82 protein-coding genes, 5 tRNA genes and 3 pseudogenes (2 of these 90 running past the window's edge) are annotated in these 91,078 nt (G+C 70.4%); 28 read left to right on the top strand and 62 right to left on the bottom strand.

Features of this window, described 5'->3' with window-relative positions; translation table 11 throughout:
- Together murA and CT688_RS17920 are read right to left on the bottom strand one after the other, a co-directional pair.
- Positions 1-555: the start of a UDP-N-acetylglucosamine 1-carboxyvinyltransferase gene (gene murA / locus CT688_RS03805; protein ID WP_107755816.1), read on the bottom strand. It extends 729 nt beyond the left edge of the window; only the first 555 of its 1,284 coding nucleotides appear in the window; its start codon is at positions 553-555; the stop codon falls past the left edge of the window.
- A 9-nt stretch (positions 556-564) separates the two neighbouring features.
- Positions 565-687, bottom strand: coding sequence for a hypothetical protein (locus CT688_RS17920; RefSeq protein ID WP_255412663.1), 123 nt, complete (start codon positions 685-687; stop codon positions 565-567).
- Here CT688_RS17920 and CT688_RS03800 point away from each other — a divergent pair.
- Positions 686-1,261 carry a cob(I)yrinic acid a,c-diamide adenosyltransferase gene (locus CT688_RS03800; RefSeq protein WP_107755815.1) on the top strand — a complete coding sequence of 192 codons (576 nt, stop codon included), beginning with the start codon at positions 686-688 and terminating at the stop codon, positions 1,259-1,261. The two genes, CT688_RS17920 and CT688_RS03800, sit on opposite strands and share 2 nt — an antisense overlap.
- A 60-nt stretch (positions 1,262-1,321) precedes the next feature.
- On the opposite strand, the gene CT688_RS03795 is transcribed toward CT688_RS03800, so the two are convergent.
- From CT688_RS03795 to CT688_RS03765, 7 genes are all read right to left on the bottom strand, one after another.
- Positions 1,322-2,212 (bottom strand): LuxR C-terminal-related transcriptional regulator, encoded by an 891-nt coding sequence (locus CT688_RS03795; protein ID WP_107755814.1) that lies wholly within the window; start codon positions 2,210-2,212, stop codon positions 1,322-1,324.
- 184 nt (positions 2,213-2,396) lie between these two features.
- The gene (locus tag CT688_RS03790; protein WP_107755813.1) at positions 2,397-3,629 is read right to left on the bottom strand and encodes a GTP-binding protein; all 1,233 of its coding nucleotides are present in this window, start codon (positions 3,627-3,629) and stop codon (positions 2,397-2,399) included.
- Positions 3,617-4,402: an enoyl-CoA hydratase gene (locus CT688_RS03785; RefSeq protein WP_107755812.1), complete on the bottom strand. Its 786-nt coding sequence runs from the start codon at positions 4,400-4,402 to the stop codon at positions 3,617-3,619. Before CT688_RS03785 ends, CT688_RS03790 begins: the two co-directional genes overlap by 13 nt.
- A 70-nt stretch (positions 4,403-4,472) precedes the next feature.
- On the bottom strand, positions 4,473-7,757 hold the full coding sequence (locus CT688_RS03780; RefSeq protein ID WP_107755811.1) for an arabinosyltransferase domain-containing protein: 3,285 nt from the start codon (positions 7,755-7,757) through the stop codon (positions 4,473-4,475).
- An 84-nt stretch (positions 7,758-7,841) separates the two neighbouring features.
- Positions 7,842-7,915, bottom strand: a tRNA-Phe gene (locus CT688_RS03775).
- Positions 7,916-7,966: 51 nt separating this feature from the next.
- Positions 7,967-8,040, bottom strand: a tRNA-Asp gene (locus tag CT688_RS03770).
- Between the two features lie 155 nt (positions 8,041-8,195).
- A tRNA-Glu gene (locus CT688_RS03765) sits at positions 8,196-8,268 on the bottom strand.
- A 127-nt stretch (positions 8,269-8,395) separates the two neighbouring features.
- Here CT688_RS03765 and CT688_RS03760 point away from each other — a divergent pair.
- The 3 genes from CT688_RS03760 (at position 8,396) to phoU (ending at position 10,612) form a co-directional block, all read left to right on the top strand.
- Positions 8,396-8,471: transfer RNA gene (locus CT688_RS03760), tRNA-Lys, on the top strand.
- A 93-nt stretch (positions 8,472-8,564) separates the two neighbouring features.
- Positions 8,565-9,743 (top strand): tRNA dihydrouridine synthase DusB, encoded by a 1,179-nt coding sequence (gene dusB / locus CT688_RS03755; protein ID WP_107755810.1) that lies wholly within the window; start codon positions 8,565-8,567, stop codon positions 9,741-9,743.
- A gap of 104 nt (positions 9,744-9,847) precedes the next feature.
- Positions 9,848-10,612: a phosphate signaling complex protein PhoU gene (phoU, locus tag CT688_RS03750; RefSeq protein ID WP_107757984.1), complete on the top strand. Its 765-nt coding sequence runs from the start codon at positions 9,848-9,850 to the stop codon at positions 10,610-10,612.
- A 122-nt stretch (positions 10,613-10,734) separates the two neighbouring features.
- Here the strand turns inward: phoU and pstB are convergent, their stop codons facing one another.
- The 6 genes from pstB to CT688_RS03720 form a co-directional block, all read right to left on the bottom strand.
- A complete protein-coding gene (gene pstB, locus CT688_RS03745) occupies positions 10,735-11,511 on the bottom strand; it encodes a phosphate ABC transporter ATP-binding protein PstB (RefSeq protein WP_095719166.1) in 777 nt (258 codons plus the stop codon).
- A 9-nt stretch (positions 11,512-11,520) separates the two neighbouring features.
- Entirely contained in the window at positions 11,521-12,435 is a 915-nt protein-coding gene (pstA, locus tag CT688_RS03740; RefSeq protein ID WP_107755809.1) for a phosphate ABC transporter permease PstA, read from the bottom strand.
- Entirely contained in the window at positions 12,435-13,487 is a 1,053-nt protein-coding gene (pstC, locus tag CT688_RS03735) for a phosphate ABC transporter permease subunit PstC (RefSeq protein WP_107755808.1), read from the bottom strand. The genes pstA and pstC overlap by 1 nt, the downstream gene beginning before the upstream one ends.
- Before the next feature lie 76 nt (positions 13,488-13,563).
- Positions 13,564-14,673 carry a phosphate ABC transporter substrate-binding protein PstS gene (pstS, locus tag CT688_RS03730; protein WP_107755807.1) on the bottom strand — a complete coding sequence of 370 codons (1,110 nt, stop codon included), beginning with the start codon at positions 14,671-14,673 and terminating at the stop codon, positions 13,564-13,566.
- A 248-nt stretch (positions 14,674-14,921) separates the two neighbouring features.
- Positions 14,922-15,860 (bottom strand): mycothiol synthase, encoded by a 939-nt coding sequence (gene mshD / locus CT688_RS03725; protein ID WP_107755806.1) that lies wholly within the window; start codon positions 15,858-15,860, stop codon positions 14,922-14,924.
- Entirely contained in the window at positions 15,857-16,546 is a 690-nt protein-coding gene (locus CT688_RS03720) for a response regulator transcription factor (protein ID WP_017835270.1), read from the bottom strand. The genes mshD and CT688_RS03720 overlap by 4 nt, the downstream gene beginning before the upstream one ends.
- 84 nt (positions 16,547-16,630) lie before the next feature.
- Here CT688_RS03720 and CT688_RS03715 point away from each other — a divergent pair, with 84 nt between their 5' ends.
- The 4 genes from CT688_RS03715 to CT688_RS03700 all read left to right on the top strand — a co-directional run bounded on the left by CT688_RS03715 (position 16,631) and on the right by CT688_RS03700 (position 19,569).
- On the top strand, positions 16,631-17,371 hold the full coding sequence (locus CT688_RS03715) for a DUF2993 domain-containing protein (RefSeq protein ID WP_228549265.1): 741 nt from the start codon (positions 16,631-16,633) through the stop codon (positions 17,369-17,371).
- Positions 17,372-17,381: 10 nt separating this feature from the next.
- Positions 17,382-18,212, top strand: coding sequence for a sulfurtransferase (locus CT688_RS03710; RefSeq protein ID WP_107755804.1), 831 nt, complete (start codon positions 17,382-17,384; stop codon positions 18,210-18,212).
- A gap of 47 nt (positions 18,213-18,259) precedes the next feature.
- Positions 18,260-18,760: a hypothetical protein gene (locus tag CT688_RS03705; protein WP_107755803.1), complete on the top strand. Its 501-nt coding sequence runs from the start codon at positions 18,260-18,262 to the stop codon at positions 18,758-18,760.
- 119 nt (positions 18,761-18,879) lie between these two features.
- Complete coding sequence (locus CT688_RS03700) at positions 18,880-19,569, top strand: FABP family protein (protein WP_182613618.1); 690 nt, start codon at positions 18,880-18,882, stop codon at positions 19,567-19,569.
- Between the two features lie 7 nt (positions 19,570-19,576).
- On the opposite strand, the gene cydC is transcribed toward CT688_RS03700, so the two are convergent.
- The 5 genes from cydC to CT688_RS03675 all read right to left on the bottom strand — a co-directional run bounded on the left by cydC (position 19,577) and on the right by CT688_RS03675 (position 26,613).
- Positions 19,577-21,262: a thiol reductant ABC exporter subunit CydC gene (gene cydC, locus CT688_RS03695; protein ID WP_107755802.1), complete on the bottom strand. Its 1,686-nt coding sequence runs from the start codon at positions 21,260-21,262 to the stop codon at positions 19,577-19,579.
- On the bottom strand, positions 21,259-22,965 hold the full coding sequence (cydD, locus tag CT688_RS03690) for a thiol reductant ABC exporter subunit CydD (protein ID WP_107755801.1): 1,707 nt from the start codon (positions 22,963-22,965) through the stop codon (positions 21,259-21,261). The genes cydC and cydD overlap by 4 nt, the downstream gene beginning before the upstream one ends.
- 6 nt (positions 22,966-22,971) lie before the next feature.
- A complete protein-coding gene (gene cydB / locus CT688_RS03685) occupies positions 22,972-24,021 on the bottom strand; it encodes a cytochrome d ubiquinol oxidase subunit II (protein ID WP_107755800.1) in 1,050 nt (349 codons plus the stop codon).
- Between the two features lie 14 nt (positions 24,022-24,035).
- Positions 24,036-25,538, bottom strand: a complete 1,503-nt coding sequence (locus CT688_RS03680; protein ID WP_107755799.1) for a cytochrome ubiquinol oxidase subunit I — start codon at positions 25,536-25,538, stop codon at positions 24,036-24,038.
- A 136-nt stretch (positions 25,539-25,674) separates the two neighbouring features.
- Positions 25,675-26,613 (bottom strand): aminodeoxychorismate lyase, encoded by a 939-nt coding sequence (locus CT688_RS03675; protein WP_194861418.1) that lies wholly within the window; start codon positions 26,611-26,613, stop codon positions 25,675-25,677.
- A 38-nt stretch (positions 26,614-26,651) separates the two neighbouring features.
- Between CT688_RS03675 and CT688_RS03670 the strand changes: the two genes are divergently transcribed.
- Together CT688_RS03670 and CT688_RS03665 are read left to right on the top strand one after the other, a co-directional pair.
- A complete protein-coding gene (locus CT688_RS03670) occupies positions 26,652-27,815 on the top strand; it encodes a folate-binding protein YgfZ (RefSeq protein ID WP_107755797.1) in 1,164 nt (387 codons plus the stop codon).
- A gap of 131 nt (positions 27,816-27,946) precedes the next feature.
- Positions 27,947-28,150 (top strand): DUF3073 domain-containing protein, encoded by a 204-nt coding sequence (locus tag CT688_RS03665; protein WP_107755796.1) that lies wholly within the window; start codon positions 27,947-27,949, stop codon positions 28,148-28,150.
- Positions 28,151-28,234: 84 nt separating this feature from the next.
- Here CT688_RS03665 and purM read toward each other — a convergent pair whose 3' ends face one another.
- The 4 genes from purM to CT688_RS03645 are packed head-to-tail and all read right to left on the bottom strand — an operon-like array spanning position 28,235 to position 33,057.
- Positions 28,235-29,320 carry a phosphoribosylformylglycinamidine cyclo-ligase gene (gene purM, locus CT688_RS03660; RefSeq protein ID WP_107755795.1) on the bottom strand — a complete coding sequence of 362 codons (1,086 nt, stop codon included), beginning with the start codon at positions 29,318-29,320 and terminating at the stop codon, positions 28,235-28,237.
- Positions 29,321-29,360: 40 nt separating this feature from the next.
- On the bottom strand, positions 29,361-31,010 hold the full coding sequence (gene purF, locus CT688_RS03655) for an amidophosphoribosyltransferase (RefSeq protein WP_107755794.1): 1,650 nt from the start codon (positions 31,008-31,010) through the stop codon (positions 29,361-29,363).
- 41 nt (positions 31,011-31,051) lie between these two features.
- Complete coding sequence (locus tag CT688_RS03650) at positions 31,052-31,474, bottom strand: sterol carrier family protein (protein ID WP_107755793.1); 423 nt, start codon at positions 31,472-31,474, stop codon at positions 31,052-31,054.
- Positions 31,471-33,057 (bottom strand): LssY C-terminal domain-containing protein, encoded by a 1,587-nt coding sequence (locus tag CT688_RS03645; protein ID WP_231750483.1) that lies wholly within the window; start codon positions 33,055-33,057, stop codon positions 31,471-31,473. Before CT688_RS03645 ends, CT688_RS03650 begins: the two co-directional genes overlap by 4 nt.
- A 61-nt stretch (positions 33,058-33,118) precedes the next feature.
- Here CT688_RS03645 and CT688_RS03640 point away from each other — a divergent pair, with 61 nt between their 5' ends.
- Positions 33,119-34,255, top strand: a complete 1,137-nt coding sequence (locus CT688_RS03640; RefSeq protein ID WP_107755791.1) for a hypothetical protein — start codon at positions 33,119-33,121, stop codon at positions 34,253-34,255.
- Between the two features lie 47 nt (positions 34,256-34,302).
- Here the strand turns inward: CT688_RS03640 and CT688_RS03635 are convergent, their stop codons facing one another.
- The 3 genes from CT688_RS03635 to CT688_RS03625 all read right to left on the bottom strand — a co-directional run bounded on the left by CT688_RS03635 (position 34,303) and on the right by CT688_RS03625 (position 38,606).
- The gene (locus tag CT688_RS03635; RefSeq protein WP_107755790.1) at positions 34,303-34,971 is read right to left on the bottom strand and encodes a YoaK family protein; all 669 of its coding nucleotides are present in this window, start codon (positions 34,969-34,971) and stop codon (positions 34,303-34,305) included.
- A 69-nt stretch (positions 34,972-35,040) separates the two neighbouring features.
- Complete coding sequence (gene purL / locus CT688_RS03630) at positions 35,041-37,341, bottom strand: phosphoribosylformylglycinamidine synthase subunit PurL (protein ID WP_107755789.1); 2,301 nt, start codon at positions 37,339-37,341, stop codon at positions 35,041-35,043.
- A 53-nt stretch (positions 37,342-37,394) separates the two neighbouring features.
- On the bottom strand, positions 37,395-38,606 hold the full coding sequence (locus CT688_RS03625) for a trans-acting enoyl reductase family protein (protein ID WP_107755788.1): 1,212 nt from the start codon (positions 38,604-38,606) through the stop codon (positions 37,395-37,397).
- A gap of 295 nt (positions 38,607-38,901) precedes the next feature.
- Here CT688_RS03625 and CT688_RS03620 point away from each other — a divergent pair, with 295 nt between their 5' ends.
- Positions 38,902-39,093 (top strand): hypothetical protein, encoded by a 192-nt coding sequence (locus tag CT688_RS03620; RefSeq protein ID WP_107755787.1) that lies wholly within the window; start codon positions 38,902-38,904, stop codon positions 39,091-39,093.
- A gap of 79 nt (positions 39,094-39,172) precedes the next feature.
- Here CT688_RS03620 and purQ read toward each other — a convergent pair whose 3' ends face one another.
- The 4 genes from purQ to CT688_RS03600 all read right to left on the bottom strand — a co-directional run bounded on the left by purQ (position 39,173) and on the right by CT688_RS03600 (position 41,537).
- Positions 39,173-39,850, bottom strand: coding sequence for a phosphoribosylformylglycinamidine synthase subunit PurQ (gene purQ / locus CT688_RS03615; protein WP_107755786.1), 678 nt, complete (start codon positions 39,848-39,850; stop codon positions 39,173-39,175).
- Positions 39,847-40,101 (bottom strand): phosphoribosylformylglycinamidine synthase subunit PurS, encoded by a 255-nt coding sequence (purS, locus tag CT688_RS03610; protein ID WP_107755785.1) that lies wholly within the window; start codon positions 40,099-40,101, stop codon positions 39,847-39,849. Before purS ends, purQ begins: the two co-directional genes overlap by 4 nt.
- Before the next feature lie 98 nt (positions 40,102-40,199).
- Positions 40,200-40,919 (bottom strand): DUF2334 domain-containing protein, encoded by a 720-nt coding sequence (locus CT688_RS03605; protein WP_107757982.1) that lies wholly within the window; start codon positions 40,917-40,919, stop codon positions 40,200-40,202.
- A gap of 126 nt (positions 40,920-41,045) precedes the next feature.
- Entirely contained in the window at positions 41,046-41,537 is a 492-nt protein-coding gene (locus CT688_RS03600; protein WP_107755784.1) for a glutathione peroxidase, read from the bottom strand.
- A gap of 63 nt (positions 41,538-41,600) precedes the next feature.
- Between CT688_RS03600 and CT688_RS03595 the strand changes: the two genes are divergently transcribed.
- Positions 41,601-41,897, top strand: a complete 297-nt coding sequence (locus CT688_RS03595; protein ID WP_107755783.1) for a helix-turn-helix transcriptional regulator — start codon at positions 41,601-41,603, stop codon at positions 41,895-41,897.
- Entirely contained in the window at positions 41,894-42,421 is a 528-nt protein-coding gene (locus CT688_RS03590) for a hypothetical protein (RefSeq protein ID WP_107755782.1), read from the top strand. The genes CT688_RS03595 and CT688_RS03590 overlap by 4 nt, the downstream gene beginning before the upstream one ends.
- 193 nt (positions 42,422-42,614) lie before the next feature.
- Here the strand turns inward: CT688_RS03590 and CT688_RS03585 are convergent, their stop codons facing one another.
- The 3 genes from CT688_RS03585 to CT688_RS03575 all read right to left on the bottom strand — a co-directional run bounded on the left by CT688_RS03585 (position 42,615) and on the right by CT688_RS03575 (position 46,712).
- The gene (locus CT688_RS03585) at positions 42,615-44,789 is read right to left on the bottom strand and encodes a S9 family peptidase (protein WP_107757981.1); all 2,175 of its coding nucleotides are present in this window, start codon (positions 44,787-44,789) and stop codon (positions 42,615-42,617) included.
- Positions 44,790-44,869: 80 nt separating this feature from the next.
- A complete protein-coding gene (locus CT688_RS03580; RefSeq protein ID WP_107755781.1) occupies positions 44,870-45,763 on the bottom strand; it encodes a phosphoribosylaminoimidazolesuccinocarboxamide synthase in 894 nt (297 codons plus the stop codon).
- Between the two features lie 85 nt (positions 45,764-45,848).
- Entirely contained in the window at positions 45,849-46,712 is an 864-nt protein-coding gene (locus CT688_RS03575) for an alpha/beta hydrolase (RefSeq protein WP_107755780.1), read from the bottom strand.
- A gap of 161 nt (positions 46,713-46,873) precedes the next feature.
- On the opposite strand from CT688_RS03575, the gene CT688_RS03570 reads away from it, so the two are divergent.
- Positions 46,874-49,000, top strand: coding sequence for a serine hydrolase (locus CT688_RS03570; RefSeq protein WP_159077981.1), 2,127 nt, complete (start codon positions 46,874-46,876; stop codon positions 48,998-49,000).
- On the opposite strand, the gene CT688_RS17640 is transcribed toward CT688_RS03570, so the two are convergent.
- The gene (locus tag CT688_RS17640; RefSeq protein ID WP_234414843.1) at positions 48,990-49,304 is read right to left on the bottom strand and encodes a hypothetical protein; all 315 of its coding nucleotides are present in this window, start codon (positions 49,302-49,304) and stop codon (positions 48,990-48,992) included. The two genes, CT688_RS03570 and CT688_RS17640, sit on opposite strands and share 11 nt — an antisense overlap.
- An 82-nt stretch (positions 49,305-49,386) precedes the next feature.
- On the opposite strand from CT688_RS17640, the pseudogene CT688_RS18050 reads away from it, so the two are divergent.
- A pseudogene (locus CT688_RS18050) lies at positions 49,387-49,788 on the top strand (histidine kinase); the annotation flags it as partial.
- Between the two features lie 538 nt (positions 49,789-50,326).
- Entirely contained in the window at positions 50,327-50,983 is a 657-nt protein-coding gene (locus CT688_RS03560; RefSeq protein ID WP_107755778.1) for a response regulator transcription factor, read from the top strand.
- Positions 50,984-51,015: 32 nt separating this feature from the next.
- Here the strand turns inward: CT688_RS03560 and purB are convergent, their stop codons facing one another.
- The 6 genes from purB to CT688_RS03535 all read right to left on the bottom strand — a co-directional run bounded on the left by purB (position 51,016) and on the right by CT688_RS03535 (position 58,854).
- Complete coding sequence (gene purB, locus CT688_RS03555) at positions 51,016-52,473, bottom strand: adenylosuccinate lyase (RefSeq protein ID WP_107755777.1); 1,458 nt, start codon at positions 52,471-52,473, stop codon at positions 51,016-51,018.
- Positions 52,474-52,495: 22 nt separating this feature from the next.
- The gene (locus CT688_RS17265; RefSeq protein ID WP_156607098.1) at positions 52,496-52,639 is read right to left on the bottom strand and encodes a hypothetical protein; all 144 of its coding nucleotides are present in this window, start codon (positions 52,637-52,639) and stop codon (positions 52,496-52,498) included.
- 62 nt (positions 52,640-52,701) lie between these two features.
- Positions 52,702-53,877, bottom strand: coding sequence for an aminotransferase class I/II-fold pyridoxal phosphate-dependent enzyme (locus CT688_RS03550; protein WP_107755776.1), 1,176 nt, complete (start codon positions 53,875-53,877; stop codon positions 52,702-52,704).
- Between the two features lie 43 nt (positions 53,878-53,920).
- The gene (locus CT688_RS03545; protein WP_107755775.1) at positions 53,921-55,585 is read right to left on the bottom strand and encodes a DASS family sodium-coupled anion symporter; all 1,665 of its coding nucleotides are present in this window, start codon (positions 55,583-55,585) and stop codon (positions 53,921-53,923) included.
- A gap of 92 nt (positions 55,586-55,677) precedes the next feature.
- The gene (locus CT688_RS03540; protein ID WP_107755774.1) at positions 55,678-57,132 is read right to left on the bottom strand and encodes a family 43 glycosylhydrolase; all 1,455 of its coding nucleotides are present in this window, start codon (positions 57,130-57,132) and stop codon (positions 55,678-55,680) included.
- Between the two features lie 72 nt (positions 57,133-57,204).
- Positions 57,205-58,854, bottom strand: a complete 1,650-nt coding sequence (locus CT688_RS03535; RefSeq protein ID WP_107755773.1) for an AMP-binding protein — start codon at positions 58,852-58,854, stop codon at positions 57,205-57,207.
- A 157-nt stretch (positions 58,855-59,011) separates the two neighbouring features.
- Here CT688_RS03535 and CT688_RS03530 point away from each other — a divergent pair, with 157 nt between their 5' ends.
- Together CT688_RS03530 and idi are read left to right on the top strand one after the other, a co-directional pair.
- On the top strand, positions 59,012-60,151 hold the full coding sequence (locus CT688_RS03530) for an acyl-CoA dehydrogenase family protein (RefSeq protein WP_107748804.1): 1,140 nt from the start codon (positions 59,012-59,014) through the stop codon (positions 60,149-60,151).
- A 44-nt stretch (positions 60,152-60,195) separates the two neighbouring features.
- Positions 60,196-60,750: an isopentenyl-diphosphate Delta-isomerase gene (gene idi, locus CT688_RS03525; protein ID WP_017835303.1), complete on the top strand. Its 555-nt coding sequence runs from the start codon at positions 60,196-60,198 to the stop codon at positions 60,748-60,750.
- Between the two features lie 84 nt (positions 60,751-60,834).
- On the opposite strand, the pseudogene purD reads toward idi, so the two are convergent.
- Positions 60,835-62,090: pseudogene (gene purD, locus CT688_RS03520) on the bottom strand (phosphoribosylamine--glycine ligase).
- Positions 62,091-62,162: 72 nt separating this feature from the next.
- Complete coding sequence (locus tag CT688_RS03515) at positions 62,163-62,867, bottom strand: TetR/AcrR family transcriptional regulator (protein WP_107757980.1); 705 nt, start codon at positions 62,865-62,867, stop codon at positions 62,163-62,165.
- 127 nt (positions 62,868-62,994) lie between these two features.
- On the opposite strand from CT688_RS03515, the gene CT688_RS03510 reads away from it, so the two are divergent.
- Positions 62,995-63,423 (top strand): HIT family protein, encoded by a 429-nt coding sequence (locus CT688_RS03510; protein WP_107748802.1) that lies wholly within the window; start codon positions 62,995-62,997, stop codon positions 63,421-63,423.
- 52 nt (positions 63,424-63,475) lie between these two features.
- Here the strand turns inward: CT688_RS03510 and CT688_RS03505 are convergent, their stop codons facing one another.
- From CT688_RS03505 to CT688_RS03495, 3 genes are all read right to left on the bottom strand, one after another.
- On the bottom strand, positions 63,476-63,883 hold the full coding sequence (locus tag CT688_RS03505) for a nuclear transport factor 2 family protein (protein WP_231750481.1): 408 nt from the start codon (positions 63,881-63,883) through the stop codon (positions 63,476-63,478).
- A gap of 3 nt (positions 63,884-63,886) precedes the next feature.
- Positions 63,887-64,306 (bottom strand): nuclear transport factor 2 family protein, encoded by a 420-nt coding sequence (locus CT688_RS03500; RefSeq protein ID WP_231750480.1) that lies wholly within the window; start codon positions 64,304-64,306, stop codon positions 63,887-63,889.
- Between the two features lie 90 nt (positions 64,307-64,396).
- Positions 64,397-64,469, bottom strand: a tRNA-Thr gene (locus CT688_RS03495).
- 90 nt (positions 64,470-64,559) lie between these two features.
- Here CT688_RS03495 and CT688_RS03490 point away from each other — a divergent pair.
- The 3 genes from CT688_RS03490 to CT688_RS03480 all read left to right on the top strand — a co-directional run bounded on the left by CT688_RS03490 (position 64,560) and on the right by CT688_RS03480 (position 67,680).
- On the top strand, positions 64,560-65,942 hold the full coding sequence (locus CT688_RS03490; protein WP_107748800.1) for a threonine/serine exporter ThrE family protein: 1,383 nt from the start codon (positions 64,560-64,562) through the stop codon (positions 65,940-65,942).
- 69 nt (positions 65,943-66,011) lie between these two features.
- Positions 66,012-66,200, top strand: a complete 189-nt coding sequence (locus CT688_RS03485) for a hypothetical protein (RefSeq protein WP_107748799.1) — start codon at positions 66,012-66,014, stop codon at positions 66,198-66,200.
- Between the two features lie 31 nt (positions 66,201-66,231).
- Positions 66,232-67,680 (top strand): trehalose-6-phosphate synthase, encoded by a 1,449-nt coding sequence (locus CT688_RS03480; RefSeq protein ID WP_107755771.1) that lies wholly within the window; start codon positions 66,232-66,234, stop codon positions 67,678-67,680.
- Between the two features lie 33 nt (positions 67,681-67,713).
- Here CT688_RS03480 and CT688_RS03475 read toward each other — a convergent pair whose 3' ends face one another.
- From CT688_RS03475 to CT688_RS03420, 12 genes are all read right to left on the bottom strand, one after another.
- Entirely contained in the window at positions 67,714-68,502 is a 789-nt protein-coding gene (locus tag CT688_RS03475; protein ID WP_107755770.1) for a hypothetical protein, read from the bottom strand.
- Positions 68,499-69,041, bottom strand: a complete 543-nt coding sequence (locus CT688_RS03470; RefSeq protein WP_107748796.1) for a hypothetical protein — start codon at positions 69,039-69,041, stop codon at positions 68,499-68,501. Before CT688_RS03470 ends, CT688_RS03475 begins: the two co-directional genes overlap by 4 nt.
- Positions 69,041-70,459: an MCE family protein gene (locus tag CT688_RS03465; protein ID WP_107755769.1), complete on the bottom strand. Its 1,419-nt coding sequence runs from the start codon at positions 70,457-70,459 to the stop codon at positions 69,041-69,043. The genes CT688_RS03470 and CT688_RS03465 overlap by 1 nt, the downstream gene beginning before the upstream one ends.
- The gene (locus CT688_RS03460) at positions 70,456-71,661 is read right to left on the bottom strand and encodes an MCE family protein (RefSeq protein ID WP_107748794.1); all 1,206 of its coding nucleotides are present in this window, start codon (positions 71,659-71,661) and stop codon (positions 70,456-70,458) included. The genes CT688_RS03465 and CT688_RS03460 overlap by 4 nt, the downstream gene beginning before the upstream one ends.
- Positions 71,662-72,927: an MCE family protein gene (locus CT688_RS03455; RefSeq protein ID WP_107748793.1), complete on the bottom strand. Its 1,266-nt coding sequence runs from the start codon at positions 72,925-72,927 to the stop codon at positions 71,662-71,664.
- Positions 72,924-74,072, bottom strand: coding sequence for an MCE family protein (locus tag CT688_RS03450; protein ID WP_107748852.1), 1,149 nt, complete (start codon positions 74,070-74,072; stop codon positions 72,924-72,926). The genes CT688_RS03455 and CT688_RS03450 overlap by 4 nt, the downstream gene beginning before the upstream one ends.
- Complete coding sequence (locus tag CT688_RS03445) at positions 74,065-75,120, bottom strand: MCE family protein (RefSeq protein WP_107748792.1); 1,056 nt, start codon at positions 75,118-75,120, stop codon at positions 74,065-74,067. Before CT688_RS03445 ends, CT688_RS03450 begins: the two co-directional genes overlap by 8 nt.
- On the bottom strand, positions 75,117-76,343 hold the full coding sequence (locus tag CT688_RS03440) for an MCE family protein (RefSeq protein ID WP_231750479.1): 1,227 nt from the start codon (positions 76,341-76,343) through the stop codon (positions 75,117-75,119). The genes CT688_RS03445 and CT688_RS03440 overlap by 4 nt, the downstream gene beginning before the upstream one ends.
- 21 nt (positions 76,344-76,364) lie before the next feature.
- Positions 76,365-77,207 carry an MlaE family ABC transporter permease gene (locus CT688_RS03435; RefSeq protein ID WP_370446349.1) on the bottom strand — a complete coding sequence of 281 codons (843 nt, stop codon included), beginning with the start codon at positions 77,205-77,207 and terminating at the stop codon, positions 76,365-76,367.
- Positions 77,208-77,217: 10 nt separating this feature from the next.
- The gene (locus CT688_RS03430; RefSeq protein ID WP_067711895.1) at positions 77,218-77,982 is read right to left on the bottom strand and encodes an ABC transporter permease; all 765 of its coding nucleotides are present in this window, start codon (positions 77,980-77,982) and stop codon (positions 77,218-77,220) included.
- 233 nt (positions 77,983-78,215) lie between these two features.
- The gene (locus tag CT688_RS03425; RefSeq protein WP_107748789.1) at positions 78,216-79,145 is read right to left on the bottom strand and encodes a 3-oxoacyl-ACP reductase; all 930 of its coding nucleotides are present in this window, start codon (positions 79,143-79,145) and stop codon (positions 78,216-78,218) included.
- Positions 79,142-79,336: a ferredoxin gene (locus CT688_RS03420; RefSeq protein WP_107748788.1), complete on the bottom strand. Its 195-nt coding sequence runs from the start codon at positions 79,334-79,336 to the stop codon at positions 79,142-79,144. The genes CT688_RS03425 and CT688_RS03420 overlap by 4 nt, the downstream gene beginning before the upstream one ends.
- A gap of 108 nt (positions 79,337-79,444) precedes the next feature.
- On the opposite strand from CT688_RS03420, the gene CT688_RS03415 reads away from it, so the two are divergent.
- Genes CT688_RS03415 through CT688_RS03400 form a run of 4 tightly spaced genes read left to right on the top strand, consistent with a single transcriptional unit; the run spans position 79,445 to position 84,162 of the window.
- A complete protein-coding gene (locus CT688_RS03415) occupies positions 79,445-80,701 on the top strand; it encodes an acyl-CoA dehydrogenase family protein (protein ID WP_107748787.1) in 1,257 nt (418 codons plus the stop codon).
- A gap of 1 nt (position 80,702) precedes the next feature.
- Entirely contained in the window at positions 80,703-81,767 is a 1,065-nt protein-coding gene (locus CT688_RS03410; protein ID WP_107755768.1) for an acyl-CoA dehydrogenase, read from the top strand.
- Positions 81,764-83,449: an AMP-binding protein gene (locus tag CT688_RS03405; protein ID WP_107755767.1), complete on the top strand. Its 1,686-nt coding sequence runs from the start codon at positions 81,764-81,766 to the stop codon at positions 83,447-83,449. The genes CT688_RS03410 and CT688_RS03405 overlap by 4 nt, the downstream gene beginning before the upstream one ends.
- 20 nt (positions 83,450-83,469) lie before the next feature.
- Positions 83,470-84,162, top strand: coding sequence for a hemolysin III family protein (locus CT688_RS03400; RefSeq protein WP_231750478.1), 693 nt, complete (start codon positions 83,470-83,472; stop codon positions 84,160-84,162).
- Between the two features lie 202 nt (positions 84,163-84,364).
- On the opposite strand, the gene CT688_RS03395 is transcribed toward CT688_RS03400, so the two are convergent.
- A complete protein-coding gene (locus CT688_RS03395; RefSeq protein ID WP_197431500.1) occupies positions 84,365-85,471 on the bottom strand; it encodes a nitronate monooxygenase family protein in 1,107 nt (368 codons plus the stop codon).
- 2 nt (positions 85,472-85,473) lie between these two features.
- Positions 85,474-87,110, bottom strand: a pseudogene (locus CT688_RS03390) (acyl-CoA synthetase).
- A gap of 76 nt (positions 87,111-87,186) precedes the next feature.
- Here CT688_RS03390 and CT688_RS03385 point away from each other — a divergent pair.
- On the top strand, positions 87,187-87,993 hold the full coding sequence (locus CT688_RS03385; RefSeq protein WP_107755764.1) for a crotonase/enoyl-CoA hydratase family protein: 807 nt from the start codon (positions 87,187-87,189) through the stop codon (positions 87,991-87,993).
- Between the two features lie 46 nt (positions 87,994-88,039).
- Here CT688_RS03385 and CT688_RS03380 read toward each other — a convergent pair whose 3' ends face one another.
- Both CT688_RS03380 and CT688_RS03375 read right to left on the bottom strand, forming a co-directional pair.
- Positions 88,040-89,500 carry an aldehyde dehydrogenase family protein gene (locus tag CT688_RS03380; protein ID WP_107755763.1) on the bottom strand — a complete coding sequence of 487 codons (1,461 nt, stop codon included), beginning with the start codon at positions 89,498-89,500 and terminating at the stop codon, positions 88,040-88,042.
- A 45-nt stretch (positions 89,501-89,545) separates the two neighbouring features.
- A protein-coding gene (locus CT688_RS03375; protein WP_197431467.1) for an acyl-CoA synthetase crosses the window boundary here: on the bottom strand, positions 89,546-91,078 show its 3' portion. It continues 72 nt past the right edge of the window; 1,533 of the gene's 1,605 nt are visible here — the last part of the coding sequence; its start codon lies beyond the right edge, outside the window; it ends in the stop codon at positions 89,546-89,548.

Raw genomic sequence — 91,078 nt, 5'->3', positions numbered from 1 at the left:
CCTCGCCAGGACCGCACCGAACAGGAACGTCTCCGTGGCGCCGACGGACGGGAACGCCAGGGTGTACCTGGCCCCCGTGAGTTCGGCCGCCTCGGCGAACAGTCGGCCGTGATCCATCCTCGTGGTGGCGCCCAACTTCTCGAGCGCCTCGCGGTGCCAGTTCAGCGGGCGATCCCCGATCGCGTCACCGCCCGGCATCGCCAGTTCGGCCCGGTGGTAGCGACCGACCAGAGGCCCCAGGATGCAGACGGACGCCCTGAGCCTCTGTGCGGCCCTGTCGTCGGAGACGTGCCCCAGGTCCGCCGGAGTGTCGATCACGACGGTGCCGCCCGAGATCTCGACGGTGCACCCGAGATGCCGCAGCACGTCCGCCATCGCGGGAACGTCGGAGATGTCCGGGCAGTTGGTCAGAGTGGTCCGGCCCTCGGCCATCAGCGCGACCGCCATCAACTTGAGCACGCTGTTCTTCGCGCCGGCGACAGAGACCTCGCCGGCCAGTCTGGTTCCGCCGGTGACGAGGAAGCTCTCCTCGCGGGACGTGGGGTTACCGCTCACGGGTCCACCTTAGGCGAGATGCGGGAGCGCTCCGCGCAGCCCGGCGTCCGCGGCACGACGCGACGCCTCCGGCGGGACCACGCCACCGTGCAGCCGGGGCCGCGGGTCGGCGCGCGGGTAGGTTGGCGTCATGGCTGTGCATCTCACCAAGATCTATACCCGGACCGGCGACGACGGCACCACGGGGTTGTCCGATTTCTCCCGGGTGAGCAAGAACGACGCCCGACTCCACGCCTACGCGGAGTGCGATGAGGCCAACGCGGCCCTGGGGGTAGCGTTGACCTGCGGCGATCTGGAGAACCGAGTCGCACAGGTGCTCCGGGTCGTGCAGAACGACCTCTTCGACGCCGGGGCCGATCTCGCCACCCCGGTGGTCGAGGCCCCCGAGTACCCCCCGCTGAGGATCGAAGAGTCCTACATCGACCGACTGGAGGGGTGGATCGACGAGTTCAACGCGGACCTTCCCGACCTGACCTCGTTCATCCTTCCCGGTGGCACCCCCGGCGCGGCGTACCTCCACGTCGCCCGGACCGTGGTCAGGCGCGCCGAGCGAGCCGCCTGGGCGGCGACGGACGCCCATCCGGAGACCACATCCGTATTGCCGGCGCGGTACCTCAACCGGCTCTCGGACCTGCTGTTCGTGCTGGGGAGGGTGGCCAATCCGGACGGTGACGTCCTCTGGGTGCCCGGCGGCGAGCGGGGCTGACGGCGCCGGGTCCGGGAAGACGCCGGGTTCGACGAGCCGGACGGGCCCACCGACCGGCGATCAGGGCAGCACGCCCATCCTCCGCGCCGCGTTGACCGCCTCGAACCGGGTGTGCGCGTCAAGCTTGCGCATCACCGAGCGCAGGTAGCTCTTCACGGTCTCCGCGCCGATACCCATGTCGGCGGCCGTCTCGATGTTCGTCTTCCCCTGCGCGACGCAGGCGAGAACGTCGAGTTCGCGGCGGGACAGACGAGCGGTCGGCATCTCCGGCGGCGGGGAGACCATCTCGGCGCAGATCCGTTCGAGCTCGGCCCGTACGTCCGGATCCTCGGTCCGCGAGGCCAGCATCCTCAGTCGCGCGTGGGTATCGCGCATCCGCTCGTTGGACAGGACGTCATCCCAGCGCCCCTCCCCCGCGCCCGGCCCCATGGGGGCGGCGCCACGGGCCGCGAGTGCATCGTTGACCGCGATCTCCTGCTCGAGCGCACGAGCGGTGGCCGCCATCTGGTTGAGGACCTTCTCGCCGAAACGGACCGAGGAGTGAACGCCGGCGTAGAGGACCGCTCTCACGTCCTTACCCACCACGACCGGGATGGCCGCCATCGAGCGCAGACCCTCGGACAGAACCGGGAGATCGTACTCGTGGGTGATCACCCCGGCACGCTGGTAGTCGGCCACCCCGACCGGCTTGCCGGTGGCCATGACCCGACCACCGACGCCGGCACCGTAGTGGACCGTCAGGTCCTTCATCGCCGAGGTTCGCATTCCGAGGGACTCGGACAGCACGAGGGTGTGGCCCTCGCCGACGACCCCACCGATGGTCACCGGGATCCCGGTGGCCTCCCGCAGGGCAGAGATCGCGCTACGCACGGATGCCAGATCGCGCCGGCGACGCTGCGCATCACTCGCAGCGTTCCCTGCTGCACCACGGCCGGCGCTCTCCTCGTCCATGAGGTCTCCTCCCACGTCCGTGGCATACCCCCACCGCGAGTAGGGGACGACCCCCCGCACGTGCCACACATCACCTTAGTCAGCGCCACTATACGCACGTGGCCGGGCTGATGCCGACCTCAGGCGGAGGCCACCGACCGACTACCCCGGGGGTACCGTCACCGTCTTCCCCACCGGGGTGCGCTCAGGGGGTGAAAGCTGGATCGAATGCCTCGGGATCCTCCGGATCCACCAGCATCGCGGCCGCCCCGGTGAGAGGCGCGGCACGCTGTTCGTCGTAGATCCACTCCTCGACGTCACTGGCGTCCGGGTCACCCACGAGATACGGGTGTAGGCCCAGATCGGCCTCCGCGTCGACCGCCTCCCCCGGTGACAGCACCGCGTCACCGAGGAACGCGCCCACCTCGTCGTCGTCGAGATCGACGCCGATCATCACCACCCCCTCGGCGCCCTGTCCGCCCGCTCGCAGCTCGAGCCTGCGCCCCACCAGGGCCACCTCATACCGTCGCAGACCGTCGACGGTGGACAGGGTGACCGTTCCCTTGGCGCGGTAGACGCCGGCCGGCGGCGAGGCGAGCGCGGCAAGGAACCGTCGGGGGTGCAGGGGTCCGGCCGGGGCCACGGTGAGAGCCCGGTAGCCGTCGTGGAGGTGCGAGTGGTCGCGGAGATGCGAGTGGTCGTGGGTCCCGCGCTGTCCCTCCGCGGGCTCCGGATCTCCTGCCGCCCCGGTGGCGACGGACCGATCCGGCTCCATCCCGAGCAGCAGACCCGTCGGCACGGCCGCCCGGACCGCGGGCAGGACGGCGACCCGAGGGGCGTGCCGGCGGATCGTCTCGCGGATCCGGTCGAAATGGCTGCGGTCCACGAGATCGCACTTGTTGACCACCACGAGATCCGCCTCCGCCAGATGCGCCGCCAACCTCGGGTGCCGCTCCATCGCATCGTCGAGTCCCTCGGCGTCGACCACCTGGACCATCCCCGCGTGCCGCACGACCTCGCGTGGTACCTCGTGGACCATCCGCGACAGGACCGCCGGTTCGGCCAGACCGCTGGCCTCGATCACCGCCAGGTCGAGCCCGTGATCGGGCCCGGCCAGCCGGGCCAGGGTGTCACCTAGTTCGCTCGCGTCGACCTCACAGCAGACGCACCCGTTGGCCAACGAGATCATGGAGTCCACACGCCCGGCGACCGAGGTGGCGTCGACGTCGATCTCGCCGAAGTCGTTGACGATAGCGGCGATCCGCAACTCCGGCGCTCCGGATAGCAGGTGGTTGAGAAGCGTGGTCTTGCCGGCACCGAGGTAGCCGGTGAGGACCACCACGGGCAGGGAATCGCCGGGGGCGCGGCGCGCATCCGGGCGCCCGTCGCCACCCCCGGCGAGGTGCCCGCGTGGGGGCTGATCCCTCAGCGCCGCCACTCGGGCTTCCGCTTCTCGGCGAACGCCGACATCCCCTCGGTCTGGTCCTCGGTGGCGAAGAGCGCGTAGAAGGCGTTCTGCTCCGCGAGCAGACCCTCCTCGAGGGTGGTCTCGAAGGACCGGTTGACGGCCTGCTTCGCCGCGATGGCGGTGGTCTTGCTCATCGAGGCGATCTTCGCGGCGACCTTCAGGGTCTCGTCCAGCAGTTCCGCGGCAGGGACCACGCGGGCGACCAGGCCTGAGCGTTCGGCCTCGTCGGCGTCCATCTGACGGCCGGTGAGGCACAGGTCCATGGCCTTGGCCTTACCCACCGCGCGCGTGAGCCGCTGCGAGCCGCCCATACCGGGGATCACGCCCAGGGTGATCTCCGGCTGGCCGAACTTCGCGTTGTCGCCCGCGATGATCATGTCGCACATCATGGCGAGCTCGCAGCCGCCGCCGAGGGCGAAGCCGGACACGGCCGCGATGATCGGTGTGCGGGCGGCGGTGAGCCGCTTCCAGTCGCCGAAGAACCGTTCGAGGTAGATCCCCGGGTAGCTCTTGTCCTTCATCTCCTTGATGTCCGCGCCGGCCGCGAAAGCCTTCTCCGAACCGGTGATGACGATGCAGCCGACGTCGGGGTCGGAGTCGAGACCCTCGACGGCCTCGACGACCTCCTTCTCCATGCCACTGCTCAGGGCGTTGAGCGCCTTGGGTCGGTTGAGCGTGATGACCGCCACGCGGTCGTTGCGCTCCACCAGGATGTTCTCGAACTGCTTCTCCGTCACGGACATCGCGTGCTCCAGTCTGCCTCAGGGGATACTTGGACTTCCTTGTAAAAGCTCCGGGTCCGATGCTAGCCGGTCATCTGGCGAGCGGTCCCCCGTTCCACAGCCCCGACCGTACGGTCTCGCCGTGCTCCACCGTCGCGGTCCTCGCCCCGGGCACCAACGGCTCGTACCTCACCAGCGAACCCCAGTCCCGTGACCAGTCGTGCTCCAGGTAGGTGGGGACGGTCTCGCCGGCCAGGAGCAGCTCGATGAACCCGAGGGGCCCGCCGCCGTCCCAGGCCTGCCAGGTGTTGGTCGAGCTCACCGCGAGGTCCCGATCCGGCAGCACCCGGTACTCGGGCAGCTCGTGGACGCCGGCGAATTCCTCGAACGGGCGCAGGCAGGGGACGTGGAACGCCACCGCCCAGTCCGGCAGCACCGGTCGCGAGTCCCCGACCAGCTCCTGCATGGTCACCAACTCGGGCATCCGGGGAGGTGTCACCGCGATCCACCGCGACGGATCCGGGTCGAGGTCGCGCACCACGAGCCGGATGGCCGTGGCGTCGGAGGGCAGCATGTCGACCGGGACCCGGAGGTTCCGCCAGGACGGCGCCGGGCCGATGTCGATGGGCAGGACGGACCCGGCCGACTCGAACTGCTCGGTGGCGGCCGGGGCACCGGCTGCCGGAGCGGTGGCGGGAGCAGGGTCGGTGGCGAACTCCACGCGGATCGCGTCCGGCGCGAACGAGCCGGCCGCGGCGATCGTGATGAGCGGGTGCTCGTCTTTCCTCTCGGGGAGCGGGTACCAGTCCGTCGTGGTCTCGGCGTTGAACTGCGGGCCGGTCTGGTAACTGCCGAGCACGGGCACGCGGGCGGGGTCGAGCCCGAAGGGCAGAGCGGCGTGACTGCCGTTGATGCCCTCGCCCGCCCGCACCCCGCCCTCGGTTCCGGCGGTGGTGGCGGTGGCGTCGGAGTCCTCACCGGTGCCCGGGGTGTCGGTGTCGACGGCCTGGGTGGCGGTGAGATCGGTGGGGATGCCGTCGGGGACGAACTCGACGGGGTCCGCGCCGGCCTCGAGTTGGTCGCGGGGGTCACCGACCGGCGCGAGCAGCCCCGCGTTGGCGTCGGGCTCGGCGAGCACCATGTCCGCGATGCCGCACGGTTCACCGGACAACACCCGCAGGTTCTGCAGACCGACCGAGTAGGCGGGGTACTGGTTGCGGACCGCCGCGGCCATGGAGGCCACGATGATGACGACGACGAGGGTCGCCGCGAGCCCGAGTGGCGAGTGCGAGACCTCGCGCAACAGCCGGACTGCCGGACTGCGGTCGGCCTCGGCCGGCCCCGACCCACCGGGCCGCGCGAAAGGCTCGCGGTAGTGCAGGACCAACGCGATCACGAGCGAGATGAGCATCAGGCCGAGGAACACCGATGAGAACGTGATTCCCGCGATCGAGGGTTGCACGCCGCCCCACGGGATCCCGTAGATCGAGATGTACCACCACCCGTTGGTCGAGGTGAAGCTCAACGCCAGGACGAAGAACACCGCGGCCAGGAAGAGCATCCGGTTGCGCAGCGACCGCGTGGCCGCCGGCAGGACGGCCATCGTCACCAGGGCTGCCAACGCGGCACCGATCGTGGCGAACGCCCCGAAGTGGTGGGTCCACTTGGTGGGGTTGAGCGCCATGAACGCGAGGGACATGGCGGCCAGGCCGACGATCCGGCGGGCCGGCCCCACCGCGACGCCCGGGATCCGGCCCTTGCGGAACAGGATCGCGGCGCAGGTGATGAGGGACAGGAACATCGCCAGGACCGCGAACCGACGGGCCAGGGAACCGTCGGGCGTCGGGTTCATGAGCCACTCATACCGCCACACCTCCTCGAACCAGCGCCCGGTGGGGCCGACGTCCCCGAGCAGCGCCGAGGACTGCAACGTGGTGACCAGGGGCTGGTCGAGGAAGATCAGGTGGAGCACGCCGAGCCCGGCGGCCACCAGCGGCGCCACCGTGGGGATCCAGCCGTCCCGTCTCGCCCGCCGGATCACCAGCAGCAACAGCGGGCGGGAGGCCGCGATGATCGCCGCGATGCAGAACGTGCCCGTGGGCGCGGCCGAGAGCGTGAGCCCACCGATGATGAAGCCGGTCGCCGCGGGCAGCAGCCTGCCGGTGGCCAGGGCCCGCTCCAGCGAGACCCAGGTGGCCAGGACACCGAAGGCGACGATCGGCTCCGGGCGCAGACCGTTGTTGTAGGTGAGCCAGAACGCGAGGAACACCGCGGCGGTACTCCAGCGGACCGCCGCCGCGCGGCGGGCGGCGATACCCAGTCGCGGGATCACCTCGCGGGACAGCAGGATCCAGGACGCGATGCCCAGCAACAGTGCCGGGATGCGCAGCCACATGCTGCCCACGGTGAGGGAACTGATCGCCGTGTAGAGGTAGTACGGCATCCCGAACGGGGCGTAGGGGGCACCGTAGTAGCGGAACACCTCCGGCATGTAGCCGCTCGAGACCGCGGCGCGCGCCTCGGTGAGGATGTACCCGTCATCCGCCGTGTTGGCCCCGATGACGTGCCAGACGAGCAGCGTCGCCACGACCACCAGGTCCAGGGGCCGCGGTTTCCACCAGCGGCGCGGGAGCACCCGTCGACCGACACGCCCGTCCCGTAGGTCGAGTCGGTGCAGTGCGACCAGCGCCAGGATGATCGCGAGGATCCCGACCACGATCGCGATCTGCTTGATCACGGTCGCCTGCGTGGTGTAGCGGGAGTCGACGGTGATGTCGACGGACATCCCCTCGGGAGCCGACCCCTGGAGGTCCGTGAACACCCCGACCACCTGGGGACGCAGATCCTGGTCGATCCGCCCTCCGACCTCCCGGCCGTCCGCCTCGAGACCGACGAACTCCGCGGCGATCGAGCCGGAATCGGCCACGACGCGGATCACCGAACACGCCCCGGCTGAGGTGACGGCCTCGGTGGGGGCGTCGGCGACCAGCACGTTCCGGCTGCGCACCTCGACGGTGGGACCGGCCACGGTCACCATGAGCGCGCGGGCACCGGCGTTCTCACCCGCCTCCCGCGGAGCCGTGGACACCAGGACCCCGTCCTCACGACCCTGGTCACGCAACTCCCCGACCGCCGCACACGGGATCTCGGCGACCAGGTCGAGCGGGTAGTACGCCACGAGCGGCGCCGTCACCGGGTCGAGTGTCCCGGTCTCCGGCCAGCTGATCGTCGAGGTGGTCTGGGTGACCGGGAGCAACGGGACGATGAGGGCGAGGAGGATCCCGAGCAGACCGCTGACCGCGGCGACGAGCCCCCACCGGGGTCCTGTGCGGGACCTGTCCGGGGCGTCACGGACCTCGGTGGCAGACGATGGCATGGCGTCCACGCTATAACGAGGCACGGACGTTCCCCGAAATGACGAACGCGCCGGAGGAAAACCCCCGGCGCGCTGTACTCGATGTGGCCAGAGTCGGGATCGAACCGACGACCTTCCGCTTTTCAGGCGGACGCTCGTACCAACTGAGCTACCTGGCCATAAGACCACCGGCGCATCCGGTGAACACCGAATGCGCCGGTTGTCTCCAGCGACCCTGACGGGACTCGAACCCGCGACCTCCGCCGTGACAGGGCGGCGCGCTAACCAACTGCGCCACAGGGCCGTGCTTTTCGCACGAGACAGAACAGTAATCGACGCTGCCCCCCGGACGCAAATCAGTGGCTCAGCGGCGGTTCCGGCGCAGGTCGGGGCGGATCCGGCCCGCGGAAGAAAAAAGTCCCGACCACCGACGAACGGTGACCGGGACTTCTCTCCTAGTACCCCCTACGGGATTCGAACCCGCGCTGCCGGCGTGAAAGGCCGGTGTCCTAGGCCGCTAAACGAAGGGGGCCTGAGCCACGTCCGGGATCGCCGGGCCGCAGCGGGTTCGAGTTTAGGGCACGGCCCATCGGACGTCGAAACCAGCCATGGCAGAGCCGACGCCTGCCGACGCGGACGAGGGCGGTATCGTGACCGTCGCCCCTATAGCTCAGTTGGTAGAGCTACGGACTTTTAATCCGCAGGTCGTCGGTTCGAGCCCGACTGGGGGCACCATGAGCCGCAGGTACGCGACGCACGAGTGACCGCGTAGCCGTGCCCGCGGCGCCGCATTGGACCTGCCCGCACCGCACTGGGACACTCGTATCCATGTCCGCACCCACCGCCACCGGCGCGCCCGCCCTGCGCATCGGCCCCCTCGAGCTCGCCTCGCCGGTCGTCCTGGCGCCGATGGCGGGCGTCACCAACGTCGCCTTCCGCACACTGTGCCGCGAGCTCGAACGTGAGCAGCAGGGCTCGGTGTCCGGGCTCTACGTCTGCGAGATGGTCACGGCGCGGGCTCTCGTCGAACGCCAGCCCGGGACCCTGCACATGGCCACGTTCGCTCCCGACGAGTCCCCGCGCAGCCTGCAGCTGTACACGGTGGACGCCGAGTACACCCACGCGGCCGCCAGAATGATCGTCGACGAGGACCTGGCCGACCACATCGACATCAACTTCGGATGCCCGGTCCCCAAGGTCACACGGCGCGGAGGCGGATCGGCGATCCCCTACAAGCGACGGCTGTTTCGCTCCATCGTCGCCGCAGCGGTCCGGGCCACCGAGGGCACCGACATCCCGGTCACGGTGAAGATGCGGGTGGGGATCGACGACGAGCACCACACACATCTCGACGCCGGCCGCATCGCCGTCGACGAGGGCGCCAGGGCCGTCGCCCTCCACGCACGCACGGCCGCCCAGCGGTACTCGGGCAAGGCGGACTGGTCTCAGATCTCCCGCCTGGTCGAGCACATCGGCGCGGTCTCCGATGTGCCCGTCCTGGGTAACGGCGACATCTTCTCCGCCGAGGATGCGGTCCGGATGCGGGAGGAGACCGGGTGCGCGGGTGTCGTGATCGGGCGGGGCTGTCTGGGGCGACCGTGGCTCTTCTCCGAGCTCGCCGCCACCCTGGACGGGCGCGAGGCGCCGGCCCCGCCCACGCTGGGCGAGGTCGGCCGGATCATGTACCGGCACGGCGAACTGCTCGCCGAGCACCACGGCGAGAACAAGGGGATGCGCGACATCCGCAAGCACGTGGCCTGGTACCTGCGGGGGTTCCCGGCCGGCTCCGGCAAGCGGGTCGCCCTGTCGGCCGTCCGCACCCTGGACGATCTCGCGGAGATGCTCGCGGACCTTCCCGCGGACGAGCCCTTCCCCGCCGACGGGTACGGCCCGCGCGGCCGCCAGGGATCGCCCTCCCGTGTCCTGCTACCCGAGGGGTGGCTGGACGATCCGGAGGACGACGCGGTGGCGCTCGCCGGCGCGGACGCCGAGAACTCGGGCGGCTGAACCGCGCTCCGTCGGGCCGGGGAGGGGACGGCTTGCCCGCCTGTTCATCGGCCGTTCATCGCCGTGATCGATTGTGCGGTTGACATGCCCGTATGCTGATCCACATGCGTCTCGTCTACTCCGAAGAACTCGCGGATCTGGCCACCTCGATGGCCCGGATGTGCTCCCTCGCCACCGACGACATGGAGCTGGCGACCCACGCCCTCCTCCAGGCCGACCTCGTGGCCGCCGAGAGGGTTCTGCAGTCCTCTACGGAGATGTCCCGGCTGGCGACCGAGAACGAGGAGCGCGGTTTCGCGCTCCTGGCCCTCCAGGCGCCCGTGGCCCGCGATCTCCGGCAGGTGGTCACCTCCATCCAACTCGTCCAGGACCTCACCCGCATGGGCACCCTGGCGGGTCACGTCGCGAAGATCGTGCGCCGCAGGCACCCGGAGAGCGTCCTCCCGGAGCCAGTCAACGGGTACTTCGCCGAGATGGGCCGGGTCGCGGTCTCACTCGGCCGGGCGGCCACCGAGGTATTGCTCAACCGGGACGCCGAGCAGGCCGCCACGCTGGCCCAACAGGATGACGCCGTCGACGACCTCCGCCGCCACCTGTTCACCCTGCTCACCGTCAGGGAGTGGAAGTGGGGGGTGGCGTCGGCGGTCGACGTGACCCTCCTCGGTCGCTACTACGAGCGGTTCGCGGACCACGCCGTCGAGGTGGCCCAGCGCGTGATCTTCCTCGCCACCGGTGAATACGCCAACTCGGCGGAGGACGATCCCGAGTACTCCCCCGCCTCCAACGAGGAGCTGGTGCGCCGTTTCAACGAAGCCGACCGGTCGTTGACACAGCGCGTCTCCGGAGAGGACGACCGCGACCCCAGTTGACGGCGGCTCCGGCGGCCCCGGGCAACGAGAACCGAGCGCCGACGACGAGCGCCCCGGCGCCCGCCTCGTGGGCGGGCGCCGGGGCGCTCTGCTGAGTGTGGTGACTCGCGGTGTGTGGTGACTCAGCCGAAACGGCCGGACACGTAGTCCTCGGTCTGCTTGTTGTCCGGGTTCGAGAATATCTTCTCAGTGGAATTGACCTCGACGAGCTGGCCCGGCATGCCGGTGGCCTCGAGCGAGAAGAACGCGGTCTGATCGGACACGCGCGCCGCCTGCTGCATGTTGTGTGTCACGATCACGATCGTGAACTCGCTCTTGAGCTCGGCGATGAGGTCCTCCACCGCGAGGGTGGAGATCGGGTCGAGCGCCGAACACGGCTCGTCCATGAGCAGGACCTGGGGTTCGATGGCGATCGCGCGCGCGATGCACAAACGCTGCTGCTGCCCGCCCGAAAGCCCGCCGCCCGGCTTGTCCAGACGATCCTTGACCTCGTTCCACAAATTCGCGCCGCGCAGCGACTTCTCGGCCACCTCGTCCAGCGTCTTCTTGTTCCTGACACCCTGGAGCCTGAGGCCGGCGGTGACGTTCTCCTTGATCGACATCGTGGGGAACGGGTTGGGCCGCTGGAACACCATCCCGATGGTCCGGCGGACGGCGACGGGATCCACCTTCTTGTCGTAGATGTCCACGCCGTCGAGCTTGATGGATCCTGTGGCGTACGCGCCCGCGATCTCCTCGTGCATGCGGTTGAGCGAGCGGAGCACGGTGGATTTGCCGCAGCCTGACGGGCCGATGAAGGCGGTCACCGAGCGCGGGGGGACGTGGAGGTCGACGTCCTTCACGGCGTGGAAGTCGCCGTAGAAGATGTCGACGTTCTCGAGGTCGAGTCGCTTGGCCATGACAGGTCCTTACTTGGTCTTCGGCGCGAGCGCCTTGGAAGCGAACGTGGCGAGGACGTTCGCCAGCGCGATGATGATGATCAGGGTGAGGGCCGCGCCCCAGATGCGGTACTGGCCGGCCTCGGTCGGGTTCGAGAGCTGGTTGAAGATCAACAGCGGCAGCGAGGCCATGTTCCCCTGGAACAGGTCGAAGTTGAAGCTCGCCGTGTAGCCCACGAGGATCAGCACCGGAGCGGTCTCACCCATGACGCGGGCGATCGAGAGGAAGACCCCGGAGATCATCCCCGACAGCGCGGTGGGGACCACGATGCTCACGATGGTCTTCCACTTGGGGACGCCGAGCGCGTAGGACGCCTCGCGGAGCTCGTCCGGGACGAGCTTGAGCATCTCCTCGGTGGACCGCACGATCAGGGGCAGCATGAGCAACACCAGGGCGAGGCTCACCGCGAACGCACTGAGCTGGAACTGCAGGACGGAGACCCAGACCCCGAAGATGAAGATGGCCGCGACGACCGAGGGCACCCCCGCGAGCACGTCGACCATGAAGGTGGTCGGCCTGGCGAGCCTCGACTCGGGGTACTCCACCAACATAATGCCCGCGGCCACGCCGAGCGGTATGGAGATGACGGCGGCGATGATCGCCTGGACGAGGCTGCCGTAGATGGCGTGACCCACACCGCCCGCCATCGAGGACGGGGACACGAGGAAGAACGAATTGGTCCACCAGGTGGGGTTGATGACCGCGGGGATGCCCGACTCGATCACCTTGTACAGCAGCGCCACCAGCGGGATGACGGCCAGCACGAAGCACAGGGAGAAGACCACCGTCGCCGCCCTGTCCTTCGCCCTGCGGCTGCCGGCGATGGGCAGGAAGGTCTCCGAGGGCTTGGCGGGCTTGGCGAGGTCGGACGTTGCCTGGGTCATCAGCCGTTGACCTTTCCACCGGACACGGAGCGTGCGATGAGGTTGACGAAGAAGGTGAGGATGAACAGCACCAGTCCGGCCGCGATGTAGGCGCCGGTGGGCAGCGGGTGGTTGAACTCGGCCGCGCCCGACGCGATCTTCGAGGCGAACGTGAAGCCGCCGTCGAAGAGCGACAGGGTGCCGGGGGCGCTCGCCGCACGGAGGATGATCAGGACCGCGACGGTCTCACCGAGCGCACGGCCGAGCGCGAGCATGGATCCCGCGATCATGCCGGACTTCGCGTAGGGGAAACACGTCATCCGGATCTTCTCCCACTTGGTCGCCCCCAATGCCAGGGCGGCCTCCTGGTGGAGCGAGGGGGTCTGCCGGATGGTCTCGCGCGACATGGAGGTGATGATCGGGAGGATCATGATCGCCAGGACCACTCCGGCGGTGAAGATGGTCCCCCCACCGGCGATCGAGACGTTGCCGTCGCCGAAGAGGAAGATCCACCCAAGGTTCCGGTTGAGCCACTCTGACAGGGGGACCAGCCACGGTCCGAGGACGATCAGTCCCCACATGCCGTAGATGATCGACGGGACGGCGGCCAGGAGGTCGATGAGCGCCGACAGCGACCTCGAGAGCCGCGGCGGCGCGTACTGGACGAGGAAGGTCGCGATGCCGATGGACACCGGCACCGCCAGGACCAGCGCGAATATCGAACTCAGGACGGTCACCCTGAACATGTCGAGGATGCCGAACCTCAAGTCGTCCGGATTGGTCGTGTTCCATTCGGACGAGGTGAAGAAGTTGACGTTGTTCGCCATCAGTGAGGGCGCCGCCTGCATGACCAGGACGATCGCGATCAGGGCGATCAGGGCGACGATGACGCCGCCGGCCGCCACCGTGGCGCTGCGGAAGACCGCGTCCGCGCCCCGAGAGGACCTGCCGGCGAGGAGATCGCTCTTCGCGCCCTTCTCCGGCGCCGGCTCCGACCCCGTGCTGCCGGAGAGGTCGCCGGACTGCCCGGTGCTCCGGTCGGCGTGGCGGTCGACGGATTCGTGAACTGTCATTGGACCTTCAGTCGCTCGGGGTGACGTGGACGGTCACCGGCTCGCCGAGGCGGGCGACGGGCCGGTGACCGGTGGATCAGGAGATCTCGGAGATAGCGGTGAGGAGCTGCTCGCGGAAGGCGTCCGGCACGGGGATGTATCCCTCGTCCTCGAGCTGCGCCTGGACGTCCTCCGCCACCGCGATGTTGAGGAACGACCGGACGGCCGCGGCGGTCTCCGGATCCTCGTACGACGAGCAGACGATCTCATAGGTGGGCAGGATGATGGGGTACGCACCCGCGGCTTCGGGGACGTAGAACGACGAGGTGTCGATGACCAGGTCGTTGGTGCCCTCGTTCTGCAGGCGTGCCGAGTCGATCGTCACGCCGGCCGTCTCGGCGTTGAGTTCCACGCCCTCCGGATCCGCGGGGGTGATGACCTTGACCATCGACAGGTCCTGGTTCTTGGCGTACGACCACTCGGTGTAGGTGATGGTCCCCGGGGTCTGGCCGATGGCACCGGAGACGCCCTCGTTACCACGGGCACCCTCGCCGACCCCACCGGTGAAGGTCTTGCCGGCGCCCTGCGTCCACGCGCCCTCGGAGGCCGCCTCGAGGTACTTCTGGAAGTTGTCCGTCGTGCCGGACTCGTCCGACCGGAAGATCACGGTGATGGACTCGTCCGGGAGGTCCACGCCCTCGTTCTCCTCGGCGATCGCCGGATCGTTCCACGTGGTGATCTCGCCGTTGAAGATCTTGGCGAGGGTGGGGCCGGAGAGCTTCAGCTCGACGCCGTCGAGGTTGTACGCCACCGCGATCGGGCCGAAGACGGCGGGGATGTTCCACGCCTCGGAACCGCACCGCTCCTCGGCCGCCGCGTAGTCGGCCTCCTTCAGCGGGGAATCGGATCCACCGAAGTCCGTGATCCCACCGGTGAACTCGCTCACGCCGGCGCCCGAGCCGTTGGAGTTGTAGTTCAGCGTCTGACCCTCGCAACTCAGGGCGTAGGAGTTGGCGAAGATCGTCATGGCGTTGTTCTGGGCGGAGGACCCCGACGCGGTCAGGGTCGGCTTGCCCTCACATTCCGCGCCGGAGACACTCTGCGCCGCGGTGTCACCGCTTCCGGTGTTGTCATCCGAGCAGGCGGCCAACCCGACCGCGGTGAGGGCGGTGAGGCCGAGAAGAGCACCGGTGCGCTTGAGGTCCACTGAATCTCCTTGTTTCGCCCGGCGGCGAGCCCTCCGGGACATGTCTTTGGTGACAGCAACACGACGCCGGGCCGATTCCGAGACCCGACGAGCACAGAACGTAAGGGGCCGATATGAACGGTCCCGCCGGAGAAGATGAACTAGAGATGAACTCAGCGGATGTGTCACGAAAGGAACGCTTAGTCAGGTCCCGACCAGTGCGCCGAACTGGGCATATGGGCGGCCAGCGGGTCGCCTGATCCGATACCTCACTCCGAGGCGTAGGTCACATCGCGGTGCTCGACCGTGAACCCGAGCTTCTCGTAGGTCCTGAGGGCAGCCGTGTTGTCGCCCTCCACATAGAGGACGACCGACTCCGCACCCCGTGGTCCCTCGAGGTGCGCCACCCCGAGCGAGGTGAGCATGCCCCCGAGTCCCCGACCCTGGTCGGCCGGGTCGACCCCGACCACGTAGACCTCACCCTCCACGGGGGAACCGGGCTCGGTGACCGTCTTGGTCCAGTGGAACCCCGCGAGCCGTGGCGCCGGCCCGACGGTATCGACGGCCAGGAAGACCCCCGCGGGGTCCACCCACTCCACCGCGAGGCGCTGGTCGAGCATCCCACGGCTCCACCCGCCCTGCTCCGGGTGCCACGAGAAGGCGGCGTTGTTGACGCGGAGCAACTCCTCCCGGGCGTCCAGCCCGGGCCACCGCCCACCTCCTTCGGAGACCGCCTCCGCCAGGGTTCCCGTCTCGATCCCCTCGGCGGGACCGATCGCGGGGAGTGCGGGGCCGTCGGCCGCGCTCCGACGCATCTTGAGGAGCTCCCGGGTGCGCACCAGACCGACCGAAGCGGCGAGCGCTCGCGCGGCCGGCAGGTCACCGTGCGCCCACACCGCGGCGGCGGGCTCCAACTCGAGCACGGTGCGCACCAGTTCCGAACCGACCCCTCGTCTCCGCTCCCGGGGGGCGACGACCATCTCGGCGGTCGCGTCCCCGCCCTCGCCCGCGAGCTGGGCGTAACCGACGACCCCTCCCCCGTCGCCGCGGATCAGCAGATGGCGGACGCCCTGCCCGTCGTCCGACCGGAGAGACCGCATCGGCTGCTCGCCGAGCGGGGGCACCCCGTCCTCGTCGCCGGCCTCACGGGCGACCGCCTCGATCATGGCGGCCGTGGCGTCGTCCACCGAACGCTCGATGGCGATCATGCGTCTCCCCCGTCCTCCCTGCGGTCGGTCGGCCGGACCGCCTTGTACCCGACGTTGCGCACGGTTCCGATGAGGGACTCGTGGTCCGGTCCGAGCTTGGCGCGCAGTCGCCGGACGTGAACGTCGACGGTCCGGGTGCCGCCGAAGAAGTCGTACCCCCACACCTCCTGGAGGAGCTGGGCGCGCGAGAACACCCGCCCGGGGTGTTGGCACAGGTGCTTGAGGAGTTCGAACTCCTTGTAGGTCAGATCCAGGGGTCGGCCCTTGACCCGTGCCACGTAGGTCTCCTCGTCGATCACGAGCTCGCCCACCGTGAGCAGTCCGCCGTCGGACTCGCCCTGCGACGAATGACGTGCGGCGGACAGTCTGAACCGGGCGTCAACCTCGGCGGGCCCGGTGGTCGGCAGGATGATGTCATCGAGCCCCCAGTCCCCGCTGACCGCGATCAGTCCGCCCTCGGAGACCACCGCGATGACGGAGATCTCCGCGCTCCCCGAGAGGAGCCGGCAGAGCGCGCGCGAGGCCGCGAGATCACTCCTCGCGTCGACCACGGCGAGCGCGGCACCGGCCAACTCGCCCACCGAGGAGGCGAGGGGCGGTAGCAGCCTGACCGAGTGCGGCAGGAGCGACAGAGCCGGGACCACCGTCTCGGGATCGGATTCAGCCGTGAGGAGCACTACGTCCATGTGTCGCTTCCTCCTCGTCCTGGCGCCCAGACGATACTAGCGACCCACCCCCCAGTTACGGCCATCGGAGTAGACCTGAACCCCATGAGAGCTCGTCGCACCGTCGCGGTGGTGGCCGCCACCCTGGCCGTCGCACTGGCCGGCGCCTTCGCCGTCGACACCGTCAACGCCTCCAGGGTGGAGGCCGACGTGTCCACCCGGATCCGCCCCGCCACGCCGGGACTCCCGGCCCCGTCGGTGATGCTCGGCGGGGGTCCGACCGCACGGTGGACCGGGCCCGGGACGCCGGCGTCGGCGTCGATCCGCGTCGAGGGTGTCACCCGCCCGGGTCTCGGTCCGGTGGCCGTGGAGGCCCTGGTCACCGATCTACACCTCCCGGCGGACCGGTCCGCCGACATGACCGCGGTCGTCGAGCGCGTGGCCGTCCAGATCACCGGCGACGCGCTCGGCCCCGCACTGGGGATGAGGGACGTCCTGGTCGGTGGCGCCGACGACCCGAGTCTGGCCGGAGGCGTCGAGCACCGCGCCCGGGTCACCGGGACGCTCGAGGGGACCGACACCCGGGTCTCGGCCGAGGTCGACCTCGTCGTCGACGACCGCGGCGCGCACCTCGTCCCCGTCGCCGCCGCGACGGGGCCCTCCGGCCTCCCAGACCAGGATCCCGACCTGGCGCTGCGACGAACCGCGCTCACGCTCCCCCCGGACGTCCTGCCCCTCGGCGTCGCGGTGGAGACCCTCACCGTGAGGGGCGGGACGATCACCGCCGCGGGCACCGGCGCCCCGGGCGCAACGGCACTCGGGGGCCTGGCCCGACCGGACCACTAGACTCGCCGACATGAGTCGCGACGACGTACTGGTCAGCACACGCTGGGCCGAATCGCGCCTCGACGACGACTCGGTGGTCTTCCTCGAGGTCGACGAGGACGTGGCGGCGTACCACACGGACGGTCACATCCCCGGTGCCGTCGCACTGAACTGGCGGACGGAGCTGCAGGAGGAGTACGCGCGAGATCTCGTCGGCCGCGAGCGGTTCGCCGAGCTCCTGTCCGCACGCGGCATCACCCGCGACCACACCGTGGTGGTCTACGGCGGTAATCACAACTGGTTCGCGGCCTACGCGTACTGGTACCTGCGGCTGTACGGCCACGCCGACGTGCGACTGCTCGACGGGGGCAGAATGCGCTGGGAGCGCGACGGGTTGCCGCTCACGACCGATCTGCCCCGACGACCCGTGACCGACTACGTCGCCGACCCGCAGGACCTGTCGATCCGCGCGTTCCGCGACGACGTCCTGGCGGGCCTGGGCACCGACGCACTCGTGGACGTGCGCTCCGTCGACGAGTACACCGGCCGCCTCGCGGCGCCGGCCGGGTTGCCACAGGAGGGCGGTCGTCAGCGCGGCCACATCCCGGGCGCCGTGAGCATTCCCTGGAACCGCGCGGTGACCCGCGACGGCACCTTCCGGACGGACGCCGACCTCAGGGAGATCTACGCGGATCTCCTCGACCAGCCCGGCCGTCGCGTGGTGACCTACTGCCGGATCGGGGAGCGCTCCAGCCACACGTGGTTCGTCCTCCACGAGCTCCTCGACCAGCCCTCAGTGGTCAACTACGACGGCAGCTGGGTCGAGTACGGCTCGCTCATCGGTGTCCCCGTCGAGAGGTGAGGATTCTCCCCGCCCCGCCCGGGCGATCGAGTCGCTAATCTCTGGGCATGTCACTTCTCTCCAGAGCGCTCGGCATGGCCGCACGTGCCTCCGTCGTGGCGCTCGGCGCCTCCGTGGCCTCCGCCGTCCTCGTCGGCATCGACCAGCGTCGCGGTGCGGTCCCGCAGGTACCCGACCACCCCGGCCCGTACTCGCCCGCCGAGCGCGAGGCGGCGGTGCGGATGTACCTCACGGCGCTCACGCTCCCCGCGGCGGCGTTCCGGGTGCCCTTCGCCCCCGACTGCGTCCGTCGCGAGAACGGGCTCAAGACGGGGTTCGGCGCCGACCACCTCAGGTGGGACCTGCATCTGCACCTGCAGTACTCGACGATCCGGGAGGTGCGCGACATCGTCATCACCGTCGACCCCCCGGGGCGCGAGGGCGTCGTACACGCGGACTTCACCCTCGTGACCGTCGTGGGACTCCGGGCGCGGGTCAGCGAGGACTTCGTGGTCCCCTCGGACGACTGCCTCATCCACTCGATCGACGCCCGCATCTCACTCGGCTGACGGCCCCGGGGTTAGAATTACGCCATGGTGCTCTTCTTCGAGATCCTCCTCGTCCTCTGCACGCTGGCCATCCTGTGGGCCACCTGCTACATCGTGTACCGCACGGTGACCGACGAGTCGTGACGGACAGCGACCCCACCGGCGCGGTCGACCCCACGCCGTCCACCCCCGAGGGGGGAGACGGCGGTTCGGTCGTGCGCGGATCCGCGAACGCGGCGGTCGATGCCGCGGCGCGGCGTTCAGAGCAGACCGCCGGCCGGAACATCCCGGCCTTCTCCGAGCTCCCGATCCCCGAGGACACGGCCAACCTCCGATTCGGACCGGACCTGCACCCCGGCCTCCTCGCGCTGCTCCCCCTGGTGGGGGTCTGGGAAGGCGAGGGCGAGGCGGACACCGCCGACCGGGGGGAGCACCGCTTCGGCCAGCAGATCGTCGTGGCGCACGACGGGGAGAACTACCTGAGCTGGAGCTCCCGGGCCTGGACTTACGACTCGGGCGGAGCGGTGGACGACCCCGCCTACCGGGAGTCGGGATTCTGGCGGATCTCCGCCGACGACCGGCTCGAGTTCCTCGTGGCACACGCCTCCGGAGTGATCGAGATGTACTACGGCACGCCGATCAACCAGGCCGCGTGGGAGATGGCGACCGACGTGGTGTTGGCCTCCCCCACCGGCCCGGAGCGAGGCGGCGCAAAACGCCTCTACGGGATCGTGGAGGGCGGCGACCTGGGGTGGGTGGAAGAGCGCGTCCACCCGGAGCGGGGCCTGGTCCCGCACATGTCTGCGCGGCTGAGGCGGGTCGCCGGCTGACCGCTCCCTAGAGTTCGATCTCCTTCGTCGCCCTCACCCGGGTCGAGCGATCATGGGTGACCACGACGACCGCCCGGTCCGGCCCGAACAGACCGCCCGGACCGCACTCGCAGATCCGACGGAGGACCGAGCCCGAATCCCCGGCCTCGAGATGCTCGGTGGGCTCATCGAGAATCACGACCGGCGCGGAGACCAGAAGGGCCCGCGCGAGCAGGATCCGTCGCCGCTGTCCGCCGGAGACGGCGTCACCCCCGCCCTCCAGCACCGTGTCCAGTCCGTCCGGCAGGCCGGCGACCCACCCGCCGAGACCGACCTCGTCCAAGACGCGCAGAAGCTCCTGATCGGTCGCATCACCCCGGGCCACGAGCAGATCGTCTCGTAGAGTGGTGGCGAACACTCTGGCGTCCTGGGCGAGGTAGATCACCTGCTCGCGACAGTGGGGTCGGTCGAGTCTCGCCAGGTCCCCTCCCGGCGCCCGCACGCGTCCGGTCAGAGGTGTGTCAAGCCCTGCCAGGACCCGCGCCAGCGTACTCTTGCCGGATCCCGACGGGCCCCGGATCACCACCCGGTCGCCGCGGCGCAGGACGAGCCCCAGAGGCGTCGAGTTCAGCGCTCGGTCGGCGTATCCCCAGCTCAGACCCGTCGCCAATAGGAGAATCTCGCCATCGTCCACGAGTGACGCGGCGGCGTCGTCCTCGACCTCCGCACCCGCACCGGTGGCCCTCGCGGTCCCGTTGCTCCCGCAGGCCTGTCGGATCATGTCCCGGACGCGTTCGGCGGCGGGGATCGCCCGCGACAGGTGCCCTGCCGCGGCGGGAAGAGCCGCGAGCGCCTCGAACGCCGCCAGCGGGAACAGGACGAGTATCCCGATCCAGGTCGGTCCGTGGCCCGCGTCGCCCCCATAGGCCAGGACCCCCACGAGGAGGGCCGCCAGGGCCGTGACGAGAGTGCCCGCGGGCACTGCGGCCACGGCCCGGGCGGCGGCGGCGTCCGACCGGCGCTCCGCATCGCGGCGGCGGTTCCCGTGGTCCGAGATCGATCGGACCACCACCCCGAGGCGTCCTCCCACCGCGAGTTCCTCGGCGTGGTCCACCACGAGGACGGCGGCCGCGGCCTGGTCCGAGCTGGCCGCGGCGACCGCCCGTTCCGCTCCGAGCGCCGCCCGGGCGGCCAGGGCGGGGAACACCACCCCGACGAGGACCACGCAGACCGCCATGACCAGTGCGACCAAGGGTGACAGCAGCGCGAGTGCGACGACCGCACCGGTCGACAACGCGGCCGCCACCATCGCGGGGATGAGGACGCGGACCACGGTGTCCGCGACCACATCGAGATCGCGGCCCGAGCGCAGGAGTACGTCACCGCTGCGGAGCGCCGGCGTGGCGGAACCCTCCGCCAACCGCCGGTAGAGGCGCTCCCGCGCACTGGCGGCACCCCGGAGGGCGACGTCGTGAGAGGCGAGCCTGTCCAGGTACCGTGAGACGCCACGGCCGATACCGAGTGCGCGTACGGCGACGACGGCGACGGTGAGGTCCATCACGGGGGGCCGCTCCCACGCCCGGATGATCAACCATGCGGAGATCGCGGCGAGCGCCCCCGCCGCGGCGAGGGTCAGAACGGCGATCAGCACAGCCCGCGCCACCCGGAGGCGGTCCAGTTCCAGCAGCGCGAGGACGTAGCGCAAGTCGGTCACCGGGCCACCTCCGGTCGCGCTGCGGGTGTGCCCGCGGCGGTGAGTGTCACCACGACGTCGGCGGAGTCGAGGACCTCTCGCGCATGCGAAACGACCAGGACGGTGCTGCCGGACCGCGCCCGGTCGCGGAGGGCGTCGGCGACCCGACCGGCCGTCTCCCCGTCCAGGTGCGCGGTGGGCTCGTCGGCGACGAGGACATCGGCGTCCGCGGCGAACAGCCTGGTGAGCGCGAGCCGATGCGCTTCCCCCGTCGACAGTCCACCGCCCCCGGGGCCCACAGGGCTATCCCATCCCTCCTCCCGTTCCGCGACCACGCGGTCGGCACCCGCCAACCGGGCCGCTGCGTCGAGCCGAGCCGGGTCCACACCGAAGAGCTCGACGTTCTCGCGCAGGGTGCCGGACACGAGGGTCGGACTCTGGGGTTGCCACGCGACCCGCGACCACCACGTCTCGCGATCGAGGTCCTCGACGTCGATCCCCCCGATACGAATCCGGCCCCCCTCGACCCGCGACGTCGACAGCAGTGCCAACAACGCGAGGATGGCGGTGGACTTACCCGATCCGTTCGGTCCGGTGAGGACGGTCAGGTGGCCGGGCTCGGCGACCAGGTCGAGACCGGCCGGCCGCATCCCGTCGCGGCTGCGCACCTCGAGGCCCTCGATCTCGATCCGGGCGGGCCCCTCGGCGACGCGAACCGTGCCGCCTCCTCCCCTGCCGGACCGATCGTCGAGCCGCTCGCCCGCGCGACCGTCGAGCACCTCGAAGGCCCGGTCCGCAGCGAGGGCACCGTCGGCGGACTCGTGAAACCTGGCACCGACCGCGCGGAGCGGCTGGTACACCTCGGGCGCCAGTATCAGTGCGGCGATCCCCGCGGCGAGATCCATGTCGCCCACGACGAGCCGCAGACCGATCCCTACCGCCACCAGCGCCACGCACAGCGTCGCGAGGAGCTCGAGGACCATCGAGGACAGGAACGCGATCCTCAGCGCGTCCATCGTGGCGCGACGGTGAGCCCGGGCGGCCGCGGCGACCTGAACCTCCGGCCCGCGCTCCCGTCCGAGCGCCACGAGTGTGGGCACTCCCGCGATGAGGTCGAGGACGCGGGCGGACAGTGTCGACATGGTCTGCAACTGCCGCTCGGTGCGTGACCTCGTGAGGGTGCCCACCAGGATCATGAAGACCGGGATCAGCGGGAGCGTCACCGCGATCACCACGGCGGAGAGCGGATCGACCAGTGCCACCACCACGACCAGCGCGGGGGTGACGACGACCGCGGTCGTCAGCGCCGGCACGTACCCGGCGAGATAGGGCACCAGGCCCCCGAGTCCGGTGGTGAGGATGGCGTCGAGTTCGGCCGATCGCCGTCGGCGTTCGATCGGATCCCATCCCGCCACGGCGCGTGCGACACGGGCACGGAGGTCGTCGACGACCTCTCCGGCGCCCGCGCGCGCCAGACGCTGTTGCGCCCATGTCGCGGTGACCCGCACGGCGGCCGCGACGGTCAGCCCGGTCAGCTCCTCTGTCCAGGCGTCGAGCGCACGCACCGAGGGATCGGTGATGACGCCCGCGAGCACCCGGGCGAGCAGGATCGCGAACGCGGCCGTCGCCGCGGCCGTGACCGCCGCGAGGGCCACCGAGATCGTGAGGTGACGGCGCACCGAACGCGACTCGTGGAGCAGCCGGGGATCGAGTGGGGCCGCCACCGGGGGTCAGCTCCTCCCGGACCGCGCGGGCCGGAGGCCGATCGACGGAGGGATCTGGTCCACCGAGATGCGCTTGCGGAACACCCAGTAGGTCCAGCCCTGGTAGACCAGGACCACCGGGGTGAGGGCCGAGGCGGCCCAGGTCATGACGACGAGGGTGTAGTGCGAACTCGAGGCGTTCTCGATGGTGAGACCGACCCCCTCCGCCAACGTGGTGGGCATGACGTCCGGGAAGAGCGAACCGAACAGGAGGACGACGACCGCCGAGATGGCCAGGGTGGTACCGGCGAAGGCCCGACCCTCCCTGTCCGCGTAGACCGCCGCGACCACACCGACGAGGGCGGCGGCGGCCACCGCGACGGCGCCCCAGGTCCACATGCGCCCGTGGGCCAGCTGTGTCCACAGTGTGAAGACCCCGCCCAGCGCCAACCCGGACGGTGCCAGGATCCGCGCGATCCTGACCGCCTCGGTCCGCAGCTCCCCGGAGGTCTTCAGCGCGATGAACACGGCCCCGTGGAGGGTGAACACGGTCAGGGTGAGGAGGCCACCGACCAGGGCATACGGGTTGAGCAGGTCGAAAAGAGTGCTGGTGACGTTCTTGTCGGAGTCGATGGCCAACCCCCGGACGATGTTGGCGAACGCCACTCCCCAGAGGACCGCGGGCACCACGGAGCCGACGACGATCGCCAGATCCCATCTGCGCCGCCACGCGGCGGTGTCGATCTTGCCCCGGAACTCGATCGCGACGGCCCGGAGGATCAATGCGATCAGGATGAGGAACAGCGGGAGGTAGAAGCCGGAGAACAGGGTGGCGTACCACTCCGGGAACGCGGCGAACATCGCCCCACCCGCGACCAGCAGCCAGACCTCGTTACCGTCCCACACCGGGCCGATCGTGTTGAGCACGGCGCGACGACGGAGGTCTCGATCGGGGGTGTCGGGACCGCGCCCGAGGACCGGCATGAGGATCCCCACGCCGAAGTCGAACCCTTCGAGGACGAAGTATCCGAGAAACAACACGGCGATGAGGATGAACCAGAGTTCCTGGAGTCCCATGAGCTCTCTCCCTGTCAGTACGCGAAGGACAGCGGCCGTCCGGCGTCATCGCCGTCGGGTGGCCCGAGGTGAGGTTCCGCATCGTGCTCCAGCGGCCCCTCGATGGTGTAGCGGCGGATGAGCACGAACCACACGACGGCCAGGGCGCCGTAGACGATCGTGAACCCGGCCAGCGAACCCAGCACGAGCCACGGAGAGTGGTCGGACACCCCCTGGCCGACGAGAAGACTGATCATCGGATCGCCGACAGGGTTGGGGTGCACGACCCACGGTTGACGTCCCATTTCGGTGAACACCCAGCCCGCCGAGTTGGCGAGGAACGGGAACGGGATGGCCGCGATGCCGAGGGTCCCGAGCCAGCGCTGATCGGGGACGGGTGCCGAGGGCCGGGTGTACCACAGGCCGACGACCGCCAGGAGGGCGGAACCGACACCCAGTCCGATCATGGCCCGAAAACTCCAGTAGGTCACGAAGAGGTTGGGTGAGTAGTTGCCGGGCCCGAACTGTTCCTCGTAGTGCGCCTGGAGATCCTGGACTCCGCGCAGTTCGACGCCCGAGAGCCGCCCCTCCGCCAGGTACGGGAGAACGTACGGGACCTCGATGAGGTGGCTGACCGACTCACAGTTGTTGTGTGTCCCCACCGTCAGAACGGAGAACTTCGGGTCGGTCTCGGTGTGGCACAGGGATTCCGCGGCCGCCATCTTCATCGGCTGCTGGTCGAACATCAACTTGCCCTGGATGTCCCCGGTGGCGATGAGTGCTGCTCCGGACACGATCATCACCCACAGCGCGAGCCGGGTGACCGGCCGGAAGATCTCGCGTGCCTGGGTCTTCTTCTCCGCCCCGGCGTCCACGTCGCCGGCGGCGACGAGCTCGACCTGCTGGCGCGAGGCGCGGACCATCCACCACATCCCGATGCCGGCGACGAAGGTCCCGGCGGTGAGGAAGGCGCCCGCGATGGTGTGTGGCACCGCGGCGAGCGCCGTCGGGTTGGTCAGGAGCGCCCAGATGCTGGTGAGTTCCGCCCGCCCTGTCTCGGGGTTGTAGACCGCGCCGACGGGGTGCTGCATGAAGGAATTGGCGGCGATGATGAAGTACGCGGACAGATTCACCCCGATCGCCGCCATCCAGATGGACGCGAGGTGGACCGCCTTGGGCAGACGTCCCCAGCCGAAGATCCACAGCCCGAGGAAGGTCGATTCGAGGAAGAACGCAGCGAGGCCCTCGAGAGCGAGGGGCGCACCGAAGACGTCGCCGACGAACCGGGAGTACTCGGACCAGTTCATCCCGAACTGGAATTCCTGCACGATTCCGGTGACGATGCCGAGCGCGAAGTTGATGAGGAAGAGCTTTCCGAAGAACTTCGTGGCGCGATACCACCCGGGTTTCCCGGTGGCCGCCCACACGGTCTGCATGACCGCCACCAAGGGGGCCAGACCGATCGTCAACGGGACGAAGACGAAGTGATAGACGGTGGTGATCCCGAACTGCCACCGCGAGATGTCGAGTACGTCCATGAGCCCGAGCTCCTGTTACGAATACCGCCACGACCTGATCGGGCGGCCCTATGCAGGACGGTACGCCTAGGGGTATCGGTACTCAATACGGCACTGTGTGGTCTTGGACACCCCTAGCAGGGAGGATGAAGGGAATTTATCCAGAATCGGAGCCCTGGGCCCGCCCGACGGCGCGGTCGACCATCCCGGCCACGTCGATCCCGGGCTCGGGCCCGTCCAGTGTGACGTCGTCGATGCGGCGGACACGTGCGGCGAGGGTGACCGAGGAGAGCAACCACACGGCATCGGCGGTGAGCAGATCTGACAGCAGGAGCCTCTCGCGGTGAACCGGGACCCCGTCGCGCTTCGCCACCTCCGCGAGCGCCCCGAGTGTGGTGCCCTCGAGGATCCCCACCTCGGCCGGCGGGCTGACGAGTTCGCCCGATCGGGCGATGACGACCGTAGACCGGGGGCCCTCGAGGACCTCCGCCTCGGAGGACAGGTACACGACGTCGTCGAACCCGTTCGCGGCCGCGTGGCGCAGTGCCGCCATGTTGGCCGCGTAGGACAGGGTCTTGGCACCGAGCAGCATCCAGGGCGCCGACGCGGCGAAGTCCGCCGGGAATCCCCTCCCCAGCACGGTCACCGCGATGCCCTGCGCCCGCGCCCGCACGGCGTGCGGGCCGACGGGCGCGACGGTGATGTACGCCGTCTCCGGGCCCCCTCGTTCCGGGCCGCGGGACAGCACCAGTCGCAGCATCCCCTCGGAGTCCGGGCCCCATTCGCGGGCGGCCAGGGCCATCCCCACCTCCCACTGATCGGCTGTGGGCCCGCGGAGGCCGAGCGCCGAGGCCGACCTGGCCAACCGGGCGAGATGCCGCTCGGGTTTGGCCGGCCGACCACCCACCACGAGCAGGGTCTCGAAACATCCGTCCCCCCGCACAGCGGCGAGGTCATCCGCCAGCAGCAACGGCTCGCCGGCCGGGTGCACCCGGGGCCGGGGGCCGTCCGGACCCCCCTCGACCAGGACGACCACCCGCGTGTTCGCCGAGCGGCCCGCCGCTCCGTCGACTCCTTCTGCCGCCACAGTGCCCATGGCGGCAACACTACGACGACGCACGTAGGATCGCGATCGTGACCGTCCCAGCAGCGCCCGACCGGCCCGACCCCGGCTACCGCAGCCCGATCCTGGACCGTCCCGGGGCCGTGGACGCCCCCGGCCCCGGCCCCGACGCCGGGGTCCCGTTCCACTACGGGGACCCCTTCGCCGAGCAGCGTGTGGCCGCCAGCTCCGTGGTGGTGGTCGACCGCTCCCACCGTGACGTCCTGACCATCGGGGGCGCGGAGCGGCTGTCCTGGCTCGAGGGCTTCGTCTCCCAGCACGTGGCGGACCTCCCGGACCGCTCGGGCGCCGAGACGCTGATCCTCGACGCCAACGGCCGGGTGGAGCACCACATGGTGCTGTCCGACGTCGACGGGACGCTCGTGCTGGACACCGAGCCCGGGCGGGGCGCGGACCTTCTCGCGTTCCTCACCCGGATGGTCTTCTGGGCCGACGCCGCCCCGCGGACGGCCGACCTCGTCGTCGTCACCCTCGTCGGCACCGGGCTGCCCGACACGGTCACCGCACCGGACGGGACCCCGGTCGAGCTCCCCCGCCGGGATTACGCGAGCGTCCCGCTCCCGGGGGGAGGTATCGCCCGCCGGATGCCCTGGCCGGCCGCGGGTTCGATCGACCTCCTCGTCCCCCGGGCCGACCTGACCGCGTGGTTCGACTCGGCCGTCCGCTCCGGCGCCCGCCCCGCGGGGTCGTGGGCGCTGGAGGCCATGCGCACGGCCGAGTCGATCCCGCTGCGTGCCCGGCTCGGCGTGGACACCGACGAGAAGACCATCCCCCACGAGGTCCCCGCGTGGATCGGCGAGGTGGCCCAGCGGGGCGCGGTCCACCTGGACAAGGGGTGCTACCGGGGCCAGGAGACGGTCTCCCGCGTCCACAATCTGGGTAAGTCCCCCCGGGTCCTCGTCCGCCTGCACCTGGACGGCTCCGGCGTCGACCAGTCCGTGACCCCCGGTGCCGCGGTCACGGTCGGCGGTCGCCCCGTCGGCCGGTTGGGCACCGTCGTCCATCACCACGAGGACGGTCCGGTGGCGCTCGCGCTGATCAAGAGGTCGGTCGCGCCGGGCACCGCCCTGGAGGTGGACGGGGTCTCCGCCGCCCTCGACCCCGACTCCCTCCCGGACGACTCCGGTCCGCAGGCCGGACGCGAGGCGATCCGCAGGCTGCGCGGCCAGGGGTAGGTGCCGCAGGCCGCCCCGCGACACCCGGGCGGACATTCCGGGCCGGGCACGCTATCCTGTGGGCAGGCAGATACTCACATTGATGGGCACCCCCGAGGTGGCCCAGCACCGTTTCCGAGGGGGTCAGGTCGATGGGCCGAGGCCGCGCGAAGGCGAAGCAGACCAAGGTCGCTCGCGAACTCAAGTACAACACTCCGCAGACGGACCTAGAACGTCTCCAGGCGGAGTTGGCCGGTGGTGGCGCACCCACCACTCGGGTCAGCACCGATCGGCCCGGTGCCGACGAGGACGAGGACCCCTACGATTCGTGGTCCGACGGCGACAGCAGGTTCTGACCGCACTTCCAGCCGCACACACGTGGGCCGGGCATCCCGCTGGATGCCCGGCCCACGTGTGTGCGGTGGGGTCTGACCCCCCGGTCAGAATCTGGCGTGCGACCCCTCCAGGACGACGCGGGGCGAGTCCGCGGCGTCCTCTCCAGCCTTGTCCACGTGCCCGATCACCCAGTTGTCGACGTGCCGTGCCGTGAGCACGGCCTGGGCTCGGTCCACGTCCTCGGCCGGGAGGACGGCGATCATCCCGACGCCCATGTTGAACGTCCGTTCCATCTCGGTCTGTTCGACACGGCCGTGGTGGGCGATCGTGCCGAACACGGCGGGCACTGGCCACCGCCCTCGGTCGAGCCGTGCGACCAGTCCGCGCGGCATGACCCGCGCGAGGTTCTCCGCGAGGCCTCCGCCTGTCACATGGCTGAACACCCGGACGTCGGTCTCCGCGATGAGACTCAGACAGTCCAGGGCGTAGATGCGGGTGGGTTCGAGGAGTTCCTCGCCCAGTGTCCGACCGAACTCCTCGACGTGACCCTCCAGCGGTAGGCGAGCGAGGTCCAGCAGCACGTGCCGGGCCAGTGAGTAGCCGTTGGAATGCAGACCCGAGGACGCCATACCCACGATCACATCGCCGGGGCGGACGTTCTCCGCCTTGAGCACCTCGTCGGCTTCGACGATCCCGACCCCGGTGCCCGAGATGTCGTACTCGCCGGGCGCCATGAGCCCGGGGTGCTCGGCGGTCTCCCCGCCCAGCAGGGCACATCCCGCCCGCACGCACCCCTCGGCGATCCCCTCGACGATGGCGGCGACATGCTCCGGCACGACCTTGCCGATGGCGATGTAGTCCTGGAGGAACAGCGGCTCGGCGCCGCACACCACGAGATCGTCCACCACCATCGCCACGAGGTCGATGCCCACCGTGTCGTGGACATCCATGGCCTGCGCCACCGCGATCTTGGTGCCGACGCCGTCCGTCGACGAGGCCAGGAGCGGCTGCCGATACGTGTTCTTCAGGGAGAACAACCCCGCGAAACCCCCGAGACCGCCCATCACCTCCGGTCGGGTCGCACGCCTGGCGTGGGGCGCGAACAGTTCGACAGCGCGCTCGCCGGCGTCGATGTCGACGCCGGCGGCGGCGTACGAGGCGCCGCGCGCGGGGTGGTGGTTCTCGGTCATGGTCGATTCTCCTCATCGGCGCCCCTGGGCGGGCGCCCGGTCAGGGTCGGCGGACGGCGTCCGTGGTGTCGTGCAGGACCAGGTGCCGGTCGGGGGTCTCGCCGTCGACCTGGGCGGCCAGGGCCAGCACGGCCGCACTCATGGGCGAGTCGTCCGGGAGCGCGATGGGATAGTGGCCGTCGAAGCACGCGGCGCACAACTCGTCCCGCGGCTGCCCGGTGGCCGAGATCATCCCGTCCACCGAGATGTACCCGAGGGTGTCCGCGCCGATCGCCCTGCGGACACCCTCGAGCATCCCGTCCGTCACGTCGACGCCGTTGGCGATCAGCTCGGCCGGGCTGGCGAAGTCGATGCCGTAGAAGCACGGCCACCGGACCGGAGGAGAGGCTATACGGACGTGCACCTCGAGGGCGCCCGCCTCCCTGAGCATCCTGATCAGGGCCCGCTGGGTGTTGCCCCGGACGATCGAGTCATCCACCACCACCAGCTTCTTCCCGTGGATCACCTCGCGAAGCGGGTTGAGTTTGAGCCGGATTCCGAGCTGCCGGATCGTCTGACTGGGCTGGATGAACGTGCGGCCGACGTAGGCGTTCTTGGTCAACCCCTGTGCGAAGGGGATTCCGGAGCCCTGCGCGTATCCGACCGCGGCCGGGGTGCCCGACTCCGGGACCGGGATGACCAGGTCGCCCTCGACGGGGTGTTCGGCGGCCAGCGTGCGACCGATCTCCACGCGAGCGGAGTTGACCAGCCGCTCGTTGATCACCGAGTCGGGACGCGCCAGGTAGACGTACTCGAAGACGCAGGCCTTGGGGGCGGGTTCCGCCAGTCTGCGCGACCTGACGCCGTCGGCGTCGATCGCGATGAGCTCACCGGGCTCGATGTCGCGGACGAACGACGCCCCGACGATGTCGAGCGCAGAGGTCTCGGACGAGACCACCCAGCCCCGCTCGAGCCGACCGAGCGCGAGGGGGCGCACCCCGTGAGGGTCGCGGGCCGCGTACAGCGTGCTCTCGTCGGAGAACGTCAGGCAGTAGGCACCGCGCAGTCGCGGCAACAACCGGGCCGCCGCCTCCTCGAGCCCCCCGTCCCCCGCGTCGTGGGCGAGGAGGGTGGAGACGATGTCCGAGTCCGAGTGGGTGCTGTTCTCGGAGTACCCACGGATACCGATCGACGTGGCGTAACGCTTGAGTTCCTGGGTGTTGACCAGATTCCCGTTGTGCCCCAGCACCACGGACCCTCCACCGGGAGTGGGCCGGAACATGGGCTGGGCGTTGTCCCAGGACGCCGCGCCGGTCGTCGAGTACCGGCAGTGCCCCACGCCCACGTGGCCGCTCATCGATTCGAGGGTCTTCTCGTCGAAGACCTGACTCACCAGACCGAGATCCTTGTAGACCAGGACCTGCTCACCGTCCGCGACCGCGATCCCTGCGGCCTCCTGGCCTCGGTGTTGCAGCGCGTACAGGCCGTAGTAGGTGAGCTTGGCGACATCCTCGCCCGGAGCCCACACACCGAAGACACCGCACTCCTCGACCGGGCCGATGCGCTCGGCGTCGACAGGCAGGCCGGTCGGACCGGGAACGGACGGGTCGGGCAGACCCAGACCGACGGCGGCGCGACTCGTTGTGCGGCGGAGTGGTCCGGACGTGCCCGGACGTGACGACGTGCTCTCCACCTGGTGGTGCTCCCTCATGGTTCGGGGCGGTCCGCCCGGACAGACCCCGGCGGTGCCGTTCAAGTGTACGTTCCCGGACCCCCGTGACCCCACTCCCGTGTCCCCGGTCGCACCACCGGCAGCCCCGACGCGACCTCACCGGCCCTCGTCCCCGACGCACGGACCAGCCCGGCCGAGACGGCGGACTGCCAGCTGCGGCGGCCGGTGGCGAGTTCGAGCCAGGTCCTGGCGTCGGTCTCGACGACGTTGGGCGGGGTCCCCCGCGTGTGGCGCGGCCCCTCGATGCACTGCACGGCCACATAGGGCGGCACCCGCACCTCGACCGCCCGGCCGGGGAGCTCGGCCGCCAGCACGGCAGCGGTGGCGCGGACCGCCGCCGCTATCGTGGACCGGCCGGGGGCGTCCACCTCGTCGTCGTCGAGCCAGGGCGCCACCTCCTCGACCGCCGCGCGGACCGTCGCGCCGTCGGGGACCCGCCTCATGTGCGATCACCCATGTCCGGGAGAACCGGGTCGGACCCAGGCACCGGGGTGCGCGCCCGGCGGGACCCGCGGCGCCGGGCCCGCCGCGCCCGCCGCCGTTCCTGCGCGGTCCTGCGGCTCCACGTCCGCGTGGCCTGGCTGGTGAGCAGCAGCAGGATCAGGACGTTGACCGCCAGGGCGAGGTAGCCGCCGAGAACGGTCCCCAGTTCGGCGTCCGTGGTGACGCGGCCGGACTCCGTCGAGACGATGCTCACCACCGTGAGGGTGAGAAGCCACACGCGCGGTCTGGCGTACCCCAGGTAGGTGAGCAGGGCCAGGACGCCCATCGCCCCGTAGACGCCGCCGATGAACACCGCGAGCGCGATGATCGCCGGCACCACCTCGGATCGGTCGAGACCGGCGAACTCCTCCATGCCCTGGTCCCCGAGAATGTCGCGCAACGCCAGCACCACCAGGACGAGAACGCTCGCCCCGACCAGTCCACAGCCCGCGGTGAGTGCGGCCGGACGCGGCAGGTGTCCGGGGTCGGGGGCCACGTCGTCGGCCGGGCGATCAGCGTCCCCCGACGCCACCCCGCCCTCCGCCTGGGGGTCGTCGTACCCGCGGGCGGCCCGCACCAGCCCGGCGGGCAGATCGGCCGCGGCGACCTCGGGGACCGGAACGGCCCGCAGGTCCACCACCGGCAGGTCGCCGTCCGTGCGGATCGCGTCGCCCCCGCCGTTCCGGGAGTGATACCCGGCCGAGAAGTTCTCGAGTACGCGGACCTCCGCGGCGGGGACGTGGTACCGGATCGAGGCCACGATGTAGTCGCGCTCCACGTCGATGTCCGCGTCGATCTTGTGGGTCACCTGCAGGGTGAACAGCGACAGCCCCACCGCCCTGTCGTAGGTTCCCGCCCCGAGCCACTGCACGCGATGGCCGCCGGGCAGCAGCCAGCCGTCGGGGCACCGCCAGAACCGGACGTGATGTCGCTGCGCCGCGTTGCCCTCCACCTCCTGTTGGTATGCCAGGCACTGCCTCCGGCCGAAGAGCCGCAGGGGGCTCACCGGCGCCGAGGGGTAGGACCGCCGCAGCACCGAGGACAGGATGATGCCCCAGGACGAGCGGACCGTGACGTCGTCGGCCAGCACCCAACCACAGGCCGTCATGGCCTCGTGGATCTGCCGGGCCGTGCCGTCGACGGCCAGGTTGACCGGGTCCCCCAGCAGACCGTCTGACGTCCGGGTGCGGGCGATGAAGTACCCGGGCACGTAGACCGAGGTGATCATGGTCTGCAGGCGGGGCAGGACCAGATAGGCCACGAGCGCCCAGAACGGGATCAGCAGGAACAGGTGCCACCACGTGTGGCGCCACACCTCGTCCAACAGTCGCCAGCCCAACCATCCGGCCGAGAGGGTGGCCAGGGCGAAGAACACCGTGTCGACGATCTGACCCGGCAGCGCCGGACGGACGTCGTCGTCCCGCACCTTGGACGGCAGGCGGGCGTAGACTGGGGGCCCGGCCTGTGTCTCCGGCCCGGCCGGCCCGGCAGGGTCGTCCGATTCCGCGCCGGGCGACGTGACCGGTCGCTCGCTGGTGGGCATGGCTCGACGATAGTCCGCGGTACGGTCCGCGTGGAGCACGATGACTGCCAGAATATCCCCCGTGTCCACGACAGCTCCGACGCCGGCCAGCAGCCTCGGCGCCCACGAGGATCACCTGCGGGACCTCGGCCTGCCGATGATGATCGTCCCGTCCACGCGGGCCCGGGAGATCCTGGTCCGTTCGGCCGGGGTCAGCGCGGGCCTCGCGGTGGCCACCTCGGGTCTCTCCGCACTGGACCGCTCGAACGACTACGCGGTGGCGCTGCTCGAGCGGGTCGGAGAGGACTCCCCCGAATGGGAGGAGCTGGCGGTGAGCGATCCGATCATCCTCCTGCTCCTGTTGGCACTCGGACTGTTCATCGCGGCGCCGATCCTCGGCTGGTTCGTGGCCCGCGTGGTCCGTCGCGTGGGCCCATTGCCCGGGTCCGTCATCGGGCTCGCCTCGGCGGTCGCGCTCGTCGTGGCGGCCCCGCTGTCCTTCGAACCCCATGACGGCCCCGGCCCGGGCACGACCGTTCTGCTCGCGGCGGGGGTCCTGGTGGGCACCTACGTCGGCGCGGGCTCGCTCGTGCGCTGGTCCGCACGGCGGGTCCGGCGCGAGCTGGGGACCATGGGCCACATGGTGGCCCGGGTCCTGCCGGTCCTCATGTTGGCCGTGCTCTTCCTGTTCTTCAGCGCGGAGATCTGGCAGGTGATGGTGGCCCTGTCCTGGCCGCGGACCTTCGCCGTGGTGGGCGTCATGGGCCTGCTCACGGTCCTCCTCGTGACCATCACCACGCGCGACGACCTCCACGACGAGTTGGAGGCCCGGGCGCCGGGCCGGGAACTGCGGATCGCCGAACGGATCAACGTCCTGCTGGTCCCGGTGATCGCCACCCTGATCCAGGCCGCGCTGTTCGCCTGCCTGGTCTTCCTGTTCTTCGTCTTCCTGGGGTGGATAGCGATCCCCGAGGCCACCGAGACCCGGTGGACGCTCTGGACGACGGAGGGTCTCGGCGGCCTGCTGGCAGGCGTCCCGGTCAGCGTGACCCTGGTGCGGGTCTCGCTCACCCTCGCCGCGTTCTCCGCCCTCAACCTGGCCGCCGCGGCGGCCTCAGACTCCGCGCACCGCGCGCGGTTCGTCCGTCCCATGATCGACGAGGTGGTCCATGGCCTCGCCGCGCGGGAGGCCTATCTGCGGGCACGGCGACGAGGCTGAACCAGGCCCTCTGGTCCCGGCCTCGGGCCCCACCTCGGCCCCCTGCCTCAAGCCCCTCGGCGCTCCCGCCCGCGCACCCACACGGTCACGAACAGGGCGACGGCCACGACCGCCGCGGCGACGCCCAGCGCGGCCACGCCGAGGACGATCTGGAGTACCGCGCCCGCCACACCGCCCAGCGCGAGTGCCGCCCAGAGCGAGACCTGCTGACGATAGGGCGCCCACGACCCCCCCGCCAGCGCATCCACCAGGCGATGTGCGGACTTGACCACCGCACCGGTCATGTAGGTGACCCCCAGCGAGACCTCGCCCCTGGAGTGGAACACCGAGTTCATGGCCCCCATCGAGGCCGCGACGACAGTCATCGACGCCGGCGCCCCGACGACCGTGGCCGCGGTGAGCTGGTGCACCGCGAGCGATAGCAACAGCAAGGAGGCGACCAGGGCCAGGACGGCCGGGCGGTCGTCCCCGGGCCGGAGCCGGGTCACCACCGCTCCCGCGACCGCTCCGAGGAAGAACGAGACCAGGACGACGGCCGCGATGCCCGCGCCCCCGAAGTCCCCCTCCACCAGATCGACGGCCAGCCGGGTGGAGTTACCACTCATGAACGAGACGAAGTAACCGCCCACCACCAGGAAGCCGACCGCGTCGACGAAGCCCGCCGTGCCGGCCAGGACCACCGCGAGCACCCGCTCGCGCCTGCGGAGGTCACGCATCGGACCACCTCCGAGCGGCCGCATTCGGAGCGACCGTACTCGGAGCGGTCTGACTCCGGAGGAGGGGTCTCACACGGGGTCGACGCCGAACAACTCCGGCAGCGTCCCCTCGTGGGCCGCGCGCAGGTCGGCGGTGGTGAGGGTGAACTGCCCCTGGACCTCGAAGGCCTCCGAGTCCGGGTCCGTGACGGCGATGCGGGTGTGCGGGATGTGCTGTGCCGTGAGCATCTGCTGGAACCGGATCTCCTCGCCCCGGGGAACCGACACGATCACGCGGCCGGAGGATTCGGAGAACAGCCACACGAACGGGTCCGCGTCGGCGGGCAACACCACTCTGAGGCCGCACTCCCCGGCGAGGGCCGACTCCACGAGCGCCTGGGCGAGCCCGCCCTCCGACAGGTCGTGTGCGCCGGTGATCAGGCCGTCCTTGGAGCACGTGGCCAGGATCCGGGCGAGCGTGGCCTCCCACTCGAGGTCGACCGTCGGGGGCATGCCGCCGAGGTGCTGGTGGGCGACCTGCGCCCAGATCGAACCGTCGAGCTCGTCCCGGGTCTCACCGAGCAGGTAGACGCTCTCGCCCGGGGTGTCTCCGAACGCGGTCGGGATACGACGCGCGACGTCGTCGATCACCCCGAGCACCCCCACGACGGGAGTGGGCAGGATGGGTGTGGACCCGGTCTGGTTGTAGAAGGACACATTTCCACCGGTCACGGGGATGCCGAGCTCGGCGCAGCCGTCTGCCAGGCCGTGGACGGCCTCGCGGAACTGCCACATGACGCCGGGGTCCTCGGGGGAGCCGAAATTGAGGCAGTTGGTCACGGCGACCGGGAGCGCGCCGGTGACGGCCACGTTCCGGTACGCCTCGGCCAACGCGAGGCGGGCGCCAGTGTACGGGTCCAGCCTGGTGTAGCGCCCCGAGGCGTCGGTCGACAGCGCGATGCCGCGGCCCGACTCCTCATCGATCCGCAGGACCCCGCCGTCCGCGTTCTCCGCCAGGACCGTGTTCCCGCGCACGTAGCGGTCGTACTGCTCGGTGATGAACTTGCGCGAACACAGTGCGGGGCTGGCCACCATGTCGAGGAGCGTGCGACGCAGTTCCTCGCCGGTGGTCGGCCGCGCCAACGAGGCGGTGGTGTCCGCCTGCAGGGCGTCCTGGTCCGCCGGGCGCTCCAGGGGGCGATCGTAGACCGGGCCGTCGTGGGCCACGGTGCGCGGGGGGACGTCCACCACGGTCTCGCCGCGGAACTCGATGGTGAGCCGGTCGCCGTCGGTGACCTCACCGATGTCGGTGGCCAACACGTCCCACCGGCGGCACACCTCCATGAAGGCGTCCACGTTCTCCGGCGCCACCACGGCGCACATCCGCTCCTGCGACTCGCTCGACAGGATCTCCGCCGCCGACATCCCCTCGGCGCGCAGGGGCACGTTGTCCAGCACGACGTGCATCCCGCCGTCACCCGCCGCGGCGAGTTCGGAGGTGGCACAGGCCAGACCCGCTCCCCCGAGGTCCTGGATCCCGACCACGAGCTCCTCGCGGTAGAGCTCGAGACAGCACTCGATGAGCACCTTCTCGGCGAACGGGTCCCCCACCTGGACGCTGGGGAGCTTGCGGGGCTTGACGGGCGCGCCGTGCTCGTCCTCCTCGAAGGTCTCGGAGGCGAGGACGGACACTCCCCCGATCCCGTCGAGTCCTGTCCGGGCGCCGAAGAGGATGATCCGGTTCCCCGTCCCGGACGCGAACGCGAGATGGAGGTCCTCGACCCGCATCACGCCGGCACACAGGGCGTTGACCAGCGGGTTGGCCGCATAGGACTCATCGAAGACGGTCTCACCGCCGAGGTTCGGCAGACCGAGGCAGTTTCCGTAACCGCCGACACCCGCGACGACGCCCGGGAGCACACGGTGGGTGTCGTCCGCGTCGGCCGGGCCGAACCGCAGCTGGTCCATGACCGCCACCGGGCGCGCGCCCATCGCCATGATGTCGCGGACGATCCCGCCGACACCGGTCGCGGCGCCCTGGTACGGCTCGATGTAGGAGGGGTGGTTGTGTGACTCGACCTTGAACGTCACGGCCCACCCGTCACCGATGTCGACCACGCCGGCGTTCTCGCCGATTCCCGCGAGCATGGTGGATCGCATCTCGTCCGTCGTCGTCTCGCCGAAGTAGCGCAGATGCACCTTGGAGGACTTGTACGAGCAGTGCTCCGACCACATGACCGAGTACATGGCCAGCTCGGCGTCCGTGGGCCGACGGCCGAGGATCTCGCGTATCCGGGCGTACTCGTCCTCCTTCAGCCCGAGTTCGGCCCACGGCTGGGCGAGCTCGGGGGTGTCGGAGGCGTGCGAGATGGAATCCACGTGAGTCGTCACGGGGGCGAGTCTAGTCGGCCCCCGGCGGCCCGCGAATCCGCTCCCGGCCGGGGCTAGGTGGACAGCACCTCGAAGGTCAGACCCCCGCGCTCGACGCGCGCGAGGAGCGCGTCCCCCATCGCCTGGGCGGTGGTGAGTTGCCCCGCGAGAGCGGAAAGCTCGTCGAAGGCCAGGCACAGGGCCGACTCCGCGATCATCATGGAGGTCTCGGTGTATCCGGGGTCACCGCCGCAGACCCGGGTGACCACCCGACGCCCACCCGCCAACGCCACGAAGGTCACGTCGAACGACGACCGGGCGCGGCGGGACTCGCTCGGCCCGGCGCCACGATCGATCCTCTTGAGAAGCTGAGACCTGATGGGGCCGATCTGCGCACCCACGGCCAGCGCCCCGACCCCGACCATGCCCGCCGTCGCGGTCAGAGGCGATTTGACCGAGGCGTAGTGCGCGTAGCTGAAGTCCGGGCCGTAGCTCTCCAACGCGGCCGCCGAGCGCAGGACGATCTGCGGGTCGATCGTGGGCAGGGGGACCAACCAGCGACCGAGGACGCTGTCGTGGTGCGGCTTGCCCGTCACCGACTTGATGCGCCGACCCTCGACCCTGCCCTCCTTCGCGCGCCGCGCCTTTGCGGTGCGGGCGGCCTGGCGGAGCCTCGCGAACTGGCCGATGGCCGAGTGGTAGGTGCCGCCGGAGAACTGGGCGTCGGCGTGGACCGCGCCGTACACGGCCACCGGTACCCCCTCGGGGACCTGCTTCATGGTGTAGTACACGCCCAGGTCGTGGGGGATGGAGTCGAACCCGCACGCGTGGATGATGCGCGCGCCGGAGGCCACGGCCGTGTCGTGGTACTCGAGGTACATGCGGTCGGCGAACTCGGGCTCGCCCGTGAGGTCGACGTAGTCGGTACCGGCCTCCGCACACGCGGCGACGAGCGGTTCGCCGTACTCGAGGTACGGGCCCACGGTGGTGAGCACGACACGGGCCGACCCGGCCATGTCCGCCAGTGACTCCGGATCCCCGGTGTCCGCCACCACGATCCCCGGGGCCGGGACGTCGGGCATCTCGGCGCTGAGCCTGGCCACGAGTGCATCGAGCTTCACCCTCGACCGGCCCGCCACCGCCCACGCGCCCCCCTCGGGGAGGTTGCGCATCAGGTAGTCGGCGACCAGGCCGCCGGTGTAGCCGGTCGCACCGTAGACGACGATGTCGAACGGCCGGTGGGATCTGTCGGACGCGGACTCGGGCTGGGTGGTGGATTCGCTCACCCCACGGTTCTACCGCATTCCACGCCTACCGCAGTCCACGGGTCCGGCGACCGCTGCCGGGCCGGAGGATCGAACGCCCGCATCCATGAGGGCCGGCAGGACGGGCGATCCGCCGAGCTCCGGTCTGCCCGCGCCCACTCGAGGGCCAGAATCTCAGCAAACACTAATGTAACGAACTGGACGCAATAGTCCCCACGTGTCCAACTCCGGGTGCAGACTCGCCTGCACCTGCGACCACCAGGGTGGCAGGCATCAACCCCGAGACCGTTCGGGGCGGTTACGTAAAGGAGACCACATGGACCTCGTCGGTTCGGTCAGCGAAATCATCCTTCCCATCATCGGAGAGGCCTCGGGCAGCGTCGGCGAGCCCACCGGGTCCTCCGCGGTGGACACCCTCACGCAGGCCGCGTTCATCCTCCCGGGCCTGCTGCTGAACATCCTCGGTGGAGCCGGGGCGGATATCGGGAGCAGCGCCCCGGCCTTCTGATCGCGGACCCACCCTGCTGAACGACGGGCCCGCCGGGAGTGATCCCGGCGGGCCCGTCGTGGCGAGTAGAGGTCTCGGGTCAGGCGGTGACCACCGAGTCGAGGGCGGACAGGAACAGCCCCAGGCCGTCGTCGGAGGGGCCGGTCAGCGGGTCGATCGCGTGCTCCGGGTGGGGCATGAGGCCCACGACCCGGCCGTTCTCCGAGCAGATACCGGCGATGCCGTTGGTCGATCCGTTGGGGGCGTCGCCGGCGAAGCGGAACACCACTCGCCCCTCGCCCTCGAGCTGCGCGATCGTCTCCGCCGTGGCCATGAAGCGCCCCTCGCCGGACTTGAGGGGGATGAGGATCTCGGCCCCCTGCTCGAACCGCCCGGTCCACGCGGTGCCGGTGTTCTCCACGCGCAGCCACTCGTCGCGGCACACGAAGTGCATGTCGCGGTTGCGCCCGAGGGCACCGGGCAGCAGGCCCGCCTCACACAGGATCTGGAAGCCGTTGCAGATGCCCAGCACCGGCATCCCTCCCCGGGCGGCCGCGATGACCTCGCCCATGACGGGTGCCATCGAGGCGATCGCGCCGCAACGCAGGTAGTCGCCGTAGGAGAATCCGCCGGGCACCACCACGGCGTCGACCCCCTTGAGGTCGGCGTCGTCGTGCCACAACGAGACGGCCTCCGCGCCGGACCTGGTCACGGCCCGCGAGGCGTCGATGTCGTCGAGCGTGCCGGGGAAGGTGATGACGCCGACCCGTGCGCTCACGAGGCCACCTCCGCGGTGTCCACGCGCACGACCGTCCAGTCCTCGATGACCGTGTTGGCCAGGAGCGACGACGCGATCTCCTCGAGTTCGGCGTCGGACACCTCGTCGGACACCTCGAGCTCGAACCGCTTGCCCTGACGGATGTCGGTCACGCCCGTGTGGCCGAGACGGCCCAGGGCCCGGTGGATGGCCTGCCCCTGCGGATCGAGGATCTCGGCCTTGGGCATGACTTCGACGACGACTCGGGCCACGGTGGATCTCCTCGATCGGTGGAAACGCGGGGGCGGACCCGGACCGGCCGGGGCTCGGCTGCCAATCGTACTAGGAGTCGGCGGGGCCACCGAATGGCTCAGGCCGCGGGGGCCAGTGCGACCGCCGGCCATTCGTAGCGGCCGGCGATCGCCCCGTACTCCCCGGTCACCCGATCCACCGCGTCCAACAACGCCGACCGCGGTGCGCGGCGCGAGAGCTGGGTTGCGGAGACGTTGACGCGCACCAGACCTCCCGACGCCGCCGTCCGACAGGCTGCGGTGACGAGGGCCCGGCACCACCAGGCGTCGGCGATGAAGCCCTCCCCGATCGACAGCGCCCGTCCACGCTCCGTGGTCCCGCGGACCACGTCATGGACGCCGACGAGGGAGGCGCAGAGCCGGAAGCCCGCGCCGGGCAGCGCCTCGAGGCACCCCGGCGAGGCGTTCCACCGAGGAGGTGCGAAAAGCCGCGTCCTCAGGCCCATATCGGCCATGATCCGGTCCGCAGCGGCGAGACGGACTGCCGCCTCCGCAGGTCCGATTGCGGCGAACTCGGGCCGGCGCGGTCGGGTAGCCGCCTCGTCGTATCCACCCAGCACGATCGAGTCACCCCGCTCGCGACGGTGCCGGAGCCACCCCTGGGTGGCCCGGTCCTCGGTCATCCGGTATTCACGCCCCCGCCTCGGCGCGACGAGCAATGAGACTGGCACGCGTCGCCGTTCGAGGTCGCCGACCAGGTCGACCGCTCCCTCGAGAGTGGAGTCCCGCAGACCCGAGACGGAGACGATGAGGCGGGCGGTGGCCGGGCGCGATGTCATGGTCGCCATGGTCGCAGCCCCATGTGACGGAGCGACGACGACGAGGTGTACGTCCGGTGGCCCTACAGGAGGTGACGCCCCGGCCGGACGTGACGCCCCGGCCGGACGTGACGCGCCGGGACGGGGTCAGACCGGGAGGACGTCCTCGATCGCCTCGGTGAGCTCGGGGGCGCCCGGCTCCACCTTGGGACGGAAGCGACCCACGACCTCTCCCGCGGGGGAGAGCAGGAATTTCTCGAAGTTCCACTGCACGTCACCGGCCTGGCCGTCGGCGTCGGCGACCGCGGTCAGCTCCGCGTACAGCGGGTGGCGATCCGGGCCGTTGACGTCGACCTTGGCCGCCAGCGGGAAGGAGATCCCGTACTTCTCGGTGGTGAACTTCTTGATCGCGTCCTCGTCACCGGGCTCCTGACCCATGAACTGGTTGCACGGGAAGCCCAGGACGAAGAACCCGCGGTCCCGGTAGTCGTCCGCCAGTTCCTGCAGACCCTCGTACTGCGGGGTGAGTCCACACTCGCTGGCCACGTTGACCACCAGGACGGCGTGCCCCGCGTAGTCACCGAGCCGGGCCTGTTCGCCGTCGATGGTCGTGAAGGTGATGTCGTGGAGGCTGCTCATGTGAGCCAGAATACGCCGTCGGCAGACTTGACAGATCGATGGGTTTTTACAACACTGCATTGCATGAGCCCAGTGCGACGGGGGGAAAAGCTCCCCATCTACAACCGGATTGCCGTCCTGCGGGCCGAGCACCGACTCAGCCGGGCCTCGCTCGCCGAACGGATCGAGGTCAACCCCCAGACCGTGGGGGCGCTCGAACGGGGCGACCACTACCCCAGCCTGGATCTGGCCTTCCGCATCTGCGCGGTGTTCGACCTGCCCGTCGAGGCCGTGTTCTCCCGGGACGAGTTCCAGCCGATGTCCACCGAGATCTACCGCCGCACACCACCGGACACGCCACGAGCAGAGGACACACCATGAACTCGATCGCCGACGACACCCTGACCGCCGCCGAGCGCCGTTACGAGACGACCGTCGGCCGACTCTCCGGCAGCCTGCCCTCCTGGCGCACCCCCGAGCGTCGCCGACTGCTGGTCCGGTTGAACTGGGCGTGCGTCGCGGTCATGGCGCTGATCGCCCTGGCCGGGTTCTTCTGGCTCCCCATCGTGATCGCCTGGGTGCCGATGGCGGTGGCGATCTGCACGGTGTGGACGATGCTGCGCACCGTCATCGACGTCAAGGACACCGCCCCGCCGCGCTACCTCGACGAGTTCGAGACGCAGACACTCCTGCGCGCCAGGTCCACCGCGCTGTCGGTGCTCGTGGGACTCTGTTTCGTGACCGGGATCGTGCTGGTCTTCGGATCCTCCTTGGAACTCGGGGACGGCCATCGCCTCGCCTACGCGATGGGCGGGGTCGCGATCCTGGGTGTCTTCGTCGGCGGGATCATCCCCGCCGCCGCGATGGCCGGGACCATGGACCCCGCCGACGACGACGAGCGCTGACCACAACCGTCGAGAACAACTGTCGGGCACAACCGCGCGCGAACACTGCAGCCACACGCGAGATTTCGTGTGTGGCTGCAGTGCTTGCGCGCGTGTGCCGGCCGGGCGCGTGTGCCGGCCGGGCGCGCGTGTGCCGGCCGGGCGCGCGTGTGCCGGCCGGGTGCGTGTGCCGGCCCGCGCGCGGGACAGAACCCTATCCGGCGCCGGCCGTGCGGACCGTCCAGGCGTACTCGAACGCGGTCTGGCGCCAGCGCTCGTACCGCCCGGAGACGCCACCGTGACCGGCACTCATCTCGCAGCGCAGCAGGACCGGGCGCTCGGCGGAATCAGCCGAGGTCGACACCGCCCGGAGACGGGCCACCCACTTGGCGGGCTCCACGTAGAGCACCCGGGTGTCGTTGAGCGAGGTGACCGCCAGGATCGCCGGGTAGTCCTTGGCCTCGATGTTCTCGTACGGCGCATAGGACGCCATGTAGTCGTAGACCTCCTGCGAGTGCAGGGGATCCCCCCACTCGTCCCACTCGATCACCGTGAGCGGCAGTTCGGGCATGAGAATCGAGGTGAGCGGATCGACGAACGGCACCACGGCCTGGATTCCCACGAACAGGTCCGGCGCCAGGTTGGCCACGGCGCCCATAAGCAGTCCACCCGCGCTGCCGCCCTCGGCCACCAGACGATCCGGAGCGGTGAGCCCGGTGTCGACCAGGTGCCGGGCGCAGTCGACGAAGTCGGTGAAGGTGTTCCGCTTGGTCAGGGTCTTGCCCTGCTCGTACCAGAGGCGCCCCATCTCGCCTCCGCCACGCACGTGGGCCACGGCGTAGGCCATCCCCCGGTCGAGCAGCGAGAGCCTGGCCACCGAGAAGGCGGGGTCGATGCTGGTCTCGTATGAGCCGTAGCCGTACAGCAGGGTCGGAACCCGCTCGCCCGCGTCGATCCGCTCCGCCGTGTCCAGCGACATCACCAGGGAGATCGGCACCCGCGTGCCGTCCGTCGCGGTGGCCCAGTCCCGGCGCTGCACGTACCCGGCCGGGTCATAGCCGCCGAGCACCTCCTGCTCGCGCAACAGGGTCCGCTCCCCCGTGGCCAGCGCCAGGGAGTAGACGCGGCCCGGGGTGACGAACGAGCCGAACCCGAACCTCAGTACGGGCGCGTCCCACTCCGGGTTCGACCCCGGCCCGGAGGTGAACAGCTCCTCGTCGAACTCCACAGGGGTGAACTCGGAGTACTCCTGCGTGCCCCCGGTGGCGGCAGGGTCCAGCGGCATCAGCGAGAACCGCGGCAACGCTCCCTCGCGATACCCCAGCACCAGCACGCGGGCGAAGGCGTCGACCCCCTCCACCCGCACGTCGTCGCGGTGCTCGACGAGCGGGGTCAGGTCGCGGAAGTCGCGGTCGACCGGGCCGGCCGGCGCCTCGACGACGGCGAAGTTGGGCGAACCCGCGTTGTGTGTGATGAGGAAGCGGTCCTCGCCGCCGACGACCGCGTGCTCGACGTCGTACTCGACGCCCTCCTCGCGAGTCCGCACGCACCAGAACTCACCCGCGGGGTCGGCGGAGTCCAGACACCACACCTCGGAGGTGATCTTGGACCCCGCGGCGACCTGCAGGTACTTCTCACTGCGTGTCTCGCCGATCCCGATCCAGTAGGACTCGTCGGGCTCGTGGAACACCTCGTCGTCGTCGTCCCGGGTCGTCCCCAGACGGTGACGCCACACGGTGTCGGGACGCCACGCCTCGTCGACCGTCACGTAGAACACGTACTGCCCGTCGCGTGACCAGGTGACGCCGGCCGCGATGCCCGAGATCTCCTCCGTCGGCGCCGTGTGATCGGGATCCAGGGAGCGGAATCGCAGGGTGTAGCGCTCGTCCCCCTCGGTGTCCGTGGCCCAGGCCAGCACGCGGCCGTCGTGACTGACCGAGAACGCTCCGAGCGCGAAGTACTCGTGGCCCTCGGCCTCGGCGTTGCCGTCCAGGAGCAGCTGTTCGCCGGGCAGTTCGACACCGGGCGAGACCTCCGGCGGGACCCATCCGGCCGGGTCACCGGGATCCGCCACGAACTCCGGAGGTACGGGGACGCGGCAGTGCCGGGCGTAGGACAGGCCCTCCGACGTGCGCGAGAAGTACCACCATCCACCGGACCGCACGGGGACCGACATGTCGGTCTCCTTGACGCGGGAACGGATCTCCTCGTAGACCTCGTCCTCGAGCGGCTTCTGATCGACCGTCATCGCGTCGGTGTACGCGTTCTCCGCCTCGAGGTACTCGCGGGTCGCCGGGGCGTCCTTGTCCCGCAGCCACTCGTAGTCGTCCACGAAGACGCGGCCGTGATGCTCGCGGCGGTGGGGGCGGCGCTCGGCCCGGGGGGCCACCGGTACCCGCGGAGCCCCGGTCGTGTCGGCTCCGCCGAGAGGGGCGGTGTCGGCTCCGCTGCCGGTGGCGTCGAAGGCGCTCACGCGGACTCACCGCCGAGCCAGTCGGAGAACCGCAGGCCGGAGATCCGCTCGTACGCCTCGATGTACCGCGCCCGGGTCGCCTCGACCACCTCCGGCGGGAGCGGGGGTGGCGGGGTTTCCGAGGCCCGGTCCCAGCCCGAGTCCGGGCCGGTCAGCCAGTCGCGCACGAACTGCTTGTCGAAGCTCGGCTGGACGCGGCCGGGCTCGTACCCGTCCGCCGGCCAGTACCGGGAGGAGTCCGGGGTGAGCACCTCGTCGGCCAGGATCAACTCGCCCCCGGACACGCCGAACTCGAACTTGGTGTCCGCCAACAGCACCCCACGGTCGGCGACCATCTCGGCGGCCCGCGCGTACACCTCCAGGGTGGCGGTCCGGAGCCGGCCGGCCAGCTCGTCCCCGACGATCGCCGAGAGCTGCTCGAACGAGATGTTCTCGTCGTGGTCGCCCACCGCCGCCTTGGTGGCCGGGGTGAAGATCGGCTCCGGCAGGCGACTGGCCTCCACCAGCCCCCCGGGCAGCTCAACGCCGCACACCGACCCGGATTCGACGTACTCGGCCATCCCGGACCCGGTCAGGTACCCGCGGGCCACGCACTCGGCCGGAACCATGTCGAGACGGCGCACGACCATCGCGCGGCCGAGCACCTCGGCGGGGATCCGCTCGTCGTCGAGAGGCCCCGCCAGGTGGTTCGGCACGTCGAGGGCGTCGAAGAAGTAGGCGCTCATGGCCGTGAGCACCCGGCCCTTGTCGGGGATCGGCGTGCTCAGCACGTGGTCGTACGCCGAGATCCTGTCCGTGGCCACCAGGAGCAGCGTCTCGGCGTCGACCTCGTATAACTCGCGGACCTTCCCGGCGGCGAGATGGCGGTAGGTGGAGAGCTCGGGTCGCATGGGGGCCAGCGTAGTCGGAGGGTGTCGGGACGCCCGATCCGCCGATCGGTATCGGCACCCGGTGCGCCCCGGGTCATCAATCGACTCACCCCAGCCGCGCGTCCAGCCACTCCCCCAGCGCCGCGTACGCCTCGTCCGCGCACACATCGTTGAACAATTCGTGGAGGCCGCCCTCGAACTCCCGGTAGGTGACCTCCGGCCGCGGGTCGTGATCCGATCCCGCGACCTGGGCGAACCGCCGGGCTCCCTTCGGTGAGGTGATGGAGTCCGCCGACCCGTTGATCACCAGAGTCGGAAGCCGCAGGGAGCTCGAGCGCTCCAGGAACCTCTGCCCGCCCGCGAGCAGCGTCCCGGCGGCCAGGGCCGGCACCCCCTTGTGGTGCACGAGCGGGTCCGAGGTGTAGTCGGCGACGTACTCGGCGACGCGGGAGATCTCGTTCGGATCCAGCTTCTCCACCGGCAGGAACGGCAGGAGACGGGCGATCACCGGGGCCGCGGCCTTCAGGGGCGCGGGTGTGCCCTCACCCACCACGATCCCCGGAGAGGACAGGATCAGCCCTGCGAGATCCCAGGGACGTCGGAGGGCGGACTCCCCCGCGATCAGCCCACCCATCGAGTGCCCCATCAGCAGCCGCGGCAGGGATCCCGTGCCGTCGCCGGCGGGGGTGCGGGTCCACTCCAGGACCGCGTCGCGGACGGCCAGGTTGTCCCGGATGTGGGTCTCCACCGCGACCCTGGCCCGCGGTCCGGGCGCGGTGCCGTGACCCCGGAGGTCGTAGGTGACCACGGAGACGCCGTGATCGGTCAGGAACCGCACGGTCCGCCCGTACCGGCCGGAGTGCTCACCGAAGCCGTGGACCAGCAGGAGCAGGGCCCGGGGGGCCTCGGCGTGGTGCAGGGTCGCCTGCAGACCGGAAGTACCGGGGACGGGGATGACGGTCTCGCGCATGCGCCGAGACTAGCGCCCTCGGGCCGCCGTCCTCCCCCAAAGGTGCCAACCGGATCTCCACCTCGGGCGTCAAGACGGGCGCCCGCACGCCGACGAGCATGGAACGGGTCCGAGAGATCCGTCCGGAGACGGTCCGGACGCCCATGACACAGGAGGTCCCCGTGGTCCCCACCACCCCCGCGACGTCGCCGGAACCCACATCCGGCCGGAGTCGCACCCGACGTCGGATCAGGCATCGCACCCGACATTCCATTCGCCGCTCCACCCGACGCACCCACCGCTCGGCCGGAGCGGTGGTCGCGGCGACGGCCGGAGCGCTGCTGCTCACGATTCTCGGCGCGTGCGGTCCCGCGGAGCCTCCACCCACTCCGCTCCCCTCCCCGCCCGCCGTCGCCGCCGACCTGACCGGGGCCGGCCTGACCCGGGCAGACGTGGACGCGTGGCTCGACGGGACGATCCCGTCGGCGCTCGAGTCCGGGCGGATCGCCGGGGCGTCGGTCGCGGTGGTCCACGACGGCGAGCTCCTCACCGCCCGCGGGTTCGGGGAGGCCGAGGTCTCCACCGGCACCGCCGTCGACCCGGCAAGGACCGTGTTCCGGGTGGGGTCGGTCTCGAAGACGGTGACCGCGACCGCCGTGATGCAGCTCGTCGACCGCGGCGAGGTCGACCTGGACACCGACGTCGAGCACTACACCGGCCTGGACCTCCCCCACGACCACCCGGTGACTCTGCGCCATCTGCTCTCACACACCCCCGGCTACGAGGAGCGCGCCGCGGGGCTCTTCCTGCCTCCGGGTCAGGCTGTGGACCTGCGCCGCTCCCTGGCGGAGGATCCGCCCGCCCAGGTGTACGAACCGGGCACCACACCCGCGTACTCCAACTACGGCATGGCGCTCGCCGGGTACGTCGTGGAGGCGGTGAGCGGCATGCCGTTCGAGGACTACGTCGAGCAGAACATCCTCACCCCGCTCGGGATGACGTCCTCGTCCTTCGCCCAACCGCTGCCGGACCACCTGGCGCAGGAGGTCTCCCAGGGATATCCGACCTCGGACGAGGCGACGATCGACTTCGAGGTGGTGGGCGTGCCTCCCGCGGGCTCGATGAGCGCCACGGCCACGGACATGGCGCGGTTCATGCTCGCCCATCTCGGCCACCCCGCCGGTGGCAGCGCGGGTACGGGCGGAGACACAGCCATCCTCAGTGACGAGGCCCTGCAGCTCATGCGGGAGCCCGCCCTCGACGCCGCCTCCCTCGGGGCCCTGGCCTCCGGTCCGAGGATGGGGCTGGGCTGGTTCGACGAGTCCCGCAACGGCCGGGCCGTCGTCGGGCACGGCGGCGACACCCTCGCGTTCCACTCCCACCTGCAACTGTGGCCCGACGACGACACGGGCGTCTTCCTCTCCGTCAACAGCACGGGGGCCGACGCCGCCGCTCTGGCCCTGCGTGAGGACCTGCTCGACGGGTTCGCCGACCGGTACTTCCCCGCCGACGATGCGACGCCCGTCGCCGTCGACCCAGCGACCCGGGCGGACCACGCCCGCGCCCTCGCCGGCACGTACGAGAGCACGCGCGGATTCCACACCACGTTCCTCACGCTGGTCGGCCCCCTCCAACCGATCCGGGCGACGGTCGTCGACGGCGACCGGGTGCGCTTCTCCCCCGGCGTGGGGATCCGGTCCACCGTCTACGAGGAGGTCGAGCCGTGGGTGTACCAGGAGGTCGACGGCCACCGGGTCCTCGCGGTGCGGACGGACGACGACGGCGGGGTCCAGCTCATCGGCCACGACTCGGCGATGTCGCTGACGCCGGTCACTCCGGCACGCGCCGTGGCGCTGCCGGGCCTCGTCGGCGGTGGCGTGGTGCTCCTGCTCACGGTCCTGGCGTGGCCGGCGGGGGCCCTCGTCCGACTGGTGCGCGCCCGGCGGGTGCGCGTTCGCCGCGACGTTCGTCCTGCCGACGGCGCGCCCGTGGGTCCCGCCCGGGTCCCGCGCCTCGCGACCCGCCTCGCGGCCCTGGCCGCGGTGCTGGGATCGGCCACGTGGGCTTACGTCCTCGTCGCCGCTCTGGGCATGGAACCGGTGCCGACCGCGGTGATCCGCACCGCGCAGACGCTCACCGCCCTCGGGGTACTGGGGCTGCCGTTCTCGGTGTGGTGGACGATCGCCGTGTTCCGCGTCCGCTCGGGTCGGCTCCGTCCGGCCGCCGCGGTCATGGTCGTCCTGGGGTTCGCGGCGTTCACCTTCGGCGCGGTCGAGTTGCTGCTCCTGTCCCCTGACATCAGCTACTGACGGCCCGGTAGGAGAAGATGTCCGTCATGCGCACCGACCAGCTCACCGCCCCCGGGGCCTGGTGGGACGCGCGCCTGACCAGGCTGGGATTCCGGCGGCCGGTGGCCCGCGACGCCCTGCTCGCGGTGACGGTCGCGGTGGTCATGGCCGCGGCGGTCCTCACGGCCATGCGGTACGCGCCGGCCGACCTCGCCCCCGCCGAGGGGACGGTGACGTGGTTCGTCGCGATCGTCGTGGTCCAGTCCCTGGCACTCGCCCTGCGGCGGGTACGGCTGGGGTGGTGCGCGGTACTAGTGATCGCCACCCAGGTCGGTCTGGTGGCGCTCGACCCGGAGGTCTCGGTGCGGGGGATCGCGGGGATCGTCGTGGCCGTGACCCTCGGGACGATGTTCCCCGCCGGGCGGGCCCTACGGATGGCCGCCGCCGCGACCGGGGCGGAGTCCGCGGCGGTCGCGGCGGTCGCCCTCGCCCGCGGCGCGGGGATCGGCGTCACCGTCGAGCACGTGCTCTCCACGGTGGCGGTGTGGATCCCCTCGGTGCTGCTCGGGGTGTACCTCGCGACGAGACGGGACCACCTGCGGCTCGTGCAGGAGCGGGCGGACCGGCTCGAGCGGGACCGGGATGCCCGGGTGAGGTCGGCCGTCACCGAGGAGCGGGCCCGTCTGGCCCGCGAGCTGCACGACGTCGCCGCGCACCACCTGTCGGCGATGGTGGTGCAGGCGGCGGCCGTGGAACGACTCGTCGACCGCGACCCCGACGCCGCGCGGACCGGGGCGGTGTGGCTGCGGAACCAGGGGCGCGAGACCCTCGACAACCTGCGGCAGATGGTCGGACTCCTGCGCGAGGACCCCGAGGACACCGAGGACGCCGGGGACTCCGCGCACGCCGGGGAGGCCGGGGGCCGCGACGGACTGGCCCCGGTGCCGGGAGTGGCGGCGCTGGACCACCTGGCCCGGACGGCGCGGGCCCTCGGCGACCGGGTCACCGTCGAGCACGTCGGCGATCCGAACCCCCTGCCCACCCTCGTCGATGTCTCGGTGTTCCGGGTGGCCCAGCAGGCTGTGACGAACGCCCGGCAGCACGCGCGCGGCACGGACGTGACCATCCGGGTCATCCACGAGGTCGACGGGGTGGTGCTCGAGGTACACAACGGCCCCGCCCGCACGCCTGCGGAGCCGGAGCGGGCCACGCGCGGCGGCGCCGGCCTGGCGGTCATGCGCGAGCGCGCCGATCTCGTCGGGGGACCCTCGAGGCGGGCGCGACCGACGACGGTGGATGGCGGGTGTGGCTCCGGGTCCCCCTCGCCACGGATGACGGGAGGCGGGAATGATCCGGGTGGCCCTGGTCGACGATCAGGCGGTGGTCCGCGTCGGATTCCGGGTGCTGTTGGAGGAGGCCGCGGACCTCGAGGTGGTCGGCGAGGCGGCCAGCGGGCCCGAGGCCGTCGCCATGGTGCGTCGCGCCCGGCCCGACGTCGTCTGCATGGACGTGCGGATGCCCGGCGGGGACGGGCTGACCGCGACCCGGCAGATCGTCGCCGACCGCGACGGCGATCTGCCCGCCGTGCTCGTGGTGACGACCTTCGATCTGGACGATTACGTCTTCGGGGCTCTCGAGGCCGGGGCCAGCGGGTTCCTCCTCAAGGACTGCGATCCCGCCGACCTCGCCCACGCCATCCGGCGCCTCGCCCGCGGGGAGGGGATGGTCGACCAGGCCGTCACCCGGCGCGTGATCGCCGAATTCGCCCGCCGACGCCCCGCCCCGGACCCCGCGCAGGCCGCCGGTCCCCTCACCCCCCGGGAACGTGACATCGTCCGGCTGCTCGCCGAGGGCATGTCGAACTCCGAGATCGCCGCCGCTCTCCACGTGGAGCAGTCCACCGTGAAGTCCCACCTCGGGCGGGCGATGACCAAACTCGGCACGAGGGACCGGTTGCAGACCGTGGTGTGGGCCTACCGGACGGGGGTCGCGGGCGGGACGTGACCGCCCGAACCTGTCCCGCGTGGACAGAGCACCTAGAGGATCGCGCCCGGGGTGTACCCGGCGGCCTCCGGGTGGCGGCGGGCGAGTTCCGTGGCCCGCGCGACCACCGCGTCGACCTGGTCTCCCGCCGCACCCACGAACGCCGCGCGGTCGGACAGCGCCTCGTCGAGCGCCGCGCGATCCAGGGGCAGCCGGTCATCCGCGGCCAACCGGTCCAACAGGTCGGGTTCGCGGCCCTCCTCGCGCATGGCCAGCGCCACCGCGACCGCGTTCTCCTTGATCGCCTCGTGGGCCACCTCTCGCCCGACCCCCGCCCGGACGGCGGCCATGAGGACCTTGGTGGTGGCGAGGAACGGCAGGTAGCGCTGGAGCTCCTTGTCGATCACCGCCGGATAGGCGCCGAACTCGTCCAGGACGGTGAGGAAGGTCTCGAACATCCCGTCCAGGGCGAAGAACGCGTCCGGCAGTGCCACGCGACGCACCACCGAGCAGAAGACATCCCCCTCGTTCCACTGCGCGCCCGCGAGCTCGGCCGCCATGGAGCCGTAGCCGCGGAGCACCACCTGCAGGCCGTTGACGCGCTCGCACGAGCGGGTGTTCATCTTGTGGGGCATGGCCGACGAGCCGACCTGGCCCGGCTGGAACCCCTCCGTGACCAGCTCGTGCCCGGCCATGAGACGGATGGTCTGCGCCAGCGACGACGGCCCTGCGCCGAGCTGCACCAACGCGGAGACGACCTCGTGGTCGAGCGACCGCGGGTAGACCTGCCCTACCGAGTCGAAGGTGCGGGAGAAACCCAGGTGCTCGGCGATCCGGCCCTCGAGCTCGGACATGGCGGCGGCGTCACCGCCGAGGAGGTCGAGCATGTCCTGGGCCGTCCCCATCGGGCCCTTGATCCCCCGCAGCGGGTACCGCTCGAGCAGCGACTCGACCCGCTCGAGCGCGACCAGCAGCTCGTCGGCGGCGGAGGCGAACCGCTTGCCGAGCGTGGTGGCCTGCGCGGCGACGTTGTGACTGCGCCCGGCCATCACGGTGTCGCGGTGGGCGACGGCGTGCTCGGCCAGTCGACGGACGGCCGCCACGCCCCGGTCGCGGACGAGCTCGAGGGAGCGCACCACCTGCAACTGCTCGACGTTCTCGGTGAGGTCCCGGCTCGTCATGCCCTTGTGGATGTGCTCGTGCCCGGCGAGGGCGTTGAACTCCTCGATGCGGGCCTTGACGTCGTGTCGGGTGACCCGCTCGCGCTCGGCGATCGACCCGAGGTCGACCCGGTCGATCACCGCCTCGTAGGCCTCGATCACGCCGTCGGAGACGTCGATGCCCAGATCCCGTTGGGCGCGCAGGACCGCGATCCACAACTGGCGCTCGAGGACGATCTTGTGCTCGGCGGACCACAGCGTGGCCAGGTCGGCGCTCGCGTACCGCGAGGCGAGGACGTTCGCCAGGCGGGGCTTGACGGTCTGCGGGGAAGCGGCGTTCTGAGCGGTCACGCCACCCAGTATCGCAGGGCGGTCAGGAGACCATGGATCCGCCGGTGGACCCGTTGAAGATCTCACTGGCGTTGACGTAGACCTGCTCCACCGTCAACGGGGCCTGCAGCAGCAGCCACGGGCGGAAGATGTACACGGCGGTGGTGATGATCTCGGCGGAACCCATGCGCCGACGGTAGCGTCCCCGGGCGTCCCCCGTGACCCGTTCTCACGGCAGGAGCACCGCTCTCACGGCAACAGCACGGCCTGGAGCCGATCCATGGCCTCGGCGATCGCCTCGGTGCCGCCGGCGAAGCTCAGCCGGACGGTGTGCCGCCCGTCGACGGTGTCGAAGTCGACACCCGGGGTCAGGGCCACCCCGGTGCGGTCGAGGATCTCGGCGCACCACGCCACCGAGTCGTCGGTCCACTGCGAGACGTCGACGTAGGCGTAGAAGGCACCATCCGGCGGAGCGATCCGTCCCACCCCCAGCTCGCCCAGGCGGCGTAGCACCAGGTCGCGGTTGCGGGCGTACCGCCGGACGTGCGAGTCGAGCTCAGCGGCGGAGACCTCTGTGAACGCGGCGACGGCGGCGAACTGGGCGTGCGCGGGCGGGCAGATGGTGAGGTTGCCGATGAGCCGGTCCACGGGGGCGTGCAGGTAGCGCGGCAGCAGCATCCACCCGATGCGCCACCCGGTCATGGAGAAGTACTTGGAGACCGACCCCACCACCACGGATTCGCGGCTGGTCCGCCACGCGCTCGCGCACTCCCGACCGTAGGCGACCCCGTGGTAGATCTCGTCACTGATGAGCAGCGTGCCCCGGTCCTCGCACCAGCGCGCGAGGGCGGCGAGTTCGGCGGCGTCGATGATCGTCCCGGTCGGGTTGGCGGGACTGGCCACGACGAGACCGGCGGGCGCGTGCCCCAGCTCCGCCGCGACGGCCTCGAGTTGGGCGACCGTGGGCTGGTACCGGGTCTCGGGACCACAGGCAACCTCGACGACGCGGCACCCCAACGCCTGGAGGGTGTTCCGGTACGCGGGATACCCGGGGCGGGCCATCACCACCGCGTCCCCGGGGTCGAACGCGGCCAGGAACAGCACGGTGAATCCGCCGGAGGACCCGGTGGTGACGACGACGTCGTCGACGGCCACCTCGACGCCGTCGACCCTGCGGTGGTGGTCCGCGATGGCCTCCCGTAGCGGCCGGATGCCGAGGGCCTCGGTGTACCCGAGGATCTCGGTGTCCAACGCGCGTCGTGCCGCCTCCAGCACCGGCGCGGGCGCCGGCGTCGAGGGCTGCCCGGCGCAGAGCGAGATCACGTCGCCGTGCGTCTCCTGGCGCCGCGCGGCCGCCGCGAGGACGCTCATGACATGGAAGGGCTCGACGGCCGACCGGCGAGAGGGGGTACGCGCGACGCTCATGCCCCTGACGCTAGCGCCCCGACACCGAGCGCCAGCGCCCACGTCAGAGGGCCAGGCCGAACACCCACACCATCAGGGTCATGGTGACCAGCGTGATGAGCACGATCCCCACGAGGTTGAGCCAGACACCACCCCGGATCATCTGCCCGATCGTCACGTATCCCGATCCGTAGGCGATGGCGTTGGGCGGGGTCGCCACCGGCAACATGAACGCGCAGGTGGCGGCCAGCGCCACCGGAACGGCCAGGAGCATCGGATCGAGCCCGAGCCCCAGCGCCACCCCGCCCGCCACGGGCAGGAAGGTCGCGGCGGTGGCGGTGTTGCTCGTCAGCTCGGTCAGCATCAGGACCCCGCCCGCGGCGACCACGACCAGCAGGACGACCGGCAGCCCGCCGAGGCCCGCGGACTTCTCCCCGATCCACTCGGTGAGCCCGGAGCCGGAGAACTGGGACGACAGCGCCAGCCCGCCGCCGAACAGCAGGAGCACACCCCACGGCAGGGCGAGGGCGGCCTCCCACGTCAGCAGCCGCACGCCACGCGCGGTGCCCGCGGGCATGAGGAACAGCACGAGCCCGGCGATCAACGCGATCCCGGCGTCGGAGACCGGCGGGCTGTCCCACACCAAGGGCACCGCCACCCACGCGACCGCGGCCGCGATGAACACGGCCAGAACGCGCTTCTCGCCCGAGGAGATCGGGCCGAGGCTGCGCAGCTCGTCGTCGAACAGTTTCCGCCCGCCGGGGATCTGCTCGACCTCGGGCTTGAACAGGACCTTGGTGAGCAGGAACCAGGCGATGACCAGCATGACGATGGACAGGGGCAGACCGACCATCATCCACCGGCCGAAGCCGAGGATGATGCCGTGCTCGCTCTCGAGGTAGCCGGCGAGCAAGGTGTTGGGCGGGGTCCCGATGATCGTGGCCAACGACCCGATCGACGCGGCGTAGGCGATGCCCAGCATGAGCGCGGTCCCGAAGTTCGACCGGATGACGGCCTTCTTGACCTCGTCGGATGTCGGGTCCGACGAGGAGTCCATGTGGGGCAGCGCCCCATCCGGGTCCGCCTCCCCACCGGACCCACTCCTGCTCAGCTCCGAGGCCAGCATGAGGACCGAGACCCCGATCGGCAGCATCATGACCGCTGTGGCGGTGTTGGACACCCACATGCTCAGGAACCCGGTCGCGATCATGAACCCGGCGATCACCCGTGTCGAGCGGGTGCCCATCGCGCGGACGGTCAACAACGCGATCCGCCGGTGCAGGTTCCATCTCTGCATGGCGATCGCGATCAGGAAGCCGCCCATGAACAGGAAGATGATGTTGTTCCCGTACTGGGCGCCCACGTCGTCGACCGAGATGTCCTGACCCAGCACCGGGAACGCGATGAGCGGCACCAGCGCGGTGGCCGGGATCGGGATGCACTCGGTCATCCACCAGATCCCCAGCAGGACCGCCACGGCTGCGGTCAACCGCGCGTTGTGCTCCAGATCCCCCGGCATGACCGCGTAGACCACCAACGCCGCCACGACCCCCGCGACGGTCCCGATCACACTGCGGATGAACTCCCCGCGCGGCACGGCCCCGTCACGTTCGCCGGGCGATTTCTGCGCGATCTCCATTCCACGGGTGGGGTCCGGCTCCAGGCCGCTCAGGTGCGGGGCCATGACCATCCTCCGGCCGCTCGGTCGTTCCTGATCGCCGGTCGCCATTCGCCGTCCCCCTCGCGTGTGACACACCCCGGAGCGGTCCCCCGGGGTGCAGTGCACTCACCGTAAACGTGATCCGGGCGCGGGTCAGGCGATCAGCCGCCGAGGGAACCCAACGGTGCCGAGCCGAGTGCGCCCGAGCCCATCGAGAGCGACCCGTCGGGCGCCACCTCGAGGCCGAACACCGCCAGCTCGCGCACCGGCCCACCCGCGTCCCCGACTGACACGACGAGCTCGTACCGCCCCGGCGCGAGGGGCGCGGGGGGTACGAGGGTCACCGCGCGGGTGACGGTGGCACCGACCTCGACGCTCTGGGGCACCGACGGCCACTGCTGACCGTCGACGAGGACGGGCATCTCCACCCGTTGCGAGCCCGGGCCGGTGAGCGTGGCTCGCAGCTCTCCCGCATAGGCGGCCCCCGTGGAGTCCATCCGCACCGAGGCGTCGAGCACCTGGCGGTCCCGGTCCGGCCGGAGTACCGCGTCCCCGACCGCCGTGAGCCGGACGGGCAGGGAGACGACCGGGTCGGCGGGCCGGGTCGACGACGGGGTGCCGTCGCCCACCACGGGCCACCCGCCGACCCAGTCCAGGCGGTCGAGCATCATGTAGCGCCGCTGCACACCGTTGGGGAGAACGGCGCTGCCGCGGGGCGCGGCGTGGTAGAGCATCCAGTCCTGCCCCGCGTCGTCGGTGGTCACGTCGACGTGACCCGGGCCCACCCAGTCGGCGTCACCCTTGAGGATCACATCTCCGGGGAGCGGCGCGCCCGGCGCCTGCACCAGCGGACGCTGCTGCCGGTCGGTGTACGGCCCCATCACGCTGTCGGCGCGGCCGCCCAGAACCCGGTACTGCGACTGCTCGCCGTCGCAGCACAATCCCGCGCTGGTGAACAGGTGGGTCCTGCCCTCTCTGGTGAGCACGGCGGGCGCCTCCACCCCCGTGCCCGCCACCAGGACGGGGTCCCCGACGAGCGCCGTGCCCGCGGGGTTCATCGGTACCGCGTGGATGCCCTCGAAATTGCCCATGAACATGACGGGCCCGTCGTCGGTGAACACGACCTCGGGGTCCATGGGGTCCAGGTCCTGGTAGGGGGCGTCGGCACCGAAGCAGACGATCGGCGCCGAACCGTGGGTCCACGGGCCCTCGATCCCCGGCGCGGTGGCCATGCCGATACAGGGGGCCGGGCCTCCGGTGGTGTAGTACATGACGGCACCGGTGTCGGTCACGTGGACGTCCGGGGCCCAGAGGAACGAACCCTGGGGCGCCCACGCCGGACGGGAGCCGAAGGCATCCCCCACGTACTCCCACTCGACCAGGTCGAAGGAACGGAAGTGCGGGACGAGCCGGTAGCCGGCGCCGTCCGACCAGTCGTCGGAGGACGCGTAGACGTGGAACGCCCCGTCCGCTCCCCTCTGGACGGACGGATCCGGCGCGATCGACGAGATCACCGGGTTGGCGCCGGCGGGGACCGCCGCGGTCGCGGAGACGACGGGGATGACGACGGCCAGAGCTGCGGCCCCGAGGGCGCGGGCACCGCGCGAGATTCTCATCGGCCGATGATAGACCCGCAATCCCCCTTTATGTGACGGTATGTCACTTCGGTCCCGGGCGTCGTTCGCCTACTATCCCTGACTCGCCCGGCGTTCCTTGCGCAGCAGGAAGCGCTGGATCTTGCCCGACGGCGTCTTGGGCAGCTCGCGGACGAAGTGGACCTTCCGAGGGAAGGCGTGGGCGGCGAACTCCGTCTTGACCCACTTCTGCAGGTCCGCCACCGTGTCGTCGTCGCCCTCGACCCCGTCCCGCAGCACGACATACGCCTCGAGCACCTCGCCGGCCAGGTCGTCGGGAACGCCGATGATCGCCGACTCCAGGACGTCCGGGTGCCTGGCCAGAACGGACTCCACGTCGAACGGGCCGATCCGGTAACCGGACATGATGATCACGTCGTCGTCGCGGCTCGAGAAGTAGAAGTGACCGTCGGCGTCGAGCGTGGCCGCGTCGCCCGTGTAGTACCAGCGACCGTCCGCGCTGAACCGCTCGGCCGTCTTCTCCGGCGCGTCGTGGTACCCCGTGAACCACATGAGCGGGCTGTCCGGGACGTCGATCGCCACGCGGCCGAGTTCCCCGACCGGGGCGGGCTCATCGGCATCGGCCGCGAGCACGGTGCACGCCCAGCCCGGAAGCGGCACGCCCATGGAGCCCGGCCGGACGTCCTCGCGGAGCGAGTCGTGCCAGGGATTGATGATGAACATCCCGTGCTCGGTCTGACCGTACTGGTCCCGGACCTCGACACCGAACTGCTCGATCGACCACTCGATCACCTCGGGGGTCAGCGGCTCCCCGGCGGAGGAGGCCCGGCGGAGCCTGACGTCCGGGGCGATCTCGCGCTTCGCCCGCATGGTCCGGTAGACGGTCGGCGCGGCCGCGAAGTTGGTGACCCCGTAGTACTGCAGGACCGCGAAGGCCAGTTCCGGGGTGTATCGCGCGTGGAGCAGCAGGCTGCGGCGCCCCACGGCCAGCGGACCGAGGATGCCGTAGTAGAGGCCGTACGCCCAGCCCGGATCGGCGCCGTTCCAGAACACGTCGTCGGCGCGCACGTCCAGACCGGTCTCGATGTACTGGTGGAACGCGGCGAGCGCCCGGACGGGGACCACGACGCCCTTGGGGGTGCCGGTGGTGCCGGAGGTGAACAGCATGACCATCCCGGCGTCAGGGCCGGTGACGGCGGCCGCCCGGCCGGACTCGCGGGCGTCGACGATCGTGTGGAGGTCCAGATCCCCCTCCCGGGCCGCGGGGCAGTCCGCGAGCCCCGCCACGACGATCGGCACCGACGTGGTCTCGAGCTTGTCCCGCTGGTCGGCATCCGTCACGATCACTCTGGCCGCCCCGCCGGTGAGCCGCATCTCGATGGCGGGCCACGCGAACGCGGTGAACAGCGGCATGTGCACCGCGCCCAGGCGCCAGATCCCCATGAGCGTGAACACCAGGTCGGCGGACTTGGACATGAGGGTGGCGACCCGGTCCCCCTCGCCCACCCCGAGGGCCGAGAGCGCGGCGGCCACCTTCTCACTCCTCGCCCTGAGCTCGCCGTAGGTGATGTCCCGACCCGACAGGTCGGCATCGATCACGGTGAACGCCACCGCGTCGGGATCGTGGCGGTCACACAGGAACTGCGCCGCACTCGCGCCGGGCACGTCGTAGATCGCCAGGAGCTCGTCCGGGGACAACGGGAGAGCGGCGGGTGGAGTGGTCTGGGCCATATCTGCAGACATGTCTCCGGATACTGCTGCACGGACCCGCCGCGCACCACCCACCGACGGGCACCCCCGCTTTCGGGGCTGGTACGACCGCACGGACGCCGTGCACTCTAATGAGACCAGCCCCAGCGAGACCAGCCGACATCTCCCTCAGCGACCCGGAAGGACTCCCATGGCCGTCGACCGACTGCTCCCCAGCGACGAGGCGTACGAACTCCTCGACATGACCCGCTCGGTCGCGGACAAGCTGCTCGAGCCGATCGCGGCCGAGCACGAGCGGAACCACACCTATCCCGAGGGGCTCTTCGCGCAACTCGGCGAGGTGGGCCTGCTGGGGCTGCCCTATCCGGAGGAGTTCGGCGGCGGCGACCAGCCGTACGAGGTGTACCTGCAGGTGCTGGAGGAGCTCGGTGCCCGGTGGGCGGCTGTCGCCGTCGCGACGAGCGTGCACGGTCTGTCCTGCTTCCCCCTGGCCACCGCCGGCTCCGACGAGCAGAAGGCCGAGTGGCTGCCCGGGATGCTCGCCGGCGAGCAGATCGGCGCGTATTCGCTCTCGGAGCCACAGGCCGGGTCGGACGCGGCGGCGCTGCGGTGCCGCGCCGAGCGCGAGGGTGACGAGTTCGTGGTCACCGGCACCAAGTCCTGGATCACGCACGGTGGGATCGCCGACGTGTACAACACCTTCGTCCGCACCGGCGAGGGGTCCCGCGGCATCTCGTGTCTCCTGGTCCCCCGCGACACCGAGAACCTGACGTTCGGGAAGCCCGAGGACAAGATGGGCCTGAACGGTGTCCCCACCACCACCGCCGCCTACGAGGGCGCCCGGGTCGACGCCGCCCGTCTCCTGGGCGCCGAGGGCGACGGACTGCGCATCGCGTTCTCCGCCCTGGACTCGGGCCGGCTCGGGATCGCCGCGGTGGCCACCGGCATCGCGCAGCGGGCGCTCGACGACGCGGTCGCCTACGCCAATGAGCGCGAGGCGTTCGGCAAGACCATCATCGGCCACCAGGGCCTGGGCTTCCTGCTGGCGGACATGGCCGCGGCCGTGACCTCCGCCCGCGCCACGTACCTCGACGCCGCCCGACGCAAGGACGCCGGCCGTCCCTACTCCCGCCAGGCCTCGATCGCCAAGCTCACCGCCACGGACGCGGCGATGAAGGTCACGACGGACGCGGTCCAGGTGCTCGGCGGCGTCGGCTACACCCGGGAGTTCCCCGTGGAGCGGTACATGCGCGAGGCCAAGATCACCCAGATCTTCGAGGGCACCAACCAGATCCAGCGACTGGTGATCGCCCGCGACCTCGCCGTCTGAGTCCCCGGCGGCCCGTCCGGCCCGGAGCGCCTAAGGTTGGCGGCATGTCCTCCCTCCCCGACGCCTCCGCTCCCGCGGGCACCGAGTACGTGGTCCTCCTCTCGGAGGACGGCCAGCCCGTCGGCACCGCGGACAAGGCCACCGTCCACACCACCGACACCCCGCTGCACCTGGCGTTCTCGTGCCACGTGGTCGACGAGGAGGGCCGCGTCCTGCTCACCCGTCGCGCGCTGCACAAGCGCGCCTGGCCGGGTGTGTGGACCAACTCGTTCTGTGGTCACCCCGCACCGGGCGAGGACCCCGCCGAGGCGATAGTGCGACGGGCGGAACAGGAACTCGGGACGCGCGTGGACGGGATCGAGCCGGCGTTGCCGGACTTCCGGTACCGGGCGGTGGACGACTCCGGGATCGTGGAGAACGAGATCTGCCCCGTGTTCACCGCCCGCATCCGCGCCGACCTGGCCCCGCGGGCGGACGAGGTGTGCGCCCACCACTGGGCCCGGCCCGAGGACGTGCGCAAGGCCATCGACGCGACGCCGTTCGCGTTCAGCCCCTGGCTGGTCGCGCAGGCGCCGCGCATGGCCCTCTACGCTCGTTGAGGACGGGCTCGTTGAGGACGGGCTCGGTGAGGACAGGCGCGTTGAGGACGGCGGATCGGCCGTCAGCCCGGCGGGCTGCCGCCGTCAGCCCGGGATGCTGATGTGTCCCTCCTCGGCCGCCAGGCCGATGTCGCGACGGAAGTGACCGCCGCCCAGCTCGACCCCGTCGAGGATCCGGTAGGCCTCCGCGCGCGCGGCGGCGAGGTCGGGACCGGTCCCGACGACCGACAGGACCCGCCCCCCGGCCGAGACCAGTCGCCCGTTCTCGTCCCGGGCCGTCCCGGCGTGGAAGACCCCCGGCTGCTCGGCGCCCTCGATCACGTCCCCCGGCGTGGCGAGGACGGGTAGTTCTCCGCGGCCAGCACGACGGTCACGGCGGCGCCGTCGCGCCACACCAGCGGAGGCAGCTCGGCGAGACGGCCGGTGGCCACCGCGTGGAGGGCCTGCCCGAGGGGCGACTCCAGTAGCGCCAGGACCGCCTGCGTCTCGGGATCACCGAAACGGCAGTTGAACTCCACGACCTCGGGGCCGGACGTGGTGATCGCCAGACCCGCGTACAAGAGACCGGAGAAGCCGCATCCCCGTGCGACCATCTCGCGGGCGACCGGCTCACACACCTCGGAGACGATCCGGTCGACCATCCCCTGCGGCAGCCACGGCAGGGGGGTGTAGGCGCCCATCCCGCCGGTGTTGGGTCCGCGGTCCCCCTCCCCGACACGCTTGTGATCCTGAGCGGGGAGGAGCGGGACCACCGTCTCGCCGTCCACGAGACAGAACAGCGACACCTCGGGGCCGTCGAGGAAGGACTCGAGCAGAACCGGGTGCCCGTCGTCCAGGCAGGCGAGCGCGTGGGCGTGCGCGGCGGCGCGGTCGGGCGTGACCACGACCCCCTTGCCGGCCGCGAGGCCGTCGTCCTTGACCACCCAGGTGGGGCCGAACCGGTCGAGCGCCTCGTCCAGGTCGGCGGGCGAGTCGACGACCTCGGCGCGCGCCGTGCGGACCCCCGCCGCGGCCATGACGTCCTTGGCGAAGGCCTTGGAGCCCTCGATCCGGGCGGCCTCGGCCGAGGGACCGAACACCGGGACGCCGGCCGCGCGGAGGGCATCGGCCACCCCCGCCACCAGCGGCACCTCGGGGCCGATGACGACCAGGTCCACCTCGAGCCGCCGTGCCAACGCGGAGACCGCCGAGGGATCCGTCACCGACGCGTCGTGACACGTGGCCTGCACCATGCCGGGGTTGCCCGGCGCGGCGTGGAGCTCCGTCACCGCGGGGTCCGCGGCGAGGGCGACGAGGATGGCGTGCTCACGGGCACCGGAACCGATCACGAGAATTCGCACAGCGACCACAGTAGTCGCGCCCCCCGGGCGACGTGACCCGGCACGGCCGGTGCGGGCGTCGTCGGGTGGACCTCAGCTCGGCAGGTCGGTCGCGATCCCGTCCGGCAACGTGGCCTCATCGCGGACCCGCAGCCCCTCCGCGGTGAGCATGTCCGTCATGCAGAGATCGAGCGTGCGCGCCGTCGCGTGGTCCGCCTCCGGGGTCCCCATCGGCTTGAGCCCGAACATCGCGTGCGAACAGAGGCCGTCGATCCCCGCCCACAGGACGCGCTGGTCCCTGATCCTCGTCCCCGGACGGAAGATCCCCGCGGCGATCCCGCGGTCGACGATCTGCTGCATGATGTCGGTGACATCCGACGCAGCGAACCCGACCGTCGGCGACTCCCCCAGAGTCTCGATCATCATCCGCGCCCAGGCGGGCTCCGCGACCGTGAACGCCACGATCGCGATCCCCGCGTTGCGGAGGTCCAGGTAGGCCGCGAGCCCCGGGGCCGACTCCGCGCCGGTGACCCCCGGGAGGGCGACACGCTCACCCATCGCGGCGAACCCGCGGGCCGAGACCTCCTCGACCAACTGCTGCCGGTTGGTGAAATGTCGGTAGGCGGCGGTGGCCGACACCCCGATGACCGGCGCGATCTCCCGCAGCACGATCGCCTTCTCCCCCGAGGACCTCGCCCGCGTGGTGGCCTCGTGGATGATCGCGTTCCGCTGGTCACCGTGGTGGTAGGACTTCTTCTTGACGGTGTCGTCTGCCGTCGGTGCCGTTGCCTCGATCATCTGCCGTCCCTCCGCCATCCTCTAAGGACCGTTCGCCGCTCGTTGTCCGGGTGGCGTACCCCTCATTACACCACGAGCCACCGCGCATCAGCGGCAACCGGCCGCCCCGGGTACGTAGGCTGGGAGCATGTCGACCGTTTTCAGCAAGATCATCTCCGGTGAGCTGCCGGGCAGGTTCGTCTGGGAGGACCCCGAGGTGGTCGCCTTCCTCACGATCGCGCCCGTCGCGGCCGGCCACACCCTCATCGTCCCGCGAGAGGAGATCGACCGCTGGACCGACCTCGACCCCCGGCTGTGGGCGCGGCTCAACGAGGTCGCCCAGGCGGTCGGCGAGGCCGTCGTCGAGGGTTTCGGGGCGTCGCGGGCCGGCTATCTGATCGCGGGTTTCGAGGTCCCACACACCCACATCCACGTCTTCCCCGCCGACGACATGTCCGGCTTCGACCTGTCCCGCGCGGACCCCGACGCCCCGGCGGAGGAGTCGGACGCGGCGGCCGCGACGATCCGTCGCGCTCTGCGGGAACTCGGCCACGACGAGTTCGTTCCCGGGGACTGACCGGCCCACCCCGACTCGCCGCCCCGGTGGTCGGGTCGGGCGGGTGACCGGCTCAGTGCCCGAGCGCGCGCGCCACCTCGCTCATGTCCAGGTAGTCACTCCATTCCCGCACCAGGCCGTCACGCAACGTGAAGAACGCGCCCGCGCTGAGCTCGACGGCCTGCCCGTTGATGGTGAGGAACATGGTCCTGCTCATCGCGACGGTGTCACCCGATGCCATGACCCGGTGAATCTCGACACGCACGTTGGTGGCGACCTCTCGGTTGAACTCCATCAGGTGCGCCACTCCCTCTCGCCCGCGCGCCTCATGAGACCCCTCGATCCGCAACACGATGTCGGGCGTACACAGAGCGGTCGTCGTGGTCACATCCCCCCGGAACCTGGCTTCGACGAGCGCCCTGACCACCGCGGCGGCGTCGACTTCATGCTCCTCCCGGTCCACCGGACCGCCCCCGTCCACCGTCTACTCCGAGATCGTGTTCAGAGTACGTAGGTCCTTGTAGTCCTCCCAGCGGGTCACCACACCGTCCGCGACATCGACGAAGGCCAGTGCCGGGATCTCCACGCCGCCCTCGGGCAGGGTGTAGGTCTCGAGTCGCCGGAGGGCAACGGTCCCCGCTTGCGCCACCGCCGACAGGACGGCCACGTCGAGGAACCCGGACATACGGGCGACATCCTCGATGATGTCACGCAGGCCGTCGTGTCCCTCGTAGAGACGGAGGTGGCCGCCGTTGGAGTAGACGATCGACGGCGAGGAAAGTGCCAGCGCGGCGTCCACGTCACATGAGGTGACCGCGCGCATCCATGCCTCGGCGATCCGCCGGGTGGACTCAGCGTCCACGCCCCCGTCCACGTCTCCGGAGTCCTCGCCGTCGCTGAACACCTGCCACATCCTACCCAGAAACCTGAGAAAACTAAACGTATACCGCGCGCGCGTGGCGTGCACTCCCGGCTCCACCGGGCGGCGGGTGAGAGCTGGAGACGAGACTTGAACTCGCAACCGCCCGATTACAAGTCGGGTGCGCTACCAATTGCGCCACTCCAGCACGGCTCCGGCACGGCCGGGGTCCGGGTCACATCCTAACCGGATCCCGGGCCGCGCTCTCGACCGCCGCGGTCTTGACTACGGTGTCCACGTGGAGATCCGCGACGCACCTGCCCCGTTCACCCGCCCCCTGGCGTGGCTGGGTCTGCGCAAGTCCACGATGGACCTGGCGGTCGAGCCGCCCCTGTCACCGATGGCGCCGGTCGACCTGGACGACGACGGCGCCGTCACCGACGTCCTGAACCTGGCCCTGGAGATCGCCGGCATCCTCCTCTCCTCCGGGGAGGGCGCGGCGGACACCGTCGCCCAGGGGGAATCGGTCGCGGCGGCGTTCGGCCTGCCGGGCGCCACCGTCGAGGTCACCTTCACCTCGTTGACCATCGGCGTGAACCGCCGACGTGGTCGCCCGCCGATCTCCGTCATCCGGGTGGTCAACTACCGCACGATCGACATGACCCGGGTGACCCGTGTCGCCCGGCTCATCGACCTCATCGTGCGGCGCCAACTGACCGTCGAGCAGGCCACGGCGGAGGTCGAGCAGATCATCGCCTCCCCGCACCCCCACTCGTTCCGGGTCGCGGTCCTGGGGTGGGCGATGCTCGGTTGCGCGGTCGTCATCCAACTGGGTGGCAGCCCGCTCGCCGGACTCCTGTCCATGGTGTCGACGTTCGCGCTGATGTACGCCAACCGCTATCTGGACGGCCACCGCCTCCCGAAGTTCTTCCAGCAGATCGTCGGGGGGTTCATCGCGGCCGCCTGGGCGCTGTTGGCCTACGTGTTCCTGAGCGACAACTTCGTGGACATCCAGCCATCCACACTCGTCGCCGCGGGAATCATCGTGCTCCTCGCGGGGCTCACGCTCGTCGGCGCGATCGAGGACGCCATCACCGGGTTCCCCGTGACGTCGGCCGGCCGCGGCGTGGAGACGATGATCCTCACCGGCGGGGTTCTCGGCGGCATCACGATCGCCCTGGCGGTGTTCGCGCGACTGGGCATGTCCCCGCCCCCCATCGACCCGACCATCTCCGGCAACGCGCCCCTGTATCTCGCCGTCTTCGCGGCGGGGGTCGGGGCCGCCGGCTTCGCGGTGGCCAGTTACGCCACCGTGCGTGCGACGTGGCTCGCCGCGGCGGTCGGGGCGATCGGGATGGTCATCTTCCAGGTGGTCACGACGACCGGGCTGGGCGTGGTGGTGGGTTCCGCGCTCGCGGCCTGTGCGATGGGGTTGTTCGGCGGCATCCTCGCCCGTATCGCGACCGTCCCGCCACTGATCGTGACCATCGCGGGGATCACACCACTCCTGCCCGGGCTGTCCGTCTATCGGGGACTGTCGGCCCTCACCAGTGACCAGACCGGTATCGGTGTGGGACTGATGTTCCAGGCCCTGGCGATCGCGGTGGCCCTGGCGGCCGGCATCGTGTTCGGCGAATGGGTCACGCGTAATCTGCGCAGGTCCGCCGCCGCCGACCAGTGACGTAAGATGACGTCGGACGCCTGAGCCCACACGGGCCCTGCGTCCCATACCGACCACGGGAGGACACACATGGCATCCGCCGCAGCGGCCAGCAAGGAGCCCGAGCTCGACGTCGACCTCGAGCCCGTCGCCGACGAGACCGCATATCAGGCCCAGAGGATCGTGGCCTCGTACGCCGCAGACGCCGACGAGTGCCTGATGCTGCTCGAGATGCTCGGGATCGGCCCCGAGAAGGTCGACCCTGCCGACGTCGACTAGCCGCATCACAGCGATCACGGAAGGGACGGGGATGACGCGCGCGACCGAGCAGACGCCGCCGGACGCCGGTGCGGACTTCGTCGTCGTCGCCAATCGGCTACCCGTCGACCTCGTCCGTGACAAGGACGGCCGGGAACACTGGAAGGCCAGCCCCGGTGGGCTGGTGACGGCCCTGGAGTCCATCCTCAAGGCCAACCACGGCGCCTGGGTGGGTTGGCCCGGCGTGGCGGACGCCGCCCCCGAGCCCTTCGACGCCGACGGCATCCGGCTGCACTCGGTCACGCTGTCCGCCGAGGATGTCGGGCTCTACTACGAGGGGTTCTCCAACGGCACGCTGTGGCCGCTGTTCCACGACGTGGTGGTCCCCCCCGAGTACCACCGCGAATGGTGGAACGCCTACGTCGCGATCAACCGCCGGTTCGCCGAGGCCACCGCCGCGGCCGCCGCCACCGACGCCACGGTCTGGGTGCAGGACTACCAACTCCTGCTGGTCCCCCGCCTGTTACGTGAGATGCGTCCCGACCTGACCATCGGGTTCTTCCTCCACATCCCGTTCCCCCCCGTCGAGTTGTTCATGCAGCTGCCGTGGCGCTCGGAGATCGTCGAGGGGATGCTCGGGGCCGACCTGGTGGGCTTCCACCTGCCCGGGGGCGCTGACAACTTCCGGATCCTCGCCCACCGGCTCGGCGGCCACCCCTCGGTGCGGTTGCGCTCCACCCGGGGGCGGGCGTCCGAGATCCGGGTGGACGACCGGAGGGTCCGGGTGGGAGCGTTCCCCATCTCGATCGACTCGGCTTCCATCGACGCGGCCGCCCGCGACCGCGGCACCCGCGCCCGCGCGGAACGCCTGCGCACCGAACTCGGCTCCCCCGAGATCCTGCTTCTGGGTGTCGACCGCCTCGACTACACCAAGGGGATCGACGTCCGGCTCCGCGCCCTGGAGGAGTTGTTCGAGGAGGGGCGGCTCGAGACCGCCGACGTCACCCTGCTCCAGCTCGCCACCCCGAGCCGCGAGAGGGTCGAGCAGTACCAGATCATGCGCTCGCGGATCGAGGAGTCCGTGGGACGGATCAACGGTAGTTTCGGCGAGATCGGGCACCCCGTGGTGACTTACATCCACCGCCCCGTCCCCAAGTCCGAACTCACGGCCTTCTACGTGGCCGCCGACGTCATGCTTGTCACTCCCGTGCGCGACGGGATGAACCTTGTGGCCAAGGAGTACGTGGCCTCCTGCACCGATGGCGAGGGCGCGCTGGTGCTGAGCGAGTTCGCCGGCGCCGCCGCCGAACTCCGGCAGGCGTACCTGTGCAATCCGCATGACCTGGAGGGGGTCAAGGACGCCATCATGGCGGCCGTCACCGAGTCGAAGGACGACCGGCGTCGTCGCATGCGGGCGCTGCGCCGACAGGTGTTGGGCAACGACGTCCACGCGTGGGCACGACGGTTCTTCGAGACGTTGGACGCCACCTCCGACGAGTGAGTCGACGGTTCCGGGCCCCCGGCCCGGCCGTCTTTAGAGTGCTTCCAGCTCCCCGAGCCTCCACGTGTCGTCGACCCGCACCATCGACACGGTGAGCCGGGAAGCCGAGCTCGCCGCCTCGGGCGCGTCCTTCGTCGACACCATCCGGTTGAGCATGAGCAGAACCGTGACGTTATCGGCGTCCACGACCTCCTGCGGCGCGGCGGCAGCCACCGTCGCGTAGACGCTGGCCTCCTGCTGTTTGGCAGCGGAGGCGACGGTGAGCATGGATTGCTCCACGAACTCCGACAGTGCTGGATCGGCGAGCCGATCCCGGACCGCAGCGAGTTCCGAATCGACCGTCCGGTGATCGTAGGTGAACATCTGGGTCACGATCTCGCGCGCCGCGTCCGTCGCGGAGGCGGGCGCGTCCGCGACCCGCTGCTCGGTCGCCGCATCTCCCCTGGCCTCGACGTACTGCCAGGAGGTCAGACCGGTGACGACGACGAGGACGGCGGACGCCGCGGCCAGGACCACGGTGAGCCTGCGTCGACGCGACGAATCGAGCGGCTCCCGGGTGGGCCCCGGCGTCGCGCGCGCCCGCTCGGTCCCGGCCGGCTCCGCCTCCCCGGAATCAGCCGGTTCCGCCTCCCCGCCGGTGGTCGTGTCCGCGGCGGCGGTGCGGGGCATGGCCTCCATCCCCTCGAACAGGCCACCGGCACGGGCGGCCGCCAGGGCGCGCTCCCGGGCCGCGTCGGCCTTGCGCTGGGCCCGGGCCGCACGCTCGGCCTCACGCTGCGCACGGCGGGCGGAGCGGGCGTCTGGCACGTCGTTGCTGCTCACGGGATGAAGTTCACCCCCGAGACCCTCATCTCGCCGTCGTCGTGACGGTTGACCGTCACCCGGACGCGGTACTGCCGGTCCTGGTCCTCCTGGGACCGGGGATTGCCGATGGTCTGGTCGATCGCCATGATCACCTCTGCGCGCTCGGGGTAGGAGTGCTCGACCGCTGCGGCGGACACCACCCCGTCGGCCACCACCGCGGTGGTCTTGACGACCTCCTCGTAGGAGTCGCGACGGGGGGTGAACTGCTCGGAGAAGTCGCCCTCGATCATGTCCACGATCCGGTCCACGTCCTCGGTCAGGGTCTCCTGACGGATGGTCATGAGCCGGGTCATCACGTCGGTGGCGAAGTCGCGGTATGACCCATCGAGCTCGCTCGCGGACGCCCGGTCCGCCCGGATCGAGGCCGCCTGGCCACGCTCGGTGAGCCACAGCCCCGAGGCAACGAGGGCCGCCACCAGGCACAGGGCAGTGATCACGGAGGCGACGACCAGCCCGGTCCGCTCACCATCAGTGGGGGTCTCGTCCGACTGCGGCACTAGGTCACTCCATTCGTCAGGATGTCGGCCAGGTCGGCGTCCGCGGACAGCTTGCTCGCGGTCCCCAGGTTAAGCTGACGATACGTCTTGCCGTTCGCACCGAGGTACTCGCCCGTCGCCGGGTCGTACATGGCGGCGGAGGTGCGGATCTCCCGCTCGCCGCTGTTGGACGAGGGGACAACGTTGTACGCGTACGGGCTGTCACCGGGCGGGCCGACCTCGCTGGTGTCCGGCGGGTTGATGCCCTCGGGGACGTAGTCATCGGCCGCACACTCCGCCGGAGAGGCAGCTCGCCGACCGGGGTACTCCATGCACGGCAGGTTGCGGGCTCCACGGACGGTCGTCTGGGAGTCCTTGGGGACCTTGCAGTAGATGCCGTTCATCAGCGGGGGCACGGACAGGTCGGCGGGCGACCGCCGCTGGTCCGCCGGCAAGAAGCCGGTGGTGCACGGCGGGGTCTCGTTGATCTGGAGGTTGAAATCCACCTTGATCTCACCGGTGTCCTTGGCGCCGTTGATCGCGGTGATGAGCGAGGACACCAGGGCCGGGTAGATCACGAGCAACTGCTCGATGGAGCGGTTGTAGACCACGCCAACCTCGCCGACGCTCACCAGGTTGGCGACCAGCACCGGCATGGTCGGCTGCAGATCGTTGAGGACCCTGGTCGCCCGGGCCAGGGAGTCCGGGCCGCGCTGGATGATCGAGGTCAGCTGGGGCTCGTTGACCCGGAGCTGATCGGTCAGGTCTGCGAGGTTCCGGGTCCAGGCACGGATCGAGTCCGCTGAGCGCAGCTGCGAGTCCAGGACCGGCTCGGCGTCGGCGATCAGCTGGCGGGTGGCCCCGGTGTTGCGCTGGGCCTCCTCAAGGAGGAGCTGCGCGGAGTCCAGGAACTGCTGGAGCTCCCGCTCGGAACCGTTGAACGCGTCGAACGACTCAGAGATGACGCGGCGCATCTTGCCGTCGTCGATCGACGCCATGAGCACCGTGGCCTGGTCCAGGACGGGGCCGATCCCCTGGGGCATGTCGACCCGGTCCTCGCCGAGCACGGTGCCGTCGGCCATCTCGCCGACGGGCTCGCCCTCGGGCACTAGCTCGACGAACTGCTCCCCGACCGCGGAGACACTCCGGATCTGCGCGCGGACGTTCTCGGGGACCTCCGCCCGCGTGTCGAAGTGCAGTTCGGCCACGACGTGACCGGGCTTGAGGGTGACCGCGTCGACTCTCCCGATCACATTGCCCAGGTAGGAGACGTTGGCGTTCTTGTAGACCCCACCGGTGTCCGGCATCTGCAGTGCGACATCGGTGCGCTGCCAGCCGAACGCAGTCGGCAGCTTGAGGTAGGAGACCGACATTACCGACAGGGCGAGAACCGTCACCACGGCGAAGATGGTCAGCTGGATTCGCACGAACCGGGTCATCGGGGGGCCTCCTCAGTCGGGGCGCCGGATCCCGGCTCAGGTGGCAGTTCGGCGAACGGCTCCTCGCCCGAGTGCTCCGGCCGCGGGATGTCGAGGGAGAACGGGTTCGCGCCGGCCAGCGGATTGGGCGCGAGGCCCACATAGCCCTCGAGGCCGGCCATACGGTTGCCGAACTCGGTGCCCAGGAGGAAGGTCTCCGACAGACGCGGCATCGTCGTGTCGGCGTGGATGTACAGGTTGGCGTAGTCGCCGCGGAGGAAGTTGTCGATGCCCGCCTGCGGGAACGGGAACGTGATGAGCACGCTCAGCGCCCGGGTCAGGTCGCGCCCGGCGTTGGCCAGCGAGTCGAGGACCGGCGTGATGTCGCGGAGGTTGTCCACCAGGTTCTGTCCACCACCGGCGTCGATCACCTGGTTGGCCTTGTTGCCGAAATCCCCGAGCGAGACCATTGCTGTGGTCAGCTCCTGCTTCTGGTCGTTGATCAGCGCGACGGCCTCGGGCATCTGCGCCAGCGCTCTGGCCAGGGTGTCGGTCTGGTCGTTGATCTGGCGGGACAGCCGGTCCAGCCCGTCCATGGCGGCGATGATGTCGGCCCGCTGCTCGTCGAGGCCGCTCACGGTGGTCTCCAGCTGGGTGATGACCTCCTTGGCGTCGACCTGCCGGCCGTCCAACGCGGTGTTGAGCTCGCTGGCGATGGTCTCGAACTGCGCCAGCCCGCCGTCGGTCAGGACGACCGACAAGGCCGACAGCGTCTGCTCCGTGGTCGGGTACACTCCGGCGCGGGCCAACGGGATGACGTCCCCGTCGGAGAGCGAGCCCTCGGGTTCGCCGTCCGGGGGCGGGAAGATCTCGAGATGTTGCGACCCCAGGAGGCTGGTCTGCCCGATCTTCGCATGTGCGTTGGCCGGGAGCCGGACATCCTCGTTGAGCGAGACCGTGACGATCGCCGTGTAGTCCTCCACCTGCATGTCCGTGATCGACCCGACGTTGACGTCGTTCACCCGGACCGGGGAGTTGCGGGTGATGGTGGTGACGTTGGGCATCTCGAGGGTGATCTCGTACGCACCCTCCCCCCTGCCCTGCGCTCCGGGTAGCGGCAGGGAGTTGAGACCCTCCCAGGTGCATCCGGCACCGGAGAGCAGCACGACGGCGCCGAGTGCACCTGCCGTCAGAATTCGGCCACTGGGTCGGTTGCGAAACATCTACGCATCTCCCGTCACGAGCAGGGTGTCGGTGAGGTTGTCGCCCTTGTTGACCACGTTGATCAGCGGGTCAGGCCGGTCGGAGACCGGCTGCACACCCGGTGGGGTCTGCGTCCCTGGCTTCTGCGAGTCCCAGATCTGTTGGGGCTCCGCGGTGGGGGTGATCGGCGGGGTGACCGCGCCGTATGGGTAGCTGGAGGCGAGCGAGTTGAACAGCGGGCCCATGTACTGGGCGCACAGCTGTGCGTCGGATTCGGCGGTGTTGTTGGCCAGGCCCGCGATCGCACCGCAGATGAAGTTGGTCGGGTTGGCCATCTGGTTCATGGTCAACACCCCGGTGAGGACGCCCTGGTACGGCCGGTAGATGTTGTAGAAGTTGGCCATGGCGGTGGGGCCCACGTGGAGCACTCCCTCCAGCTCGGCCCGCCGGTCGCGCACCACCTCGGTCGCCTGGCCGAGCTTGTCGACAGCAGTGGTCACGCGTTCCCCGTTGTTGTCGAGGAACCGGTTGATGTCGGTCACCGCCAGGTCGAGATCGCTCAGCGCCGCATCGATGTCGCCCGTCTGGTCTCCGAGCACCTGCGACACGCTGGCCAGCTTCCCCCCGAAGGACACGATCTGTTCCTCGCTCTGTGAGAGCGCTGTGACGAACAGTTGCAGGTTCTTGAGGGTGGTGAAGAGGTTCTCCCGCCCGTCCGAGAGCAGCGCCATGGTCTGCGAGACCTCGTTGAGGGCGTCGCGGACCTCCACACCGTTGCCGTCGAGCATCGCGTCGGCCGAGTCGACGAACTCGCCGAGCGGGCCCGTCTCCTCGTGACCGACGGGACTGAGGGCGGTGGACAGCTTCATGAGCTGCTCCTTGACCCCGTCCCATTCCACCGGGATCGCGGTGCGCTCGACGGGGATCGTGCCGCCGTCCGGCATCTCCTCGCCGCCCGTGAAGGCGGGGGTGATCTGGATGAACCGCTCGGCCACGAGGGACTGTGCCACGAGCAACGCGGTGGCGTCGGCGGGGACCGGGACGTCCCGGTCGACCTTCATCGTGACCTTGGACCTGCCGTCCTCGGAGGTGATCTCGGAGATCCGTCCGACACGCACCCCGAGCACCCGGACGGTGTCGTCCTCGTAGACGCCCCGGGTGGATTCGAAGAAGGCGACGATCGTCTTGGTCCGGGTGGAGAAGAACCACACCGCGGCAATCACGAGGAGGACGACGACGACGAGGGCCACGACCTTGGACAGTGTGGACGCCAGCAGTCGACTCATCGGGGCAACCTCTTCTCGCCCCAGCCGGGGTGCTCGTCCATCAGGGTCAGACCCGGTACGGCCGGCATCGTCGGCTCGCGGACCAGTCCCGGCTCGGGCTGGACGCGGTCGTCGATGAGAGGCATGAGGTCGCGCAGGATGGTCTGCTGGTAATGACCGATCGACAGGTTGGACACGTAGGCGTTGAACCACGGTCCGGACGCCACGGCCTCGCTCAGCGCCGTGGAGAACGGGACGATCCGGCGCAGCCCCAGATCGATGTCCTCTTTGTTGCGGATCAACAGATCCGACACCTGCTCCAACTTGTCAAGGGCGGGTCCGAGCTGTGCCTCGTTGTCCTGGACCACCCCCGAGAGCTGCCGGGCGAGTTCGTCGATGTTGACGATCAACTCGCTGAGGGCCCTTCGCCGGAGGTCGAGCTGGGTGAACAGCACGTTGCCGTCCACCATGAGCTGGTTGATCTGGTCACTTCGCCGCCCGAGGATGTCGGTGGTCCCCGCGGCCTTGTCGAGGAGCTGCCGGACGCCCTCGTCGCGCTCGTTGAGAGAGCGCGAGAGCCTGGTAATCCCGTCCAACGCGCCGCGGATCTCGGGCGAGGACCCCTCCATTGTCTCGGCGAGCACGGTCAGCGCCTCGTCGACCTTGTCCGTGTCCATCGCCTCGACCGTGTCGCTGAGGTCTCCGAGCGCGGCGGTGAGCGAGTACGGGACCGAGGTCCGCTCGAGCGGGATGGTGTTGTCGGGGAGTTCACCCCGACCGTCGGAGAAGACACCGAGCGCGCGCCGGCCCAGGATCGAGTCCGTCTTGACCTGGGCGGAGGTGTCCGTGCCGAGCGCGACGCCGGTGTCGATGTCGAAGCGGACCCTGACCCTGTCCCCGTCGAGCTCGATCTTCCGCACCGAGCCGACCCTCATCCCGGCCACCTGCACCTCGTCACCGGTGTTGAGCCCGGCGGCGTCGGCCACGTACGCGGTCGCGCCGCGCATCCCGTTGACATACGGGATCCGGTCGTAGTTGAGCGAGATCGCCATCAACGCCACGGCCCCCACGGCTCCCCAGACACCGATCGTCTTGGGGTCGCGGTCGCGGAAGCGGAGCTGTCCTCGGGGCGCCTTCGGCGGGGTCCCGTCTATTGTGTCACTCATCGGGGAACGCACACCGTCCCGTCGTCTGCTCGTACTGGGGCAGGTACACGCCCCTACCGGTCACGGGGTTGGTGACCTGCACGATCACACCGCAGAGATAGAACTGGAAGAAGCTGCCGTACACGCCCAAGCGCCCCATCTTCTCGAAGTCGGACGGGAGCCGGTTGATCACGTTCTCGACGAACGGCTCGTCCTCGTTGATGAGCGTCGCCACCCGGTCGATCTGGGCGACGTCCTCGCGCAGGGCCGGGCGGACGTCGGACAGGAGTGTGGTCATGTTGGCGCTGGCGTCGTTGAGGCGTTCGACGGACTCGCCTATCGGCTCGGCGTTCGCGGACAGACCGGAGACGAGCTGCTGGAGGTCGTCGACGATCGAATCGACGTTGGACTGGTTGTCCGACACGGTGGTGAGAACGCCGTTGAGGTTGGTGATCACGTCCCCGATGAGTTGGTCCCTGTCTGCAAGTGTCTGTGTGAGGGACGATGTCGAGGCGAGCAGGTCCTGCACGGTGCCGGCCTCACCCTGGAACACCTTGACGATCGACTCCGACAGTTGGTTGACCTGGCCGGGGTCCAACGCGCGGAACAGCGGACGGAACCCGCCGAGCAAGGCATCGAGATCCAGGGCCGGGGAGGTCTGCGAGATCGGCAGCGTCCCGCCCGCCTCGAGCGGAGACTGATCCCCCTCCCCCCGGTTGAGTTCCAGATAGCGGTCCCCGGTCAGGTTCTCGTACCGCACCATCGCCTCGGTGCTGGCGTGCACGACCTGGTTCCCGGCCACGGAGAACCGGACCGCGGCTGTGTTCCCGTCCGCCAGTGCGATCCGGTCGACGCGGCCCACCTCCACTCCCGCGATGCGCACCTTGTCCCCGGACTCCAGCCCCGAGACGTCGGTGAACACGGCATTAAACTTCTCGGACGCGCCGGAGCGGTACTCGCTGAAGACCATGACCAGACCGGCCAGGACCAGCACCATCACCGTGGTGAAGATCGCCAGCTTGATCAGGGTAAGACGGGCGTTTCGCGCTGCCGAGCGCCCGGCGGTCACGGGGTCTCCCCGTCCATGCCGAGCATGACCTGCAGCAGCGTCGGGGGCGCGGGACGACCGGGCTCGGTGGGCCGCAACGGGCCGAATAGCGGGGCGGGGCGAGAGGTGAACACGTCGGGCATGCCCTCCACGGGGTTGGAGCCCGTGTCGGTCACGACGAACGGGGCGTGGACGTTCGGGTCGGGGAACGGGAGGCCGTAGCAGTTGGGTCCGGTGCTGGCGTTGACCTTCGGCAGGTCCTTGGGGTACTCGTACGCTCGCGCCCCCTGCTGCCACCCCGACTTGAATACCAGGCCGGGCTGGTCCTCGCCGCCGAAGGCTGACGTGGCGCCCTCGACGCCCTGGTTCAGGCCCACGATCAGACAGGTGAGCATGGGGTGGTACTCCGCGAGCAGGCTGGTCGAGGCACGCAGGTCCGAGAGCATCTTGACCAACTCGTTGCCGTTCTCGGACAGCAGGCGCTTGCCGGTCTCGCCCGTGCCGATCGCAGAGACCAGCAATTGTTCGAACCGCGCCTGGTTGCTGACGACGTTGGCGCCGACATCGGTGCCGGAGTCGAGCAGGCGCATGATGTCGGGGGTGACGTCGGCGTAGAGGTTGGCCACCCGCGACCCCTTGGCCAGGTCCCTCTGGAGGGTGTCGATCTGCGGGTTGATCTCCTGCAGGTAGTCGCCCAAGTCGGTGATCGTGCGCCCCACCTGTTCACCGCGCCCGTCGACCGCCCCAGAGACCGCGCCGAGGGTGGCGTTGAGCTTCTCCGGCTCGATCGCGATGAGCAGGTCGGTGAGGTCCTGGAACAGTGTGTTGACCTCGGCGGTGACATTGGACGCCTCGACGACAGTGCCCGCGGCCAGCGGCGTCGGGTCCGGCCGCATCGGGGACTCGAAGTCGACGGACTTCGCACCGAACACCGTGTTGGATCCGATCGTCACCGGGGAGTTGGCGGGGATGGCCTCCAGCGCCGCGGGATCGACCTCGATCTCGATCGTCGCCCCGCCGAACTCCTGGCGGATGTCCTTGACGTTGCCGATCTCCACACCGCGGGCGCGCACCTTGGCGTCGGCCTCCATGACCAGACCGGCGCGATCACTGCGGACGGTCAACGGCACCCGACTGTCGAAGACCCTCGCGAACATCAGGAGGGAGAGCGCGATCACCACGACGATGAAGAGCGCCAGCACCGTCGCCGCGATGCGCTTGGGCACCGTATCGCTCTGACTCACAGTTCTCGCCACGTCCGCCTCCTATCCCGACAGGTTGAAGTTGCCGTCTCCGCCGTAGATCGCGAGGGAGACGAGAAGGGTCACGGTCACCACCGCGATGAGCGAGGTGCGGACGGCGTTGCCCACGGCCGAGCCGACGCCGGCGGGACCGCCGGCGGCGTTGTAGCCGTAGTAGGTGTGGATGAGCATGATCGTGATGGCCATCGCTATGGCCTGGACGAAGGACCACAGGATGTCCGTGGGGATGAGGAACGTCGAGAAGTAATGGTCGTACACGCCACCGGACTGACCATAGATCTGGACGGTCGCGAACCGGCTCGCCACGAACGAGGCGATGACGGCGAGCGAGTACAACGGCACCACGGCGATCATCCCGGCGACGATCCGGGTGGAGACCAGGTAGGTGATCGAGTCGATCGCCATGACCTCCAGCGCGTCGATCTCCTCGGACACCCGCATCGCCCCGAGCTGGGCCGTCGCGCCGGCACCGATGGTGGCGGCCAACCCGATGCCAGCGATCACGGGGGCGGCGATACGGACGTTGATGAACGCCGCGAAGAAGCCGGTGAGCGCTTCGACCCCGACGTCGGTGAGCGAGGAGAAGCCCTGGACCGCGATCACGCCGCCGGTGGCGAGGGTGAGGAAGCCGACGATCACCACTGTGCCGCCGATCATCGCCAGCGCACCCGTTCCCATGGCGATCTCGGCGATCAGACGCAGCGTCTCCTTCGGGTACTGGGTGAGCGCCCGCGGCGTGGCCAGCAGTGCTCGCCAGAAGAACAGGGCGATGCCGCCGAAGTCGTCGGCCCTGCCGACGGTGTGGTGCCGGGCCCGCGCGAGGCGCGGGAACCGGGTGGTCTCAATGACGGTCACCTCACGCCCCCAGGACCTTGACGCCGACCGCCGTGAGCACGGTGTTGACGACGAACAGGGCCATGAAGGCGAAGACGACGGTCTCGTTCACAGCGCTGCCCACCTCTTTCGGCCCGCCCCGGACGTAGAGGCCCTTGTAGCAGGCCACCAGGCCGGCGAGCATCCCGAACATCCCGGCCTTGATCTGCGCCAGGATGAGCTCACCCAGGCCCGTGAGCAGGGTGATCCCGTCTACAAAGGCGCCCGGGTTGACGCCCTGCAGGAGAACCGAGAAGAGGAAACCACCGAGGATGCCGATCGTGCACACCAGGCCATTGAGCAGCAGCGCCACGAAGGTGGACGCGGCGACCCGGGGGACGACCAGGCGCTTGACCGGGTCGATCCCGAGGACCTCCATCGCGTCGATCTCCTCGCGGATGGTGCGGGCCCCGAGGTCCGCGCAGATGGCGGTGGCCCCGGCCCCCGCCACGATGAGGACCGTGACCATGGGACCGACCTGGGTGACGGCGCCGAGCGCGGCCCCCGCCCCCGAAAGATCGGCCGCACCGATCTCGCGGAGCAGGATGTTGAGCGTGAAGCTCACCAGGACGGTGAACGGGATCGCCACCAGGATGGTGGCCATCATGGAGACCCGGGCGATGAACCAGGACTGTTCGACGAACTCCCGGCCCTGCCGCACGATCGACGGGAAGGACACGAACGTGTCGAGGCTCATGGCGACGAAATCGCCGACTCCCTTGAGCGGCGCATCGAGAACTCTCGCCATATCGCCCCCCTCCTGTCTTCTCTCATCCCCCGGTCGCACCGAACTGAACAAGTGACCGGTTCGGCGTGACCTAGATTACATAGTAGCTAGAACACGTTCTCATTAGCAAGGCCTACCAATCACCCCCGAACGGTGCCCCTGCGCGTGTGCCGGGAATCTAACACGCCCCGACACAACGAAAGCGGTCCCCGCGCGTCTCTCAGCAAACGCCGCGGGGACCGCATCGGTTCAGGTCAGAGGGTCATGATCTCCGAGGCGGAGAAGGACTTGCCCTCGGGCCGCCCTGACCAGTGGCCGGAGACCGCGTCGGCGAACTCCCGGCGGTCCCACACACCGCCCTCGGCGTCGAACCGCTTCTCCACCACCGGGGCGTCCACCAACGCCACCATGCCGCCGTATACCACGAACAGCTGACCGCTGACACCGGCCGCGGCGGGCGACGCGAGGTACGACACCAGGTCCGCCACCCGGTCCGGCGACAGCGGGTCGGGCCCCTTCGACTCGTCCCAGTCCTCGAAGACGCCCTCGGTCATCCCCGTGCGTCCCCGGGGAGCGATGGCGTTGGCCGTACAGCCGATCCGGGAGAGCACACGTGAGGCCGAGAGGGTGAGCGCGGTGATGGCGGCCTTGGCCGCGCCGTAGTTCGCCTGCCCGGGCGGGCCGAAGAGTCCCGCCTCGGACGAGGTGTTGATCAGCCGCCCGTACACCGGGGAGTCGGACTTCTTGCTCTCGCCCCGCCAGTGGGCCGCGGCGTTGCGGGTGAGCAGGAAATGCCCGCGCAGGTGCACCCTGATCACCGCGTCGAAGTCGTCGTCCTCCATGTTGAACAGCATCTTGTCCCGGGTGATGCCGGCGTTGTTGACCACCACGTGCAGGCCGCCGAGTCGCACGGCCTCGGCCACCATCGCGTCGGCGGTCTCCCGTTCGGAGACGTCCCCGACCACCAGGGCGGCCTTGGCGCCCGCCGCCTCGATGTCGCCGATCACGGCGTCCGTGGCCTCGCCGGACCGGATGTCGTTGATGACGACCGCGGCCGCACCCGAGCGCGCCAACTCCACGGCTTCCGCGGCGCCCAGCCCGGAGCCGGACCCGGTGACGACCGCCACCCGGCCGTCGAGCGAGAGATCCGCCCCGAGGTCCTTCCGGCCCTGCCCGGGCGTCACTCCGCGACCTTGAGCGCCGCCATCGGGCACTTCTCGACAGCCTTGAGCGCGCGCTTCTGCAGTTCCTCGGGGACCTCGTCGACGATCACCCGCACCACCTCGTCGTCGTCGTTCAACTCGAAGACCTTCGGGGCGAGCCCGACACACACGGCCTGCCCCTCGCAGCGGTCGGGATCCACGTCAATCCTCATACCCGTCCTCCTTGGCCGGGCCCGCGACCACTGTGGCCGCGAGCATGATTCGATACTATGTGAGACACGACACTAGAACGTGTTCCACTCGAGATGAGCTTAGGGCATATGGACATCACCTACACCACAGACCAGCAACGGCTGCGCGGGGAGTTGCGCGAGTACTTCTCCGCCCTGATGACCCCCGAGCGCCGAGAGGCCTTCACCTCCACGACCGGCGAATACGGCCACGGCAACGCCTACCGTGAGATCGTCGCCGAGATGGGCCGCGACGGCTGGCTGACGATCGGATGGCCGGAGGAGTTCGGCGGTCGGAACCGCCCGATGGTGGAGCAGTTGATCTTCACCGACGAGGCCGCGATCGCCGGGGTCCCGGTGCCCTTCCTCACCATCAACTCGGTCGCGCCGACGATCATGGCCTTCGGGTCCGAGGAGCAGAAGAGCTACTTCCTGCCCCGGATCAGCCGCGGCGAGCTGCACTTCGGCATCGGCTACTCCGAGCCGGAATCGGGCACGGACCTCGCCTCCCTGAAGACCCGGGCCGTGCGCGAGGCCGGGACCGGGGAGCACGCGGGCCGGGAGGTGTACCGCATCAACGGGCAGAAGATGTGGACGTCCCTCGTGGCCTACGCGGACTGGATCTGGCTGGCCGCACGCACCGATCCGGACGCCAAGCGACACAAGGGCATCTCGATGATCATGGTGCCCACCGACGCCGAGGGGTTCTCGTGGACTCCCGTCCACACGATGGCGGGCCCGGACACCAGCGCCACCTACTACCAGGACGTGGTGGTGCCCGCCTCCAACCTGGTCGGGCCCGAACACGGCGGGTGGCCGCTCATGACCAACCAGCTCAACCACGAGCGGGTCGCCCTCACGGCCGCCGGTCCACTCCAGGCCTCGCTCCGGCAGGTCCTGGAGTGGGCGCGCACCACGCGTGCGGCCGACGTCGGCCTGCCCGGCGGCGGGGACGTGATCGACAACGAGTGGGTGCGCACCCACCTGGCCCGCGTCCACGCGATGGCCGAGTACCTGGCGCTGCGCAACTGGGAGATCGTCTCCGCCGACTCCACCACGCCCACCCGCATCGCCGCGTCGGCGACCAAGGTGTACGGCACCGAGACCGCGTGCGAGGCGTACCGGCTCCTCATGGAGGTGCTGGGCTCCGCCGGGTTCCAACGCTCCCACTCCCCCACCGCCGTCCTCCACGGGCGCATCGAGAAGCTGCATCGTTCGGCCCTCATCCTCACCTTCGGCGGAGGCACCAACGAGGTCCAGCGCGACATCATCGCCGCCGCCGGACTCGGGTTGCCACCGGCGCCGCGGATCGCCCCCACTCCGTCCTCTGCCCGGAAGGACAGCTGACATGGATTTCCACATCGACGACACCACCCGTGAGCTCTCCACGCTCGTCCGCACCATGGGCGAGCAACTGGTCACCGACGACTCCCTGCGCGAGCTCGACGCCCGCTTCGGCCCCGGGACCGAGGCCGACGGCGGAGCAGACCACGCGACCGCACGGTTCCATTCCCGCTACTGGGACGAGCTGGTCCGCGCGGGCGTGCCCGCCGCCCTCGCCCCGGAGTCGCTCGGCGGCGCCGGCCTGGGCGTGGTCGGCGAGGCCCTGGTCCTGCGCGAGCTGGGCCGGGTCCTGGCCCCTGTCCCCCTGTCCCCCGCGATCCGCGCCACCGTCCTGCTCGAGGCCGCCGGTCTCTCCGCGAGGGCCGGGGCCGTGGCCGAGGGGCGCGAGATCGCCGCGGTGGGCGACGGTGACGCTCCCGAGGTCGACTGGGCGCCGATCGCCGACGTGATCGTGCAGGCCACGCCGGACGGCATCAGGGTGTCCGACCGGACCTCCGTCTCGGTCGAGAGGACCGTCCCGGTCGACTTCTCCTGCGCGGGCCTGGTGTCCGGCGCCGAGGCCGAGCCCACCACCGTGCCGGGCGCGGTACTCGAGGTCGACGCCCTGCGCCGCCGCGTCCACCTGGCGGCCTACCAGTGGGGCGTGATCGAGGCCGCGCTGGAGCGCACCGCCGCGTACGCGAGCACCCGCCACCAGTTCGGTCGGCCCATCGGGTCCTTCCAGGCCGTCGCCGCGAGGCTGGCCGACGGCTCGATCGACGTCGACGCCGTCCGGCTGAGTACTCTGCGCGCGGCCTACGAACTCGACGCGTGTAGCGGAGAGCCCGGTGCCCCCGCCCACGCCGCAGTGGCCTCCGCCCATTTCTGGGCCTGCGACGCCGGGCACCGCCTCGCCCACACCGCGGTCCACGTCCACGGGGGCGTGGGGCTGGACCGCTCCGAGCCCGCCCACCGCTACTTCCTCGCCGCCAAGGCCGGGGAGTTCCGCCTGGGCGGGGCCACCCGGCAGCTGATCGACCTGGGTGCGGTGCTCGCCGAGCAGGGTGACCCCTGGGAGTACTCGGCGTGAACGCGCCCGTCCGGACCATCGCGGACGTCGCCGCCGGGCCGTACGCCTCGGTCGCCGAGGCGGTGTACGCCCTGCGCGACGTGCGGGACCGGGGCATCTGGTCCGACGGCGACCTGACGCCCTGGTCGCAGGCGGTCGGTGCGTCGGCCGTGCGGATCGCGGCGCTGCGGGAGCTGCTCGGCTCGTCGTCGTCCTCATCGTCGTCGGCGTCGCCGGCATCGGCGTCTCCGCCCCACGTCGGGCTGCTCCTGGCCGGCACGCCCGAGTATCTCCACCTGCTCGGTGCGGCCGCGTGCTCGGAGATCGTCGTGGCCGGGCTCAACCCCACCCGCCGCGGCGCGGCCCTGGCCCGGGACGCCGCGCTCGCCGACTGCGCACTGATCCTCACCGACACCGACCACGCCGGGTTGCTCGACGGTCTGACGATCGACATCCCGGTGATCTCGGTGGACTCCCCGCAGTGGGCCGACCTGCTCGCGCGGCACGCCGACGCCGCGCACCCGGACCTCTCCGGGGCTCCTGCGGGGCCCGACGACCTGGTCGCCCTGGTCTTCACCTCGGGCACCAGTGGCGATCCCAAGGCGGTGCGGATCACCCAGTCCAAGATCTCCGTTCCCGGTCGCATGCTGGCCGACAGGTTCGGGATCGGCCCGGACGACTGCGTGTACAGCGCCATGCCGCTGTTCCACTCCAACGCGGTCATGGTGGCATGGCCGATCGCCCTGTTCACGGGCTGCTCGATCGCGCTGCGCCGCCGGTTCTCCGCCTCCAACTGGCTCGACGACGTCCGTCGCCACGGATGCACTTTCGCCAACTACGTCGGTGCGCCGCTGTCCTACATCCTCGCCACACCGGAGAAGCCCGACGACGCGGACAACCCCATGCGCGTGGTCTACGGCAACGAGGCGCCGGCGGAGGTGCGCCACGAGTTCGCCCGGCGCTTCGGCGTGACCGTGGTCGACGGGTTCGGCTCGAGCGAGGGCGGGGTCTCGGTGTCCCGCACACCGGACACTCCCGACGCCGCGCTCGGCCCGCTGCCCGCCGGAGTGTCGATCGTCGACCCGGAGTCCGGTGCACCGTGCCCCCGTGCCCGGTTCGACGAGGCGGGCGTACTGCTCAACGCCGCCGACGCCGTCGGCGAGCTGGTCGCCGACGGACCCGGCCTGTTCGCCGGCTACTGGGGCGACCCGGACGCCGACGCCGAACGCTTGCGCGGCGGGCGGTTCCATTCCGGAGATCTGGCCTATGTCGACGACGACGGGTGGGTGTATTTCGCGGGCCGATCCGGTGGCTGGATGCGGGTCGACGGGGAGAACCTGGCCGCCGCGCCGGTCGAACGCGTCCTGCGACGCCATCCCGATCTGGTCGAGGTGGGCGTGTACGCCGTGCCGGCGGGCGAGGTGCGCGCCCCGGGCACGATCGGCGACGCCGTCGCCGCGGCGGTCGTGCTGCGGGACGGGGCGGACCCGGCCGAGGTGGCGGCCGGCATGGGGCAGTTCCTCGCCGCGCAGTCCGACCTGGGCCCCAAGCAGTGGCCGTCACTGTTGCGGGTGACCGCGGAGCTGCCGCGCACGGCGAGCTTCAAGTTCCGCGCCCGCGACCTCACCGCGCTGGGCCCCGACCCCGCCGGCGACCGTGTGTGGGCGCGTGTGGACGGTCACAGGACGTTCACGCCCGTGTGAGGTGGCGGTAGGTTCTGCGTGTGAACTCCACTGCACACCCGAGGCCCGACGTGGACGACGACGACTTCGGCGTTCCCGCTCTACCCGAGAAGCCGCTGCTCCGCGGGTGGATCCACGCCGGGACGCTGCCGGTGGCCGTGGTCCTCGGCGTGGTCCTCACCGTCCTGGCGGACGGGACCGCGCTGAAGTGGGCGTGCGCGGTGTTCCTGGCCACGTCGTCGCTGCTCTTCGGGATCTCGGCCCTGTACCACCGCCGTTCCTGGGGCCCGGTGGCCACCGCGCTGCTGCGTCGGCTGGACCACTCGAACATCTTCCTGCTCATCGCGGGCACCTACACCCCCATGACGGTCGCCGCCCTCGACGCCCCGGCCAGCACGATCCTGCTGGCGATCGTGTGGACGGGAGCGCTGATCGGTATCGCGTTCCGCCTGTTCTGGCTGTCGGCGCCGCGGTGGTTGTACGTCGTGCTGTACATCGTCCTCGGGTGGACGGCGGTGTGGTTCGCCGGTGACCTTGTCGAGGCCAACCTCGTCGGCGTCGCACTGGTGGTCGCCGGCGGCGTGGCCTACACGGGCGGGGCAGTGGTCTACGGCCTCAAGCGCCCGAACCCCGTTCCCGGGGTCTTCGGCTTCCACGAGGTCTTCCACACCTGCACGGTCATCGCGTTCGCCTGCCACTGGGCGGCGATGCTGCTGTTCATCACGCAGTCCTGAACCGCCACCCCGGCGTGCGCGGGCATCCGCGGCCGCGCCTGTACGCCCAGAACACAGCCGCCCCCGGCGATGAACTCTCGCGTGCGCATCGGTGCGGGCGAGGGTTCATCGCCGGGGGCGGCAGTGAAAGAAATCCGGACGCGCGCTGACGTGGGCCCGGGGTGATCAGCCCGGGGTGGTCAGCCCAGGGTGGTCAGCGTGGTCAGCCCAGGGTGCCGCGCAGGCGCTCCACCGCCGCCTCGTACTCTCTCGCGATCTGGGCCATCGTCTCGGCGACCGGGACGACACCCTCCAGGGAACCGATGATCTGGCCCGCCGGCATGGCCACGACCTCCGGATCCTGCGCCTCCGAGATCCGCTGGTGCGCCTCCGCGACGAGGATGTTCTGCAGCGGCATCGGCAACGGACTCGGCGCACCCTCGGCCGCCCACGCCTCGGTCCACTTGCTCTTGAGCAGTCGCGCGGGCTTGCCCGAGTAGATGCGGGTGCGGACGGTGTCGGCACTGGTGGCCGCGACGAGCGCCTCCTGCATCGCCTTCGAGCCGCCGTCATCGCCGTACTCCGCGGCGGTGAGCCACCGGGAGCCCATCCACGCCCCCTCGGCGCCCATGCCGATCGCGGCCGCGACCTGCGAGCCGCTCCCGATCCCGCCGGCGGCCAGCACGGGCGCGCGCCCGTCGAGCGCAGCGACGATCTCCGGCACCAGCACGAGGGTGGCGACCTCGCCGGTGTGGCCGCCGGCCTCCCCGCCCTGGGCGATCACGATGTCGACGCCGTTGTCCACGTGCGCGAGCGCGTGCTTCTTCGCACCGGCGAGCGCGGCGACCTTGATCCCGTTGGCGTGCGCGAGGTCCACGATGTGCTTGGGCGGGGAGCCGAGCGCGTTGGCGATGAGCACCGGCCGGTGCTTGAGCGACATCTCCACGTGCGACTGCGCGACCGAGTGCAGCCACCCGATCACGCCGGCGTTGTGCTCGGCGTCGTCACCGAGCGGCGGCACGCCGAGGTCGTCCAGGACGCGCGAGACGAACGCCTTGTGCTCCTCGGGGATCATCGCGGCGATGTCGGTGGTGCTGCCCTCGGTGGGGACCTTGTTGGGCATGACGATGTCGACACCGTAGGGCTTGCCGTCGGTGTTCTCGTCCATCCAGGTGAGCACCTCGTCGAGCTCGGCGGCGTCGTTGTAGCGGACGCAGCCCAGCACGCCCATGCCACCGGCGCGAGTCACCGCCGCCGCGACGGCCTTGGACGGGGTGAACGCGAAGACCGGGTACTCGATGCCGAACTGCTCGGCGAGGGGGGTGCGGATGCTCACTTGCTGATCTCCTGGGTGTCGTCTGCGGGGCGGGACGCGGCGATCTCCGCGGCCCACCGGTAGTCGGGCTTGCCCGCGGGGTTGCGCTTGACCGAGGTCTCGACCCACAGCGCGCGCGGGCACTTGTACCGCGCGATCTCCTTGCGGGCGTACTCGTTGATCTCCTCGATCGGCGGGCACTTGCCGTCACGGGTGTGCAACACCGCCGCGACCTTGTGACCCATCCGCTCGTCCGGCACGCCGATCACCAGTGCGTCGAACACGTCGGGGTGCGTCTTCAGTGCCGCCTCGACCTCTTCCGGATGCACCTTCTCGCCGCCGGTGTTGATGGAGACCGAGCCGCGGCCGAGCATCGTGACGGTCCCGTCGGACTCGACCCGGGCGTCGTCACCGGGGATGGAGTAGCGCCTGCCGTTGTACGTCTTGAACGTGGCGGCGGTCTTGACCTCGTCCTTGTAGTACCCGACCGGGATGTGCCCGGTGCGGGCGACCTTGCCGACGATGTCGGAACCGGGGGGACCTCGTTGCCGTCGGCGTCGAGGACCGTGGTCTCGCCGTCGATCTTCACGCGGGGACCCCCGGTGTGGGTCTTGCCCTTCTCCGCCAGGGCGATCCCGGAGAAGCCGGTCTCGGAGGAGCCGATGGAGTCCGAGATCATCGCGTTGGGGAAGGCCTCGATGAACTGGTCCTTGACCGACGGCGAGAACAGGGCGGCGGAGGAGCCGATGTAGAAGAGCGATGACGGGTCGTACTTCTCCGCGTCCCAGGCCTCGATCATCGGGCGCGCCATCGCGTCACCGGTGATGAACATCAGGTTGATCTTGCGGTCGGTGACCGTCTGCCAGATTTCCTCGGGGTCGAACTCCGGGATGAGCACGCTGGTGTGCCCGGCGAACAGGGCCATGAGGATCGCCCACTGCGCGCCGCCGTGGATCAGCGGCGGCAGCGCGGCCCGGACCAGCACGCCACCGTCGACGGCCTTGTTCGCGAGCTCCCACTCGTCGGCGACCTTCTCACCGGTGAGGAAGTCGATGCCTCCGCCGAGGACCATGAACACGTCCTCCTGCCGCCACATCACGCCCTTCGGTGAGCCCGTGGTGCCGCCGGTGTACAGCATGTAGATGTCGTCGTTCGACCGCTCACCGAAGTCCCGCTCGGGTGACTGCGCCGCCAGCGCGTCGTCGTAGTGCGCGACGGAGACCCCGTCCGGCGTCTGCGGGTCGGGGGTGTCGGTGCCGTCCTCGATCACCAGGCAGTGCCTGACCCCCGGCGTGTGGGGCAGGGCCTGGGCCAGCACGTCCGAGTACCGGCGCTCGTGGACCACCACGACCGAGTCGGAGTTGTCGAGCAGGTACTCGAGTTCCGCCGGGACGTACCGGTAGTTGACGTTGACCATGACCGCGCGGATCTTGAAGATCGCGACCATGGCCTCGACCGCCTCGATGGTGTTGCGGCTGTACACCGCCACCTTGTCGTCCGGCCCGACGCCGACCGATGTCAGGTGGTGGGCGAGTCTGTTGGCCCTGGCCTCCAGTTCTCTGAAGGTGAACGACCGACCCTCCTGGACCAGGACGACCCGGTCCGGAACGCGGTCAACGCTGTGCTCGACGAGATCTCCGATGGTGTACGCCATACACCCAAACTAGAACGTGTTACCGTCAGCCGTGGGCGAAAGCCGTGAACCCGCGTAACTAATTTTTGGAGGCCCGATGACCCGCGTCGAGACGCCCGAGGACCAGCACCTGCTCACCGAACGACGTGGGCACGTCCTGGTGGTGACCATGAACCGCCCCGAGGCCCGCAACGCCCTGTCCGGCCCGATGATGCGCGGCATGGAGGCGGCGTGGGATCTGGTGGACTCCGACCCGGACATCCGTGCGTGCATCCTCACCGGCGCGGGCGGGTACTTCTGCGCGGGCGCGGATCTCAAGGCCATGAACAAGGACGCGCCGGGGGACAAGTTCGCGGGCGGGGGCTGGGACCTGTCCCGTCTGCCCGCGCTGCTCAAGGGTCGTCGGTTGAGCAAGCCGCTCATCGCCGCCGTCGAGGGGCCCGCGATCGCGGGCGGGACCGAGATCCTGCAGGGCACCGACATCCGGGTCGCCGGCCGGTCGGCGAAGTTCGGCGTCTCCGAGGCCCGCTGGGGCCTGTACCCCCTCGGTGGGTCCGCGGTCCGACTCGTGCGCCAGATCCCCTACACCGTGGCCATGGAGGTCCTCATGACGGGCCGCCATCTCAGCGCCGAGGAGGCGGAGCGGTTCGGACTGATCGGCCACGTGGTCGAGGACGGCACCGCGCTCGACAAGGCACTCGAGCTCGCCGAGCTCATCGCCGCGAACGGGCCCCTGGCGGTGCAGGGGATGATCGAGACGATCCGCCGCACCGAGGGCATGCACGAGGAGGAGGCCTTCCGCGTCGACGCCGAGGTCGGCGGCCGGGTCTTCGCCTCCGCCGACGCCAAGGAGGGCCCCCGCGCGTTCGCGGAGAAGCGCAGGCCCGAGTTCCGCGGAGAGTGAGCGGCGGCGCGGGCCCGGCTGCATTCCCAGCAGGGCCCGCGCCCGGTTACAAGCCCAGCCGGGTCCGGGCCCGCAGCGCCCCGAGGTACCCCGAGGCCAGCCGCTTCTTGGCCGCGGTGAACGGGGGCGTCATGAACTCGGAGACGTTGACGTTCCAGGAATGCATGGCCACGGCCCGCTCGTGCCTGAACGTGCGGAAGCCGTAGTGCCCGTGGTAGCCGCCCATGCCCGAGTTGCCGACCCCTCCGAAGGGGACGGCCGGGGAGGCCATCCCGATGCCGAAGTCGTTGCCGTAGATGTTCCCCGAGCGCGTGCGGTCGGCCACGAGGTCGAAGCGACTGTTCTTCTCGCCGTACCAGTACAGGACCAGCGGGCTGGGTCGCTCGTTGATGTAGCGCACGGCCTCGTCGAGCCCCCGGTAACCGAAGACCGTGAGCACGGGCCCGAACACCTCGTCCGAGTCGATCTCCATCTCCGGCGTCACGCCAGTGAGCAGCGTGGGGGCGATCTTCCGGACGGACGCGTCCGGTAATCTCTCCCCCGCCGGGGTGGCGTCACGCCGCACCGCGCCCTTGGCCACTGCGTCCTCGATCAGGCCGACGACGCGCTCATAGTTGGACGTGTTGACGATCGCGGTGTACTCGGGGTTGCCCACGATGGCGGGCAGTGTGCGGCGCCACTGGTCCAGGACGGTGTCGCAGAACCTGCCGACGTCGCCCTCGGGGACGAAGACGTAGTCCGGGCACATGCACACCTGGCCACCGTTGATGATGCGGGAGGCCGCGATGCCGCGCGCGGCACGATCGAGGTCGGCGCTGGCGTCCACCACCACGGGGTTCTTGCCGCCGAGTTCGAGGGTGACCGGGGTCAGGTTGTCGGCTGCGTCCCTCGCGACGGACCTGCCGACGCCCGGGGACCCGGTGAAGAACAGGTGGTCGAAGGGCAGGCCGGAGAAGTCCGAACCGCGCCCGTGCTCGGGTCCCGCGACGGCCAGTTCGTCGACGGCGAAGTATTCGGGCGCGCGGTCGCAGAGCACCTCTGTCGTGTGGGCGGTGACCGACGACGGCCGGATCATCACCCGGTTGCCCGCCGCGAGCGCCGACCCGGCCGGGACGATGGTCAGGTACAGGGGGAAATTCCAGGGGCCGATGATCCCGACGACGCCCTTGGGATCATGGCGAACCTGCTGGGTGAACCCCGCCGCGTCGAGGGCCCGGGAGACCCGCGTGGGCTTCATCCACCGGGTGAGGTGGCCGCGCTGATGGTCCAGGTCCGGGATCGACGAGGCGATGTCGGTGATCGTGGAGAACGCCTCGGGCCGGCAACCGTAGTCTTCCCGGATCGCCTCGTTGAACTCGGCCGCGTTGTCCAGCACGAGGCGTTTGAGCCGTTGGATCCGGTCCCGCCGGATCCCGGCGGCGGGCTGTGGGTCGGCGAGGAACGCCTGCTGCTGCCGCTCGAGGATCTGGGCGAGCGTGAGATCACGGGCGGTCGGGGTTCTGGTCATGTGTCCAGGGTAGTGACCGCCCCTCCGGTCGGTTGGGGTTCCGCCTCAGCGGGCGTCCGCCCAGTACGGGTCCTTGAGCGTGCGCTTGACCAGCTTGCCGTTGGCCTGTCGGGGCAGTTCCTCCACCACGTCGATCGACCGCGGCATCTTGAACTTGGCCAGTCGCCCGGAGAGGTCCTCGAGGATCTGGGCCTTGAGCTCGTCGGATTCGACGTATCCCTCGGCCAGCTCCACCACGGCCTTGACCTCCTCGCCCCAGTCGGCGTGCGGGATGCCGAACACCGCCACGTCACGGACGGCGTCGTGGCGGGTCATCTCCGACTCGATCTCGGCAGGGTAGATGTTCACCCCTCCGGAGATGATCATGTCGTTCTTGCGGTCGCACAGGAACAGGTAGCCGTCCGAATCCACGTAGCCGATGTCGCCCATGGTGAACAGCTCGCCGACATAGGTCTTCGCCGTCTTCTCCTTGTCCTGGTGATACTCGAATCTGGATCCGTGCATCTGGAGGTAGACGTTGCCCGTCTCGCCGACGGGGAGCTCGTTGCCGTCGTCGTCGAGGATTTTCAGAGTGGTGGTCTTCCACGGCCGGCCCACGCTCCCGGGCTTGCGCAGCCACTCCTCGCCCGTGATGGTGCAGCCGCCGCCCTCGGTGCCCGCGTAGTACTCGGTCAGGACGGGCCCCCACCAGTCCAGCATCGCCTGTTTGACGTGCTGCGGGCACGGGGCGGCGCCGTGGACGATCGTCCGGAGACTCGACACGTCGTACTTCGCGCGCACGTCCTCCGGCAGTTCGAGCAGTCGCGAGAACTGCGTCGGGACCATGTGGGACTGGGTGACCCCGTGCGCGTCGATCAGACGCAGCATCTCCTCCGGGCTCCACTTGTCCATGAGGACCACCGTCTGACCCAGGTTGAGCGAGATCGCGACGAAGTTGAGCACAGCCGTGTGGTAGAGCGGCGAGCCGCAGATGTGGACGTTGTCCGGGCCCTGGATGCCGAAGCCGGCGAAGAAGAAGTAGTTGGGGACCGTAACCTGATCCGGGGAGGCCCCGGTCAGCGGCCTGCGGACGCCCTTGGGGCGACCGGTGGTGCCCGAGGTGTAGAGCATGGGGGCGCCGAGCGTGCGGTCCGACGGCAAGGAATCCTCGCCGTTTGCCGGGACGGCGAGTTCGGACAGCGGCCGGAACCCCGGCACGTCGCCGATCGCGTAGCAGCGGGCGGGGTCGAGTCCGGCCTCCTCCGCGGCGACGGTGGCCACGTCGGCGAACCTCTCGTCGGCCACGAACACCGTCGACCCCGAGTTCTCGAGAATGTAGGCCACCTCGGGACCCGTCAGGTGCCAGTTGGCGGGAGCGACATAGAGCCCGATCTCCAGGGCGGCGAAGTAGACCTCGAGGAAGCCGATGCTGTTCGGTGCCATCAGGACGATCCCGTCCCCGGCTCCCAGCCCGAGCGCGCGCAGCCCACGGGCATGGCCGTGTGCGGCCTCCACGAGTTCGCCGAAGCTCACCTGGCGGCCGGAGGCCTCGATCACCGCGACGCGGTCCGGCTCGGCCTCGGCGATCCGGTAGACGCT

This window comes from Dietzia sp. JS16-p6b, assembly GCF_003052165.1.
GTDB lineage: Bacteria > Actinomycetota > Actinomycetes > Mycobacteriales > Mycobacteriaceae > Dietzia.
Note: the sequence above shows the minus strand (reverse complement) of the source record. Positions and strands in the feature narration are given on the sequence as shown.

Bases quoted from the DNA above. Each gene is read 5' to 3' on its own strand.
- CT688_RS03535 (WP_107755773.1), bottom strand. From the start codon at position 58,854: ATGTCTGCAGATATGGCCCAGACCACTCCACCCGCCGCTCTCCCGTTG.
- CT688_RS03550 (WP_107755776.1), bottom strand. From the start codon at position 53,877: ATGAGCGTCGCGCGTACCCCCTCTCGCCGGTCGGCCGTCGAGCCCTTC.
- phoU (WP_107757984.1), top strand. From the start codon at position 9,848: ATGCGTCTCGTCTACTCCGAAGAACTCGCGGATCTGGCCACCTCGATG.
- CT688_RS03785 (WP_107755812.1), bottom strand. From the start codon at position 4,402: ATGTCCGTGACGGAGAAGCAGTTCGAGAACATCCTGGTGGAGCGCAAC.
- cydB (WP_107755800.1), bottom strand. From the start codon at position 24,021: ATGGGACTCCAGGAACTCTGGTTCATCCTCATCGCCGTGTTGTTTCTC.
- CT688_RS03715 (WP_228549265.1), top strand. From the start codon at position 16,631: ATGAGAGCTCGTCGCACCGTCGCGGTGGTGGCCGCCACCCTGGCCGTC.
- mshD (WP_107755806.1), bottom strand. From the start codon at position 15,860: ATGATCGCCATCGAGCGTTCGGTGGACGACGCCACGGCCGCCATGATC.
- CT688_RS03480 (WP_107755771.1), top strand. From the start codon at position 66,232: ATGACGCGCGCGACCGAGCAGACGCCGCCGGACGCCGGTGCGGACTTC.
- CT688_RS03450 (WP_107748852.1), bottom strand. From the start codon at position 74,072: ATGAGTGACACAATAGACGGGACCCCGCCGAAGGCGCCCCGAGGACAG.
- CT688_RS03515 (WP_107757980.1), bottom strand. From the start codon at position 62,867: ATGATCGAGGCAACGGCACCGACGGCAGACGACACCGTCAAGAAGAAG.
- CT688_RS03680 (WP_107755799.1), bottom strand. From the start codon at position 25,538: ATGGACGTACTCGACATCTCGCGGTGGCAGTTCGGGATCACCACCGTC.
- CT688_RS03410 (WP_107755768.1), top strand. From the start codon at position 80,703: ATGGATTTCCACATCGACGACACCACCCGTGAGCTCTCCACGCTCGTC.
- CT688_RS03635 (WP_107755790.1), bottom strand. From the start codon at position 34,971: ATGCGTGACCTCCGCAGGCGCGAGCGGGTGCTCGCGGTGGTCCTGGCC.
- dusB (WP_107755810.1), top strand. From the start codon at position 8,565: ATGTCCGCACCCACCGCCACCGGCGCGCCCGCCCTGCGCATCGGCCCC.
- CT688_RS03650 (WP_107755793.1), bottom strand. From the start codon at position 31,474: ATGAGGCGGGTCCCCGACGGCGCGACGGTCCGCGCGGCGGTCGAGGAG.
- CT688_RS03580 (WP_107755781.1), bottom strand. From the start codon at position 45,763: ATGCGACCCGAGCTCTCCACCTACCGCCATCTCGCCGCCGGGAAGGTC.
- CT688_RS03590 (WP_107755782.1), top strand. From the start codon at position 41,894: ATGAACTCGATCGCCGACGACACCCTGACCGCCGCCGAGCGCCGTTAC.
- CT688_RS03560 (WP_107755778.1), top strand. From the start codon at position 50,327: ATGATCCGGGTGGCCCTGGTCGACGATCAGGCGGTGGTCCGCGTCGGA.
- CT688_RS03575 (WP_107755780.1), bottom strand. From the start codon at position 46,712: ATGCGCGAGACCGTCATCCCCGTCCCCGGTACTTCCGGTCTGCAGGCG.
- CT688_RS03720 (WP_017835270.1), bottom strand. From the start codon at position 16,546: ATGGACGTAGTGCTCCTCACGGCTGAATCCGATCCCGAGACGGTGGTC.
- CT688_RS03705 (WP_107755803.1), top strand. From the start codon at position 18,260: ATGTCACTTCTCTCCAGAGCGCTCGGCATGGCCGCACGTGCCTCCGTC.
- CT688_RS03530 (WP_107748804.1), top strand. From the start codon at position 59,012: ATGGCCGTCGACCGACTGCTCCCCAGCGACGAGGCGTACGAACTCCTC.
- CT688_RS03710 (WP_107755804.1), top strand. From the start codon at position 17,382: ATGAGTCGCGACGACGTACTGGTCAGCACACGCTGGGCCGAATCGCGC.
- CT688_RS03795 (WP_107755814.1), bottom strand. From the start codon at position 2,212: ATGGACGAGGAGAGCGCCGGCCGTGGTGCAGCAGGGAACGCTGCGAGT.
- CT688_RS03380 (WP_107755763.1), bottom strand. From the start codon at position 89,500: ATGACCAGAACCCCGACCGCCCGTGATCTCACGCTCGCCCAGATCCTC.
- purM (WP_107755795.1), bottom strand. From the start codon at position 29,320: ATGACCGAGAACCACCACCCCGCGCGCGGCGCCTCGTACGCCGCCGCC.
- CT688_RS03485 (WP_107748799.1), top strand. From the start codon at position 66,012: ATGGCATCCGCCGCAGCGGCCAGCAAGGAGCCCGAGCTCGACGTCGAC.
- CT688_RS03455 (WP_107748793.1), bottom strand. From the start codon at position 72,927: ATGAGTCGACTGCTGGCGTCCACACTGTCCAAGGTCGTGGCCCTCGTC.
- idi (WP_017835303.1), top strand. From the start codon at position 60,196: ATGTCCTCCCTCCCCGACGCCTCCGCTCCCGCGGGCACCGAGTACGTG.
- CT688_RS03420 (WP_107748788.1), bottom strand. From the start codon at position 79,336: ATGAGGATTGACGTGGATCCCGACCGCTGCGAGGGGCAGGCCGTGTGT.
- CT688_RS03545 (WP_107755775.1), bottom strand. From the start codon at position 55,585: ATGGCGACCGGCGATCAGGAACGACCGAGCGGCCGGAGGATGGTCATG.
- pstB (WP_095719166.1), bottom strand. From the start codon at position 11,511: ATGGCCAAGCGACTCGACCTCGAGAACGTCGACATCTTCTACGGCGAC.
- CT688_RS03600 (WP_107755784.1), bottom strand. From the start codon at position 41,537: ATGAGCAGCCTCCACGACATCACCTTCACGACCATCGACGGCGAACAG.
- pstC (WP_107755808.1), bottom strand. From the start codon at position 13,487: ATGACAGTTCACGAATCCGTCGACCGCCACGCCGACCGGAGCACCGGG.
- CT688_RS03540 (WP_107755774.1), bottom strand. From the start codon at position 57,132: ATGAGAATCTCGCGCGGTGCCCGCGCCCTCGGGGCCGCAGCTCTGGCC.
- CT688_RS03430 (WP_067711895.1), bottom strand. From the start codon at position 77,982: ATGGCGAGAGTTCTCGATGCGCCGCTCAAGGGAGTCGGCGATTTCGTC.
- CT688_RS03800 (WP_107755815.1), top strand. From the start codon at position 686: ATGGCTGTGCATCTCACCAAGATCTATACCCGGACCGGCGACGACGGC.
- CT688_RS03460 (WP_107748794.1), bottom strand. From the start codon at position 71,661: ATGTTTCGCAACCGACCCAGTGGCCGAATTCTGACGGCAGGTGCACTC.
- CT688_RS03415 (WP_107748787.1), top strand. From the start codon at position 79,445: ATGGACATCACCTACACCACAGACCAGCAACGGCTGCGCGGGGAGTTG.
- CT688_RS03645 (WP_231750483.1), bottom strand. From the start codon at position 33,057: ATGCCCACCAGCGAGCGACCGGTCACGTCGCCCGGCGCGGAATCGGAC.
- CT688_RS03510 (WP_107748802.1), top strand. From the start codon at position 62,995: ATGTCGACCGTTTTCAGCAAGATCATCTCCGGTGAGCTGCCGGGCAGG.
- CT688_RS17265 (WP_156607098.1), bottom strand. From the start codon at position 52,639: ATGGGTTCCGCCGAGATCATCACCACCGCCGTGTACATCTTCCGCCCG.
- CT688_RS03465 (WP_107755769.1), bottom strand. From the start codon at position 70,459: ATGACCCGGTTCGTGCGAATCCAGCTGACCATCTTCGCCGTGGTGACG.
- CT688_RS03620 (WP_107755787.1), top strand. From the start codon at position 38,902: ATGGACCTCGTCGGTTCGGTCAGCGAAATCATCCTTCCCATCATCGGA.
- CT688_RS03595 (WP_107755783.1), top strand. From the start codon at position 41,601: ATGAGCCCAGTGCGACGGGGGGAAAAGCTCCCCATCTACAACCGGATT.
- CT688_RS03665 (WP_107755796.1), top strand. From the start codon at position 27,947: ATGGGCCGAGGCCGCGCGAAGGCGAAGCAGACCAAGGTCGCTCGCGAA.
- CT688_RS03780 (WP_107755811.1), bottom strand. From the start codon at position 7,757: ATGCCATCGTCTGCCACCGAGGTCCGTGACGCCCCGGACAGGTCCCGC.
- CT688_RS03675 (WP_194861418.1), bottom strand. From the start codon at position 26,613: ATGGGCACTGTGGCGGCAGAAGGAGTCGACGGAGCGGCGGGCCGCTCG.
- CT688_RS03605 (WP_107757982.1), bottom strand. From the start codon at position 40,919: ATGACATCGCGCCCGGCCACCGCCCGCCTCATCGTCTCCGTCTCGGGT.
- pstA (WP_107755809.1), bottom strand. From the start codon at position 12,435: ATGACCCAGGCAACGTCCGACCTCGCCAAGCCCGCCAAGCCCTCGGAG.
- CT688_RS17920 (WP_255412663.1), bottom strand. From the start codon at position 687: ATGACGCCAACCTACCCGCGCGCCGACCCGCGGCCCCGGCTGCACGGT.
- CT688_RS03385 (WP_107755764.1), top strand. From the start codon at position 87,187: ATGACCCGCGTCGAGACGCCCGAGGACCAGCACCTGCTCACCGAACGA.
- purF (WP_107755794.1), bottom strand. From the start codon at position 31,010: ATGAGGGAGCACCACCAGGTGGAGAGCACGTCGTCACGTCCGGGCACG.